The sequence below is a fragment of the Clostridium sp. 1001271st1 H5 genome, from assembly GCF_005845215.1.
Taxonomy (GTDB): domain Bacteria; phylum Bacillota; class Clostridia; order Lachnospirales; family Lachnospiraceae; genus Enterocloster.
The window spans coordinates 57,231-172,573 of sequence record NZ_SPHO01000004.1 but is presented as its reverse complement, the minus strand read 5'-3'; the positions used below and the strand labels follow the sequence as shown (position 1 = coordinate 172,573).

112 protein-coding genes and 1 pseudogene (2 of these 113 cut by a window edge) are annotated in these 115,343 nt (G+C 48.2%); 84 read left to right on the top strand and 29 right to left on the bottom strand.

The window, feature by feature from the left end:
* The 19 genes from FGS84_RS07640 to FGS84_RS07560 all read left to right on the top strand — a co-directional run.
* On the top strand, positions 1-1,049 hold the 3' portion of the coding sequence (locus FGS84_RS07640) for a M56 family metallopeptidase (protein ID WP_138307235.1). 361 nt of this gene lie to the left of the window's left edge; the window shows 1,049 of its 1,410 coding nt (coding positions 362-1,410); the start codon falls outside the window, past its left edge; the stop codon is at positions 1,047-1,049.
* A 166-nt stretch (positions 1,050-1,215) separates the two neighbouring features.
* Positions 1,216-1,875 (top strand): hypothetical protein, encoded by a 660-nt coding sequence (locus FGS84_RS07635; protein ID WP_138307233.1) that lies wholly within the window; start codon positions 1,216-1,218, stop codon positions 1,873-1,875.
* Between the two features lie 400 nt (positions 1,876-2,275).
* On the top strand, positions 2,276-2,623 hold the full coding sequence (locus tag FGS84_RS07630) for an inorganic pyrophosphatase (protein WP_138307231.1): 348 nt from the start codon (positions 2,276-2,278) through the stop codon (positions 2,621-2,623).
* A gap of 878 nt (positions 2,624-3,501) precedes the next feature.
* Positions 3,502-3,660, top strand: coding sequence for a DUF4177 domain-containing protein (locus tag FGS84_RS07625; RefSeq protein ID WP_138307229.1), 159 nt, complete (start codon positions 3,502-3,504; stop codon positions 3,658-3,660).
* A 298-nt stretch (positions 3,661-3,958) separates the two neighbouring features.
* Positions 3,959-4,096 (top strand): hypothetical protein, encoded by a 138-nt coding sequence (locus FGS84_RS30740; protein ID WP_171042563.1) that lies wholly within the window; start codon positions 3,959-3,961, stop codon positions 4,094-4,096.
* A gap of 414 nt (positions 4,097-4,510) precedes the next feature.
* Positions 4,511-5,434: a transporter substrate-binding domain-containing protein gene (locus FGS84_RS07620; RefSeq protein WP_138307228.1), complete on the top strand. Its 924-nt coding sequence runs from the start codon at positions 4,511-4,513 to the stop codon at positions 5,432-5,434.
* 19 nt (positions 5,435-5,453) lie between these two features.
* A complete protein-coding gene (locus tag FGS84_RS07615) occupies positions 5,454-6,113 on the top strand; it encodes an amino acid ABC transporter permease (RefSeq protein ID WP_138307226.1) in 660 nt (219 codons plus the stop codon).
* Between the two features lie 16 nt (positions 6,114-6,129).
* On the top strand, positions 6,130-6,876 hold the full coding sequence (locus tag FGS84_RS07610; protein WP_138307224.1) for an amino acid ABC transporter ATP-binding protein: 747 nt from the start codon (positions 6,130-6,132) through the stop codon (positions 6,874-6,876).
* Positions 6,877-6,917: 41 nt separating this feature from the next.
* Positions 6,918-7,061 (top strand): hypothetical protein, encoded by a 144-nt coding sequence (locus tag FGS84_RS30735; protein WP_171042562.1) that lies wholly within the window; start codon positions 6,918-6,920, stop codon positions 7,059-7,061.
* 346 nt (positions 7,062-7,407) lie between these two features.
* Positions 7,408-8,544, top strand: a complete 1,137-nt coding sequence (locus FGS84_RS07605; RefSeq protein ID WP_138307222.1) for a C45 family peptidase — start codon at positions 7,408-7,410, stop codon at positions 8,542-8,544.
* 30 nt (positions 8,545-8,574) lie between these two features.
* Complete coding sequence (locus FGS84_RS07600; RefSeq protein WP_138307220.1) at positions 8,575-9,918, top strand: AMP-binding protein; 1,344 nt, start codon at positions 8,575-8,577, stop codon at positions 9,916-9,918.
* 29 nt (positions 9,919-9,947) lie between these two features.
* Positions 9,948-10,709: an ABC transporter ATP-binding protein gene (locus tag FGS84_RS07595; RefSeq protein ID WP_138307218.1), complete on the top strand. Its 762-nt coding sequence runs from the start codon at positions 9,948-9,950 to the stop codon at positions 10,707-10,709.
* Positions 10,710-10,718: 9 nt separating this feature from the next.
* On the top strand, positions 10,719-13,070 hold the full coding sequence (locus tag FGS84_RS07590; RefSeq protein WP_138307216.1) for an FtsX-like permease family protein: 2,352 nt from the start codon (positions 10,719-10,721) through the stop codon (positions 13,068-13,070).
* 148 nt (positions 13,071-13,218) lie between these two features.
* Positions 13,219-13,836: a cyclophilin-like fold protein gene (locus FGS84_RS07585; protein ID WP_138307214.1), complete on the top strand. Its 618-nt coding sequence runs from the start codon at positions 13,219-13,221 to the stop codon at positions 13,834-13,836.
* Between the two features lie 168 nt (positions 13,837-14,004).
* Positions 14,005-15,072, top strand: a complete 1,068-nt coding sequence (locus FGS84_RS07580) for a C45 family peptidase (RefSeq protein WP_138307212.1) — start codon at positions 14,005-14,007, stop codon at positions 15,070-15,072.
* 64 nt (positions 15,073-15,136) lie between these two features.
* On the top strand, positions 15,137-15,790 hold the full coding sequence (locus FGS84_RS07575) for a LysE family transporter (protein ID WP_138307210.1): 654 nt from the start codon (positions 15,137-15,139) through the stop codon (positions 15,788-15,790).
* Positions 15,791-16,019: 229 nt separating this feature from the next.
* Positions 16,020-17,516 carry an ATP-binding protein gene (locus FGS84_RS07570; protein ID WP_138307208.1) on the top strand — a complete coding sequence of 499 codons (1,497 nt, stop codon included), beginning with the start codon at positions 16,020-16,022 and terminating at the stop codon, positions 17,514-17,516.
* 62 nt (positions 17,517-17,578) lie between these two features.
* Positions 17,579-18,274 (top strand): response regulator transcription factor, encoded by a 696-nt coding sequence (locus FGS84_RS07565; protein WP_138307207.1) that lies wholly within the window; start codon positions 17,579-17,581, stop codon positions 18,272-18,274.
* 54 nt (positions 18,275-18,328) lie between these two features.
* Positions 18,329-19,399 carry a DUF362 domain-containing protein gene (locus FGS84_RS07560; protein ID WP_243129899.1) on the top strand — a complete coding sequence of 357 codons (1,071 nt, stop codon included), beginning with the start codon at positions 18,329-18,331 and terminating at the stop codon, positions 19,397-19,399.
* Between the two features lie 101 nt (positions 19,400-19,500).
* Here the strand turns inward: FGS84_RS07560 and FGS84_RS07555 are convergent, their stop codons facing one another.
* Positions 19,501-20,391, bottom strand: coding sequence for a LysR family transcriptional regulator (locus tag FGS84_RS07555; RefSeq protein ID WP_138307205.1), 891 nt, complete (start codon positions 20,389-20,391; stop codon positions 19,501-19,503).
* A 199-nt stretch (positions 20,392-20,590) separates the two neighbouring features.
* On the opposite strand from FGS84_RS07555, the gene FGS84_RS07550 reads away from it, so the two are divergent.
* From FGS84_RS07550 to FGS84_RS07495, 12 genes are all read left to right on the top strand, one after another.
* Positions 20,591-21,919 (top strand): MATE family efflux transporter, encoded by a 1,329-nt coding sequence (locus FGS84_RS07550; protein WP_138307520.1) that lies wholly within the window; start codon positions 20,591-20,593, stop codon positions 21,917-21,919.
* A gap of 78 nt (positions 21,920-21,997) precedes the next feature.
* Positions 21,998-22,237, top strand: coding sequence for a hypothetical protein (locus FGS84_RS07545; RefSeq protein ID WP_138307203.1), 240 nt, complete (start codon positions 21,998-22,000; stop codon positions 22,235-22,237).
* A 68-nt stretch (positions 22,238-22,305) separates the two neighbouring features.
* Positions 22,306-23,496: an iron-containing alcohol dehydrogenase gene (locus FGS84_RS07540; RefSeq protein WP_138307201.1), complete on the top strand. Its 1,191-nt coding sequence runs from the start codon at positions 22,306-22,308 to the stop codon at positions 23,494-23,496.
* A 96-nt stretch (positions 23,497-23,592) separates the two neighbouring features.
* The gene (locus tag FGS84_RS07535) at positions 23,593-24,087 is read left to right on the top strand and encodes a cyclophilin-like fold protein (protein WP_243129898.1); all 495 of its coding nucleotides are present in this window, start codon (positions 23,593-23,595) and stop codon (positions 24,085-24,087) included.
* A gap of 263 nt (positions 24,088-24,350) precedes the next feature.
* Positions 24,351-24,893: a flavodoxin family protein gene (locus FGS84_RS07530; protein WP_138307196.1), complete on the top strand. Its 543-nt coding sequence runs from the start codon at positions 24,351-24,353 to the stop codon at positions 24,891-24,893.
* A gap of 147 nt (positions 24,894-25,040) precedes the next feature.
* Positions 25,041-25,499, top strand: a complete 459-nt coding sequence (locus tag FGS84_RS07525; protein WP_171042561.1) for a cyclophilin-like fold protein — start codon at positions 25,041-25,043, stop codon at positions 25,497-25,499.
* 95 nt (positions 25,500-25,594) lie between these two features.
* On the top strand, positions 25,595-26,461 hold the full coding sequence (locus FGS84_RS07520) for a DUF3737 family protein (RefSeq protein ID WP_138307194.1): 867 nt from the start codon (positions 25,595-25,597) through the stop codon (positions 26,459-26,461).
* A gap of 1 nt (position 26,462) precedes the next feature.
* Complete coding sequence (locus tag FGS84_RS07515; RefSeq protein WP_138307192.1) at positions 26,463-27,644, top strand: MalY/PatB family protein; 1,182 nt, start codon at positions 26,463-26,465, stop codon at positions 27,642-27,644.
* Between the two features lie 181 nt (positions 27,645-27,825).
* Complete coding sequence (locus tag FGS84_RS07510) at positions 27,826-28,728, top strand: permease (protein ID WP_138307190.1); 903 nt, start codon at positions 27,826-27,828, stop codon at positions 28,726-28,728.
* Between the two features lie 413 nt (positions 28,729-29,141).
* Positions 29,142-31,811, top strand: coding sequence for a penicillin-binding transpeptidase domain-containing protein (locus FGS84_RS07505; RefSeq protein ID WP_171042560.1), 2,670 nt, complete (start codon positions 29,142-29,144; stop codon positions 31,809-31,811).
* A 19-nt stretch (positions 31,812-31,830) separates the two neighbouring features.
* The gene (locus FGS84_RS07500; RefSeq protein WP_138307186.1) at positions 31,831-32,955 is read left to right on the top strand and encodes an FtsW/RodA/SpoVE family cell cycle protein; all 1,125 of its coding nucleotides are present in this window, start codon (positions 31,831-31,833) and stop codon (positions 32,953-32,955) included.
* A gap of 189 nt (positions 32,956-33,144) precedes the next feature.
* Complete coding sequence (locus FGS84_RS07495; protein WP_138307184.1) at positions 33,145-34,623, top strand: hypothetical protein; 1,479 nt, start codon at positions 33,145-33,147, stop codon at positions 34,621-34,623.
* 285 nt (positions 34,624-34,908) lie between these two features.
* Here the strand turns inward: FGS84_RS07495 and FGS84_RS07490 are convergent, their stop codons facing one another.
* The 3 genes from FGS84_RS07490 to FGS84_RS07480 form a co-directional block, all read right to left on the bottom strand.
* Entirely contained in the window at positions 34,909-35,364 is a 456-nt protein-coding gene (locus FGS84_RS07490) for a GNAT family N-acetyltransferase (RefSeq protein WP_138307182.1), read from the bottom strand.
* Between the two features lie 471 nt (positions 35,365-35,835).
* Entirely contained in the window at positions 35,836-36,534 is a 699-nt protein-coding gene (locus FGS84_RS07485) for a hypothetical protein (protein WP_138307180.1), read from the bottom strand.
* Between the two features lie 95 nt (positions 36,535-36,629).
* Positions 36,630-37,241 (bottom strand): hypothetical protein, encoded by a 612-nt coding sequence (locus FGS84_RS07480; RefSeq protein ID WP_138307178.1) that lies wholly within the window; start codon positions 37,239-37,241, stop codon positions 36,630-36,632.
* Between the two features lie 351 nt (positions 37,242-37,592).
* On the opposite strand from FGS84_RS07480, the gene FGS84_RS07475 reads away from it, so the two are divergent.
* The 20 genes from FGS84_RS07475 (at position 37,593) to rsfS (ending at position 54,207) form a co-directional block, all read left to right on the top strand.
* Entirely contained in the window at positions 37,593-37,868 is a 276-nt protein-coding gene (locus FGS84_RS07475) for a hypothetical protein (RefSeq protein WP_138307177.1), read from the top strand.
* A 17-nt stretch (positions 37,869-37,885) separates the two neighbouring features.
* A complete protein-coding gene (locus FGS84_RS07470) occupies positions 37,886-38,326 on the top strand; it encodes a hypothetical protein (RefSeq protein ID WP_138307175.1) in 441 nt (146 codons plus the stop codon).
* Positions 38,327-38,422: 96 nt separating this feature from the next.
* On the top strand, positions 38,423-38,641 hold the full coding sequence (locus tag FGS84_RS07465) for a hypothetical protein (protein ID WP_138307173.1): 219 nt from the start codon (positions 38,423-38,425) through the stop codon (positions 38,639-38,641).
* Positions 38,642-38,799: 158 nt separating this feature from the next.
* Positions 38,800-39,033, top strand: coding sequence for a hypothetical protein (locus tag FGS84_RS07460; protein ID WP_138307171.1), 234 nt, complete (start codon positions 38,800-38,802; stop codon positions 39,031-39,033).
* A gap of 829 nt (positions 39,034-39,862) precedes the next feature.
* On the top strand, positions 39,863-40,585 hold the full coding sequence (locus FGS84_RS07455; protein WP_138307169.1) for a LytTR family DNA-binding domain-containing protein: 723 nt from the start codon (positions 39,863-39,865) through the stop codon (positions 40,583-40,585).
* Between the two features lie 214 nt (positions 40,586-40,799).
* Positions 40,800-41,882 carry an ATP-binding protein gene (locus FGS84_RS07450; protein WP_171042559.1) on the top strand — a complete coding sequence of 361 codons (1,083 nt, stop codon included), beginning with the start codon at positions 40,800-40,802 and terminating at the stop codon, positions 41,880-41,882.
* Positions 41,883-42,374: 492 nt separating this feature from the next.
* Positions 42,375-44,243 (top strand): TIGR03960 family B12-binding radical SAM protein, encoded by a 1,869-nt coding sequence (locus FGS84_RS07445; RefSeq protein ID WP_138307165.1) that lies wholly within the window; start codon positions 42,375-42,377, stop codon positions 44,241-44,243.
* A gap of 5 nt (positions 44,244-44,248) precedes the next feature.
* On the top strand, positions 44,249-45,004 hold the full coding sequence (locus FGS84_RS07440) for a TIGR03936 family radical SAM-associated protein (RefSeq protein WP_138307163.1): 756 nt from the start codon (positions 44,249-44,251) through the stop codon (positions 45,002-45,004).
* The gene (locus tag FGS84_RS07435) at positions 45,004-46,167 is read left to right on the top strand and encodes a ribonuclease E/G (RefSeq protein WP_138307161.1); all 1,164 of its coding nucleotides are present in this window, start codon (positions 45,004-45,006) and stop codon (positions 46,165-46,167) included. Before FGS84_RS07440 ends, FGS84_RS07435 begins: the two co-directional genes overlap by 1 nt.
* A 30-nt stretch (positions 46,168-46,197) precedes the next feature.
* The gene (trkA, locus tag FGS84_RS07430) at positions 46,198-47,553 is read left to right on the top strand and encodes a Trk system potassium transporter TrkA (RefSeq protein ID WP_138307159.1); all 1,356 of its coding nucleotides are present in this window, start codon (positions 46,198-46,200) and stop codon (positions 47,551-47,553) included.
* Between the two features lie 13 nt (positions 47,554-47,566).
* Entirely contained in the window at positions 47,567-49,006 is a 1,440-nt protein-coding gene (locus tag FGS84_RS07425; protein WP_138307157.1) for a TrkH family potassium uptake protein, read from the top strand.
* Positions 49,007-49,162: 156 nt separating this feature from the next.
* Positions 49,163-49,798, top strand: coding sequence for a hypothetical protein (locus FGS84_RS07420; protein ID WP_138307155.1), 636 nt, complete (start codon positions 49,163-49,165; stop codon positions 49,796-49,798).
* Between the two features lie 164 nt (positions 49,799-49,962).
* Positions 49,963-50,271 (top strand): 50S ribosomal protein L21, encoded by a 309-nt coding sequence (rplU, locus tag FGS84_RS07415; protein WP_002567611.1) that lies wholly within the window; start codon positions 49,963-49,965, stop codon positions 50,269-50,271.
* 11 nt (positions 50,272-50,282) lie between these two features.
* Positions 50,283-50,621, top strand: a complete 339-nt coding sequence (locus FGS84_RS07410) for a ribosomal-processing cysteine protease Prp (protein WP_138307153.1) — start codon at positions 50,283-50,285, stop codon at positions 50,619-50,621.
* A gap of 3 nt (positions 50,622-50,624) precedes the next feature.
* On the top strand, positions 50,625-50,915 hold the full coding sequence (gene rpmA / locus FGS84_RS07405) for a 50S ribosomal protein L27 (protein ID WP_002567613.1): 291 nt from the start codon (positions 50,625-50,627) through the stop codon (positions 50,913-50,915).
* A 61-nt stretch (positions 50,916-50,976) separates the two neighbouring features.
* Positions 50,977-52,266, top strand: coding sequence for a GTPase ObgE (obgE, locus tag FGS84_RS07400; protein WP_138307152.1), 1,290 nt, complete (start codon positions 50,977-50,979; stop codon positions 52,264-52,266).
* 11 nt (positions 52,267-52,277) lie between these two features.
* The gene (gene yhbY, locus FGS84_RS07395; protein WP_138307150.1) at positions 52,278-52,577 is read left to right on the top strand and encodes a ribosome assembly RNA-binding protein YhbY; all 300 of its coding nucleotides are present in this window, start codon (positions 52,278-52,280) and stop codon (positions 52,575-52,577) included.
* Between the two features lie 41 nt (positions 52,578-52,618).
* Positions 52,619-53,263: a nicotinate-nucleotide adenylyltransferase gene (gene nadD / locus FGS84_RS07390; protein ID WP_138307147.1), complete on the top strand. Its 645-nt coding sequence runs from the start codon at positions 52,619-52,621 to the stop codon at positions 53,261-53,263.
* Positions 53,264-53,267: 4 nt separating this feature from the next.
* Positions 53,268-53,906: a bis(5'-nucleosyl)-tetraphosphatase (symmetrical) YqeK gene (gene yqeK / locus FGS84_RS07385; RefSeq protein ID WP_138307145.1), complete on the top strand. Its 639-nt coding sequence runs from the start codon at positions 53,268-53,270 to the stop codon at positions 53,904-53,906.
* Positions 53,857-54,207, top strand: a complete 351-nt coding sequence (gene rsfS / locus FGS84_RS07380) for a ribosome silencing factor (RefSeq protein WP_138307143.1) — start codon at positions 53,857-53,859, stop codon at positions 54,205-54,207. Before yqeK ends, rsfS begins: the two co-directional genes overlap by 50 nt.
* A 112-nt stretch (positions 54,208-54,319) precedes the next feature.
* Here the strand turns inward: rsfS and lexA are convergent, their stop codons facing one another.
* The gene (lexA, locus tag FGS84_RS07375; protein WP_138307141.1) at positions 54,320-54,934 is read right to left on the bottom strand and encodes a transcriptional repressor LexA; all 615 of its coding nucleotides are present in this window, start codon (positions 54,932-54,934) and stop codon (positions 54,320-54,322) included.
* A 182-nt stretch (positions 54,935-55,116) separates the two neighbouring features.
* Here lexA and FGS84_RS07370 point away from each other — a divergent pair, with 182 nt between their 5' ends.
* The 9 genes from FGS84_RS07370 to atpC all read left to right on the top strand — a co-directional run bounded on the left by FGS84_RS07370 (position 55,117) and on the right by atpC (position 62,185).
* The gene (locus FGS84_RS07370; RefSeq protein WP_138307139.1) at positions 55,117-55,416 is read left to right on the top strand and encodes a LysM peptidoglycan-binding domain-containing protein; all 300 of its coding nucleotides are present in this window, start codon (positions 55,117-55,119) and stop codon (positions 55,414-55,416) included.
* Positions 55,417-55,870: 454 nt separating this feature from the next.
* A complete protein-coding gene (locus FGS84_RS07365) occupies positions 55,871-56,560 on the top strand; it encodes a F0F1 ATP synthase subunit A (protein ID WP_138307137.1) in 690 nt (229 codons plus the stop codon).
* 53 nt (positions 56,561-56,613) lie between these two features.
* Positions 56,614-56,838 carry an ATP synthase F0 subunit C gene (gene atpE / locus FGS84_RS07360; RefSeq protein ID WP_138307135.1) on the top strand — a complete coding sequence of 75 codons (225 nt, stop codon included), beginning with the start codon at positions 56,614-56,616 and terminating at the stop codon, positions 56,836-56,838.
* Between the two features lie 24 nt (positions 56,839-56,862).
* On the top strand, positions 56,863-57,354 hold the full coding sequence (gene atpF / locus FGS84_RS07355; protein ID WP_138307133.1) for a F0F1 ATP synthase subunit B: 492 nt from the start codon (positions 56,863-56,865) through the stop codon (positions 57,352-57,354).
* Positions 57,347-57,862, top strand: coding sequence for an ATP synthase F1 subunit delta (atpH, locus tag FGS84_RS07350; protein WP_138307516.1), 516 nt, complete (start codon positions 57,347-57,349; stop codon positions 57,860-57,862). Before atpF ends, atpH begins: the two co-directional genes overlap by 8 nt.
* 10 nt (positions 57,863-57,872) lie before the next feature.
* Positions 57,873-59,396, top strand: a complete 1,524-nt coding sequence (gene atpA / locus FGS84_RS07345) for a F0F1 ATP synthase subunit alpha (protein ID WP_138307131.1) — start codon at positions 57,873-57,875, stop codon at positions 59,394-59,396.
* Between the two features lie 19 nt (positions 59,397-59,415).
* Complete coding sequence (gene atpG, locus FGS84_RS07340; protein WP_138307128.1) at positions 59,416-60,309, top strand: ATP synthase F1 subunit gamma; 894 nt, start codon at positions 59,416-59,418, stop codon at positions 60,307-60,309.
* A 26-nt stretch (positions 60,310-60,335) separates the two neighbouring features.
* Entirely contained in the window at positions 60,336-61,736 is a 1,401-nt protein-coding gene (atpD, locus tag FGS84_RS07335) for a F0F1 ATP synthase subunit beta (protein WP_138307126.1), read from the top strand.
* Between the two features lie 32 nt (positions 61,737-61,768).
* A complete protein-coding gene (gene atpC / locus FGS84_RS07330) occupies positions 61,769-62,185 on the top strand; it encodes an ATP synthase F1 subunit epsilon (protein WP_138307124.1) in 417 nt (138 codons plus the stop codon).
* A gap of 81 nt (positions 62,186-62,266) precedes the next feature.
* On the opposite strand, the gene FGS84_RS07325 is transcribed toward atpC, so the two are convergent.
* Positions 62,267-63,157 (bottom strand): LysR family transcriptional regulator, encoded by an 891-nt coding sequence (locus FGS84_RS07325; RefSeq protein WP_138307122.1) that lies wholly within the window; start codon positions 63,155-63,157, stop codon positions 62,267-62,269.
* A gap of 304 nt (positions 63,158-63,461) precedes the next feature.
* Here FGS84_RS07325 and FGS84_RS07320 point away from each other — a divergent pair, with 304 nt between their 5' ends.
* The 10 genes from FGS84_RS07320 (at position 63,462) to FGS84_RS07270 (ending at position 79,779) form a co-directional block, all read left to right on the top strand.
* Positions 63,462-64,079, top strand: a complete 618-nt coding sequence (locus FGS84_RS07320) for a DUF3793 family protein (RefSeq protein WP_138307120.1) — start codon at positions 63,462-63,464, stop codon at positions 64,077-64,079.
* Positions 64,080-64,093: 14 nt separating this feature from the next.
* Positions 64,094-64,531 carry a flavodoxin gene (locus FGS84_RS07315; RefSeq protein ID WP_138307118.1) on the top strand — a complete coding sequence of 146 codons (438 nt, stop codon included), beginning with the start codon at positions 64,094-64,096 and terminating at the stop codon, positions 64,529-64,531.
* A gap of 178 nt (positions 64,532-64,709) precedes the next feature.
* Positions 64,710-66,776 carry a methyl-accepting chemotaxis protein gene (locus FGS84_RS07310; RefSeq protein WP_138307116.1) on the top strand — a complete coding sequence of 689 codons (2,067 nt, stop codon included), beginning with the start codon at positions 64,710-64,712 and terminating at the stop codon, positions 66,774-66,776.
* A gap of 37 nt (positions 66,777-66,813) precedes the next feature.
* Positions 66,814-67,917 (top strand): cobalamin-dependent protein, encoded by a 1,104-nt coding sequence (locus tag FGS84_RS07305; RefSeq protein ID WP_138307114.1) that lies wholly within the window; start codon positions 66,814-66,816, stop codon positions 67,915-67,917.
* Positions 67,917-69,488, top strand: coding sequence for a bifunctional diguanylate cyclase/phosphodiesterase (locus FGS84_RS07300; RefSeq protein WP_171042558.1), 1,572 nt, complete (start codon positions 67,917-67,919; stop codon positions 69,486-69,488). The genes FGS84_RS07305 and FGS84_RS07300 overlap by 1 nt, the downstream gene beginning before the upstream one ends.
* Positions 69,489-69,556: 68 nt before the next feature.
* The gene (locus FGS84_RS07290) at positions 69,557-75,187 is read left to right on the top strand and encodes an EAL domain-containing protein (protein WP_243129897.1); all 5,631 of its coding nucleotides are present in this window, start codon (positions 69,557-69,559) and stop codon (positions 75,185-75,187) included.
* 40 nt (positions 75,188-75,227) lie between these two features.
* Positions 75,228-76,367, top strand: coding sequence for an aldo/keto reductase (locus FGS84_RS07285; RefSeq protein WP_138307110.1), 1,140 nt, complete (start codon positions 75,228-75,230; stop codon positions 76,365-76,367).
* 69 nt (positions 76,368-76,436) lie between these two features.
* Positions 76,437-77,303, top strand: a complete 867-nt coding sequence (locus FGS84_RS07280) for a LysR family transcriptional regulator (RefSeq protein WP_138307108.1) — start codon at positions 76,437-76,439, stop codon at positions 77,301-77,303.
* Between the two features lie 77 nt (positions 77,304-77,380).
* Entirely contained in the window at positions 77,381-77,767 is a 387-nt protein-coding gene (locus FGS84_RS07275; RefSeq protein WP_138307106.1) for a BlaI/MecI/CopY family transcriptional regulator, read from the top strand.
* A complete protein-coding gene (locus tag FGS84_RS07270; protein ID WP_138307104.1) occupies positions 77,764-79,779 on the top strand; it encodes a M56 family metallopeptidase in 2,016 nt (671 codons plus the stop codon). The genes FGS84_RS07275 and FGS84_RS07270 overlap by 4 nt, the downstream gene beginning before the upstream one ends.
* Before the next feature lie 6 nt (positions 79,780-79,785).
* Here the strand turns inward: FGS84_RS07270 and FGS84_RS07265 are convergent, their stop codons facing one another.
* Complete coding sequence (locus tag FGS84_RS07265) at positions 79,786-81,180, bottom strand: PLP-dependent aminotransferase family protein (RefSeq protein ID WP_243129894.1); 1,395 nt, start codon at positions 81,178-81,180, stop codon at positions 79,786-79,788.
* A 281-nt stretch (positions 81,181-81,461) separates the two neighbouring features.
* Here FGS84_RS07265 and FGS84_RS07260 point away from each other — a divergent pair, with 281 nt between their 5' ends.
* Positions 81,462-82,142 carry an MgtC/SapB family protein gene (locus FGS84_RS07260; RefSeq protein WP_138307102.1) on the top strand — a complete coding sequence of 227 codons (681 nt, stop codon included), beginning with the start codon at positions 81,462-81,464 and terminating at the stop codon, positions 82,140-82,142.
* 56 nt (positions 82,143-82,198) lie between these two features.
* On the opposite strand, the gene FGS84_RS07255 is transcribed toward FGS84_RS07260, so the two are convergent.
* Entirely contained in the window at positions 82,199-83,251 is a 1,053-nt protein-coding gene (locus FGS84_RS07255) for a tyrosine-type recombinase/integrase (RefSeq protein ID WP_138307100.1), read from the bottom strand.
* Positions 83,252-83,418: 167 nt separating this feature from the next.
* Between FGS84_RS07255 and FGS84_RS07250 the strand changes: the two genes are divergently transcribed.
* The 4 genes from FGS84_RS07250 to FGS84_RS07235 all read left to right on the top strand — a co-directional run bounded on the left by FGS84_RS07250 (position 83,419) and on the right by FGS84_RS07235 (position 87,913).
* Positions 83,419-84,960: an RtcB family protein gene (locus tag FGS84_RS07250; RefSeq protein WP_138307099.1), complete on the top strand. Its 1,542-nt coding sequence runs from the start codon at positions 83,419-83,421 to the stop codon at positions 84,958-84,960.
* A gap of 118 nt (positions 84,961-85,078) precedes the next feature.
* Entirely contained in the window at positions 85,079-85,948 is an 870-nt protein-coding gene (locus tag FGS84_RS07245; RefSeq protein ID WP_138307097.1) for a hypothetical protein, read from the top strand.
* Complete coding sequence (locus FGS84_RS07240) at positions 85,945-87,165, top strand: glutathionylspermidine synthase family protein (protein ID WP_138307095.1); 1,221 nt, start codon at positions 85,945-85,947, stop codon at positions 87,163-87,165. Before FGS84_RS07245 ends, FGS84_RS07240 begins: the two co-directional genes overlap by 4 nt.
* Complete coding sequence (locus tag FGS84_RS07235; protein WP_138307092.1) at positions 87,158-87,913, top strand: hypothetical protein; 756 nt, start codon at positions 87,158-87,160, stop codon at positions 87,911-87,913. Before FGS84_RS07240 ends, FGS84_RS07235 begins: the two co-directional genes overlap by 8 nt.
* A 514-nt stretch (positions 87,914-88,427) precedes the next feature.
* Here the strand turns inward: FGS84_RS07235 and FGS84_RS07230 are convergent.
* From FGS84_RS07230 to FGS84_RS31770, 4 genes are all read right to left on the bottom strand, one after another.
* Positions 88,428-89,471, bottom strand: coding sequence for a replication initiation factor domain-containing protein (locus tag FGS84_RS07230; RefSeq protein WP_138307090.1), 1,044 nt, complete (start codon positions 89,469-89,471; stop codon positions 88,428-88,430).
* Positions 89,472-89,684: 213 nt separating this feature from the next.
* Positions 89,685-89,930, bottom strand: a complete 246-nt coding sequence (locus tag FGS84_RS07225) for a hypothetical protein (RefSeq protein ID WP_138307088.1) — start codon at positions 89,928-89,930, stop codon at positions 89,685-89,687.
* Between the two features lie 207 nt (positions 89,931-90,137).
* A complete protein-coding gene (locus FGS84_RS30730; protein ID WP_166460227.1) occupies positions 90,138-90,308 on the bottom strand; it encodes a hypothetical protein in 171 nt (56 codons plus the stop codon).
* The gene (locus tag FGS84_RS31770; protein ID WP_279232799.1) at positions 90,305-90,433 is read right to left on the bottom strand and encodes a hypothetical protein; all 129 of its coding nucleotides are present in this window, start codon (positions 90,431-90,433) and stop codon (positions 90,305-90,307) included. Before FGS84_RS31770 ends, FGS84_RS30730 begins: the two co-directional genes overlap by 4 nt.
* A gap of 218 nt (positions 90,434-90,651) precedes the next feature.
* Here FGS84_RS31770 and FGS84_RS07220 point away from each other — a divergent pair, with 218 nt between their 5' ends.
* A complete protein-coding gene (locus FGS84_RS07220) occupies positions 90,652-90,939 on the top strand; it encodes a hypothetical protein (protein ID WP_138307086.1) in 288 nt (95 codons plus the stop codon).
* Positions 90,940-91,138: 199 nt separating this feature from the next.
* Here the strand turns inward: FGS84_RS07220 and FGS84_RS07215 are convergent, their stop codons facing one another.
* The 9 genes from FGS84_RS07215 to FGS84_RS07180 form a co-directional block, all read right to left on the bottom strand.
* Positions 91,139-91,903: a zonular occludens toxin domain-containing protein gene (locus FGS84_RS07215; protein WP_138307084.1), complete on the bottom strand. Its 765-nt coding sequence runs from the start codon at positions 91,901-91,903 to the stop codon at positions 91,139-91,141.
* 12 nt (positions 91,904-91,915) lie between these two features.
* Entirely contained in the window at positions 91,916-92,149 is a 234-nt protein-coding gene (locus tag FGS84_RS07210) for a hypothetical protein (RefSeq protein WP_002595030.1), read from the bottom strand.
* A 4-nt stretch (positions 92,150-92,153) separates the two neighbouring features.
* A complete protein-coding gene (locus FGS84_RS07205; RefSeq protein ID WP_138307082.1) occupies positions 92,154-93,749 on the bottom strand; it encodes a hypothetical protein in 1,596 nt (531 codons plus the stop codon).
* Between the two features lie 64 nt (positions 93,750-93,813).
* Entirely contained in the window at positions 93,814-94,086 is a 273-nt protein-coding gene (locus FGS84_RS07200) for a hypothetical protein (protein WP_138307080.1), read from the bottom strand.
* An 18-nt stretch (positions 94,087-94,104) separates the two neighbouring features.
* A complete protein-coding gene (locus FGS84_RS31765) occupies positions 94,105-94,230 on the bottom strand; it encodes a hypothetical protein (RefSeq protein ID WP_279232798.1) in 126 nt (41 codons plus the stop codon).
* Between the two features lie 99 nt (positions 94,231-94,329).
* Positions 94,330-94,584, bottom strand: coding sequence for a hypothetical protein (locus FGS84_RS07195; RefSeq protein WP_243129893.1), 255 nt, complete (start codon positions 94,582-94,584; stop codon positions 94,330-94,332).
* Positions 94,585-94,805: 221 nt separating this feature from the next.
* Positions 94,806-95,822, bottom strand: coding sequence for a J domain-containing protein (locus FGS84_RS07190; protein ID WP_138307078.1), 1,017 nt, complete (start codon positions 95,820-95,822; stop codon positions 94,806-94,808).
* A gap of 182 nt (positions 95,823-96,004) precedes the next feature.
* Entirely contained in the window at positions 96,005-96,604 is a 600-nt protein-coding gene (locus FGS84_RS07185) for a DUF6199 family natural product biosynthesis protein (RefSeq protein ID WP_138307076.1), read from the bottom strand.
* 64 nt (positions 96,605-96,668) lie between these two features.
* On the bottom strand, positions 96,669-97,112 hold the full coding sequence (locus FGS84_RS07180; protein WP_171042557.1) for a GNAT family N-acetyltransferase: 444 nt from the start codon (positions 97,110-97,112) through the stop codon (positions 96,669-96,671).
* 134 nt (positions 97,113-97,246) lie between these two features.
* Here FGS84_RS07180 and FGS84_RS07175 point away from each other — a divergent pair.
* Positions 97,247-97,408, top strand: a pseudogene (locus FGS84_RS07175) ((2Fe-2S)-binding protein); the annotation flags it as partial.
* Positions 97,409-97,506: 98 nt separating this feature from the next.
* On the opposite strand, the gene FGS84_RS07170 reads toward FGS84_RS07175, so the two are convergent.
* Complete coding sequence (locus FGS84_RS07170; RefSeq protein WP_138307071.1) at positions 97,507-98,130, bottom strand: DUF4317 family protein; 624 nt, start codon at positions 98,128-98,130, stop codon at positions 97,507-97,509.
* A gap of 332 nt (positions 98,131-98,462) precedes the next feature.
* Between FGS84_RS07170 and FGS84_RS07165 the strand changes: the two genes are divergently transcribed.
* Genes FGS84_RS07165 through FGS84_RS07155 form a run of 3 tightly spaced genes read left to right on the top strand, consistent with a single transcriptional unit; the run spans position 98,463 to position 102,536 of the window.
* A complete protein-coding gene (locus FGS84_RS07165) occupies positions 98,463-98,972 on the top strand; it encodes a MarR family transcriptional regulator (protein WP_243129892.1) in 510 nt (169 codons plus the stop codon).
* 18 nt (positions 98,973-98,990) lie between these two features.
* Positions 98,991-100,718: an ABC transporter ATP-binding protein gene (locus FGS84_RS07160; RefSeq protein ID WP_138307069.1), complete on the top strand. Its 1,728-nt coding sequence runs from the start codon at positions 98,991-98,993 to the stop codon at positions 100,716-100,718.
* On the top strand, positions 100,719-102,536 hold the full coding sequence (locus tag FGS84_RS07155) for an ABC transporter ATP-binding protein (RefSeq protein WP_138307067.1): 1,818 nt from the start codon (positions 100,719-100,721) through the stop codon (positions 102,534-102,536). It abuts the gene before it with no gap.
* A 63-nt stretch (positions 102,537-102,599) separates the two neighbouring features.
* Here FGS84_RS07155 and FGS84_RS07150 read toward each other — a convergent pair whose 3' ends face one another.
* The 4 genes from FGS84_RS07150 to FGS84_RS07135 form a co-directional block, all read right to left on the bottom strand.
* Positions 102,600-103,451 carry a PhzF family phenazine biosynthesis protein gene (locus FGS84_RS07150; RefSeq protein ID WP_138307066.1) on the bottom strand — a complete coding sequence of 284 codons (852 nt, stop codon included), beginning with the start codon at positions 103,449-103,451 and terminating at the stop codon, positions 102,600-102,602.
* Between the two features lie 69 nt (positions 103,452-103,520).
* Positions 103,521-105,587, bottom strand: coding sequence for a ribonucleoside triphosphate reductase (locus tag FGS84_RS07145; protein ID WP_138307064.1), 2,067 nt, complete (start codon positions 105,585-105,587; stop codon positions 103,521-103,523).
* 161 nt (positions 105,588-105,748) lie between these two features.
* Positions 105,749-107,116, bottom strand: a complete 1,368-nt coding sequence (locus FGS84_RS07140; protein WP_138307509.1) for an MATE family efflux transporter — start codon at positions 107,114-107,116, stop codon at positions 105,749-105,751.
* Between the two features lie 261 nt (positions 107,117-107,377).
* A complete protein-coding gene (locus tag FGS84_RS07135; protein WP_138307062.1) occupies positions 107,378-108,607 on the bottom strand; it encodes a hypothetical protein in 1,230 nt (409 codons plus the stop codon).
* Positions 108,608-108,790: 183 nt separating this feature from the next.
* Here FGS84_RS07135 and FGS84_RS07130 point away from each other — a divergent pair, with 183 nt between their 5' ends.
* The 4 genes from FGS84_RS07130 to FGS84_RS07115 all read left to right on the top strand — a co-directional run bounded on the left by FGS84_RS07130 (position 108,791) and on the right by FGS84_RS07115 (position 113,537).
* Positions 108,791-109,633: a YitT family protein gene (locus FGS84_RS07130; RefSeq protein ID WP_138307060.1), complete on the top strand. Its 843-nt coding sequence runs from the start codon at positions 108,791-108,793 to the stop codon at positions 109,631-109,633.
* 686 nt (positions 109,634-110,319) lie between these two features.
* On the top strand, positions 110,320-111,207 hold the full coding sequence (locus FGS84_RS07125; RefSeq protein WP_138307058.1) for a sugar ABC transporter permease: 888 nt from the start codon (positions 110,320-110,322) through the stop codon (positions 111,205-111,207).
* On the top strand, positions 111,204-112,049 hold the full coding sequence (locus tag FGS84_RS07120) for a carbohydrate ABC transporter permease (protein ID WP_138307056.1): 846 nt from the start codon (positions 111,204-111,206) through the stop codon (positions 112,047-112,049). Before FGS84_RS07125 ends, FGS84_RS07120 begins: the two co-directional genes overlap by 4 nt.
* A gap of 72 nt (positions 112,050-112,121) precedes the next feature.
* Entirely contained in the window at positions 112,122-113,537 is a 1,416-nt protein-coding gene (locus FGS84_RS07115; protein ID WP_243277652.1) for an ABC transporter substrate-binding protein, read from the top strand.
* Positions 113,538-113,590: 53 nt separating this feature from the next.
* On the opposite strand, the gene FGS84_RS07110 is transcribed toward FGS84_RS07115, so the two are convergent.
* The 3 genes in view from FGS84_RS07110 to FGS84_RS07100 are tightly spaced (at most 57 nt apart) and all read right to left on the bottom strand, a layout consistent with a single transcriptional unit that may run on beyond the window.
* Positions 113,591-114,214, bottom strand: a complete 624-nt coding sequence (locus tag FGS84_RS07110; RefSeq protein ID WP_138307054.1) for a MarR family transcriptional regulator — start codon at positions 114,212-114,214, stop codon at positions 113,591-113,593.
* 57 nt (positions 114,215-114,271) lie between these two features.
* Complete coding sequence (locus FGS84_RS07105; protein ID WP_138307052.1) at positions 114,272-114,655, bottom strand: metal-dependent transcriptional regulator; 384 nt, start codon at positions 114,653-114,655, stop codon at positions 114,272-114,274.
* Positions 114,656-114,674: 19 nt separating this feature from the next.
* On the bottom strand, positions 114,675-115,343 hold the 3' portion of the coding sequence (locus FGS84_RS07100; RefSeq protein ID WP_138307051.1) for a cation diffusion facilitator family transporter. Its footprint extends 237 nt past the window's final position; 669 of the gene's 906 nt are visible here — the last part of the coding sequence; the start codon falls outside the window, past its right edge — the gene reads right to left on this strand; it ends in the stop codon at positions 114,675-114,677.

The window sequence follows — 115,343 nt, the reverse complement described above, 5'->3', positions numbered from 1 at the left end:
GTTTTTTTACCATCAAAAAACAGTTATTAATAACAACAGCGGTAAATGATACGCGACTGCTTATTTTTAATAATTTAAAGAAGGAGCTTAATATTAAAAGAGATATTGGCCTATATGAACACCCAACCGCCGGGTTCCCCTATTTAACTGGTATAATCCGGCCATCAATCATTTTGCCAAATGGGACCTACAGTACCGAGGAATGGGGAATGTTTTTACGGCATGAATTGCTGCATTATAAAAGCCATGACCTGGTTTATAGGTTGATAATCGAGGTGGTACAAAAAATCCATTGGTTTAATCCGGTTATATACTTTTTTAGTTTAAAGGTATATGAGTTAAGTGAATTGGTTTGCGATGAAACTGCCGTTGACGGGATGGATATTACTCAACGAGCGCAGTACGCACGGTTATTAAACTCTGCTGCATGTGGTAATGGAGTTGTCAAGATATTAGCATCCTTTTATGGCAATTATCAAAGAGTTGAAAGAAGAATTTATAATATTATGGAGCAGAAAAAACAAAAAATCAGTGTTGCATTTGTTTTTGCAATAGTGCTGATTCTGGCCTTATGTCCGATTGTATCTTATGCCTCTGTCACCGCTGCCAACCAGGCCCAGGATTTATTGGTTCACGCATATATGGAGCAGAATGATACGGTGTCCGATGATAGTGATGTTATAACGGATTTTGTGGGAAACAAGACCGACCGTACTACAACAACGTTCCTTGCAAAGGCGGCCCGCGGTGACAATACCTTGACAAATTATGTGTCAGAGGCAACAAACACAGCATTATTCTCTCCGGTTAGCCTAAGCAAAGGTGATGAGGTAATTATTGCAGTGTATTCCAACAGTACAAACGACAAATATATCGGAGGTATTATTGACAGCGATGGAAAGCGGACTTATGTGTACGCAACAAAGGGAGCGATGACCCATACCTTTAAAATAACAAAATCAGACATCTATGAAGTCTTTTTCCAGGGGAAAAATGGTAGTGGCGGTGCTGATATCACATTGAATGGCACTGTAAGTATCGAACGATAAAACACCGTTCATTCATTAAAACCAGCTATGAAATTATTCAACACTACTCTAATGAGGAAAGAGTAGGTATACACTCTGGCTCCAGATGCCAGTTGGCCGGCGTAACTGATAAATATAGTGATTCATTCTCAAATATGCACAGTAAAATTGGAAGGGGGAGGTATTGATGAAAAAGGAGCAGAAGGCCCTGGCAAAATATTTAATCGTAACAGCAATGATAGACTTGTGCAGTTTTTATTACGTGGCTGGTTATTTTGCAAAATTCTTGATTAATCATGTTACCGGGACTAGTTCTGACGGGTTTAAATTAGCAATGGGTTTGACAAACCTGACCTTTTATTTACTTTTTATAGCAGCATTCGTGTTTTTTTATAAAAAAATAGTGGGCTGCATTGATAAAATGATAACAGCTACATTTTATCTCTGGGGAGTTTTGATTCTTTCAAATCCAGTAATCAGCCAATTAGTCTTAAAGTCAATGACACAAGCAGCCATCCAGACACAAACCCTGTCTGTTCATGCGGATCGAGCTGCAGGTTGGGCTCTCCATGCAGTGGTGATTTGCTCTTATATGGCATGCACTGTCATAACCGGCTTCTATTTACGTCAGTTCAAATTCGTAATTCTTGCAGCTCTGCTTTTATATGTATATTTTGGCGGCTGGTATGATTCTTTAATTGGCCAGGGGGAAGTTATGGAGCTACATAATTTTATAAAATTCGGAAATATACTTATTACTGGTTTGATGCTGTTATTACCTACATACCAAAATCATGTACTTAGGGAAAATCCACTTGGTCTTTTTGATACTTCGGATATAGGATAAAAAATAGTAGTTGTTTGTGAGTGAAAAAGCATTACTTAGTGAAAATCGTTGTAAATACTGACTTTTTTTACCTGTTAAGGCACTTGAAATCACAATGCTTTTTGATATTTTGGTGCCCAAATGGTGCTCGAATGTCTTACGGCGATATAAAACGATACAAGCAGATATTAAGGAAATATCAGAATTTTTAGAGAGCGAAAGCACTTGTTGCTTTTGCTCTCTTGACTGCTGTATAAGCGGGGATATTCGTACTTGTCAACAGAAAGTACAGCCTATTAATCTTCTCCGTTGACGAGCGTAAATGGCTTTGCTACTTTGTAAACACAAATACGATGATAGATAAAATTATAGCTTTGTGCTATTATTAAAAAAATGGCAAATTAAAATTGGGGGAGATTTCATGCACAGATTCGATAACAGTTTCTGGAGTGCATTAGATACCTTAGTCGGCAAATCAGAAATCATCATAGATAGACCAAAAGGAACTGCACATCCTAAATACCCTAATTTCATTTATAAAGTCAATTATGGGTATTTGAAAAATACAACATCAATGGATGGTGCCGGGATAGACGTATGGGTCGGGACGAATGGGAAAAATATAGATGCTATTATGTGTATTGTTGATTTGATGAAAAGGGATTCTGAAATTAAAATACTCATAGGTTGCACTGAAGAAGAAAAGGCTATTATATACGAAACTCACAATGAAACACAGTACATGAAAGGCATTCTTATTCGTCGATAATTTTTAATTTATGAGGGCATATCAAACAAAATATGACGGAAAGGGTACTCCTTTCCTATGCTTGCTACGGAACTTTAAAAAAAGGAACAAAAGAGAAAGGATACTCTACTCTTTAAAATGTTACGCAGTTAAAGGGCATTTTTGAGGGAAAAGGTATCATTGTTCTGCCTTATCAGTTTTATGTCTGTAACGCCCTTGTTTACAAGGCTTAATGAATTTCTAATGCGTAACATAAAAGCGTAAAATAAGATTGTTCTAAACTGCCTTTGCGGGCGTTATCACACCGCCCGGTGTTTATATGTATCATCTTATTTGTGGTGCTAAAATGGTGCCCGGTCGTACAAAACCACCTTATAAGGAGATACGGCAAGAGAAATGAAGATATGCGGAAAACCTTGATTTTAAGCCATTTTCTTATGGTATTATAAACATTTATGAGGGATTATAAGAATATCAAGGTAGTTGGTATAAAATAGGCTCCCCATGTTTGGCGGACCCCAATAAAAAAGTATTGTCACAGCAAGCGGCATAGTCATTTTGTCTATGCCGTTTTGCGTGTGCCTGGCAGAGCACGTTGCTAATGGGTGAAAGTCCATAATCCGCCCTAGTAGTGGGAATGACTAGCGCCCGCAACATTTCTGGAAGAATATATCAATGGGGTAATGTGGCAGATACGTACCCAGCCGTAAAGGATAAGTATAAAGACAAAAAAGGAGGATTTGAAATTATGTTAATAGGAATTAATCAGGAGCGCTGTTGCCGGACGTGCCTTGTGTAAGGTCCGGTTCTTTCGTGAAGGAAATGAATTATTGTATGGAATTTAGTTTACACAAGAGAGGTGAAGGATAATGGGGATATGTCAATATAAGGTGATACCTATGGCGGTTCCAGCTGTTGCGGGTGTAAAGAAAATGGATGAAATGGCACAGGGAATAGAAGATAAATTAAACGAAGCAGGAGCGGATGGCTGGGATTTTGTGCAATGGAAAAACGGATTTGTAATTTTAAAAAGAGAGTTTAAATTAGGAAGATTATAAAACCATCGTACAACAGAGAAAATGTACTATAAAATAAGGATAGAATCTTAATAAAATTGCAAACACCGTTTAGAAATTGTTTACCCATTTGTTTTTGAAATGTTATATCCGCGTGTTAGAATCAAGGTATTCCTGATGAGGGGAAATGCTTTCTTACTCCTTTTGAATACAGATTGGTATGTCAGACAACGGCTTTGAGTCAGAACACGGCGATGTCTGGCATATTATCGTTAAGGTGTAATTTTAAGCCAGAGAAAACAAAGAATAGCTCAGAATAACAGAAGGGTGGTATAAAAAGATGAAAAGACAGAAAGAGAGAGGGAGAAGCAGAAAACGGAAAGAGCGGGACAGCAAGGCAAAAATACGGCTGGTATCGGCTGCTGTGTGTATAACCGGATTGTTCTTCCTGGCGGTTCTATATCTGCAGATGAGGTAGCAGGAAAGCAGGGAGATAAATTCCGGTACAGGGGAAATCAAGGCCAATGACATTCAGACGGGAGGAGAGCTTCCGTCTAATCAGACGGTATACTACGGCTATCAGTGGGCGCTGCATAATGACGGGCTTGTATGTGCGGATTTGTCTGAATCGGAGGAGTTGGTTACAAAATGGAAGAGTGGACTGAGTATAGTGGCTAGAGGATTTAGGAGGATTCGGATTTAGGAGGATTCATGCAGACTAAATATAGATAAAAAGCATGGTTTAATATTTGATATAGGTATTTGATATTAGTATGTGAGTGTATTAAAATAAATGTAAGTACTGAGGAGGTTCAAAGTGCAGTTAATAGATTGAAACAATGAGCGGGATACAGCAAATAAAAAAGCAGCATAAAATCAGGAGGATGATGAGATGAAAACTACAAAATGGTTTATAACAGCTGTGGCGGTGGCACTTACTTCAGGCTTGTTAGTCGGATGCGCATCTCCCGGTTCCCAGGCAAGAACCACAGCCGAGGTTCAGGCAAAAGATTCGGAGGGGACTGCGGCACAGGTTGACGTTTCAGAAACAGGTGATACAGAAACAGATGATACAGAAGCCGGTTTAAAGCAGGCAGTATCTAGTGGAGGGGATTTACTTGCACAGATACAAGAAAAGGGTGTAATAACCATCGGAACAGAGGGTACTTATTCACCCAACAGCTATCATGATGAGAACGGTAAACTGGTAGGGTTTGACGTTGAGGTTGCGGAAAAGATAGCAGAGAAGCTTGGAGTAAGGGCCGAGTTTGTAGAGTCAAAATGGGATTCCCTGTTTGCCGGTATGGATTCCGGTCGGATTGATATTGTTGTCAATGAGGTGGAGGTCTCGGAGGAGCGGAAGGAGAAATACGATTTCTCTGTACCCTATACCTATATCCATGGGGCGCTGCTGGTAGCAGCGGACAATGATGAAATTCAGGGTGTGGAAAACCTGGAAGGCAAAAAATCGGCCCAAAACCTTACAAGCAGCTGGGGACAGATGGCGGAAAGCTATGGGGCTGAGCTTGTAGGGGTTGAGTCCATGAACCAGTCAGTGGAGCTTATTTTAACCGGACGCGCGGACGTGACCCTGAATGCTGAGACTGCCTTCTACGATTTCATGAAAAATCAGCCGGATCAGGCGGTTAAGATTGCAGGCATGACAGATTCAACCACTTCCTCGGTTATCCCGGTGCGGAAAGGAAACAGCTCCCTGGTAAGTGCGATTGACAGCGCTTTGGAGGAAATGAGGGAATCAGGGGAGCTTGCAGAGTTGTCCGTGAAATATTTTGGTGAGGATGTAACGAAACAATAAGGAAGCAGGAAAAATCGTGATGAGTCAGAGACTTATAGAGCTATTAGTGAATTCCTTCTGGCAGATTTTACTGCCCGGACTTAAAATTACAATCCCGCTGACACTGATTTCCTTTGCCGTCAGTCTGGTGGTTGCGCTGATTACGGCTGTTGTTCAGGTGGCCGATATAAAAGGGCTGAAGCAGCTTGCCAGGCTGTATGTCTGGGTCATCAGGGGGACACCCCTTCTGGTGCAGCTCTATGTGATATTCTACGGGCTTCCCGGGATTGGAGTTACCCTTGACGCCCTGCCATCGGCCATTCTCGTGTTTGCCTTCAATACCGGAGCCTATGCGTCCGAGACAATCCGCGCGGCCATTGAGTCCGTCCCGCATGGGCAGATGGAGGCGGGATACTGTGTGGGCATGTCTTACATGCAGACCATGGGGCGTATCGTTCTGCCGCAGGCGCTCAGGACGGCTTTTCCGCCACTCAGTAATTCCTTGATTGGGCTTGTGAAGGACACTTCCCTTGCAGCCAATATCACGGTAATGGAAATGTTCATGTCGGCGCAGAGGATAGCGGCTAGGACATATGAGCCGTTCGCACTGTATTGTGAGGTCGGTCTGGTTTACCTTCTTTTCTGTACGGTTCTGACGAAGCTGCAGAGGATATGGGAGGCAAAATTAAGGCTGGGATAAGGTAAGGAGGCAGGAAATGCTGGAGATAAGAACGATAAAGAAATCCTTTGACGGACAGGAAATCCTCAAAGGTGTGGACATTAAGGTAGGAAAGGGGGAGGTGGTGACAATCCTTGGCCCCAGCGGTTCGGGAAAAACCACCCTTTTACGGTGTATTAATTTCCTTGAAAAACCGGATGAAGGAATCATGATTTTTGACCAGGAACATTTAAACCTGAGTATGGTACATAAAAAGGATATTGCTAAAATACGGAGGAAAACTGCATTTGTATTCCAGAATTATAACCTGTTCCGGAATAAGACGGCTCTGGAGAATGTGACGGAAGGGCTGATTGTTGCCCGAAGGATGCCAAAAGCCCAGGCTGTCCGGATTGGAATAAGGGCGCTTGATAAAGTAGGGCTGTCAGACCGGTATGGTTACTATCCGCACCAACTGTCAGGAGGACAGCAGCAACGTGTGGGAATTGCGCGTGCGATTGCCACGGAACCGGAATTGATTCTTTTTGATGAGCCCACTTCCGCGCTTGACCCGGAACTGATAGGAGAAGTCTTAGAGGTGATGAAGCAGCTGGCGGCGGAAGGAATGACCATGCTGGTGGTCACCCATGAGATGAACTTTGCCAGGAATGTGGCAACAAAGGTGATTTTTATGGACAAGGGCGTGGTGGTGGAGGAAAATACCCCGCAGGTATTTTTCGAGGCTCCGCGCGAGGAACGGACAAGGCAGTTTCTGGGTATGATGAATTGGGGAGAGAATGCATAACATAAATATGCAGTAGGAGGTAAGACAGGACGCAATCTATCATGGGTATTTTAGCCGTGGGACTGAATAAACAAATGGATATGAAAGGATTGCTTTTGGTCAGTTTTGAACTGGAGCATATGGAGGCAAAGGACGGCGGCAGTATCTGGCTGCGCTACAGAGTGAGCTGTGATAGAGACAGATAAGCAAAGTTTAGGATAAGTTTATATTTTTGTTAGCTAGATGTTATTTTATGGGGTTATGATGGCTACAGTTACCGGAGCAGCGGTATCTAGGTCAATTATATATACTCATAATCTTGGCAATGTCTAACAATGAAGGACAGGCTGAGTCAGGCCTGTCTTTTGTTTGGCACGGGGGCTTACTAAATCAGGTTTTGCTGAATAGGATATGGGTTTACAGTAATCGAATGAAAGGAATGAAAGATGCTAATGCCATAGAAAAAAAGCATGTGAATGTATTTAATATAGGTATTTGATATTAAACAAATGTGGTATTACAATATTTATATCGAAAGGAGAGAGACACAGGATGAAAAAGAAGAGAATCAAGGTCTTGCTGATAGCAGCATTGACAGCGTCAGCCTTGGGTACAGGGTGCGGAGGCGCAGGCACGGTACAAGGGGAGACAGTACCGGAAAGTGTGGCCCAGGTGGAGTCCGCTGATTCCCAAGCAGTACCGGGAACCGATGTGAAAACCAACGTAATCACCCCGGACACAGAAATCCGGCAGTTGGAAAATGGATTATCCGCGGTGAGATATGATGGGGACTATTGGTTCAGCCAGTTTCTTGAGCAGGGAGGCGCTTCCTCGGATTCAGAAGTGGTTGGTTTTATAACTGGGCAGTTACAGTTGGGAGCGGCTGATATCGCTTTTGAGACGGAAGGGTTTGGCTGCAGTACACTGGCGGTAAAAAATAGAGAGGGTGAGGCGCTCTTTGGAAGGAATTTTGATTGGGAAAACTGTGAGGCTATGATTGTCCAGTCGGCTCCGTCTGATGGATATGCTTCCATTTCCACTGTCAATATGGATTTTATCCGATCCGGATACGGTGCAGGGCTTTCAGAACTTCCTGATGAGATGCGTGCCTTGATTGCTTTATACGCCCCTCTCGATGGTATGAATGAAAAGGGACTTGCAGTCTCTGTCAATATGATCCAGGATTCCGCTGTTATCAATCAGAACACGGGAAAACCGGACGTCACAACGACCACTGCTATTCGGCTTATGTTAGACCGTGCGGCAGATGTAGAAGAAGCCCTAGCGCTGCTTCAACAGTATGATTTGCACTCTTCTATGGGAATGATGGTACATTTTGCACTGGCGGACAAGAGCGGCCGCAGTGTAGCCGTGGAATATATCAATGATGAAATGGTTGTCACAGATACACCGGCCTTGACCAATTTTTATCTGACGCCTGGCGAGAAACAGGGAATTGGCACCGCACAGTCCCATACAAGGTATGAGATATTAATGAAACGGCTGGCAGAGGCTGGAACCATGAGGGTAGAAGAAGTCCGCGATGCCCTGGACAGTGTCAGCAAGGATAATTTTGGGGAGTTTGAGTCAACCGAATGGAGTATCGTGTTCAACTTAGAGCAGGGAGAGGCGCGGTACTATCATAGAGAAAATTATGAAAACAGCTATAGGTTTCAAGTGAAGAAATAAGCCGGGACATGGCGGAATGAGGAGGCTACTGTGAACTATTTAAACTTATTATGGAATTTGTACCAGTTAAAAAGAAATACAGGGAGAGGAAGGGAAGACATAAAAAGGCTTCGTGAGAAAAAACTTAGAAAACTCCTGGCCTATGCCTATGGACATTCAACCTATTACCACAGGGTATTTGAAGAGGCAGGTATCACGGGGAAACAGATTGCAAGGATGCCTCTATCTGCTTTCCCGGTTCTGGATAAGCAATTGCTGATGGAGCACTTCGATGAACTGGTCACGGTTCCGGATTTGAAGCAGGAGGAGCTGCGCCGGTTTGATGCACAGGAATCCACGGATCAAAAACGGTTTAAGGATGTTTACCATGTGGTTCATTCTTCCGGCAGTACCGGAACCCCCGGATATTTTGTTTATGATGATGCAGCATGGAATCAGATGCTGCTGGGAATTATCCGGGCCGCGCTCTGGGATATGTCCATGCCTCAGATTTTAAGGCTGCTGCACCGCGGCCCCCGTATCGTGTATATTGCAGCCACGGACGGCAGGTACGGCGGGGCGATGGCGGTCAGTGATGGGATAGAGGGCGTCCGGGCCAATCAGCTTTTTCTGGATGTAAAGACGCCTCTGTCAGAGTGGAAACGCCAGATTCGGGAATTTAAGCCGAATATGGTAGTGGGCTACCCTTCCGCCATTAAAATCCTGGGTGAGCTTGCGGAGAACGGTGACGTGGATTTGGATGTGTTCCGGGTTGTCTCATGCGGGGAGCCTCTTGGCGCCAGTCTCAGGAGCTATCTGGAGGAAACCTTTCATTCCGATGTAGTGAATATCTATGGCGCCAGCGAATCCCTGGCTCTTGGTGTGGAAACCAGCCACGAGGAGGGAATGTGTCTGTTTGACGATTTAAACTATATTGAGGTGGAAAATGGAGAAATGTATCTCACCTCGCTCTACAATTTCGTCCAGCCTTTAATCCGGTACCGGATATCGGATCAGTTGGTTCTGACAGAGCCGGGAAAAGACAGTCCGTATCCCTTTACACGGGCCGGCAACATCATGGGCCGTAATGAAGATTTGATGTGGTTTAAGGACGGCCATGGCATCAGGGATTTCCTCCACCCGCTTGTCATTGAAGGTTTCTGTCTGAACGGGCTTTTAGATTACCAGTTCCGGCAGATTGACGGACAATCCTTTGAAATGCTGGCGGAAGTGTCAGACCGCAGAAGGATTCAGGAAATTCAGGCGGAGATGGAGAGGGCAATGGGAGAAATCTTAAAGGAAAAACATCTGGAGTATGTGAATTTCTCCGTCCGTTTTGTGGAGGAAATCCGCCCCGATACAAAGACGGGTAAGAAACAACTGATTGTGGCGTAATGTGCTGTGCGGAAAGGAGGAGATATTAGTTGAAAGACATTTTATTATCTGCAAAAGATATCAGCAAATCGTTTGCAAAGACAGCAGAAGCTTCCCCTGTCCTGAACCATGTAACGGTAGACATCTACAAGGACGATTTTACAATCATCATGGGACCGTCGGGGGCAGGAAAGTCCACCTTATTATATACACTTAGTGGAATGGATCGGGTGTCCTCCGGGAAAGTGGTCTATAAAGGCAAGGTAATCAGCCGCTTCAAGGAAAAACAGATGGCGGAAATCCGTTCCCATGAATTCGGTTTTGTGTTCCAGCAGACCCATCTTGTGAGCAATCTCACTCTTTATGAAAATGTGGTGGTTGCAGGTTATTTGAGGAAAGACAGACCGGCAGAGGAGACAGAGCGCCGGGCAGAGTCCCTGCTGGAGCAGATGAACGTAAATGAGGCGAAGAATCGTATGCCATCAGAGGTATCCGGCGGTGAGGCACAGAGAGCAGCCATAGCCAGGGCCATGATTCACGAACCGGGGATTGTATTTGCGGACGAGCCCACCGGCGCGCTGAACCGGCAGAATACCGGGGAAGTCCTAAACCTGCTGACCTCCCTCAATAAAAAAGGGCAGAGCATCCTGATGGTCACCCATGACCTGCGCGCGGCAATCCGGGGAACCAGGCTTCTTTACTTAGAGGACGGAAACATTTTAGATGAACTGGAGCTGCCTGCTTACAATCTGGAGGATGAGAGGGAACGTGAATCCACTGTGAATGGATGGCTTGCCTCTTTCCAGTGGTAGGAGGCAGTGATGGAGAATAAAACGTTGCTAAAAGCAAATTTTAAGCGTCACAAGGGCAGCCTGGCCGGCGTATTTCTCTTAATCCTGCTGGCCGGCGCTGCACTTGGCACCGTCCTGACCGTTTGGATTAGTTCCGGAAAATATGTGAACGGGGAGATGGTACGTGCAGGTTTTGGCGCTCTTACGGCCTGGGTTTCCAATGTTGCGGACAAGGAATCCCTGTCCGGGAGTATTGAAGAACTTGAAGAAGTTGAATGGGTGGACACCCAGGACATTATCTTTTCCGATTATTCGGTAAACAATCAGGAATCCGACAGTGAGGGCCAGTTAATTCCCTATTCCCCGGAACAGACTCGTTATAAGTTTTTCACGGTAGATCTTTCCTCTTATCAGGAGGAGGCACCGGAAGTTCTGCCTGGTGAGGTCTACGTCTCCCCGTCCATGGTTTCCATGTTTGACATACAGGCCGGTGATGAAATCAGCTTTCCCATTGCCAGGGCCGGGCGGAATCTTGTTCTCACGGTAAAAGGATTCTATGAAGATCCGTTTATGGGCAGCTCTATGATTGGCATGAAAGGTTTCCTAATCAGTGGGGACGATTATACCAGAGCCCTGCAGCTCATCCAGGAAAACGGTATTGATGCTTTAGCCAGGAGTGGCGCAATGCTGCATATCTTCCAAAAAGAGGGCAGCGTGATAACGATTTCTGATTTAAACAACCTGCTCAATGAATACACCAGCCTGCCCCAGTATACAGAGTTTGTCCACAGCGCGGGTTCCATGGCCGGCTTCATGCTGGTGCTGCAGAATGCGTTCAGCGGCCTGCTTATTGCTTTTGTGATTGTATTGCTGTTTGTTGTCATGATTGTCCTCAGCCACAGCATCAGCAGCGCGGTGGAAGCTGATTATGTGAACATGGGTATTTTGAAGACCGTTGGCTTTACCGGCAGCAGCCTGCGCCGGATTCAGATGATTCAATATCTGTCCGTCATCCTGGCGGGCATACTGATTGGCGGGATTCTGGCGGTACCATTAAGCCGGTTTGTGAGCAGCGCAACATTGACGACAACGGGAGTCCGGATACCGGAAGGCTTGCCGGTGGGTCCCTGTCTCCTGGCTTTTGTGGTAATCATACTGATACTGGCCGGCTTCATTTTCCTCAAATCCGGAAAAATCAATGAGGTTGCCCCAATGAAGGCAATCCGGGGAGAGGTTCTGACCGTCCATGGGGGCAAGGGAATGTATGTGCCAGTCTATGGGAAACCGTTAGAATTCAGCCTGGCACTGCGCCAGTTGACCGCAGGGAAACGGCGCTATGCCGGCGCCTGCCTGGTGTCACTCCTCCTTGTATTCTTTGTTTCCATGATTGGTCGTATGGATTCCTGGCTTGGAACAGACGGAAAAGGAATGATGGAAGCGTTTAATCCGGCCGACCATGATATCGGCGTCCAGATTTTCGGGATAAATTCCTCCGAAGAGGCAGAACATACAATCCTTTCCTACACGGACATTACAGACAGTTATCTGCTCGCAATGCCGGGGGTATCCGTAAACGGAATTGATTATACGGCGAATGTAATCTCCGACCCGGAGCGGTTCCATATGATAGAAGGACAGACCAGCATGGCGGAGGATGAAATTGTCCTGACAGAATTTGTGGCATCTGATTTAGGCGTCTCGGTTGGAGATACGGTTACCGTCCAGGCAAATATGGGAAGCGCGGTGTATACAGTCTCAGGTATCTATGCCTGTGCCAACGACATGGGGGATAATGTGGGACTCAGCCGCGAGGGATACTTAAAAATAGGACAGGACAGCGAGGAGCTGTGGTGCTGCCACTACTTTCTTGCGGATACGTCACAGAAAACGGCAGTAACACAAGCGCTCCAGGAAGCGTATGGAGGTGATGTCCATGTGCATGAGAATACCTGGCCGGGACTGTTTGGCATCATTTCCGCCATGCAGGCATTGATGTTCCTTCAATACGGGATGGTGATGGTATTTATCCTGATTGTCACAGCCATGACAGGAAGCAGGATTCTATCCGCTGAAAAACGAGATATTGGAATCTTTAAGGCACTTGGATTTACCAGCAGACAGCTTCGGATATCATTTGCCCTGCGGTTTGGACTGGCGGCAGCTCCCGGTGCGGTGGTTGGCGTGGGACTGGCGGCGGTACTGACCGACCCATTGGTATCCACTGTCATGAAAATGGCGGGTATCAGTAATTTTGCTTCCGGCGCCACTTTGGGCAATACCCTGTTTCCGGCAGTCACTGTCATTCTTCTTTTCATGTGCTTCGCCTATGCCGCGTCACGGAAGATTAAAAACGTGGATTTGACCGTACTGATAACGGAGTAAATGTTCTGTCCATGCCTGAAAGACATAGATATGCATACAATATGAGTATTTGCTGTATTTATCATGGAGCAATATAATAAAAAGTAAGTTAAATAAGTTACATGAACGATTTTGGATGTGCCTTTAAATAGCACAGGAAAGGATTGATATGAAAAGACAGATAGAAAAGAAGCACTCTTTTATGCTCATTTTTACCTTTGCCCTCGTCATTGCAATGACTGGCTGTGGCCGCTCCGGCGGCAGTAAGAGGGAAGTGAATACCAGTGCTGCCGCTGCCCCAACGGTCAGTATCAGCCAGGATAGCAGTAACCGTGTGAGAGAAGATGAAACCGATATACGGGAATATCCGGCCGGCGCAGATGCACTGGAAGTGCGCTTTGGTGATGATGGCGAACCATTTATCATGAACCTGGAAGATAACCCAACAGCCACAGCCATCGCAGGTTATGTGGGGACAGCCAGTTGGAGGCTTCCGATTTACCACTATGATGATTATGATGACTGGGAAGTGATGCAGTATTACGATATCCCCAGCCGTTATGAAATCCCTTCCAATGCAGAGACTGTGACTTCGGAGAAGGCAGGCGATGTCTACTATTCCGAACCCAACCGGATAATCCTGTTCTATCAGGATGCGGAAGTGACTGGGGAATATACAAAGGTTGGCACCATAGAATATTCTGAAGCATTCCAGTCCGCTGTGGAGGACAATCCAGTACTGGAGGGGTGGGGCAATAAGATTGTCCATATAGACAGCATTAAATAATGAATGAGGGCGGCGATGATAGATGAAAGATTATTTGATATTTTAGTTGATTCCTTTGGCAAGATTCTGATTCCGGGACTGCTCTGGGCAGAAGTGAGGTGAAGGTAACATTTCAGTTACAGCATTAAATGCGTTGGTTTGGAGAAAGCAGAAGGAGACTGACACCATATGCGTCACAGATTAAAAAAAACAAGCATCCTGTTAATTACACTTGTAGTTGTTGTGACAGGCGCCGCCTGCCTATTTTTCCGGATTAGAACCGGTTTATCCGCCATACAGGTACGGAAGCTGGAAGAAGGGCTTTATTACATGGAGTATAACGGAGATTATGGATTTGACCGGTTTCTGGAACAGGGCGGGGCTTCTTCTGATTGGGAAGTGGCCCGGTTCGTGGGAAAAGATCTATTTAAGGGTCTGGTGATTCCGGGCTTTAAGACAGGTAAATTCGGCTGCAGCACTCTGGCCGCAAGAAATGCAAAAGGCGGAGTGATATATGGCAGGAATTTTGACTGGATGGAGTGTACGGCCATGGTAGTAAAATCAAAACCGGCCCAGGGATATGCTTCTGTATCCACGGTAAATCTGGATTTCCTGGATTTGGGGGAGGAATATAATCCGGATAAAATTCTCTCAAAGGTAATTTCTGCCGCCTCTCTCTATGCGCCGATGGATGGAATCAATGAGAAAGGGCTTTGTGTGGCCGTCCTCATGATAGACGATCCGGATGTCACAAAACAGGATACCGGGAAGCCGGGTATAACGACTACAACAGCGGTTCGCCTGCTTCTGGACAAAGCTGCTGATGTGGAAGAAGCGGTGCGGCTGCTGGGTCAATACGATATGCATGCCTCTGCGGGGATGATGCTTCATCTGGCTCTGACGGACCGGACAGGCCGCTCGGTAGCCGTGGAATATGTAAACAATGAAATGTCAGTGATTGAGACTCCGGTGGTGACTAATTTCTATCTGACACCGGGAGAAAAATATGGAATCGGGTCAGAGCAGTCCCATATAAGGTACGATATGCTGATGACCCGTTTGTCAGAGCAGCCGTACATGAATCTTGAGGACATGAAAGACGCCATGGCCAGTGTGAGTAAAAACAATTTCGGGGAATTCGCGTCCACGGAATGGACCATTGCCTATGACCAGGATACGGGAGAACTGCGATACTATCACCGGGAAAACTACAAAGAGTACGTGACGTTTTCCTTACAGTCAGATACCAGGAACTGATATCCGGTCCCTCAGACAGTACAGTGCCTATATAATGTGGCAGCATGAGTAAAGGAAGGAAACGATGTTGGAGAACTATTTAGTGAGAGGTTTGATTATTGGTATTGTTTTTGGAGTACCCGTCGGCGCTGTTGGTATTTTATCGGTTCAGCGGGCTTTGTCCCAAGGCGCTGCTGCTGGGCTTGTAACCGGTCTTGGCTCTTCCGTGGCTGATGTATTCTATGCCTGTGTTGGGGTATTTGGAATCACAATCATTTCTGACTTCCTGTTGAAACATCAGCACTTCATCTGTACGGCAGGCTGCTTGGTGGTAGTTCTGCTGGGGATTCAATGCTTTCGGAAAAAGAAGGCGGAAAACCCGTCTGCTGTGCTTGAAATGGAACTGGAGGAGGAAGAACAGACGGGAACCCTCCGGTATTATACCTCCTGTTTCCTGTCCTCTTTTGTCATTGCAATCACCAACCCGGCGGCCGTCCTATCCTTTATGGTGGTATTCTCCATGTTCCGCGTGGGAGGAACCGAGTCATTAGAAGAGAATATCCAGCTGGTATCCGGAATCTTTTGCGGAACCTGCTTTTGGTGGCTGCTGATTGCGATTGTGGGAAGCCGGATTCGGGAGCGGGTAACAGACCGGTTTTATCTGAAGCTGAACCGCATATTTGGAATCCTAATGGTATTGTTCGGCGCCGGAGTTGGAATACGTGCATGGATGATTTGATTTTATCTCACTTATAATAATCTGACTGAGGTTGCGGGTTATTTTCAGTCCTGTACATTGTACATAAAGGCGGTTCCTGTTTTATAATAATCCCCCATTTATTTAGGATACCATACAAATCCCATTGGAATCCGCCTGATGTGCAGGATTGAAAATAACCCGCAATCATCCTATGTGATAGAGGCTTCATTCAGCCGGAGAATCAAGATATATCAGGAGAAGACGGGAAATGACAATTAAGCAGAAAATTAAACTATCTAATGTAATGATGGCGTTGATACCAATTTTATTAACAGCGCTTATTGTTGCGGTCTGTATCAATACATCGCTGGGGAGTTACTGGTATACACTGGAGACTATGTATAAGGATGAAAACGGAATCCAGTCAGCCCAGAGCCTCATTTATACCTATCAGCAGGAGCTGTGGGAAAATAACTGGGGGGAGGGCGTGCACACAGAGCTTTCAGAAGGAATCAGGAAGAATGAGAAGATGAATCATTTGGAGGAAAAACTGTCCAAGATGGGGTATCATTTTCTGATTCGGAAAAATGGGAACGAGATTTATTCCAATATTTCGCCGGAGGAGATGGAAAAAGCGCAGTCTGTTGCCGGCACTGCCATCGAATCTGCGAAAACCCTGACTGCCAGTTACCATGATGTATCCGTAATCAAGCATACATTCTTCCACGGAGAGAAAGCATTTTCCATAATAGCGGTTCACAGCGGGGAGACAGACCAGGAGGTTATCTCTTACCTGCAGAATTATATCCTTAAATATATCCTGGGATTTGTCATATCCTTCCTCGTCCTAACCATATTGGTCAATATTGTTTTATCCTATTGGATTTCCAAAAGTGTCCTGGTCCCATTAAAAAAGCTAAGCCGTGGTACAAATGAAATCAAGGAAGGTAATCTGGATACGGTTATTGATTATAACAAACAGGATGAGTTTGGAGAGGTGTGCCGGGATTTTGATGAGATGCGGGTGCATTTAAAAGAATCTGTGGAACAGCGGCTAAAGGATGAACAGCGCAAGAAGGACTTGATTATTGGAATCTCCCATGACCTGCGGACTCCGCTTACCTCCATCAGCGGATATCTGGACGGACTCATGGAGGGGATTGCCAACACGCCGGAAAAGAGGCAGCGGTATCTGGCAGCTATTAAGACAAGAACCGGTGATTTATCCCGTCTGGTTGAGAGCCTCTCTGAATATAACCGTCTGGACAGCAGCAGCTACCACTATCACCTGGAACCAGGGGATTTAAAAGGATTTATTGAGAATTATCTGGTTTCTTATAAGGAGGAAGCAAGGCAGAACCATGTGGAGTTCCAGTTGATTGGGAATGAGAATTCTTATCCTGTTCTTTTTGATAAAGATGAGATGAAGCGGGTACTGGATAACCTGTTTACCAATACCATCCGTTACCGCAAGGAACCCTGCAGCAAGGTAATCATATCATTAAAACGGATTGAGCGCAGCACAGTGGTGGAATTTGTTTTTTCTGATAACGGCCCCGGGGTACCGGAGGAAAGCCTGGACCGTATCTTTGAAAGCTTCTACCGGGTGGACGGGGCAAGAAGCAATACCGGCGAAGGGAGTGGAATCGGCCTGGCTGTTGTAAAAGAAATTATTATGGGACACAGGGGAATTGTCCATGCAGAGAATCATGGGGGCCTGGCAATCATCATTCACCTGCCGGCGTATTCCGCCGAACGAAAGTGAGGGGGACGCCGCTATTGTGCCAGGTGTAGGCGAGGGGAATAACGAGACAGAGGAGATACAAGATGAGCAAAGTTTTAATTGTTGAGGATGATGAACTGATTGCAGAACTGGAGAGGGACTATCTGGAGGCAGGCGGATTTGAGGTGGAGCTGGTTTTCGATGGGAGGGAAGGGCTGAACCGGGCGCTGGCCGGAGGGTGGGACGCATTGATTCTGGATGTGATGCTGCCTGGACGAAATGGATTTGATGTGTGCCGGGAGGTACGCAAGAATCTGGATCTTCCGGTATTGATGGTTACAGCCAAAAAAGAAGATGTAGACAAAATCAGAGGACTGGGGCTGGGAGCGGATGATTATCTGGTGAAGCCGTTTAGCCCGGCTGAACTGGTGGCCAGGGTGAAATCTCATATCCAGATTCATGAAAGACTTTTGGAACACCGGGAACAGCAGAAGGACTTAGGGATACAGGTAAAAAATCTTCTGATTCTTCCGAAAGCAAGGCGGGTTTACTTAAATGGTGATGAGATGAGCCTTGCGAATAAGGAATTTGAGCTGCTTTTGTTCATGGCACAGAATCCGAATATTGTATTTTCCAAAGATACACTGTTTGACCGGATTTGGGGAATGGATGCAGCAGGGAACACTGCAACGGTAACGGTACATGTCAACCGTCTGCGGGAAAAACTGGAGAAAGATGAGGCATCTCAGCAGTTCATCGAAACTGTGTGGGGCGCCGGATACCGGTTTAAAGTAGAATAGGGTACATACCCATCATTACTTTGGCAGATAGAATCGGCTTTCAGGAGGACAATTATGAAGAAATGCTATCTCACGGCGGCTGCTATCCTGCTGTGCATATTGAGCGGATGCGGAAAAAATATGAGCAATGGGACAGAGACAACGGCAGCTGATAAGAATATGACAAATCCGGTTCAGGCTGTGTCTGCCGCTGCGGTTTTACCAGACGGTACCGGGACAGAAGACCGGACCGGAGAAACAGGAGATAAATCGCCTGCGGTGTACGTGACAACGGATATCAGTCCGGAAGGGTTGAAAAAGGTTTATGATGCTCTCGGCAGAAATCTAACCGGCAACGTGGCAGTGAAACTCAGTACTGGGGAAGCAGGCGGGAATTACTACCTGTCGCCGGATTTAATTAAGAATCTGGTTCAAGGGGTAAACGGAACTATTGTGGAGTGCAATACTGCTTATGGCGGCTCCCGTTCCAGTACGGCCATGCACAGGCAGGTGGCGGAGGATCATGGATTTACAGCTATTGCAAAGGTGGATATCATGGACGAGAACGGTTCTATGAGCATTCCGGTGACCGGAGGCAAAAATCTGACTGAGGATCTTGTGGGTGAAAATCTGAAGAACTATGATTCCATGATGGTACTGTCTCATTTTAAGGGACATTCCATGGGTGGCTTTGGCGGCGCTGTAAAAAACATCTCCATTGGCATCGGTTCTGCTGAGGGGAAATTGCTGATACACAGCGGAGGGAAAAGCCGGAGTTCCTGGGGAGGCGCTACGCAGGAGCAGTTTCTGGAGTCCATGGCGGAGGCGGCCGGAGCGGTGATTGATTACATGGGTGAGGAAAATATGCTTTATATCAGTGTGATGAACAACCTGTCTGTGGACTGCGACTGTGACAGCAGCCCGGCGGAACCAGATATGCATGATATTGGGATTCTGGCCTCACTTGACCCGGTTGCCCTTGACCAGGCATGTGTGGATCTGGTCTATGAGGCGCCGGACGGGGATTCTCTGATTCGCAGGATTGAGTCCAGGAATGGAATCCACACACTGGAGCATGCAGAAAACATTGGCGTGGGCAGCCGTGGTTATGAACTGATTTCCGTGGATTTCACGGTATCACAGTAGAGATATGTACTTTTATAACTCTATATGCTCCAATACACAAATGAGACGTAAGCTGATAATGAAAGCCACACGTCTCATTTTCTCTATGCTAACCGTGATGATTACTCAGAATAACCATGAAAGGTCTCCTGTACTTTGCTTAAAAAGCGTTCTGCTGCTCCGGAAAAGAGCTGGTATTTTTTCCACACGATATTCAGATGGGATTCCATACGTGGTTCCAGCGGGCGAAAACAGAGGCGGCTTTCTTCCGAGGTGTTGACCAGCTTGTCCAGGCAAAGGGCAAAGCCCATCCCCTCATCTACCATGAGAGAAGCATTATAGACCAGGTTATAGGTGGCAACAATGTTAAGCTTCTCATAGTTTGTTCCCAGCCACCCGGAAAATATATTGCTTGTCAGGGTCTGGCGGGAGGTAATAATGGGGATATCAAGTAAATCCTTTGATCGAATGGTGGTCTGAGCTGCAAGGGGGCTGTCCTTTGGCATCAATAGGCCCCAGGTATCTGTGGCAGGCAGTCTGATATAGTCATATTTTTTCATGTCTGCAGGCTCAATGAGAATGCCGAAATCCAATAGTCCCTTATCCAGCCGTTCCGTCACATCATCCGCATTGCCGCTAAATAAATGGTATCGAATCTGGGGGCAGGACTTCTGCAAATCCGTGGCAATTCTGGCGATATGACGCATGGCGTCCGTCTCCCCGCCTCCGATATAGATATCTCCCCCCACAGCTTCATCCGGCGCCATCAGCTCAGCCTCAGTTTTCTCCACCAAATCCAAAATTTCGGTTGCCCGCTTGCGTAAAAGCATTCCTTCTTCTGTAAGGGTAATCCTTCGATTTCCCCGGATTAACAGCTTCTTACCAATTTCCTCTTCCAAATCCATCAACTGCCGAGACAGTGTGGGCTGTGTCATATGAAGGGACTCTGCCGCGCCGGATATGCTTTCCTCTCTGGTCACAGCCAGAAAATAACGTAAAACACGTATGTCCAATCTGATTCCTCCTCCTGGTGCACTGATTCATTTGTTTGCTTGTAACCAGATTATAGTCCAATATGATATGCCTGTCAAGTATGGCGAATTATTTAATATAAGTATTTGATATATGTATGATTTGGAAGTACAATTAGCGATATCAAAGAAACGAGGTGTATGAATTGAATAAAAAAATGAAGGCAGAACAGATCATTTGATGGGGACAATGCCGGTTCCCCTGTTAATTGTAAAGACCTCCATTCCTCTGATTATATCGCTGCTAGTAAACAATCTCTATAATCTGGTAGACAGTATTTTTGTTTCCCGTGTCAATGAAGACGCCTTGACCGGAATTTCACTGGCGGCTCCGCTTCAGATGATTATGATATCCCTTGGCTGCGGTCTGGCCGTGGGGCTGAACGCCCTGGTCTCAAAGGCAATGGGGGAGAAAAAGCAGGATGAGGTTAAAAAGGCGGTATCAGCCGCCATTGTTATGGCGTTTGGAGCATATCTGATGAACGCGGTGGTATGCTTGCTGGTAGCGGTTCCTTATTTCAGATGGCAGGCAGGGGGGAATGAGCGTATTGCACAATATGGAATTGCTTATATACGGATTTGCATGCTGTTTTCCTTTGGGCAGATGATACAGTGGGTATTTGACCGGTTATTAATCGCAACGGGAAAGTCAACGCTTTTTCTTGCCACCCTTGGAACTGCCTCCGTTGTAAACCTGATTCTGGATCCCATCCTGATATTTGGATATTTTGGATTCCCGGCCATGGGAACCGCGGGGGCAGCCATTGCTACGGTAACCGGACAGCTGGCTGGCGGACTTTTGGGAATTTGCTTGAATAGAAAGAGAAATAAAGAAATTCCTGTCCATTTTACTCTGCAAATTTCAAAAAGACATGTAGTGAATATACTGAAGGTCGGAATTCCAACTGCTATTATGCAGGGGATTATGTCGGTCATGGGGATTTTTATTAATACCATTCTGTATCAATTTTCTTCGACCGTAGTAGCAATTTACGGAATCCTGTTGAAAGTACAGAATATAGCGCAAATTTGCGTTCAGGGAATGAATAACAGCCTGATTCCGATTATCGCCTACAATTATGGGGCAAAGAAAGAAAAGAGGATTTACGAAACAATCCGGTGCGCCTTTGTGTTTGCGGTTATGATTATGACTGTAGTTGTAATTCTCCTTGAACTGATTCCGGAACAAATCCTTCTTTTGTTTGATGCTTCCGAACAAATGCTGCGGTTTGGCATTCCCGCAGTAAGGATTATGTCACTCAGTTTCTTCGTATCCTGCATTGGTATTATTTTTGCAGCCATATTCCAGGGGTTTGGGAATGGAAACTACAGTATGTATCTTGCATTTATGCGTCAGGTGATTTTACTGGTTCCAATCCTGCTGGCCGGTGCATATATGAATAATCTGACGGTAATCTGGTTTGGTTTTGTGATAGCCGAAGTGCTGTCCATTCCATTTGGTATACTGTTATACCAAAAAAATAAAAGGACGTTGAAATATGCCTTATAAGTATAGATGGATATGTAATATAAGTATTTGATATTGCATACCCCTTGAATTATAATCAGGCTGAGAGAGGTGATATATATGGCGGACTATATTAAAGATACCGGAGCAGTTGTACAAAACCTGAAGGACGCGGGATGTGACGAGGATGTGGTAGAGGAGTTTATGGAGCTGGCAGAAGCTGGAGAGAGGAAACGGCTGTTTAAACTCCTGGAGAGGCAGAGAAGGCTGCTGCTGGATAGTGTTCACAGCAGAGAAAAGCAGATTGACTGTCTGGATTATCTGGTATTCCAGATAAGAAAAGAAACACAGGAAAAGTAATTTCTGCAAGGAAACAGAAACTCACCTGAAACATATAGACAGGTGCGCTAAATGAGAGGAGGACAAATATGTTAGGAAATTTCAGTTATTCCAACCCAACAAAATTATATTTTGGTGAGGACTCTTTAAAAGCTCTGAATGAAGAACTTCCCAAATATGGTGAAAAAGTTTTGCTGGTGTATGGCAGCGGCTCCATTAAAAAGAATGGAATCTACGAACAGATTATTCAGATTCTAGCGGATAACGGAAAAAATGTCAGCGAGGTGTCTGGAGTTATGCCGAATCCCACCGTGGAAAAGTTGTATGAGGGCTGTAGGATTGCCAGAGAAAACCTGGTTGATTTGATTTTGGCCGTTGGAGGCGGATCTTGCTGTGACTATGCAAAGGCTGTTTCCGTTTCAGCCTATTGCGAGGAAGATCCCTGGGAAAAATACTTTGCACGAATGGAAGATGTCAGCAACCCGATTATTCCTGTGGGCTGCGTGCTGACCATGGTGGGAACCGGATCGGAGATGAACGGCGGTTCTGTAATCACGAATCATAAAGAAAAAATGAAGATTGGTCATATTTTCGGAGATTATGTTTTTCCTAGATTTTCAATCCTGAATCCGGTCTATACCTTTACATTGCCGGAGTACCAGATGGTTGCCGGGTTTTATGATATCATGAACCATATCACAGAACAGTATTTCTCCGGTACGGACGATAATACGTCCGATTACATTATGGAAGGTCTGCTGAAATCCCTGATTCACAGTTCCAGAATTGCTAAAAAGGATCCCCTCAACTATGAGGCCCGCAGCAATATCATGTGGATTGCTACCTGGGCGCTTAATACGCTGGTTGCCTGCGGAAAAACCACTGACTGGATGGTGCATATGATTGGACAGGCCATCGGCGCACATACTGATGCAACCCATGGCATGACGCTTTCTGCTGTATCCATGGCATATTACCGTCATATCTGTCCTTATGGTCTTGAAAAGTTTAAACGTTTTGCAGTCAATGTGTGGGACGTAAATCCCCAGGGAAAGACAGACGCAGAAGTTGCCGAAGAAGGGCTGGGCCGTATGGAGGCATATATGAAGGAACTGGGTCTTGTCATGAATATCAAAGAACTGGGGGTTACGGAAGACATGCTGGAGAGCATTGCCGACAGTACAATCCTGTTCCAGACAGATTATAAACCACTTACCCATGAGGATGTGGTTCAGATTCTGCGAGAGAGTGTACGACCAGATGGAGATTATCCCCTTTGATAAATTAGAGAGTTTCTTTATGGAAGCGTTTCAGTAAATACTATTACAGATGGAAAGGGATTCAAAATGAAGAGAATCAAAATAAAAAAATATATTATGGTACTCACGGCAGTAATTGGGCTTACGGCAGCAGTTCCCGGAGCAGCCGGTGCGGCAACGACAGGAGAGAATGCGGCAGCTTCTCAGCTGGAAGTACGCTTTGGCGATAATGGAGCCGCTTTTACCATGAAGCTTGAGGATAATGATACCGCTGCGGCAATCAAAAAACATGTGGGCACCGCGGACTGGCGTCTTCCGATTTATCACTATGATGACTATGACCACTGGGAAGAAATGCAGTATTACGATATATCCCGCCGGTATGAGATTCCCTCTGATAATGCCAAAACAGTGGCCTCAGAAAAAGCAGGCGAGGTGTACTATTCCCACCCAAACAGAATCATTCTGTTCTATGAGGATGCAGAAGTTACCGGAGAATATACAAAGATAGGGGAAATCGAGGCTACCGATGATTTCAAAAAAGCGGTTAAGGATAACCCGGTGTTAAGGGGCTGGGGGAATAAGATTGTTCAGATAAAAAATATCAAATAATCTTTTATATGACGCAAATATAATGTAGGAATCACAAATATTTGCTTCCCACAGATGGAATATAGGCAGAAGATGGATTAGAAGATGCATAGCAGTACACATGCCTTTAAGGTATATACAGGTATTTAATATAGGTATTTGATATTAGAAGTATGATGACTTATAATGAAATCAAAGGAAAGGGATTACAGCAGACGGTACATAACATCTTATCAAGTTTAATACAAACCAAGAAAAATATCCAGGTAAAGGAGAATAAGAAAATGAGTAAAAGAATCTTAGTTATTTCCACCAGCCCGCGTATGGGAGGAAATTCAGAAACACTGGCAGATGAATTTATAAAGGGAGCAAAGGAAGCCGGCCATGAGACAGAGAAGGTCTGTCTTTATGATAAAACAATCAAGTTCTGCAAAGGCTGCCTGGCCTGCCAGGAGACAGAAGCATGTATTCTTCACGATGACGCATCAGCAATTGTGGACCGGATGCGGCAGGCAGATGCAGTGGTATTTGCAACGCCGGTGTATTTTTATGAAATGTCCGGCCAGTTGAAAACATTTCTGGACCGTACCAATCCACTGTTCCCGGGAGAATATTCATTCCGTGATATTTACCTTCTGGCAACCTCCGCAGATGAGGCGGAAAGTTCCATGGACGGTGCAGTAAAAGGTATTGAAGGCTGGATCAGCTGCTTTGAACTTGCACGTTTAGCCGGAGTTGTACGCGGTACAGGGGCTGATAAAAAGGGAGATATTAGGCGGCTTCCGGAGACACTTACAGCTGCTTATGAGATGGGAAAGAACGTTTAAATGATTGGATACCGGGGAGCTGAAAATATGAAGAATGCTCCGTTAGGTGTATGTCTGGCGATTTCTCTGGTTTTAACATCATGCGGGGCTGGAAAAGGTATTGCAACACCAGAGAAAGCCAGAAGCCAGACATCGGCCGTTGTAACAATGACAGATAGCAGAGGGGATGCCGAGGAGACGATTCCTGGAATTCAGAAAACAGACCTTGATACAAAGGCACTTGACATAGAGAAAACAGAAGAATTGCTGACGGTAAATCTGTCTGTTGGAGGCAGCGTATTTCAGGCAAAGCTATACAATCATGCCGCTGCAAGGGAACTGGTGAGCCGGCTGCCCTTGGAGCTGGATATGAGCGAGCTTCATGGCAATGAAAAGTATTACTATCTTACGGAAGGACTCCCAACAGACCCGGAATTCCCGGGAAGCATCCGTACCGGTGACCTTATGCTCTATGGGTCTGATTGCCTGGTGCTGTTTTATGAGGATTTTCAGTCCTCCTTCAGCTATACGCGGCTGGGTTATCTGGAGAATCCGGCAGGATTATCAGACGCTGTCGGAACCGGAAGTGTAACAGTGACCTTTGAATTGCCGGAGAATGCCAGATAGCTTGGAATACCGTTTTATCTAACTATACTAAATAATGTCCGGAATTACATATAAAAGAATCCGCGGCAGCCACATCAGAAAGGAAATAGTAAATTATGAGAGAGATTACACAGGAGTATTTAACCGGGGAGAGGGCTTTGTTCCAGGGAGAAAATTTAAAGATTACCGATACCACCTTTGCAGACGGGGAGTCTCCTTTAAAAGAGAGCAGCAACATTGAGCTGTACCGCAGTATGTTTAAGTGGAAATATCCGCTGTGGTACAGCCGCGATATCAAACTGGAGGATTGTGTCCTTTTTGAGATGGGGCGTGCGGGAATCTGGTATACGGAACATATCTCAATGAAAAACTGTATTATTGAAGCCCCAAAGAATTTCCGCCGTACAACCGGGATTGATTTAGAACAGGTAACCATGCCGAACGCAGGAGAAACCCTCTGGAACTGCAATCAGATTAAAATGAGACAGGTGTCGGCAAAGGGTGATTACTTTGCCATGAACAGCAGCAACCTATACATTGACGGCTTTGAGCTGGTGGGCAATTACTCCTTCGATGGTGTGAAGAATATGGAAATCCATCATGCAAGGCTGCTTTCCAAGGACGCCTTCTGGAACAGTGAGAACGTGACCATATATGATTCCTTCATTTCCGGTGAATACCTGGGCTGGAACGCAAAGAACCTTACCCTCATTAATTGTACCATTGAAAGCAACCAGGGCATGTGCTATATTGAGAACCTGATAATGAAGAACTGCAGGCTGTTAAACACCACATTGGCCTTTGAGTATTCCACGGTAGATGCGGACGTTGTAAATACCATTGACAGCGTGTGTAATCCCTCCGGAGGCAAAATCCAGGCTGAGGATATCAAAGAACTGATTATGGACGCATCCAAAGTTGATGTGACAAAAACGGTTATCCGGACGGCAGTATTAAATCCGGCGTTAAAGGAGGCAGTATAAAATGGCATACCATTTCGATGCGCCGACCAACCGGCGGGGAACGAATTCCTTGAAGTGGGATATCCCGGAACAGGAACTGCCCATGTGGGTGGCGGATATGGATTTTGAGACGGCGCCGGGAATCCGGGAAGCCCTGAGAAAACGGGTGGAGCATGGGATTTTTGGTTATACCGTTGTGCCGGACGCCTGGCGGGAGGCGGTGGCCGGCTGGTGGGAGCGCCGCCATGGGTTTCGGATGGAAAAAGAATGGATTGTATTTTGTACCGGCGTTGTACCAGCCATATCCAGCGCTGTCCGTAAGCTGACTTCCGTTGGTGAGAATGTATTGGTTCAGACGCCGGTTTATAATATCTTTTTCAATTGCATCCGAAACAACGGACGCAATGTAATTGAAAACAAGCTTTCCTATGACGGAACGGATTACAGGATTGACTGGGAGGACTTAGAAAAGAAGCTGGCGAATCCCCAGACAACCCTGATGATACTTTGCAATCCCCAGAATCCTGCCGGCTGCATCTGGAGTAAGGAAAATCTGGGACGAATTGGAGAACTGTGTGCCAGGAACCATGTACGGGTAATATCCGATGAAATCCACTGCGACCTAACAGAACCCGGGTACGATTATATCCCTTTTGCTTCAGTTTCAGAGGAATGTGCTCAAAACAGTATTACCTGTATCGCCCCTACAAAGGCATTCAATCTGGCCGGACTGCAAACAGCAGCGGTGGTGGTGCCCAATACCGACTTGAGACATAAAATAAACAGGGCATTAAATACGGATGAAGTGGCTGAGCCAAACGCCTTTGCGATTGATGCGGCGATTGCGGCCTTTACACAGGGAGAGGAATGGCTGGACGATCTGCGAGCTTATCTGGCGGAAAACCGCCGGACGGTCAGGGAGTTTCTGGACAAAGAAATAGAGCATATAGCCCTTGTCCCCTCCCACGCCACCTACTTACTCTGGCTGGACTGCAGCCGGGTGATTGGAGGTTCATCGGAACTCTGCCGTTATCTGCGCCACGAAACAGGACTCTATCTGTCGGCCGGCTCTGAATATGGTGGTAACGGAAACCAGTTTCTGCGCATGAATATCGCCTGTCCAAACTCGCGGCTTGCAGATGGGCTGGAACGGCTGAAAAAGGGTGTGAAAGCATATGAGGCATTTGTGGTTGAAAGCTTTTAAATTATCTAATATTCCCGGAACACTATTTAGCAGTGTGGCTTTGCTGCACTGCTAAACTGCCATTACAAACTTAGAGGGACTTTATTTGTCCGTCCGTCCCGTTTTTGCCGGGACAAAAGTAAAAGGAAATATCAAGAAAAGAATAAGACACACAATACGCTGAAAGCATGGAGGGAATGACATGGCTGAATCTATTAGGCGTGAGTTGATTTATCTCTGGTATTACTTTGATATCCAATTCCGCCAGATTGTCTTTTATTGGGCCCTGGGTATTTTTATTGGCTCGGTTGTTTCTGTTTTTCTAAAAAAACAGATTCACAGCCGTATGGCCGCGCTCCGGGATAAAACAATAGGGCTATGGGGCATTCTGCCGGCATCGGCCCTGGGTATTCTTTCCCCCCTCTGCATGTATGGGACTATACCCATCGTTGCTTCATTTTCAAAAAGCGGCATGCGTGAGGATTGGATTGCTGCTTTTATGATGAGCTCCATTCTCTTAAATCCACAACTATTTTTCTATTCCTTTGCCCTTGGCACGGAGATAGCGGTGCTTCGCCTGATTCTCTCGTTCGTGGGAGGCTGTATTGCGGGAATACTTGTATATCTATTTTTCCGCAAGCGGAAATTTTATGAGTTTGATGAATTTAAGCTTCCGGAAAACCGGGACCGCGATTCCAACATTGTTTTTCGTCTGTTAAAAAACATCTGGCGCAACGTGAAAGTAACGTTCCCTTATTTGCTGTTGGGTGTCCTGTTGACAGCGCTCTATCAGAGGTACATACCATCACAGTGGATAACTGGTTTGTTTGGTTCAAACCGCGGTCTGGGAGCCTTGATGGCGGCTGCTCTGGGGGTTCCGCTTTACACCTGCGGGGGTGGGACAATCCCTCTGATATCCGCCTGGCTGGGAGAAGGGATGAGCAAAGGAAGCGCAATTGCTTTTATGATAGCTGGCCCGGCGACAAAGCTTACGAATCTGGGAGCTGTCAAGATTGTGTTAGGGGTAAAAAATTTCATCCTGTATCTGTCTTTTTCCATTCTCATGTCAACTGTATTTGGCCTGGTGGTTAATCTGTTTTTCTGATGCGCCTGATGAAACGAATTATGCCTATCATGCTGTTACGGTTAACAAATGGAGATATCCTTCGTACCTCTCAAATTGAAAACACAAGTGAAATAGAAAGTTTAGATAATGTTTATTATTTTATTATCCGTATGTTATATCGTGTGTCTATACTGTTTCCATACTTGTCAGATCCGATTTGGAACCATTACGGGAGATTTTTGATTCTTGGGTCCCAGATTCTTTAAAACAAATTCCCGATTATAGTAACGGAGGTTGCTTGTTCTATGAAACAGTCAGGCAGATATTTTTATAAAAAAAGAGTTTATACTTTCAGTGCAATTCTCCTGGTTATGTTTTCTGTTCTAATCAGGCGTTTTTTCACTCTGCAGGTCTTGGACGGTGAGAAATACCGGGAGACGTTTCAGTCCCAGGTGAAAAGGGAAGAGGTTTATCCGGGAAGCAGGGGTATCATCTACGACCGGAATGGTAAAGAACTGGCGTACAATGAACTGACCTATACCATAACAATTGAAGATAATGGAACCTATGATAACAGAAGGAGCCGGAATGAGACACTGAACCGGATTATCAGTGAAACAATCGGACTGATAGAGAGAAACGGGGATTTTATCCTTCCCTACCTCTCAATCTGTATCAATGATTCCGGAGAGTATGAGTATACCGTTGAGGAAACCATACTGCTTCGTTTCCTGGCAGATGTATACGGACATGGACAGGTCAGTGAGCTTGCATATAATGCAAGGCTTGGTTATGATGAGCGAACCGCTACGGCAGAACAGGTCATGAACTATCTGTATTCCGATGCGATGTATGGGCTTCAAACCGGTTACTCACAGGAGGAGGCGTTTCAGATTGCTTCTGTACGCTATGCAATGGGAAGCAACCAGTACCGGAGATACATAAAAACAGACCTCGCTGAAAATGTAAGTGAGAAAACCATGGTTGCAGTTCTGGAGAATCAGGCACGGCTGCCTGGGGTTGATGTCTCGCAGACCATGGTAAGAAGGTATTCAGACAGCAAATATTTTGCCCATATCCTGGGGTATACCGGTCCTGTATCGGAGGAAGAACTGGCACAGTTTGAGGCACAGGGAATCCGCTATGACCGGAATGATATTGTAGGAAAAACCGGGATTGAACAGTCCATGGAACAGGAACTTCATGGCAGAAACGGCGGGGAACAGTTTTATGTGGACAATGTGGGGCGGGTGACCGAGGTACTCAATACGGTGGAGGCTTCCACCGGCAACAATGTCTATTTGTCCATAGACGCGGACTTGCAGAAAGCCATTTATGATTTGCTGGAACAGAAACTCGCCGGAATTCTTCTTGCTAATATCACCCAGGAACCATCAGAACGAAGCGGAGATTTAAGCATCCCCATAACAGATGTCTACTTTGCCCTGATTGACAACCATGTTATCGATACAGGACAATTCTCCGCACCGGAATCAGGGGCGGCGGAGCAGGAAGTATCACGCCTGTTCGGAGCATATCTTAGTCAGGTCATGACCGGGCTGCAGACAGCCGTGAGGCAGCCATATCAGGAATTAGAGGAAGGGACGCAGGCATACATAAACTATATCCTGGAGATGATGGAGCAGGACGGGCACTACCACAGAGAGAAAGCAGACCATAACAGTGAACTATACTGGCAGTGGCAGGACGGAGGAATCAGCTTGGAGGAATTTCTGCAGGGAGGAATCGGGGAAGGCTGGATTGACACAGCCGGACTGCTGCGGGGAGGCGCCTATACCGTAATGGAAGAAAACCTCGGGGCATTGGAAAACTGGATTACAGCCCGTCTCCGGGAGGACACCGGCTTTCATACGCTTCTCTACCGGGTAATGCTGCAGCAGGGCGTGGTTACAGGTGAACAGATTGGAAGAATACTGCTGGAACAGGGCGTAGTAGAGGATACGGGAAGTGACTATGAAGATCTCAGCAACGGCAGTTTATCTGCCTACCGTTTTATACGGGAGAAAATCCGTAACCTGGAAATCACACCGGCTGAGCTGGCACTGGATCCGTCCACGGCTTCCAGCGTAGTGGTGGAACCGGACACAGGGAAGGTGCTGGCTCTGGTAACCTATCCCGGATATGATAATAACCGGCTGGCCAATTCCGTTGACGGTGCGTATTACAACCGATTGTTAAATGATGCCTCCCTGCCGTTGTACAATAACGCAACCCAGCAGAGGACGGCTCCGGGTTCAACGTTCAAGCCTGTAACTGTGTCTGCAGGGCTGTCAGAGCATCTCATTGACAGTGAGACGGAAATTGAAGATATGGGTCTCTTTGAACTCATCACACCCAGTCCACGGTGCTGGATTTATGCGGCCGGAGGGACTCATGGGTCTATTCATGTGATGGAGGCAATCCGTGATTCCTGTAATTATTTCTTCTATACCCTGGGCTATCAAATGAGTCTGGAGGATAATATATACCAGGAAAACAAGGGAATTAGCACGCTCCGCATATACACAGAAATGTTCGGCTTTAACGAGAATACTGGAATTGAGATTACAGAAAGTGCGCCCCAGATGGCAGACGGATTTCCTGTCATGGCAGCAATCGGACAGAGTAACCACAACTACACCACAACGCAGCTGGCCCGCTATACGGCGGCCCTGGCGGATAAGGGGAATCTTCACCGCTTGTCGTTGATTGACCATATTCAGACAGGAAGTAATGGTGAAACAGTGCAGACGGAGGAGCCGGAAGGGCGCAGGCTGGAGGAAATCCTTCCCTCTGCCTGGGATATTATCGGAGAAGGTATGAGGATGATGGCAGAGAGCAACCGTGTTTTAAAGGAGCTGCCTTTTTCCGTCGCAGGAAAGACCGGAACGGCACAGCAGAACCGGCTGCGCCCCAATCATGCGCTGTTCATTGGATATGCGCCATATGAGCAGCCGCAAATTGCAGTAGCCACAAGAATTGCCTATGGCTATTCCTCGTCAAACGCGGTAGAAGTAACCTCCGACATATTTAAATATTATTTTGGTGTAGAGGACAGTGAGAAACTTCTGACTGGACAGGCAGAGATACCCGGAAACAGAGGAAACAGCTTTACAGATTAAGAAAGGGGCGGAGAGCCGGATGATTAAAATCAGAACAGACTATGAATTAAAAAAATACGATTTTCTACTTATTATAGGTACAGTCATCCTCTCTGTTATCGGAGTACTTTTAATAGGAAGCGTGAATCCAGCTTATCAGCGGCGCCAGATTGCCGGTATTGCACTGGGAATTGTGGTTATGCTTTCCTGTTCATTTTTAGATTACCATTTGACAGAAAGGTATATCTGGGCCATTTACGGAACGAGTCTGGTGCTTCTTTTAAGTGTGACACTTACCGGCGCCATATCTGGCGGAGCTGCCCGCTGGATTGAAATTGGCCCGTTGCGGTTCCAGCCATCAGAATTAACAAAAATCCTTTTAATTGTTTTTTGGGCATGGCTGTTGGAACAGAATCAAAATAAGATGAATCAGCCGGTCTTTATTCTGTGCGCATTGTCGGCCCTTAGTCTGCCAATGGCATTGATATTAGAACAGCCGGACTTGTCCACCACCATCATCGTGGGCTGGGTGGCGGTCTGTATGCTGTATATGGCAGGACTTGGTTCCCGCATAATAACACGGGCGCTTGCAATCGGCGTTCCCTCGGGCGGATTGTTTCTTTTTTTGGTTACACGGCCAGAGCAGAGGATACTGAATGCATATCAGTACCGCAGGATTATGTCATGGCTGGCGCCGGGGGAATGGGCCCAGGAATCCTACCAGCAGAGATACTCGATTATTGCAGTGGGATCCGGAGGGCTGTTTGGGAAAGGGCTTGGCAATGACAGCCCCCTTTCCGTAAAAGAAGGAAATTTTCTGCCGGAACCCCATACCGATTTCATCATGGCAGTAGCAGGCGAGGAGCTGGGCTTTGCAGGGTGTCTGGTGATTATCTTGCTGCTTGGTCTGATTATTTTTGAATGTATCAGAACCGGGAACCGCACAGACAATATGGCCGGCCGGCTAATCTGTTTCGGAATGGCGGCTCTGATTGCCGGACAGTCTTTTGTTAATCTCAGCGTTGTGACCGGGTTGATGCCGAACACTGGGCTCACACTGCCCTTTGTCAGCTATGGACTTACCTCTTTGGTGAGCTTATATTTAGGGCTTGGCCTGGTATTGAATGTTAGCCTGCAGCGTGGAGAAATAGGAAATGGTAGATAGGGAGGGGACGAGGCAAAGCTTCGGGAATGCGGCTGCGGGAGCCGTACTATCTTATTCATGTCGGAACAATTCTGTAAGAAATTTGAAAGCAGCGTTTAGAAAAAGTTTAGTTCCATGTTAGCCTCGTGTTATTTTCATATTTTAAGATAGTATTGTTCCAAATAACAAATATGAAGGAGTTGACCAATTATGAAGAAAAAAACAAAAGCCGCGGTAATCCTTGGTTCGGCAGTAGTCTTATCAGCAGGAGCAGCCTTTACTTCCATGGCAGCGTGGCAGCAGGAGGAAGGAACCTGGATTTTTACGGATAACAGCGGAAACCGCGTAACAGACAGCTGGAGGCAGTCAGGAGGTGATTATTATTACCTGGATTCTGATGGAGTCATGGCAACCGACCAGTGGGTCGATGATTCCTATTATGTGGATATCAATGGGGTGCGTGTGACAAACCGCTGGGTTCAGGTGGAAGAAGGAACCGAGGACGCCCCTTCCTCTGATGGCGGCTGGTACTATATGGAATCCAATGGCCGCGCGGCAACAGACGGCTGGAGGACGATTAACAATCAGCGTTATCATTTTGATTCAGACGGCACGATGCAGTATGGCTGGTTAAATGATGAAGATAATTTATATTACTTAGGAGATGAAAATGACGGCGCCGCAAAGACAGGCTGGCTGTGTCTGGATTTTGACGAGAACAATGGGCAGGAGGACGGAACAGTTGCGCAGGCAGGCGATGGAGGAACCTGGTTCTATTTCCAGAGTAATAGCCGCGCTGTAAAGGCGAATGGTGATAACAGCTATGTGACCCGTACAATTAACGGATCCAGATATTATTTTGATGAGGACGGGGCAATGGCAACCGGTTGGGTAGCCATGGGAGAACGCAGAGACGGTGATACGACAGGTATCAGCACACTGAAATATTTTGGTGATTCCAACAGCGGACAGATGGCTAGGGGCTGGAGATACCTGACAGATGATCCGGAGGATTCTGATGATGGAGACCAGGATTTTAGTTTTGGCGTTGCAACCTCCAGCAATGCAACTCCCAGCAATGCACAGAGGTATGATGGCGGGGACGGCGCCTGGTACTACTTTGATAACAACGGAGTGCCCGAATACTTTAATGAGAATTCAGGGTCAGTTACCGATGCTACCACCAGGATTAATGGAAACCGTTATTTCTTCGATCAGTATGGACGTATGAAGAGCGGATTAATTGGCTTTACCCTTTCCGATGGCACTACGATTAGTGCATACTTTGGAGCCGATGATTCTGATGGAAAAATGAAAACCAACCGCCAGACCAATGTGATAGAAGAGGATGGTGAGCGTTCCACATTCTACTTTACAAACAGTGGAAGCTATACCGGGGAGCGCAACGGCTATCTTTATAACCAGGGGAAGCTGGTCCAGGCTGAAGATGGAGAGGATATCCAGGTATTTGAGGTCGGAGACCGTCTATACCTTGTGAATGAGGCCGGAAGGGTTCAGGATTCTAACCGTATATACCGGGCAGACGGAGAGTACCGGTATGAGTATCATAATGGGACAATCTATACTGTAAATGAGAACAGAGAGCGAACGGGAGAGGTGACAAGTGGTGAGACGCTGCCAAGTATTGCTTATGAAGAAATCTATGTATTAAATACAAACCGTGAATAAAGATATTGGGTATAGTAATCGGGCTGATTATGGTCAAATATCATATCTCCCGTCAGTTAGTGCGGTGGTCGGAAGGACTCTGAGGACTGCCTCCAGTTTCAGGCGGCGAAACATAATTATGTCAGTCATATTATCACCAGGCTAGAGCTATATGAATAAAAAGAAAGCAGGATATCGGTTATTCAAGGCAGATATCTTGCTTTCTCTTGTTTTACCTTTCATTAAAAATAGGTTCAAAAACTTAATTTCTTAGGATTTTCCATGTGTTTATCATATATCTGGGATTTATCGTTCCATACAGAGATTTGCAACTTCTACATTTCCGTCCATCTTATTTCCGGTTATATGAAAGCCACATCGCTTTGTATAGAATGATATGTTTTCTGCTTTGTCTGCAGGAGTAACTAATGTAATTTTTTTCCAGTCAGAATAAAACATCAAAAAATCTTGAATTGCCTTTGTACCTATCCCCACACCTTGAAACTCTGGAATAACACATAAACAGCCTAAATAATATTCCCCGTTTTTTCGATTTTCAAAGGATATAGCACCTACGGGAATTCCATCTTTCATAATCATATGTATAGGGGATTTTGAAATAGAATGTTCCATCTTTTCTTTTGTTTTTCCATACCCAGGACATTCTCCGTATCGAATGTAATCATCATAAAATGCCGCATTGTATATTTCTATTAAGCGTGTTGCATCGGCTATATTCGCTTTTTTATACGTTAAATTCATTCATTTTGCTCCTTCATGTAAATTCCCCTTTTTAGACTTCCGTGTCCATATGTATAATCGAGTTTTATTAACAGCCTAACATGATAATATGTATATTTCAATAAAAAACCCGGGAAATTAATAGTTGTAGAGTCCAATCTGTATTCTGCTTCAGGATAATGTACTGTAATATACAGAATTGTTGACTAATACCTGATTGCAGAGGGGGGAGGGTATAGAGAACGATGATTGTAAGATGATGATGATTCATCAATGGCAAGGAAGGCAGTTCCCTGGGATAGCTATTCGGGTGACTGCCTTCTGAAATGAAAGTTAAACGTGCTGGAGGATGGAATCTCGGTTGTCGGCAATGGGAAGAAGTGTATTGCCAAATCAAGGAGACTATCCATTTGGAAAGAGCGGCAACCGTTTCCGCGGCAGCTACCGGCATTATGATGATAGCCCCACCACTGTTTAATCCTGCACTGCTTCCTATTTCACAGCCGTAACCCCTGCCATAACAGCTTCAATTGTTTCGGCCGAATCAGGCATATAGCTGGCAATTATGGAAGAAATATATTTCCCTTTGGAAATACAGTAATAATCCTGAAGCATAGCTCCTCCAAGCGCAGAAACCGAAAGCTTTGTAAAGGTCTGTCCGCCTATATCAACATCTTCATAATCGTTAAACTCATAACCATAATCTTCCAGAGCCCCTAACTGCTCCTTCACAGCATCCAAATACTGTTCAGCAGGCATGCTTTTTCCGCGGGCGGCAACAGAAACATTTTCATGCAGCATCTGAACGTTTGAGGACTGGTCCGGCAGAAACACCATAAAATCATAGGCGGTTGTAAACTCCGCAACTTTATACTGAGCTTCATTGGAGACCCCGTTATTGACCAGGATTTCCTGGCCGGTTCCCAGGACTTTCTTAATCTCGTCTTCTGTGGAAATCGTGCAGTCCTCAGGAAAAGTAAAAGCAAGATTCAGCCAGGGGCTGGTAAATGTATAGCCATCCCAGGAGCCTGTTGAAAATTCGGCTGCCTTTTTCACTTCAGCGGTTGTCTCCGTTTCTTTGGCCTCAGTTGTTGCGGGTGGTTCCGGAGATTGCTTATTCCCGGAATTGCATGCAGTCAGCCATGCAGAAGCAAGTAAAGCGGCACTCAAAACCAAAATATTCTTCTTCATAATCATCCCCCTCCTGTATTTAGTAATAATATTTTATCAAACACAAATAAAAAATGCAATCGATTAGAAGAATTGGTTTAATGTAAACTATCTCATTAATCCGGCATAAGCCTGTCATTAGAAGATGTGATAAAAGTACCATGTGTTGTCACGTATTTTTGTTTAGTTCCGTCTTTTACCCTTAGGCCTGTCAGAGTCTCTGAACCTTCTTTAAAAATGAAGGTATAGGAACTGTTCTTAGACTCATAGATAAAATATTCTTCAATCTTTGTCGTGGGCTCACCCATGGCTTCCGTTAGCTGTTCCTTGGTATAACCTCTGTAGTCCACTCCGTCAACTAAAACCTCTCCCAGGTCATAGTCTGGAGAATTAAAGTCCAAGGATAGCTCAAAAACAACTCCCTCCTCAAGAGGAATCTCTCTAGAACTCTTATTTCCTGCCAACATGATGCCAAAACTAAGATCATCCTTCATTGGGTAAAAGTATCCCCAGCTTGAGTCCGGAATGACTTTCATGACTTTCTTATGAGAATAACGGTTCGTGAAGCCAGCCTCCTGAACCTCCTTTATGCTGCTTTTTCCTAGAATAAGTTCATAGGAACCGTCCAGTTTCACTACGGGAGTTTTGCTCCCTCCGCTGGAGCATCCTGTCAGCAAAACCGTCAGTATCAATAATAATCCAATATTAATACAGCCTCGCTTTTTCATGATAACACCCCCTCGCACAATTAATACGTTTATCATACAGTAAATGCTGATTCAATACAAGCGATTTCTCCCGCAAAAATTACATATATCCCATTATTAATTACATGCTGGGAGCGTATGCCGCTTTATATGATATATTATAGAAAAAAGAAGGTTTTAAAGTGGTTTCAAAAAAATCAGCTTTCATTTTCTGCCTCGTCTTTCTTAGAATAAATTCAGGACGGGTGTTTGTGCGCGTATTGTTAAGGAAACGACAAATCGGGTTTAAGGATAAAAACTATAAATTACAAACACTATGAAGGAAGATGGCAAAGAAGAAACATTTAAAGAATTGACTAAGAGGAGGATTTTATGAAGGGATTTACACCTATGACAACGGAGCGCTTTCAAAAGCGTTACGCAAATGGTTACCTTGAATGCCTGGGAAAGATTGGAAAATCAGGCGGAAATACTTTAATCGTATTTGGGGTAGTAATGGCTGCAATCGGGGTGCTTATTGGTTACGGACTGATAAGATTTTCAATCGTAACACTGAGCAGAGGTAATAGTGATGACATACCTACATTGATTTTTTTGGAGTTCTTTGTCTGGTTTTTCTTATTCCTAGTGTACCGTTGTGCCGGCTAGGCCGTAAAAGGAAAGGTATGGACGCAAATGACTGGCTGCAAACATTTGCTGAAGCCAGTGACTACCCCGAATCTGTTATCCGGGAGTTTTCCTCACAAGTTCCACAACAGGACAGCATTTACTTTGATGTTAACGGACCAACAATGTCACCAGGCATTATAACAAGGGACTACATTTTTTTTGAAGGCGGACAGTTTTGCGTCATCAAAAGGAGCGATATAATCGGTGCTTATTTTGTTAATCTGATTGATATATTCAACACAAAAAATAAATCAGGCTACTGCCTGCATGTTGCAATTTTTTCTAACCACAATACCTGTATTGTTACCAGGGCCTCTCAAAAGAGAGGCAAACATTTAATTGAAATGCTTACAGAAAAACACCCGGAAATAGACACTGCAGGCGGCAGAATATTATCAGATAAAGAGTTTGACAAAATGAAACAAGGCATTCATTGATTTTTTCTTATGAAGGGTATCACGGACGGTTTGCGGCAAACGCACAAATGAAAATTTATAAACAAATCATATAAAACAAACAAGGAGGGTGTTAAAATGGATAAAATGGAGTTGGCCAGTCATGTATTGACGTTTATTGCTTTTTTTGGAATAGGATGGAAATTAAGAACCAGTAAAGTTGATAAAAACACTTTACTGCCCGGCTATACACTTGAAAGAGTAACGCGCCGACGCAAAACGGGTGGCAACATAGTTATGGTTATAGCGGGGATATACTTAATACTTTTAATGCTTGTTTGGTTATTTCTTACTTAAATTAATGTTTTATATTATCAAACAAATGGTAGTAGATTCAGGCAGGTATTGGTTAGTTCCTATGCCTGCTTACTTTCTCCCCAAATATTCTCTGGGTGCTGGAAATAAAGGGGCAGATTGTTACAATTAGTACAAAATTATAAAGGTGAGGTTTTGAAATGAAAAAGAGATACATGACTCTTTGTATGATGATGGCAGTCATTCTTACCGCATGCAAAGCGGAACCTAAGTATGTAACGGAAACAGTAATGAACAAATTTGTGGTTTCTTATCCCGGGAATTGGAATGTATCTGATAAAGATGGTAATATAACAATATATAGTGGTCACCTTACTACGGAAGATATTTATTTTTATTGTTATGATTCCGGTTTCAAATTTGAAGAGTTGTGAGAAGCATGCTTCCGCTGTATCAAAAATTAAAACTATCAAATATATGATTGTAAAGTCATTAACATAGATGTATACTTTCGTTATAATTCTTAATTGTGAGGTACTTAATATGGATAACAGTACAAAGCTTTTTATTTTTTATAATTATTTCATTCCTGTTTTTGTCATTCTATTTTTGGCGGGTTCATGTTACATTTACTTAATAAGTAAACTTAAAAAAACAACTAAAAAAGAAGTACTTGCATCCTTGAATAAGTTAATCAAATCTTTGAAGATACTCATTATATTTTGTTCTGTTTCAGTAGCTTTTTTAGTTCTAATATTTTTATTATGGTGAAAATATTAATTTAAATCTCCTTAATTCTCCGCCCCGAGGCAGTTCGGGCAAATTTCAGTCTCATAACTCCAGTACCACTTATGGCACTGCTCACATACGGCAAGCTCCTGATTTCTGAATTGTTCGTCTACATAGGTTTCAGGGTGCTGCATATATCATTCCTTGGCCATAAAACTCCCTTTGAATTGTCTCGGCTTTATTTCCTGTAGCAGGTATATATTTTCCGACTACCATTTAGCACATCTCTTTTTCTTAAAGCATTAGTTTTCTTTCCAGAGGTCCTTTTTTCTGTTATAATAAAGCCAGCAATTTCATGGAGGGAAAGCGTGACGGCCCAGTGCAAAGCCCATCCCTGCCATCCATGGCAGTATGGACATGGTATCAGAAGCATGCCGACAGTACGCCAATCTGCCATTAGGTAAAGAAATGCAGGTAGTATAGGGGCGGGGCGGGGAGCAGAAAAGATGCTGGAAAAATGTAAGGAGCGACACGATGTTAGATATTGCTATTTGCGATGATGATGCCTGTTTTTCCGGCGGATTAGAAGAGACGTTATGCCGCATGGAAAAGACCTATGGGTTGAATTTTGAAATTGATGTTTATCAGGATGGCAGCAGCCTGGTAAAAGCGGTTCGGGCTGGGAAGCGCTATGATATCATCTGTCTGGATATCCAAATGCCGGAGATGGACGGAGTGGAAGCAGCCCGTCAGATACGCAAATTGGATCGGGTTGCGGAACTGATATATGTTACATCATATGACAGCTATATGAAAGAGGTGTTTGAGGTAACCCCCAGCGGGTTCATTATTAAACCCTTGGATTTGAATGAATTTGAATCGACATTTTACCGCGTCCTTAAGACAGTTATAGGGCAGGACGAATACTACCGATTCCGCTATAATAAAAAAGAATACAAGCTTCTAATACGTAATATCCTTTACTTTACAAGCGATTTGAGAAAAACGTATATTATAGAGGAAGGCGGACGATATATGGAATACAGGAAAATAAATGATATCAGCAAGGTTCTTGGGGAGACAAAGGGGATATTTATAAGGATACATAAGTCTTACCTGGTGAACTACCGCCATATCGTTCGTTTTTCCTATGATACAGTCAAGCTGAGTAATGGGGAGGTACTTTCGGTGAGTAGTCGCCGTAAACAGGAAGTGAACGAGCAGCTTTTGAAGCTGATGTCATTTCCGCTAAGGTAAGAGGACAAGCATGTATTATTTTAGTGTAATGGCCTTATGTGTGGCAATTTCCCTCTTTAGTGTCCTGATTTTGAAATTATATCTGGATACGTTTCTGCAAAGAGCCGTGGGAATCAGGAGCGTGGCTGGGTGGCTTCCATTTTTCATATGGCAGTGTCTCTCTGAAACAGGGCATTTTCCGGGATATATCACTCTGTTGCTCACATTTTCCACTATGTTTATAGTAGGATTTAGTTATACCGGCCCTTTTTGGAAACGGTGTGTGTTCCCCACCATTTTCCTGGCAATATGGATGCTTTTAGAGGGTGCGGTGGATTTTGCCTTTCGGTATATAAATGGAACTGTGGAAACCGAGTTTTTGATGGTGTCCATTCTTTCTAAGATACTCCTGTTCCTATTAGCTATGGGTATCAGGCAGTATGCAAAAAAGAAGGGAATTGGAAAAGAACCATATGGCGGCGGTATGGTCTATATGCTCCTGCCTATTATAGGAATGATACTGTATCATACGCTCTATCAACTGCTGCAGTCCCTGTATGTGAACCAATCGGAAATTGGGGGATGGATGTTGTTGGCATCAGTGGCCTTGATTTGTCTTAATTTATCTTTTTATCCTGTTTACACACAGTTGGTCAATAACCTTCATATGAAGATGGTTACGCATTATTATATAAAGCAGATGGAACTTTTCAGGCAGGAAGAGGCCATGGAAGCAGCTGCGGCGAAGGAAATTCGGCAACTGCGCCATGATATGAGGCAGCATCTGATTTATTTAGGAGAGCTGCTTGGAAATGGAACGTTGGAGGCAGCCCGGGAAGTATTATTTGAACTGATAGGGGAAACAAAAAAGCAGGGGAGACTGGAATCAAGGACCGGCAATATGGTGGTGGACTCCATGGTAAATCACGCATGGAAAACCGCAGTGGAAAACGGTATTATATTCAATGCGGATATAGCGCCGCTGCCGGAACTGTCTATAAAAGACGCGGATTTGTGTGTATTGCTGGGAAATGCCCTTGATAATGCGCTGGAGGCGTCAAGGTTTGTAGAGGAAGGCAGGAAAGAGATATGGGTTGCCTTTCAATATATTAAGGGGAGTCTGTGCATTCAGATAAAGAATATCTATAAAGAAGACTTGAAATTAGCAGATGATGGAAAAATAGTAAGCCGTAAAGAAGAGCGCGGGCATGGATTTGGACTGTACTCTATGGAGAGGATAGCAGAAAGATATCATGGAATGCTGGATATCAAATCCGATGAAGGATTATTTACGGTGGAGATATTCATATATTGCTGAAGTCAGGTAAGGGTTCTGGCCAGATTGTATCAGAAGAAGCCGAATATTTTGATGATGAAATTTTAAGTACCAAAAAATGTATGATATCATCCCGTCTTTGACACATAAATGGATGTATAAGTGCCGCAATCCCTTTGAAATACTGGGCTTGTGGCACTTTTAGATTGATTGATGTGTCAAACGCCCGTGTACTCAGAAGCATTGGACCCTCCCGCAGCAATTGATGAAAAAGGCAGCTTCTTAAAGAGCTTGCGTGAAATGTATTGCTTAATACCGAAATATCAACTATAATTATGCATGATGTTGAATTGTTTCGTTTTGTCCGAAAATTCAAAGTTGTCGTAAAAGGGACAAAAACCGCTTGAAAAGCCGGTATTTTCGGCCGAAACAGGAGCATAAAAAGTGAAATTTCCAGCTCTTTTCAACACTTGAAATAGCAAAAAAACAAGCACAGATTTTTGTGCAATACTACCAAATTAAGGACGATGTTCTATGAGAAAACTAGCGTTACCTGATGAAATATTACTAAATATCCAGCAGCCTGCCCGCTATATCGGCGGGGAGGTGAACATGACAAATAAGGACCCATCTAAGGTGGACATCCGATTTGCCATGTGTTTCCCGGATGTATACGAAATCGGCATGTCCCACCTGGGCATCCAGATTCTGTATTCCATGTTCAACAACCGGGAGGATATTTACTGCGAGCGCGTCTATTCCCCGTGGATGGACCTGGACCCCATACTCAGGGAAAATAAGATACCCCTCTTTACCCTGGAAACACAGGAACCGGTAAAGAATTTTGATTTCCTTGGAATTACCCTTCAGTACGAGATGTGCTACACCAATGTGCTCCAGATTCTGGACCTTTCACAGATTCCCCTTCATGCCTGTGACAGGACGGAGGATTACCCCATCGTCATAGGGGGAGGCCCCTGCGCCTATAATCCGGAACCGCTGGCTGATTTTTTCGACCTGTTTTACATCGGTGAGGGAGAGACTGCTTATTTTGAACTGATGGACCGATATAAGGAGAATAAGAAGGCCGGCGGCACCAGGAAGCAGTTCCTGGAAATGGCGGCAGAGATACCGGGCATATATGTGCCTGCTTTTTATGATGTGACATATAAGGAAGACGGGACCATTGAATGTTTTCAGCCTAACAATGAACATGCCATGCCGGTTGTTAAAAAACAAATCGTAACCGATATGGACAGCGTGGGCTATATCGAAAAGCCGCTGGTGCCGTTTATCAAAGTAACCCAGGACAGGGTGGTGCTGGAGATTCAGCGGGGCTGTATCCGCGGCTGCCGGTTCTGCCAGGCCGGCTGTGTGTACAGGCCCCTCAGGGAGCACAGCCTGGAATACCTGAAGCATTACGCCAACGACATGCTTAAGAGCACGGGCCATGAGGAGATATCCTTAAGCTCCCTTAGCTCCAGCGATTACAGCCAGTTAGAGGGCCTGGTCAATTTCCTCATTGATGAATTCAAGGGCAAGGGCGTGAATATCTCCCTGCCGTCCCTGCGCATCGACGCATTTTCACTGGACGTCATGAGCAAGGTCCAGGACGTGAAAAAGAGCAGTCTTACCTTTGCGCCGGAGGCCGGCTCCCAGCGGCTGCGGGATGTTATCAATAAGGGACTGACAGAGGAAGTGATTCTGAAGGGAGCCGCCGATGCCTTTGCGTCGGGATGGAACCGGGTGAAGCTGTATTTCATGCTGGGACTTCCCACGGAGACAGTGGAGGATATGGAGGGAATTGCGCTGCTGTCTGAAAAGATTGCGGAAGCCTATTACGATATCCCCAAGGACCAGAGAAACGGCAAGGTACAGATTGTGGCCAGCTCATCCTTCTTTGTGCCAAAGCCCTTTACGCCGTTCCAGTGGGCCAGGATGTGCACAAAGGAAGAATTCATTGAAAGGGCCAACATTGTCCGGGGCAAGTTCCGTGAAATGAAGAACTTTAAGAGCCTCAAATATAACTGGCATGAGGCAGAGCTTACCGTGCTGGAGGGCGTGCTGGCCAGAGGCGACCGAAGGGTGGGCGCTGTCATAGAAGAAGCCTACCGCACAGGGGCCATCTACGATTCCTGGTCCGAATATTTTAAGAATGACGTTTGGATGAAGGCATTTGAAACCTGCGGCGTGGATATCGGGTTTTATACCACCAGGGAGCGGAGCCCCGACGAGGTGTTCCCATGGGACTTCATTGACGCAGGCGTGTCAAAGGAGTTCCTGATTCGTGAGTGGAACCATGCTGTGAAGGAAGAAGTGACGCCTAACTGCCGTCAGAGATGTTCAGGCTGCGGAGCCAGGGATTTTGGCTGCGGCGTTTGTTATGAAACTATAAAGGAATAGGATAAATGAAAATTCGGATTAAATTCAGAAAATATGGAACAATGAAGTTCATCGGCCATCTGGATGTTATGCGTTATTTCCAGAAGGCCATCCGCAGGTCGGATGTGGATATCTGCTACAGCGGGGGATTTTCCCCGCATCAGATTATGTCCTTTGCAGCCCCTTTGGGAGTGGGAATCACCAGCAACGGCGAGTACGTGGACATAGAGGTGTCCTCCACCGGGGATTCGGAAACCATGAGGGAACGCCTGAACGCGGTAATGTCAGAGGGCTTTGAGATTGTAAGCTACCGGCGTCTGCCGGATGATGCTGCCAACGCCATGTCCATAGTCGGGGCAGGGGATTATACCCTGGCCTTCAGGCCGGGATATGAGCCCGGAGACATGGATAAGGAACAGTGGTTTCAGGGGCTGATTGCTTTTTTTGAGCGTCCCAGCGTCATGGTGACAAAGAAGACCAAGCGCGGGGAAAAGGAGATGGACTTAAAGCCCCTGGTTTATGAACTGAGAATCTGTCCTGAGGGGGACGGTGAAATGGAAGGCCCCCGCCTGTTCATGAAGATATCCGCTGGCAGCGCTGCCAATGTGAAGCCGGAACAGGTGCTGGATGCATATTACGGGTTCCTGGGGGAGGAACGCCCGCCCTTTGCCTTCATGGTACAGCGGGAAGAGGTGTATGCGGACAGGGCTTCTGAGGCTGAGAAGGAGGCCGGGATTCATTCCTTTGTATCGCTGGAACAGCTGGGTGAGGAAATCAGATAATGGACAAACTAGTAGTGACCCGGCGTGGGGATAAGGTATGCACGGCCCTGGTATCCGATGGAAAGGTAAAGCAGCTTATGCTGGAGCCGGATACCGCCGACTCCCTGCTGGGCAATATCTATATCGGCAAGGTGCAGAAGGTGGTAAGCAATATCAATGCCGCCTTTATTGACATAGGACCGGGATGCACCGGATACTACAGCCTGCAGGAGCGCTGGAAGCCGGAACGGCTTAAGGCCGGCGATGAGCTGGTGGTGCAGGTCAGCAAGGACGCGGTAAAGACAAAGGCCCCGGTGGTTTCAGAGCGCCTGTCCTTCACAGGGCGGTACTGCGTGCTGACGGTGGGAAAGCCCGGAATCGGCTTTTCCGCTAAAATCCGGGATACCGCCTATAAGGCAAGGCTTCGTTCCCTGCTGGAACATGACCTGGAAGGGGAAACCTGCCTGGGTGTCATTGTGCGGACCAATGCGGGTACGGCGGAGGACCATACCGTATTGGAGGAACTGGCTGCACTGAGGCAGACATGGCGGAGACTTTCTGCGGAGGCTGCCTGCAGGGTCTGCTACAGCTGCCTTTACAGGGCGCTGCCGGGCTATATTGCAGCCATACGTGATTCCTTTGGGGGTTCCCTGGAGGAAATAATTACAGATGTGCCTGAGTACCACAGGGAGCTTAAGGAGTATCTGGAGGCATACCAGAGGGAAGATTTGGGACGCCTGACCTTTTATACGGACGCCCTCCTGCCCCTTGGCAAGCTGTACAGCCTGGAGAATGCGTTTGAAAAGGCGCTGGGAAAGAATGTGTGGCTTAAGTCCGGGGGCTATCTGGTCATAGAGCCTACGGAGGCCATGACGGTCATTGATGTGAATACGGGAAAGTATTCAGGCAGGAAAAACATGCAGGACACCATATACAAGATAAATATGGAGGCTGCGGATGAAATTGGACGGCAGCTGAGGCTGCGTAACCTTTCCGGCATTATTATTGTGGATTTTATTGATATGGAAAGGGAAGAGGACAGGAAGACCCTTCTTGCCCATTTAGGGGATGTTGTTTCGAATGACCCGGTAAAGACCACGGTGGTGGACATGACTGCTTTGAACCTGGTGGAGCTTACCAGGAAAAAGGTGAGGAGGCCGCTCCACGAACAGGTGGGAATATGACAATACAAAAGGGGATAAAGGGGAAGAAATATGAAAATCATAATTGTAGGCTGCGGCAAAGTGGGAACCACACTGGCAGAGCAGCTGAACAGGGAAAACCACGATATTACGCTGATTGACTGTGACAGCGAGGCGCTTCAATCCATTTCAGACAGTACGGATGTCATGAGCGTCACCGGTAACGGAGCCGTGTACCAGGTACAGATGGAGGCGGGAATCAAGGAAGCTGATTTGCTTATCGCCACCACCAACTCAGATGAGCTGAACATGCTCTGCTGTTTGATTGCAAAGAAAGCAGGAAACTGCCATACCATTGCCCGTATCCGCAACCCTGAATATTCGGCGGAAATCAACTATATCAGGGAGGAGCTGAACCTTTCCCTGGCCATTAATCCGGAGCTGGCAGCCGCCAGGGAGATTGCCAGGCTGCTGCGTTTTCCAAATGCCATCAAGATTGAGCTGTTTGCCAAGGGCAGGATAGAGCTTCTCAAATTCCTGATTCCCAAGGATTCCATCCTGGACCGGATGAAGGTGATGGATGTGGTAAGCCGCCTGAAGAGCAATGTGCTGATTTGCGCCGTGGAACGGGGGGATGACGTGGTGATTCCCGACGGCAACTTTGAGATGAGGGGCGGGGACAAGATATCCTTTATCGCACCCCATGCGGACTGCGCTGAATTCTTCCGCAAGGCGGGCATTGAGAACAACGCGGTTAATTCCGCCATGTTTGTGGGTGGCGGAAAGCTGACCGTATACCTGGCCAAAGCCCTGGCCGATTCCAAGATGAAGATTAAAATCATAGAGCAGGATGAGGAGCGGTGCAGGATTTTAAGCGAAATTCTTCCCCACGCCATGATTATACACGGGGATGGTTCGGACCAGAAGCTGCTTTTGGAGGAGGGAATCCGCCAGACAGAGGCGTTTGCCTCCCTTACCGGCTTTGATGAGGAAAACATCCTGCTGTCCCTGTATGCAGCCAGCCAGTCCAAGGCCAAGCTGGTTACCAAGGTCAATAAGATTGCCTTTGAAAATGTAATCAACGCCCTGAATCTGGGAAGCGTCATATACCCGAAAATGCTGACAGCCGATATCATCCTGCAGTATGTAAGGGCCATGCAGAATTCCATGGGCAGCAATATAGAGACTCTGTATAAAATCGTGGCTGATAAGGCAGAGGCGCTGGAATTCAGGGTCAGGGGGGATTCGCCTGTGCTGGGGATTCCTCTGGAAAAACTGAAGACCAGAAATAACCTGCTGGTGGCATGCATCAACCGCAACGGCCGCATCATCATGCCCCGAGGCAAGGATACCCTGGAGGCAGGGGACACGGTTATTATTGTGACCACCCACACAGGGCTTAACGACTTAAAGGATATCTTAATGTAAAGGCGGGCTGGACATGAATCGGAGTATAATCATATATATGCTGGGCTGGATTATGAATATGGAGGCCATTTTCATGACCCTGCCGGTCATTACGGCTGTTATTTACAGGGAAAGCATTGGGTTCATCTACCTGGGCGTTGCCGCAGTCTGCGGCCTGCTGGGATTTCTGTGCACCAGGAAAAAGCCCTGCACAAAGATGTTTTTTGCAAGGGAAGGATTTGTGACGGTTTCCCTGGGATGGATTGTTTTGAGCTTTTTTGGGTGCATGCCCTTTGTCATAAGCGGAGAGATTCCCCATATCATTGACGCTATGTTTGAAATTGTATCCGGTTTTACCACCACCGGGTCCAGCATCATTCCCAAGGTGGAGGATATGTCCCATGCCACCCTGATGTGGAGAAGCTTTTCCCACTGGATTGGCGGCATGGGGATACTGGTGTTTATCCTGGCAATCCTGCCCATGGCAGGTGATTATAATATGCATATTATGCGGGCGGAGAGTCCCGGTCCTTCCGTGGGAAAGCTGGTGCCTAAAATACGCATCACGGCCAAGCTGCTGTATTCCATATATTTTTGGATGACCATCGTCATGATGGTCCTTCTGCTGCTGGGAAAAATGCCTTTATTTGACAGTATCTGCATGAGCTTCGGCGCTGCCGGTACAGGAGGCTTTGCCTGCCGTAATTCAGGACAGGCGGATTACACGGTGTACCAGCAGGCTGTCATTACTATTTTCATGCTGCTGTTCGGCGTGAATTTCAACGTGTACTACCTGCTGCTCATACGCAGGCCCAAGGATGCGGGACGGTGCGAGGAGCTGAGGGGATATCTGGCTGTGGTGGCCATATCCATCCTGCTTATCACCATCAATATCCGCAGCCTGTTCCCGTCCCTGTTTATGGCCTTCCATCAGGCGGCGTTCCAGGTTTCCTCCATTATCACCACCACGGGGTACTCCACCATTGACTACAACAGCTGGCCGGAGTTTTCCAAGACCATTCTGCTGCTTATCATGTTTATCGGAGCGTGCGCAGGCAGCACGGGCGGAGGCATGAAGGTGTCCCGTGTTATGATTGCATTTAAGGAAATAAAAAAGGAGATGGCGTCTGTCATCCATCCACGCAGCGTGAAGGTGCTTAAGTTCGAGGGAAAGCCTCTGGAGCACAATACCCTCAGGTCCCTTAACGCCTATATTATTGTTTATTTTATGATATTCGGCGTATCCACCCTGATAGTGAGTCTGGACAATTACGACTTCATGACCTCATTCTCGGCAGTGGCAGCCAACCTGAACAACATTGGTCCCGGTATGTCCGTGGTGGGTCCGGCATCCAACTATTCCATGATGTCCTACCTGTCCAAGACCGTGCTCATATTCGATATGCTGGCCGGCAGGCTGGAGCTGTTCCCCATGCTGGTGCTGCTGTCTCCCGGAACCTGGAAACGGAGCTAAGATGTGTAATTGTGAAATGCAGGTGAAAAAACAGTGACTTTCATTGACGAATCCCGACCTCCGGGGTATGATTTCCATAAGAAATCCATGAGGAAAGAAAACCGCGCACAATACATGTTTGGCGTGTAAGGGAATTATCGTGAAGGAGGAAACGGATTGATAAGATTCACAAAAGGCATAAGGGGCATCAGCGCTCTGGTTCTGGCGCTTTCGCTGGCATCGGCATACCCGGCCGTATCATGGGCCGGTGAAGCGGGGCAAGCGGGGCAAACAGAGAATACAGAGAATACAGAAGCATCAACCGGTGCAGTTGCCTATGGTCCGGGAAGCTATGTCATCGGCCGGGACATTCCGCCGGGGGAATATGCGGTCTTTACGGAGGACACATCGGAGCAGAACGCTTATTCCACTTGTACCATTACGTTGTATAAGGATGATACCGATGAGCGGCGTATCGGAACCTTCCGGTTCCAGCACCACGGCCTGATTACCCTTTATAAGGGACAGCACCTGGTAATCACAAAGGGATATGCGGTGGAGGCGGACCGCGCGGGCATTACCCTGGGGACAACCGGCATGTACAAGGCGGGACGGGATATGGAGCCGGGCACATACCGCATCACGCCCCTTACCTCGGGCGGCGGTTATTATGCCCTGTACAATGATGTGAGATATTACTATGATTATATAGATGAATACGGAGCGCTGTTTGAGCCGGTCACAATCAATATTGGGGAAGGCCAGTATCTGGAGCTCTTTGACGCGGGCGCAGTGGAACTGGTGTCAAACTGACAAAAAACTGACAAAAAAACTGGAAATTCCGGTTGACATCGGAAAAGGAAAATGCTATGATATACCAGTATGCCGCACAGCGGGGTTGTAAGAGTCTGCCTGTTTTTCCTTGAAAAAGGCAGGTCACCGAAGCTGGCGAGTAATGATAATAGGAGGTGCCTTTCATGTACGCGATTATAGCAACAGGCGGAAAGCAGTACAAGGTAGCAGAAGGCGATGTCATTAAGGTAGAGAGACTGGGCGCAGGCGCAGGCGAGACCGTAACATTTGACCAGGTGCTGGTTGTAAACAACGGCGAGCTGCAGATTGGATGCCCAACCGTTTCCGGCGCAACTGTTACAGCAACAGTTGAGAAGGAAGGTAAGGCTAAAAAAGTCATCGTTTACAAGTATAAGAGAAAGACTGGCTATCACAAGAAAAACGGCCACAGACAGCTTTATACTCAGGTGAAGATTGAAAAAATCAACGCTTAATTGTAAATGATATGATTAAAACAACCGTATTCAAGAAATCCACAGATTCAGGCAATGCTGTTTACACAGGGGTTGTGATGGAGGGACATGCCGGGTATGCCGGGGAGGGTGAGGATATCATCTGCGCGGCGGTTTCGGCCCTGGCTCTTAACTTTTTCAATTCAGTGGAGGCATTTACGGAAGATGGATTTGAAGGCGGGGCGGGAGAGAGCGGTTCGTTTGAATTCCGTTTCACTTCAGATATAAGTCCTGAATCAAAGCTCCTGATGAACTCTTTTATCCTGGGACTTCAGAATATTGAGAGGGATTACGGGAAATCATATATTAACGTGAAGTTTAAGGAGGTGTAACACATGTTAAAGATGAACCTTCAGTTATTCGCTCATAAGAAAGGTGTTGGTTCTACCAAGAACGGTAGAGACTCCGAGGCCAAGAGACTTGGCGCTAAGAGAGCCGACGGACAGTTCGTACTGGCTGGCAACATTCTGTACAGGCAGCGCGGAACCCATATTCATCCTGGCAACAACGTAGGCAGGGGTGGCGATGATACCTTATTCGCTTTAGTAGACGGAGTTGTTAAGTTTGAAAGAAAGGGCAGAGACAGAAAGCAGGTTTCTGTATACCCAAGGGCAATCAACGAATAATTTCGAAGGGCTCCATACTTAGCGTATGGGGCTCTTTTTCACACCACAGGAGGTACTGTGTATGTTTGCCGATAGCGCAAAAATATTTATTAAATCCGGTAAGGGCGGAGACGGCCACGTGTCCTTCAGACGCGAGCTGTATGTTCCCAACGGCGGTCCTGACGGAGGTGACGGTGGCCGCGGAGGCGACGTCATTTTCCAGGTAGACAAAGGAAAAAACACCCTGGTGGACTTCCGGCATGTGCGCAAGTACATTGCAAAGGACGGCCAGGAAGGCGGAAAGAAGCGCTGCCATGGAGCAGATGCCGATGACCTGATTGTGAAGGTGCCGGAGGGAACGGTGCTCAAAGATTTCGAGACAGGAAAGGTCATTGCCGATATGTCCGGTGACAACCAGCGGGAAGTCATCTTAAGAGGCGGCAGGGGCGGTCTTGGGAATATGCATTTTGCAACATCGACCATGCAGGTGCCCAAGTATGCGCAGCCGGGACAGCCCGGCGCAGAGCTGTGGGTGCAGTTGGAGCTTAAAGTAATTGCGGACGTGGGCCTGGTGGGCTTTCCCAATGTAGGTAAATCCACGCTGCTGTCCGTTGTCAGCAATGCAAAGCCTGAGATTGCAAATTACCATTTCACCACACTGAATCCCCATCTGGGCGTGGTGGACCTGGGGGACGGGGCCGGATTTGTCATGGCGGATATCCCGGGCCTGATAGAGGGCGCCTCAGAGGGCATTGGCCTGGGACATGCATTCTTAAAGCACATTGAGCGCACCAAGGTCCTGGTCCATGTGGTGGACGGCGCTTCCGTGGAGGGCAGGGACCCTCTGGAGGACATTAGGACCATTAACCAGGAGCTGGAAGCTTATAATCCGGAGCTGTTAAAGCGTCCTCAGGTCATTGCTGCCAATAAGATGGACGCAGTGTATGCAGAGGAAGATACGGACATTATAGTTGACGAGCTGAGAAAAGAATTTGAGCCAAAGGGCATTAAGGTATTCCCCATATCTGCTGTCAGCAGAAAGGGCGTAAAGGAGCTTCTGTACCATATCAATGACCTGCTTAAGACCGTGGATGATGCGCCGGTTGTATTTGAAAAGGAATTTGAGGTCCAGTACCAGGGCGACAGGAACCTGCCCTATACCGTGACCAGGGCGGATGACGGCGCCTATGTGGTGGAAGGTCCCAGAATCGACAAGATGCTCGGATACACCAACCTGGATTCTGAGAAGGGATTTGATTTCTTCCAGAAGTTCCTTAAGAATACGGGAATCCTGGACGACCTGGAGAAGGCCGGGATTGAGGAAGGCGACACGGTCCGTATGTATGGGCTGGAGTTTGATTATTACAAATAGAAGGAGTTATTATGACAAGCAAGCAGAGAGCCTATTTAAAAGGCCTGGCCATGACCATCGACCCTGTATTTCAGATTGGAAAATCCAGCCTTACGCCGGAGATTACCCAGGCAGTGGACGAGGCCCTGGAAGCAAGGGAACTGATTAAGGTGACGGTGCTCAAGAATTGTCTGGACGACGGCGGTTCCATCGCAGATGTCCTGGCAGAGCGCACGCATTCACAGGTGGTCCAGGTCATTGGCAGGAAAATCGTTCTTTACCGTCCTGCCAAAGAGGAAAAGAAACGTAAGATTGTGCTGCCGGTGAAATAGACGGACAGGTACCGGTTAAGGTATGTGAAGAAGGGATTTGTTTGGCAAAGATAGGAATACTGGGGGGGACCTTTGACCCCATCCACAACGGTCACCTGCGGCTTGGCAGGGAAGCTTATGAGCAGTTTGGGCTGGATGCGGTCTGGTTTATGCCGGCAGGTAATCCGCCCCACAAAAAAAATCATAAAATTACCGAGGGAGAGATGCGTGAGCGTATGGTTAAACTGGCCATTGCAGATACTCCCTATTTTCTGTATTCGGATTTTGAACTGAAGCGTGAGGGAAATACCTATACGGCCCAGACCCTGTCCCTCCTTCGCGGGGAATACAGGGAGGATGAGTTCTATTTCATTATAGGAGCAGATTCCCTGTATCAGATTGAGCAGTGGTTCCACCCGGAGCTGGTCATGAAGCTGGCAGTGCTCCTGGTGGCCGGACGGGCCTACCATGATAAACACCAGCCCTTTGAACGGCAGATTGAATACCTTACTTCCAGGTATGGGGCAAGGATTTACCCTATCCGGTGCAGTGAGATGGATGTGTCCTCGGAGGAGATAAGGGCGGCTGTGGCTGACGGGTATTCTATCCATGGATTTGTGCCGGATGCAGTGGAAGAATATATTATGGACCATGGACTGTACAGGTTCGGCGCCGGGAACCCGGTCCTGGACGGCAAAGGAGAGTGATTGTATGGAAAACCAATGTAGCCAGATTATGATATTCAGGAAAGACCTTAAGAGAAGGCTGGCGCCCATGCGCTACGAGCATTCCCTGAGCGTGTCCTACACCTGCATGAATCTTGCCATGCGCTACGGTTTCGACCTGGACAAGGCGGAGCTGGCCGGACTGATGCATGACTGCGGGAAACGGTATTCGGATGATATCATATTAAAAAAATGTTTGAAACATGGTCTGGAAGTGACGGATGCAGAGTACAAGGCCCTGCCCGTGCTTCATGCAAAATACGGGGAATGGCTGGCAGAGCACAAGTACCAGATTACGGACCGGGAAATCCTGGATGCCATTGGCTGCCATACCACCGGCAGGCCGGACATGACAATCCTGGATAAAATCCTCTATATAGCGGATTATATAGAACCCAGGCGCTACAAGGCCGAGAATCTGCCGGTAATAAGGCGGATGGCCTATGAGGACCTGGATGAGACCATGTATGCCATATTGGCAGGAACCCTGGATTATCTGGAAAAAAAGGGCGGAAGCATTGACCCTATGACGGAGCAGGCATATGAATATTTTAAGAAAGTGAAAGGAGAACGCGATGAACTCAAAAGAAATGGTGAAACTGGCATATCAGGCTCTCAGCGATAAAAAGGGGGAGGACATCAAAATCATTGATATCCAGTCCGTATCCGTCCTGGCGGATTATTTTATAATTGCTGACGGAAGCAATGCCAACCAGGTGCAGGCCATGGCTGATAATGTGGAAGAAATCCTGGAAAAGGCCGGCTGTGAGTGCAAGCAGATTGAGGGCTACCAGAATGCAAACTGGATTCTGATGGATTACAAGGATGTAATTGTCCACATCTTCTGCAGGGAAGACAGATTGTTCTACGATTTGGAGCGAATCTGGAGGGATGGAAAGACGTTTGTGGATGTGAACGAGCTGTAATCAATAGGAACTGAAACTAGTTGGGAAACGATAAGAACGGATATACGAAGTCTGCCTGTATGGGACTTCTGTATATCCGTTCTTTCTGTGGGGGTATAAAAGGCACCCGTACCTACATCATGCGGACCAGTCCAATCACCTTGCCCAGTATCTCCACGGAATCCGTAATAATGGGCTCCATGGCGTCGTTCTCAGGCTGGAGGCGGTAATGCCCGTTCTCTTTATAAAAACGTTTGACAGTGGCTGAGTCATCTACCAGGGCCACCACAATCTCTCCGTTGGCAGCCGTGGGACACTGCTCCACAATTAGCTTGTCGCCGGGCAGGATTCCGGCGCCCACCATGCTTTCTCCCTTGACCGTCAGCATGAACGTCTCCGCGTTGGGAAGAATCTCTGCAGGAAATGGGAAGTAATCCTCAATCCGCTCCTCTGCAAGGATGGGTTCTCCGGCGGCAACGGTTCCGATAAGAGGTATGTTTACCATCTCTCTGCGGTTAAAGTTGAAGGTGTCGTCTAAAATCTCAATGGTCCTGGGTTTGGTGGGGTCACGCCGTATGTAGCCCTTTTCCTCCAGGGCGGACAGATGGGAGTGGACGGAAGAGGTGGACTTTAAATGTACTGCCTCGCAAATCTCCCGCACAGCCGGCGGATATCCCTTCTTTAAAATGGTATCTTTGATGTATTCTAAAATCTCCTGCTGCTTAGAAGTAATTTTATCCTGTGCCATAATCAACCTCCTGCGTTTTCTATATTTATAGTAACATATGTTCGATGAAAATGCAAACCTTTGTTCGTTTTTTTGCCTGCAGCCCTTGACAAACATTTGTTCTGGTAGTATAGTATGAATATACAAAAGAACAGACGTTCTGTATTGCGCGCAAGAAGGAACCGCCTCAGGGAGGTTGCCATATGAGAGTGAGAAAGAGAAGGTTGACAGCTACATGTTTTACGGTTTTACTGTTTGTTTCCATTATTATGGGACGCACCATGTTTACTTCCATGGCTAAGGAGGAGGGGAACAGGACCACTCCCTATTATAAGAGTGTCCGTATCCAGGAAGGTGACAGTCTGTGGGGGATTGCCAGCCAGTACAGGGAGGGCAGTTCCATGAGTATGGACGAGTATGTGAGTCAGCTCAAACAGATGAATGGACTGAAGAAGGACACCATCCATGCAGGGCAGTATCTGACTGTGGTTTATTTTGAGTAAACAATACCAGCCTGCGGACATATAATATATATAGAAAGAAAGACATCTGAAAAGAAAGACATTTAAATGAAATATGTCAAAAACCTTTGGGGATATCCGGCCGGCTCCAAGGGTTTTTATTGTCTTGCAGGTATTATCTTCATACGGCTTTCTCCTGCGTTTCGGTTACATTTTCACCCGGAAATTTCCAAAAGTTCCAGATTATATAATTTTATAACCTTTTATTGTGCAAAATGATACAAATTTCTTTCTTGACGTTAAGATGCTGTGAAAATCAATCTTATGTGTCGTGATATAATATACAAATTATAAAATAAAATGGGCCGGGATTTGTTACATTTTCATTTTCATAACATTTATATTATCAATTTATAAATAATATGTATTTGAAATTATTAAACCAGATGACTATAATAGGCAAAAGCAAACGAGAAGAGAAAGGGGGTTGTTTAGTATGAACGGTTTAGTGGAATCACTGATGGAAGAGCTTAACTGCAATGTGGTGTTCACCATACCGCTGTTCGGCGGTATTGATGTGATGGAATCCGTGGTGGTGACGTGGATTATCATGGCAATTATGATGGCGGCTTCCCTGATACTGGTCCATGGCCTAAAGGTAAGGAACATAAGCAAAAAGCAGGCTGCCCTGGAAAGCGGCATGTCCTTTATCTATGATTTCTTTGAAGGGCTTTTGGGAAAGGAAGGAAGGGATTATATACCCTATCTGATTACCGTGGTGATATACATAGGAATCGCCAATATGATTGGACTTCTTGGCTTCAAGTCGCCGACCAAGGATTTGAATGTGACTGTTTCCCTGGCTGTGATGAGTATCGTGCTGGTGGAAGTGGCCGGCATCCGCAGGAAGGGTGTCAAGGGATGGATAAAAAGCTTTGAGGAGCCCATTGCCATCATAGCGCCAATCAATGTGCTGGAGCTGTTTATACGGCCATTGTCCCTGTGCATGCGGTTGTTCGGCAACGTGCTGGGCGCCATTGTTGTCATGGCGCTTATCAAGCATCTGCTGCCGCTTATTGTGCCGCTGCCATTCAGCTTCTATTTTGATATATTTGACGGAGTGATACAGGCATATGTGTTTGTGTTCCTCACATCATTATATATAAAAGAAGCCATTGAGGATTAAGTTTGCAGCCTTATGGAAAAAGAAAAAATTGAGAGAAAAAGGAGAGTCTTATTATGACAGGATTAATCGCATTAGGAGCAGGTGTTGCAGTTATTACAGGTGTTGGAGCAGGTATTGGTATTGGTCTGGCCACCTCCAAGGCAGTGGACGCCATTGCAAGACAGCCTGAGGCAGACGGCAAGATTACCAAGGCGCTGCTGCTGGGATGCGCCCTCGCTGAGGCAACCGCTATTTACGGCTTTGTCATCGGCCTTTTAATCATTCTGTTTTTAAAATAATTTACAGCAGGAAGGCGGCTTAATATGTTAAATTTAAACATTTGGAATGTAGCCTTTACGGTTATCAACCTTCTGGTTTTATACCTGTTCATGAAGCACTTCCTGATTGGTCCGGTGCGCAGGATACTGGATGAGAGGCAGCAGATGATTGAGCACGACCTGGACGAAGCAAAGAACAGGGAGACGGAAGCCTGCCGGATGAAAGAGCAGTACCAGGCTTCCATCGGCAATGCGGACCAGGAAGCTTCCAGAATCATCGAGGATGCCAGGAACAGGGCTGCCGCGGAGTATGAGAAGATTCTGGCCCAGGCCAGGGCAGACGCTGCCAGGAAGATGGAGGAAGCGGACAGAACCATTGCCCTGGAGCGCGAGAAGGCCATGAATGACTTAAAGGCCGGTGTGGCCGGTCTGGCCATGACAGCTGCCGCCAGGTTAATCAGCGAGCAGAGCGGACCGGACGGCGACAGGAACCTATACAACCGCTTTTTAGCAGAATCAGGTGAAGGAAATGACTGAGACAGCCAGGATGTATGCCATTGTTTTATATGAGCTGGGCATACCGGAAGAAATGGTCAGGAAGGCGGCAGAGCTGCTTAAGGAGAATCCGGAACTTCCGGAGGTGCTAATAAGCCCGGTGGTTCCCGCGAAAAGTAAGCATGCCGTGATTGAGAAGGTGTTCAGGGAACCCGAGTTTTCTGCATTGATGGTACGTTTTTTAAAAAAGGCTTGTGATGCGGGATGCATCGGACAGACAGAGGAGATAGCAGCGGCCAGAGATGCCTATGCCCGGAAGAAGGCAGGCATCATGGAAGCGCAGCTTCACTATGTTACCATGCCGGGTGCGGCCCAGATTACAGGAATAAAGCAGTTTCTGTGCAGAAAATATAAGAAAAAAGATGTGAACATCCGATTGGTGAACCAGCCGGACCTGATGGGCGGTTTTGTCCTGAAGGCCGGGGATACAGAATATGATTACAGCCTGAAGGGGCAGCTTTTAAGGCTCCGCGGGGCTGTGGTAAGATAGGAGTCTTGATATGAGCACAATCAGTTCCCAGGAAATCATCTCCATCATTAAGAGCGAGATTGAGAATTTTGACATGCATGCCGGACAGGAACAGGAAACTGGTTCTGTTATCTGGGTAGGAGACGGCATAGCAATCGTATACGGCATTGAACATGCCATGTACGGGGAAATCGTAATATTTGAAAATGGTGTCAAGGGAATGGTCCAGGACATCCGTAAGAATGAGATTGGCTGTATTCTTTTCGGTAAGGATACAGGAGTGGGCCAGGGCACCAAGGTGGTCCGTACCAGGAAAAGGGCGGGCGTACCTGTGGGAAACGGATTCTTGGGAAGGGTGGTCAACGCCCTGGGAGAACCCATTGACGGACTGGGCCCTGTAAAGGAAGAGGATTACCGGCCGGTGGAGGAGGAAGCTCCCGGCATCGTGGACAGAAAGTCAGTGGGTGTTCCCATGGAGACAGGTATCCTGGCCATTGATTCCATGTTCCCCATAGGCCGCGGCCAGAGGGAATTAATCATAGGGGACCGTCAGACAGGCAAGACCTCCATTGCCATGGATACCATTCTGAACCAAAAGGGCAAGGATGTGGTCTGCATCTATGTTGCCATTGGCCAGAAGGCATCCACCGTGGCAAAGCTGGTTTCCACCCTTAAGAAGAACGACGCCATGGGCTACACCATTGTCATGTCCTCCACGGCCAGCGAGGCAGCGCCTCTTCAGTACATAGCCCCCTATGCAGGGACTGCCATGGCTGAATATTTTATGCATCAGGGAAGGGATGTTTTGATTGTCTACGATGACCTGTCAAAACATGCAGTGGCTTACAGGGCACTGTCCCTGCTGCTGGAGCGCTCTCCGGGCCGTGAGGCGTATCCGGGCGACGTATTCTACCTTCATTCACGCCTTCTGGAGCGTTCCAGCAGATTGTGCGATGAAAAGGGAGGCGGCTCCATTACAGCCCTGCCTATCATCGAGACGCAGGCAGGCGATGTGTCGGCGTATATTCCCACCAACGTCATCTCCATTACAGACGGACAGATATTCCTGGAAAGCGACCTGTTCTTCTCCGGCATGAGACCGGCGGTAAACGTGGGCCTTTCTGTGTCCCGTGTGGGCGGCGCAGCCCAGACAAAGGCCATGAAAAAGGCATCCGGAAGCATCCGTATCGATTTGGCGCAGTACCGCGAGATGGAGGTGTTCACCCAGTTCAGCTCTGACCTGGATGAGGCTACCAAGGAGCAGCTGGCTTACGGCAAACGCCTTATGGAACTGCTGAAACAGCCTCTGGGAAGGCCCCTCAGCCTTCATGAACAGGTCATCACCCTCTGCGCGGCAACCCACAAGGTTATGCTGTCCGTTGAGGTTTCGGATATCAAGGAATTCCAGATGAACATGCTGGCCTGGTTTGATGAAAAGCACCCGGAGATTGGTAAAGAAATTGAGGAAACCAGGGTTCTGAACGATGACCTGACAAACCGCATCGTGGATGCGGCAAACCAGTACAAGACAAACCAGTACAAGGCATCCGTCTGACCAGGAAGAAGGAGTTAATATGGCAAATGCAAGAGAAATCCTCAGCCGTATGAAGAGCGTCCAGGATACCCGGAAGATAACCAATGCCATGTACCTGATTTCCTCCACAAAGCTTAAAAAGAGCAGGAAACTGCTGGAGGAAACAGAGCCTTACTTCTATTCTCTCCAGGATTTGATACGCCGCATCCTGCGCCATATGCCGGATGTGGAGCATTTTTACTTCAATCCAAGGAAGGAAATCAAGGAGGAGGACAGGATAAAGGGCCTGATTGTTATAACCGGCGATAAGGGACTGGCAGGCGCTTACAACCATAATGTGCTGAAGATGGCCCAGGAGTGGATGGAACAGAGCAAGAACCACCGGCTCTACGTGGTGGGAGAATTGGGACGCCATTATTTTGAGGCCAGGCATATCCGCGTGGAGGAGCAGTTCCATTACACGGTACAGAATCCCACCATGCACCGCGCCCGTCTGATTTCCTCCACCATATTGGAGGATTATGAGGAAGGACGCCTGGATGAGGTCTGGATTATATATACGCAGATGATTAACAGCATGAAGATGGAGGCCGAGATGACAGAGCTTCTTCCCCTTAAGCGGGAGGATTTCAGCAATATTGTCATTCCGGCGGATATTATCCAGGAGGAGATACAGATGGTACCTTCCCCCAGCGCTGTCATGGACCACGTGGTCCCCAACTATGTGACCGGGTTCATATTCGGCGCCCTGGTGGAGTCCTTCTGCAGCGAGCAGAACGCCAGGATGATGGCGATGCAGTCCGCCAGCGACAATGCCAATGCAATCCTGAACGACTTGTCCATAGAGTATAACCGTGTAAGGCAGGCTGCCATTACCCAGGAAATCACAGAGGTAATCAGCGGCGCCAAGGCACAGAAAAAGAAACATTCGTAAATTCGTAAATATAGAAGGAGGCAGCCATGAGCAAGGGAAAAATCATACAGGTCATGGGACCTGTAGTTGACGTGGCTTTTGAGGATGACGGACTTCCCCATATCAAGGACGCCCTGGTGGTGGATAACCAGGGGAAGAAGTGCGTCATGGAGGTGGCCCAGCATGTAGGCGGCAATGTGGTGCGCTGCATCATGCTGGCATCCAGCGACGGCCTGTGCAAGGATATGGAAGTGGAGCCTACAGGCGCCGGTATCCAGGTGCCTGTAGGCGAGAAGACTCTGGGACGTCTCTTCAACGTTTTGGGCGAAACCATTGACGGAGGAGAGAGCCTGGAAGGTGAGGATAAGTGGGTAATCCACAGGGACCCGCCTTCTTTTGAGGACCAGAGCCCTGTTGTGGAGATGCTGGAGACAGGCATCAAGGTAATTGATTTGCTGGCCCCTTATGCCAAGGGAGGAAAGATTGGACTCTTCGGCGGCGCCGGCGTGGGAAAGACCGTACTGATACAGGAACTGATAACCAACATAGCAACGGAACACGGCGGATATTCCATCTTTACGGGCGTGGGAGAGCGTTCCCGTGAAGGTAATGACCTGTGGACCGAGATGAGGGAGTCCGGGGTGCTGGAAAAGACAGCCCTGGTATTCGGACAGATGAATGAGCCGCCGGGGGCGCGTATGCGCGTGGCCGAGACAGGGCTGACCATGGCCGAGTATTTCAGGGATGTGGAGCACCAGAACGTGCTTCTGTTCATCGACAACATATTCCGTTTTGTCCAGGCCGGTTCCGAGGTATCCGCCCTTCTGGGACGTATGCCCTCGGCCGTGGGATATCAGCCCACCCTGGCCACTGAGGTGGGCGAGCTGCAGGAGCGTATTGCTTCCACCAAGAACGGCTCCGTTACCTCGGTACAGGCCGTGTACGTGCCTGCAGATGATTTGACGGACCCGGCGCCTGCCACCACCTTTGCCCATCTGGACGCCACCACGGTCTTGTCCAGGAAAATTGTGGAGCAGGGCATTTACCCGGCTGTGGACCCTCTGGAATCCACCTCCCGTATCCTGGAAGAGGATGTGGTGGGCAGGGAGCATTATGAGGTGGCCAACAAGGTGCAGCAGATGCTTCAGAAGTATAAGGAGCTGCAGGACATTATTGCCATCTTGGGCATGGAGGAGTTATCCGAGGAGGATAAGCTGACCGTAAACCGTGCCAGAAAGATTCAGAGATTCTTATCCCAGCCCTTCCATGTGGCGGAAAACTTTACCGGCGTACCGGGGAAATATGTGCCTGTAAAAGAGACCATCCGCGGGTTTAAGGCCATTATTGACGGCGAGATGGACGGGTATCCCGAGGCGGCGTTTTTCAATGTGGGTACCATTGACGAGGTTGTGGAGAAGGCTAAGACCCTGGAGCACCATGAGGCTTAACAGGGCTGTATGCCACAGAAAGGAGCCGGGATATGTCTGCATTTTGGCTGAAAATCGTTGCCAGCGACCACGTGTTTTATAACGGGCATTGTACGTATCTGGTGGTGCCAGCACCAGACGGTGAGATGGGCATTATGCCCCACCATGAAGCCATGATTCTGGCTGTCCAGGAGGGAAACCTGCGCTTTAAGGTGCCGGAGGAAACAGAATGGCATCAGGCCATTGTGGGACGCGGAATCCTGCAGGTGGCCAATAACCGTGTGACCATGATAGTGGACACGGCGGAACGGCCTGAGGATATTGACGAGGTCAGGGCCAGGGAAGCGCTGGAGCGCGCGCAAGAGCAGCTGCGCCAGAAACTGAGCCTGAGGGAATTCAAGATGTCCCAGGCTTCCATGGCAAGGGCGCTCTCCAGGCTGAAAGGAAGCCATCTGAGGGAATTAAAGTGATGGGAGCAACTTCCTGGAAACAGCAACATTACATTAGGAAGCAGCGGCAATATGAAAGAATGGCTGTGGGATGGAAACATCCTACAGCCATTTTGAGTTTTGTATAAGGAAATTGCAGAAGTCCATCACAATGGGATTGTCCTTGCCGAGAGGGGAGCACATGAGGATAATCTGCCGGCGGCATACCTGGTCCCTGATGGGGAGCAGCTTTACCGGGGAGTGGGGAGACATGGGCCCCCATTCCCCGCCCAATGGTCCCCAGGAGTACTGGGGCCAGAATCCAATGCCCAGTCCGGCGGCAATCAGGTTCCTGACGGATTCCGTTGTATCGCTTTCAAAAATCACGTTTGGAACAAAATCAGCCTCTGAAAAATAGCTGTTGCATATCTGGCGTATGGGCCTGGAGCCTGCCAGGCATATGTACCCAGCGTTCCTGGTATCAGCCAGATTGATGGAATCCTTGTCCCCATAAGGGGAATGGGTGGGAACAGCCAGATACAGGTCCTCCTCCAGCATGACCATGTAATCCTCATAATCCGCATTTTTTAAGTCGGACCGCACCGCAGACACACACAAATCGTAGTCAGCATGATTCTCAGCCTGGTACAGCTGGAAGTTAACGTCCGGCCGCAGGGCCCTGTAGGCAATGATGCGGTTGGTAATCAGGGTGGAGGCTGCCAGAAGCTTTAAATGGATGGTATGGCTGGACATGTACTGGTCCGCCCTCAGTTCGCCTGGAATCCGGTCCAGGGCGCTTACAATGGGAATCAGCCGCTTTTGAAGAAGGCGTCCTGCTTCATTCAGTTCTATGCTTCTGTTCTTTCTCTCAAAGAGGGGTACGCCCAGCTCTGCTTCCAGCCTGTGGATGGCCTGGGAGAGTGCTGGCTGGGCTATCTGAAGATGCTCAGCCGCCTTTGTCATGTGCTGATATTCAGCAGCTGTCAGAAAATAACGTAATTGCAGTAATTCCATATGTCACCTCGGATATATGATTTTTTCAACAGGCAGTTCCTGTTCGGGTATCCGACTATTATATACCATAATTTAAAAAAATGCATTCAAAATTTCAATGAGATAAAAACTCATTATTATTTTAAATACAGATAAAAAAACTCATTACCATAAAAACGAAAAAAACTCATAAAAAATGAGAATTATTCCCTGTTTCTGCTATTGTAATTTTCCGCCAGGTCTGATACGATGTAAAAGGGTTAGTTATAACTAACTACAGAACCTTTCAGCCAAACTAAAATTATGAGACAGCCGGAGGTAATACGTGAGCAAAGAAACCTTACGCCTAATGCTGAACCTGAATCCAAACGATTTGGATACCCAGGTGGCATTGCAGTGTGCACCTTTACTGACAGGTATGAAGATATCCAACCTTCTGACCGTAAACCGTTCCAGGAGGGCGGCGGTCCCGGAACTGTTCAGGGATACGGCAGTGTCCTGCTGCATTTTGTATGAATCAACTGAGAAAACCACATTTCTTCTTTACATCAGGCAGGCTCTTGAAGCGTATCTGGCCCGGCCCGAAGTAAAGACCCTGATGGAACGGTTTGGTTACAGGGGATGGGATTTGGAGGAGATACTAAGCCTTGTATCCATTAAATATGAGGAGCACATGGAAGACCGTGCCGGTTTCCCCCATGAGATAGGCCTGCTGCTGGGCTATCCTGCAAAGGACGTGATGGGATTCATTGAAAATAACGGAAAGGATTTTCTTTATATGGGATACTGGAAGGTATATGCGGACCTGCCTGAGTGCAAGCGCATCTTCCGGGCATACAGCCAGGCCCGTGAGCGCATGATTCATTTGGTTTCCCGCGGTATGAAGATTGATGGAATCTTAAGGTTGCACAATCTGAATCAATATAAATCAATGAGAATATAAGGAGGATACATGACATGAATCAGATTATGGTAGTTTACTGGTCACAGACAGGCAATACGCAGGCCATGGCCAATGCAGTGGCGGAAGGCATCAAAGAGGCGGGAAAGGAGGCCCTGGTCACAGAGGTTTCCAATATATCCGCAGACGCCCTCAGGGAGGCAGGCGTTTTTGCCCTGGGATGCCCGGCCATGGGGGCAGAGGTTCTGGAAGAAGGAGAGATGGAGCCCTTTGTGACAGAGGTGGAAGCATTTGCTTTTGGCAGGCACATCGGACTCTTTGGCTCCTATGGATGGGGAGACGGAGAGTGGATGCGCGACTGGCAGACCCGTATGGCTGATGCAGGCGCTGAAGTAGTGGGCGGCAGGGGCGTCATTGCCCAGGAAAGCCCGGATGAGGATGCGCTGAATCAGTGCAGGGAGCTGGGAAAGGCGCTGGCAGCCGCAGAGGCATAATGGGGATGTAAATACGATGAAAGGCATGGTATAGTGATAATACAGGCATGGTATGCTGCATGTTGCAGGTATCATGCTTTTTTTTGCAGCCCTTTCGGTTTGCCTTTTTCTGGTGCTATGGTATAATGAATAGAATAGTATCAGGAATCTATGAATACAGCAGGGGGATATGAAACTTATGACAAATTCAGAGGGCAGGGGCAGGAATAACCGGCAGGAGGGCAAAGGACACAGAAGGGGCTCTGTCTCGTTTAAAATAAGCCTGAGTCTGCTGTGTGTTCTGATTCCTTTTTTAATCATACTCATTACGATATCCTGTGTCATGGCAGCCGGAGCCATATCCATCCTGAATGACAAGATACTGAAGGTTCAGACAGATTATGCTGTTTCCAGGGTGGATGATTTCTTCAGCAGCAAGGTTACGGCAGCCAGCATGTTCCGTGAGAATGATGATTTGCAGGCTTATTTTGCATCGGTCACCGGTAAGGATGACATCAGGTCCTATAACGGGCATGGCGAGGTGCTGAGAGTGCTGGGCAGTGCATTGGAGCAGATGGGGGAAACGGAGAAGGTGATGCAGGCATGGGTGGCGGACCCCAGGACAGACTGCTACCTTTTGTCGGACGGCAGTGTGGTGGATGCTGGTTTGGAGGACACGGCATGGTACGGAACCGTGGTTTCGGAAGGGAAGACCATCATAACAGAGCCGTTTCTGGACCCGGCCACCCAGGAGATGATTGTCTCCATCGTGTCTCCGGTGGTGTCCGGGTCCGGCACAGGGCCAGCAGGGCTGTTTGGATTTGACGTAAATCTGGATACGCTTAAGCAGACTCTTTCCGGAATAAAGGTAGGGGAGGCAGGATATCTGGAGCTGATTTCCAACGGCTCGGATTACATATACAGCGACGACCCCACTGCTTCCGGCAGGAATGTCAGTGAGCTTACTATATCAGATGATTATAAAGATAAGGTGAGGAATAATTACAACGGCATCACTGATTTTACATATTCAGGGGTCAGGTATACGGCCATGTTCCGGAACTGCAGGACAACGGACTGGCTGGCAGTGGCCACGCTGCCCTTGTCAGAAGTAAACTACACCCGCAATCATCTGATTGAGACCATGGTATTCATCTCCATTCTGCTGCTGGCCCTGCTGGTCCTGCTGATTGTCTTTGTGGTCCGCAGACTGATGAGGCCCCTGGGTGAAATCAGCGCAAGCATGGAGGCATTTTCCAGAGGAAACCTGAATGCGGATATACGGGCCGGCGGAGATGATGAGATTGGAAGGCTGTCTGAAAGCGTCCGTTCCTCGGTCCGTTCCTTAAAGGACATCATTGAGGACATAACACACATACTGACAGAGGTTTCCGCAGGTAATCTGGCTGTGCCGGTAAAGGGGGATTATATAGGTGATTTCAGGTTTATACGGGAAGCCCTGGAGAAAATCATGGGCGCCCTGAACCATACCTTACGGCAAATCAGCATTTCCGCGGAGCAGGTTTCCTGCGGTTCGGAGCAGGTGTCCGCGGGAGCCCAGACCCTGTCCAGGGGGGCTGCGGAACAGGCAGGCTCAGTGGAGGAACTGGCCACTGTTATCAACGACCTTTCCCAGCAGATTTCATCCAATGCCGACCGGGCCTTGGAGGGCAGCCGGATGGCCGGGAATGTGGGGGAGGAAGCAGCGGAAAGCGACCGAAGGATGCAGGAGCTTCAGGACGCCATACACAATATCAAAACAAGCTCCTTTAAAATACGGGAAATCATCAGGACCATACAGGATATTGCGTTTCAGACCAACATACTGGCCCTGAATGCCGCTGTGGAAGCGGCCCGGGCAGGGGACGCAGGAAAAGGATTTGCCGTGGTGGCAGGGGAGGTCAGAAACCTGGCTTCCAAGAGCGCCGAGGCTTCCAGAAATACGGCTGACCTTATCAATAACTCCTTAAAGGCAGTGGAGGACGGAACAAAAATAGTGGACGCAACGGCTGTTTCCATGAGGAACGCATTGACCGGGGTACAGAAGGTGGTAAAGACCATGGACGATATATCTTCCGCATCCAGGGAACAGGCGTACTCCGTGGAACAGGTGACGCGGGAGATGGAGCAGATAGCGGGCGTGATTCAGGAGAATTCAGCCACTGCTGAGGAAAGCGCTGCTGCCAGCGAGGAGCTTTCGGCTCAGGCACTGCTGCTGAAAGGACTTATAGAGAGGTTCCGGCTTGACAGCACATATGAGGAATGATTGCATACATTCAGTATGGGAATCCGAGGTGGATGGGATGTCAGTAAATTATGATGCGGGATTTTATGACAATGACACGGAATTGCATGACTATGATATGGAATTTCGGAAATTGGCAGATGAGGTATATAAGCAGCCCTGTGACTTGTTTTCTTATATGGAGCGGCATGACATTCCGGCCGGCGACAGGGACAAGGTGCAGGAGGCGGTGCAGCTGGACATTGAAATTTTAAACACTGCCTTTGTCCTGGAGGATGCCAGGATATTTGAGGAGTACGCCAGGTGGCTGTACCGGCTTCTTCTTCCTGTGATGGCACAGTGTCCGGAGGATGGACTGAGGAATATGGTCTGGCGGCATTTTAAACAGGTGGGAGACTGTGCATCAAGGGTAATGAACAAGAATGACGGGATGAAGGCGGTCCGGCTGACAGACCTTGGGGCCAGGGCAGCGGCCGGGGAATACGGAAAGGGGACCTGTAAAAAGGAGTGGAAGCCGGAAAAGTATGAGAGCCAGGTCAGACAGTATCTGGACAGCCTGCTGGCATCCGACACCAGGACCGCTGTGTCCCTTGTGACTGGCTATCTGGAGGAGGGTATCCCCTTAAGGGATATATACGGGGATATTATAGCGGAGTCCATGAGACGCGTGGGGGACCTGTGGCATGAAAATGTCATTTCCGTGGACAAGGAGCATTACTGCACATCCGTCACCCAGCTGGCGTTGTCCCGGATGTATCCTGTAATATTCGGCCAGAAGCGCAGGAACAGGAAGATGATGGCAGCCTGCGTGGGCAGTGAGCTCCATGAGATGGGAGCCCGCATGGTGGCGGACCTGTTTGAGTATGACGGATGGGACAGCATTTATCTCGGGGCGTCCGTGCCCTTTAATGCCCTGGAGGAAGCCATGGAAGAGCATCAGCCGCAGCTGGTTGCCCTTTCTGTGACCATGCCCCAGCATCTGAGGCTCTGCCGGGAGGCGGCGGACCGGATTCACAGCCTGTTTCCCGGATGCAGGATTGCCGTGGGCGGGAATGCATTTATGAGCACGAATGAGATATGGAGGAACTGGAAGGTGGATGTATATACCCGCGATGCAAGGCAGCTTGTGTCATGGGCGGACCATGTACTGGAAAAGGGATAATGATGGGATATATTGCTCTATGTGATTTGCAGGGAAATGTAATCAAGATAATTCAGCACAATTCTGCGGACATGGTCCATGAGGGACAGAATGTAAAGCAGCTTTTTTGCGATGCCCGGGAGATGGATGAGTGGGAGGAACTGCTCAGACAGGACAGCGGACACGCCGCCTATGGTTCCGGTTACTATGAGATACAGAAGGTAAATAACCAGCTTATCAATTCCCAGAGAGAGCTGGCCAAGGCCAATGCCCGTCTTAAGGTCATGCTGGAGGAAGCCAGGCAGGCCAGGGATACCATCGAGCATCTGGAGCGGGACCCTCTCACCGGTCTGTTTACGGAGCGCGTATTTTATGAAAGGGCCGGCGCTGTTCTGGAGGAGGATTCCGCAAATGGGTATGACATTGTGGCAGTGGATATAGAACGGTTTAAGATGGTAAATGACGCCTTTGGGTCCGCGGCTGGGGACCAGCTGTTAAAACGGCTGGCAGACTGCCTTCTGGGCATTCCGCTGAAGGGGAAGGGATTGTTTGCCAGGGCCAGGGCCGACATGTTCTTTGGCCTGGTGGCCCATGAAGACAGATTCTATGAGGAACTGGACCGGAGGCTGGACAGTCTGGCGGAAAATCCGCGCCTGCCCATGCGTATCCAGATTAAGGCCGGAATCTATCCGGTGGAGGACCGCCGCATCACCGTGCCCAGGATGTGCGACCGGGCCCTTCTGGCCTCGGCCAGCATAAAAGGATTGTTTAACTGCCGCTGCGCTGTCTATGACGAGTCCATGCGCCAGAAAATGGTGCTGGAGCAGAAGGTCATCAATACCATGGAGGAATCACTGGAACGGGAGGAGTTTCATCTGTTCCTGCAGCCCAAGGTGGAAATTGAAACCGGCAGGCTCATAGGGGCGGAGGTGCTGGTGCGGTGGGACCATCCTGAGTATGGAAGGATACTGCCGGGGGATTTTATACCTATATTTGAAAAGAACGGCTTTATCTACGCCCTGGACCAGTATGTGTGGAGAAAGGCCTGCCGGATGCTGGAGCGCTGGAAAAAAGAAGGAATGGATTACGTCCCGGTGTCGGTGAATGTGTCCAGGGCAGATATCTATCATGGCGAACTGCCTGAGATTCTGGCTCAGATGGTAGAGGAAAGCGGGCTGGAACCAGGTGAACTTCATCTGGAAATAACGGAGAGCGCTTATGTAACGGATTCCCGCCAGCTGATGTCGGTGGTGGACCGCCTGAGGCAGCTGGGGTTTGTTATAGAGATGGATGATTTCGGGAAGGGCTATTCTTCCCTCAATACACTTTCGGAGCTGCCCATTGATGTTTTAAAGCTGGATTTGGAATTCCTGAAGCAGGGAGTCAATGTATTGCGCAGGCAGCAAATCATGCGGATGATTGTGAACATGGCAAAGGAGCTGCAGCTGCAGGTTATAGCGGAGGGCGTGGAGACAGGGGAACAGACCCGCCTTCTGAAACAACTGGGTTTTTCTTATGCCCAGGGGTATTACTACGGAAGGCCGGTGCCCCAGGAAGAGTTTTTTCACCGGTACCTCAGACAGCGGAAATAAATGAAGGTATGGTTTGTGACTTTCAGAGTAAACCATGGGCAGAGCCGTGGACAGGGAGGAAGGAAGACATGCTTGCAAAGCGGAAGCTTTTAATTGTTGAAGATAATGCAATCAACCGGATGATGCTGAAGGAGATATTATCACAGCGGTATTCGGTGGCGGAGGCTGAGAACGGACAGGAGGCACTGGAAAAACTGGAATATATGAAGGGGGATGTTTCACTGGTTCTCCTTGATTTGGTTATGCCTGTGATGGATGGATACACATTCCTGTCCCTGATGAAGGCCAATCCCCAGTTTGCGCCCATTCCTGTTATTGTCACAACCCAGAGCGGAGACGAGGAGAGCGAGGTCAGGGCCCTGACCAGCGGAGCCATGGATTTTGTGGCCAAACCATATAAGCCGCAGATTATTATGCGGCGCATTGAGAATATCATTAAACTGCGGGAAACAGCAGTGATAGTGAACCAGTTCAGGTACGACCGCCTGACCGGTTTGTGCAGCAAGGAGTTTTTCTGCCAGCAGGCAAGGGAAACCATGCTGGACCATCCGGACAGGGAGTATGATATCGTCTGTTCCGATATAGAAAATTTTAAATTAATCAACGATGTATTCGGTGTTCCGGCCGGTGACCGTCTCCTGTGCAGGATGGCGGACACATACAGGAAACTGGTAGGTGAGAATGGCTTTTGCGGCCGATTCAGTGCAGACCGGTTCGCCTGTTTGGTGGAACACCATTTTGCTTATACGGACCGTGTATTCAGGCAGGCTATTGACGAAATCAACAGCCTGGGGGAAGTGAGGAATGTAACGGTTAAGTGGGGAATCTTTCCTGTCAGTGATAAATCCCTGTCCATTGAACAGATGTGCGACCGGGCCTTTCTGGTGGCCAAGAGCATTAAGGGAAGATACGGAACCTGCTTTGCCACCTATGATGATAAGCTGCGCAACCAGCTTCTGAGGGAACAGGACATCACAGACAGCATGGATGAGGCGCTGGAAAAGGAGCAGTTTGTCATTTACCTCCAGCCCCAGTACCGGCTCTCAGACCACACGCTGGTGGGGGCGGAGGCTCTGGTGCGGTGGAATCATCCCGAGTGGGGACTTCTGCCGCCGGCTGAATTCATTCCCATATTTGAGAAGAACGGATTCATCATAAAGATGGACCGGTATGTGTGGGACCGGGCATGCGCCGCGTTGAAATCCTGGGATGAAAAGGGATATCCCAGGCTGCCGGTGTCCGTCAATGTTTCCAGGTCCGATATTTATCACGCGGACCTGGCCGATATCCTCATAAAGACTGTCAGGAAGTACTCCCTTTCGCCCTCCCGCCTTCATCTGGAGATAACAGAGAGCGCATACACGGAGAACCCGGACCAGCTTATTGAGACATTGGGACGCCTGCGGGAAAAGGGATTTATCATTGAAATGGATGACTTTGGAAGCGGCTATTCCTCACTGAACATGCTGAACCGGATGCCCTTAGACGTATTGAAGCTGGACATGAAGTTTATACAGGATGAGACTTCCAAACCGGTCAATCAGGGAATCCTGCATTTTGTCATGGAACTGGCCCGATGGATGAAGCTGGACGTGGTGGCGGAAGGCGTGGAGAAGAAGGAGCAGATTACACGCCTGCGGGAAATGGGATGTGACTATGTCCAGGGATACTATTACGGAAAACCCATGCCGTGCCAGGAGTTTGATGACCTTATCAAAATATCAGGTCTTTTAAACCGCCGGGAACTGGATACGCCCATTGAGACTAGGGAACAGCCGGACACGCCATTGTCCATGATGGCATTTTTGGACATTTTAAACAGCCTTCCCTGCGGATTATGCGTATGCCGGGTCACTGAGGAGGCGCTGATTCCCCTGTTTTACAACCAGTCCTTTTATGAAGCCCTGGGAATGCCCATAGAACAGACACAAAAGACCATACTGGATTCACTCTTTCCGGGAGTCTGCCCTGATGATATGAAGCTTCTGAGGGAAAAGGTGCTGGAAGCTGTCTGGAATACGGGAACCCTGCTGCATATATGCCGCGTCCGGAAAAAGGATAAGGGGGAATACGGCTGGATTCATATGAGCGGCCAGGAGAAGGTGCAGAAGGACGGCACAAAACTCTTTTATGTTGTGTGCAAGGATATCAGCGAGTATGTCCATCTGGAGAGGGAATTTGACAGGGCGAATGAAAAGCTGGAGCATCTGGTCAACAGCATACCGGGAGGAATCATCCATATTGAAATAAAGGACGGGCAGGTCATGCCGGTTTTCTTTTCAGACGGTATCGCATCCCTTTCCGGCCGCGGCCGCGGGGATTTGGAACAGCTGATGATGGGGGACAGCCTCAGTATGATTTATGAGGCGGACCGCCAGAAGGTGGCCCAGACCGTGATGCAGGTTATGGAAACAGGAGGAAGCCTGGATGTCTCGTACCGTATCTGGCACGAAAACGGCTCCCTGCTCTGGATTCGCCTCAATGGACGGTGTATTGTCTCAAACGGGGAAGGAGCACGGCTTTATGCGGTGGTGACGGAAGTATCTCCGGAAACACAGCTGCTTCAGAATATGACCCTTCAGACCGCTGACGGCATTTATGTGATTGACAAACGCAATTACGACCTTTTGTATGTGAACGACGCCAAACATCTCTTTGCTGCATCCGGGGAATGTGTGGGAAAGAAGTGTTACAAGGCCCTGCAGGGCCAGGAGGCCCCCTGTCCTTTCTGCAACATAAGATTCAATGAATTTGAGGGCCAGGCCCGTGAAATGCCTATGGAGGACGGCCGGACCATGCGTACCCGTTTTTATGAGATGGATTGGAACGGCATACCCGCCTATGTGGAGTACATACAGGATATTACCAGGGACATTGAAAATAAAAAGGAGATGGAACGGCTGGAGCAGTATTTCCAGACCGTGCTCAGGTATCTGCCCGGCGGCGTGGCGGTTGTCCGTTATGGGAAGGATGGGGGAATGACGCCGGAATTCATATCAGATGGATTTGCTGCCATGACAGACATGTCCCTGAGCCAGACCTGGGAGCTGTACGGGAAAGACGCCACGTCGGGAGTCCATCCGGAGGACGTGGAACAGGTGCGGCAGAAGATGGCGGAGTACATTGAAAGCGGCGAGGTCCAATGTGAGATTACTTACCGTCTGATGAAGGGGGACGGAAGTTATGTCTGGGTGAAGAACACCCTTTCCATCATAGACAGCGACAAGGGGGAGAAGCAGATTTACGCCTGTTTCCGGGATATGACCAGGGAACGGGAGGAGCAGGAAATGCTCCGCAGCCAGTACAATGACCTGATTGTACAGCATTACCGCACGCTGGAGCCAAATACATTGATTGTGGGCCACTGCAACATTACGCAGAACCGTATTTTGGAAATCAATGATTATACGGGTTCGGACCTGCTTGAAACCTTCGGTGCCAGACGGGAGGACTTTTTTAAAGGTATATCCGGATTTGTGGCGGAGCCGGACATGCGCCGGCGTTTCCTTAAGACATATCTCAACCAGCCGTCCCTGGAAGCCTTTGAAAAGGGAAATCTGGAACTGAAGCTGGACTGTTTTGTACGCATGCCAAGGAAACCGGAGGGCTTATACGCCAGGTTTAAGATGAACCTGATTGCCACTCCGGACAGCGGTGATGTGACGGGCATCCTTACTGTTACCGATGTGACGGAACAGACTGTATCGGACCGGATTCTCCACAAGCTGTCCGTGTCCAGTTATGATATGGTGATGGATGTGGACCTGAACCGGGACCATTATACCCTGCTGTCCTATAACCACGGGGCGGAGGATGTGCCTGAGCCTTATGGAATCTACTCGGAACAGGTCCGGAGGCTGGTTCAGGATATCGTGGTGCCAAGGGACAGGGCCAATGCAGGCAGTATGCTGGATAAGGAGTATATGATATCACGGTTAAAGCGGGATGGATTTTATTCATTCCCCTACTCAGTCCGCTGGAAATCCGGGGGAATACTGACAAAGAACCTGACGGTTACGGCAATCGACCTGCGCATCGGGCGTATCTGCATGGCGCGGACCGACATTACGGATTCTGTCCGGGAACAGCAGGGAACCCTGAACATTGTGGCCAGCATCTTTGAGGTGATGGGGCTTCTGGATATATGCAGCGGCAGCCTGACCATGCATGACCGCCGGACGATTCTGGACGACCTTCCGCCCTACTACGTGGAGGATTATAATGCCTGCTTAAAGGGAATGACGGCGCATTACGGCTCCCATGCCCGCCAGGAGGCGGAAAGGCAGTTCCGGATGGAGACTATGCTGGAAAGGCTTAAGGAGAAACCGGAAGGGTATGACTTTGTGCTGCCTTATGGGAACGGGCGGGAACCGCGGTACAAGCAGATTAATATACTGTGGGGCGACAAGGACCATAATACCATCTGCATGGCCAGGGCAGATGTGACGGATATACTGGCGGCTGAACGGAAGTCCAAGGAAGCGCTGGAAGAGGCCCTGGCCTTTGCGGAGGAAGCCAGCCGGGCTAAAAGCGATTTCCTATCATCCATGAGCCATGATATCCGCACGCCCATGAACGCCATAATGGGCATGACCACCCTTGCCCTTTCTAACATGGGGGACCGGGACCGGCTTAAGGATTACCTGAATAAGATATCATCGTCATCCAGGCATCTGCTGAGCCTGATTAACGATATCCTGGACATGAGTAAGATTGAGCGCTCAAAAATCAAATTGAACAATATGGAGATAACCATGGAAGGAATGCTGGAACAGCTTTCATCTATTATGGGTCCGCAGGCTGTCAATGCAGGTCTGGCATTCCATATCCGGGAAGGGGAAATGCTGCATCCAAGGTTTTATGGGGACGCACTGCGCATCAACCAGATATTAATCAACATACTGGGAAATGCAGTTAAATTTACGCCTGAGGGGGGAACCGTAGAGCTTTTGGCGGAGGAAACATCTTCTCCTGCAGGGGATGGATGGTCCAGGTACCGGTTTACGGTCAGCGATACCGGCGTGGGTATGACGGAGGAGTTTCTGGCCCATATATTCGAGCCCTTCCTGCGCAATGCGTCGCGTATTGAGGGAACCGGGCTGGGACTCAGCATCACCAAAGGCCTGGTGGACCTGATGGGCGGCAGTATTTCCGTGGAAAGCCGTCTGAACCAGGGGTCCGTGTTCTGTGTGGAGCTGGACCTGAAATGGGCTTCTGCTGCAGGCAATGAGGACAGGGAACAGCCGGAACTTCCGGATGATACGGATAAGGGAACGATACTGGCGGGATGCCGTTTCCTTGTGGCTGAGGATAATGCAATTAATTCTGAGATACTCTGTGAGGTGCTGAGAATGTACGGGGCCTGCTTTACCGTGGCTTCCAACGGGGCCAGGGCAGTGGAGGCATTTAAGGATTCCCTGCCGGGCACCTATGACGCGGTGCTGATGGATATCCAGATGCCGGAAATGAACGGGTATGAGGCTACCCGGGTCATAAGGAAGCTGGAACGCCCGGACGCAGCAAACATACCCATCATAGCGATGACGGCCAATGCCTTTGCAGAGGACATCCAGATGGCCAGGGACGCCGGTATGACGGCCCATGTGGCCAAGCCCATAGATCTGAAGGTACTGCTGGCTACCCTTTGCGGTACTGTACTCAGGACAGCGCCTCTGCCGCGGGGCGGGAACCGGACTTGATGGGCGGCAGTATAAAGCATATACAATTGGGAGGAATAACATGCGATACAGGAAATTGGGAAACACGGGCCTGGAGGTCAGTGAAATCGGATTGGGAGCTGAATGGCTGGAACGGCATGGAAGGGAGGAGATAAAGGAGGTTGTTGACTGCTGCGAAGCACAGGGAATCAACATTCTGGACTGCTGGATGGCGGAACCCAATGTCAGGTCCAACATCGGCGCCGCCCTAAAAGGCAGGCGGGAACGATGGATGATACAGGGGCACCTGGGTTCCTCCTGGCAGGACGGCCAGTACGTCCGCACCCGCGAGATGGACAAGGTGATACCGGCTTTTAAGGATTTGCTGGACCGTCTGGGAACGGACTATATTGATTTCGGCATGATACATTTTGTGGATGAAGCAGCGGAATTTAGGCGTATCATGGAGGGAGAGTTCATTGCCTATGTCCGCGGACTGAAGGAAAAGGGAACCATACGCCACATCGGCATGAGCACACATAACCCGGATGTGGCAAAGCTGGCTGCCCTGAGCGGTGAAATAGAGCTGATTCTGTTCAGCATCAATCCGGCCTTTGACCTGCTGCCGGCCAGTGAGGACATGACGCGGTATTTTGCAGATGTGTACGATGAAGGGCTGAGGAACATAGCTCCTGAACGGGAGGAGCTTTACCGTATCTGTGAACAGAGCGGCGTGGGTATTACCGTGATGAAGGGATATGCGGGCGGCAGGCTGTTTTCTCCGGAGACATCGCCCTTCGGAGTGGCCCTTACCCCGGTGCAGTGCCTCCACTATGCCCTGACCCGTCCCGGAGTGGCCAGCGTAATGGCAGGGTTTGACACGCCGGAGCATGTGATGGCGGCTGTTGCCTATGAGACAGCCACAGAGGAGGAACGGGACTATGCCAGCGTGCTGGCAGGCGCCCCGCGCCATGCATACTTCGGTCAGTGCACCTACTGCGGACACTGTGCGCCCTGTCCCTCAGGCATTGATATTGCCATGGTGAACAAGCTCTATGATTTGGCTGTCATGCAGCCGGATGTTCCGGCTGCGGTGCGGGCCCATTACCAGGGACTGTCTGCAAATGCCGGGGATTGTACTGGGTGCAGAGGCTGTGAAGCCCGATGTCCGTTTGGTGTGCATGTGGCGGAACGCATGGAAAAGGCCCGGGAATTGTTTTGACGGCTGCTTCTGAGAAAACAGCTGATAGGGCAGCCCCTGCGCCGATAAATAGGGAAAGGATGACTGTATATGGAAATACGCATATTAAAGTATTTTTTGATGGCGGCAAGAGAAGAGAACATAACAAAGGCCGCCAGCCTTCTGCATATTACCCAGCCCACCCTTTCACGCCAGCTCATGCAGCTGGAGGAGGAGCTGGGCGTAACATTATTTACCCGCAGCAACCACCGCATCATACTGACAGATGACGGTATGCTGTTAAAGCGCCGGGCCCAGGAGCTGGTTTCCCTTGCGGAAAAGACAAAGATGGAATTTCTCCATGATGAGAATACCCTGGCAGGGGAGATTGCCATTGGCTGCGGCGAGACACGCAGCATGAACAGGCTGGCGGAGCTGATGGCTGACTTCAGGAGCCGGTATCCCCTGGTACGGTTTGAGATTCACAGCGGAAACGTGGATAATATAAAAGAACGGATGGAACGGGGGCTCCTTGATTTGGGGCTCTTTGTGGAACCGGTGGATGTGGGAAAATACGAGTTCCTCCGTATGCCTGTAAAGGAAACCTGGGGAATCCTGGTGCGGGAGGATTCCCATCTGGCAGAGCTGGATGTGGTCCGCGCAGAGGACCTGGTCCGCATGCCATTGCTGGCTGCAAGCAGGGAAATGGTGCAGAACGAACTGGCCAACTGGTTTGGGGATTATGCGTGTCAGATGGAAATCGCCGTCACATACAATCTGGTCTATAATGCTTCCGTCATGGTAAAAAAGGGAATCGGAGCAGCACTCTGCCTGGAGCTGGACAGCTCTTACGACGGGGTGAAATTTGTTCCCCTGTCCCCGCAGCTGAAGCTCGGGTCTGTGCTGGCGTGGAAGAGGAACCAGATGTTTTCCGCCTCCACCTCCGCTTTTATACGGTATGCAAGAAGTTCGTTGTGATTGCCCTTGACACCTACACACAGTAGGTGTACACTGGAGATGATAACTACAAAGTGTAGGTGAAAGGGGATGGACATATGGAACGGGAAGTTCAGCTGCCTGAGGCGCAGATGGAGGTCATGGAAGTTATCTGGGATAAAGGTGGGAGGGCCATGTTCGGCGCTTTGGGGGAGGAACTGGCATCCAGGGGTAAGTCCTGGAAGTCCAATACCATTCTGACGCTTTTGTCCCGTCTGGCTGATAACGGTATGCTGACCGTGCACAAGCAGGGACGGCTGAACGAGTATGTGGCCCTGGTATCCAGGGAGGCGTATCAGCAGGCCCAGGCCAGACTTCTGGTGGACCGGGTTTTCGGCGGTGACACAAAGCATCTGATTTCGGCCCTGGTCAGCCAGGAATATCTGACCGAAGATGATTATGAGGAGCTGAAGGCATTTTGGGAGAAAGGGGGCGGCAGGGGATGAGTATGTATCTGGAAATGTTTTTCACCCTGTCCCTGTCAGGCGCTGTCCTGATTCTGGTTCTGCTTGGAGCCACGCGGATATTCGGCAGATACATGGGGCGCAGATGGCAGTATTATATCTGGCTGGCAGCCGTGCTGAGGCTGCTTTTGCCTATTCCGTCTCCGGCCGGCCTTTTTTTCCCGGATGTTTTAAGGAGCGGCCTGTCCGCCGGCCTGTTGTCTGAAGGGGGGAATATGCCTGCCTGGATAAACGGACTGTCCGGCGGCGGGACGATGGAAGGACAGCCTGAAACGGGGATGGAAGGGGGGACGGGGAAGGAAGAGATGGGGGCAGAGGGGACAGAGGCCCCAAGGCCGGATTACACGGGCGCGCTCCGTGCAGATACGGTTCCGGTTTCCAGCCATGGGCTGTATCTGGTTCTCCTTATATTGTGGCTGTCTGTGGCCGCTGTGCTGATGGGAAGGAAGATATGGAACTACAGGTACGCAGCCAGGCTGTGTAAGAGGGCTGAGATTTCTTCTGGTATGCCGGATATGTGGCTGGAGGTCTATGGTGGGCCGTTGGAGGAAGCCTGCCGTACATGCGGCCTGAACAGAAGACCGCGTCTGGCGGTCAGCAGGGCCATTCCTTCGCCGGTGACAATGGGGCTGTTTGCACCTGTGATTATCATGCCTGCTGATATTCCGGCAGACAGGGCTTATTATGCATTTTTGCATGAAATCACCCATATACGGAGGCTGGATGCGCTGTACAAGTGGCTGGCGGAGGCGGCAGTATGCCTGCACTGGTTTAATCCGGCTGTATATGTGCTGCAAAAGGAGGTGTCCAGGGCCTGTGAACTGTCCTGCGACGAGGCGGTAATCCGTCATATGGACAGCCGGGATAAACAGCGTTACGGCGAGCTTCTCCTCGCCACACTCAGACGCCATACCGTGCCTTCTGATGCAGGCATGGGCCTTCCGCTCAGTCAGAATGCAAAGTGGATGAAGGAGAGGCTGGTGTCCATTCTGGAATTCAGAACCAGAAGCAGGAAATGGTCCTGGGCAGCCTGGGCCGTGACGGCTTCCGTCATATCCATGGCAGTATTGTGCGGTTTTGCACCTTTGCAGAGGAAAACTGGGACTGCCGGTGCAGAGACCGTGCTGGCAGGTGCGGCAGGACGCCTGGAAACAGGGGCAGCGCACGGAATATCAAAAATCAGCTGGAATGAGTATGAGGATGTGCGCCGCCGACCGGACCAGAAAAGCCTTCAGACAAAGATGTTCTGGGCCAATGGCTATATCGTGGCCCTGGCCTGGAATGTGGACCCGGACCAGTATGACGTAGTCCGGCAGGCAGACGGAAAGACCCTGTGTTTTACAGGGAAAACAGAACCGTATGCAGAGGACAGTTCCATAGCCGTGGCAGTGCAACAGTCCATTGAAAAGCAGAAACTGAGTAAGGGCAAATATAATTTCCAGCCGGACCAGCTGGTTTTGCTGGGAGTGGACGGACCCTTTGAGGGAACTGCGGATGAACTGGCCACGGGGTTCTATGAAGCGGATAATCTGTCCTACTTTGCAGCCGTGGCAGGCAGTGTCAGCCCGGAAACCTGCGCCGGTCTGATGGAACGGTTTTATAAGGAGGACCAGATAAAGTATTTTGCCGTTATTTCAGGAAACCATGACACATCCCTTAAGGGCAGGAAATCAGAGATGGCAAAACAGGCGGCCAAGGCCGGAAAATCGGATTTCTTTTCCGTAATGGAGGATGAACTGACGGATGCGGAAAAGGCGGATATTGCCCTGGATGCATACCGGGCGGACCAGACAGATATATTCTATATGACATATGAGACATTGAGCCGGGACCAGGCCGGGGAAATTGCCAATCAGGCATATGAAGAGGACCGGGTGGAGTATCTCTATGTACTTAAGGACATGCTGACGCCCGGTCAGGCCGCATCCCTGGCGGAACGCGCCAGGAGGGATGGGAAGCAGGAGCTTTTATATGTACTGGAGTGGAAGAATTAGGTAAAGCTAAGAGGATGGGGGTTCCTTCAGAAATGCCCTGATAATGTCCAGTCCCTGACAGAGCTGTTTATGGCTTTTGGGGGAGCAGGTAGCGATGCGGATTGCATTGTGTCCCGCCTGATTGCCCACGGAAAAGCGCTCTGCTCCAAATACACTGACGCCTCTGGCGGAGAGTGCTGCTTCACATGACTTGCCGCTGCACGACAAGGGAAGCTTTAGCCATTGATAATAGGATTCCATGGAGGTGCAGGCTGATGGAAAATAGGAATGGTATATCTGGTTCCGGCGGACGGCAGCAGCCCTTTTTTCAGCTATAATCTGCCGGAACAGTCCGCTTCGTATGAGCTCTGTTGCAATTTCAATGTTCAGTGAGGATATTTTCAGGCTTTGGCTGTAGATTCCCTGTTCCATTACATCCACGTACTGTTTGGGCAGATGCAGATAGGCAATCCTGAGTCCGGGACAAAGGGGCTTTGACAGTCCGCTGATATAGATACAATGTTCAGGCGCTTCCAAGGCCACCGGGACATAGGGCCTGCTCATGAGAGCGGCATAGTTGTCGTCCTCAATGGCAATCAGGCTGTGCCTGCGTATAATGGCTGCGATTTCCTTTCTCCGGTTATCCGAAAATGCGATGTTGGTGGGATTGCTTCCGGCGGGCATCAGGAATATGCCCTTTATCTTCTGGTTTGTACAGAGGGTATCCAGTACATCGGGGCGCATGCCGCATTCATCATTTTCAACAGCAACAAGCTGCAGATAGAGCTGGTTTGCCAGGCTGATGAAATTAGGGTAGGTATAGGAATCCACGGCAATGCGGTCCCCTGCCTCAAAAAGGGAGGAGAGGACAGTTGCAAGGGCGTTCTGGGCGCCGGATGCAATGAGGGTATTATGTTCATCGGCGTCCAGACCGAACTGCCTCACCCAGCCGGCAGCTGTCTGAATCTGCTCCCGGCTGCCCAGCGGGTGGGAATACTCAAAGAGGTGCTCGGAGCCGGGCCGGTTCAGCAGGTCCAGGGTCAGGTCCCGGACCAGTTTGTTCTGCTGGTAAAAGGGATGTATGACAGCCATCTCAATACGGGATGTTATGTTTTTTTCTACCGTGGATATGGGGACATTGGCCGAGGGGACCACAAAGGTGCCCTTGCCGGTAACCGCGTGAATCAATCCCCTCATTTCGCACAGCTTATATGCTTTTGTGATAGTGCTGAGGTTTAAATCCAGAAAATCCGCCAGTTCCCTCTGGGGCGGCATCTTGGTGTTGGCAGGCAGTCTGCCGCTTTTAATATCCCTCTCCATCATGTCTGCCAGACAATAGTATATGGGGTATCTCAGTTCTTTCCTGTCCGGTTTCCAGGACATGGGATAGTTTTCAAATGAATTGACAGGAATGGCAATCACCTCCGTTTGCAGGACAGCCGTTTTACGGGCGCGCCGCTGTATTCTGACTGTGGTATTTTTACAGCGGTATTCTCAATATATCCCATTCTATATTTTCCTGAGGATACCTGTCAAGAAGAAAATGGATGGGGATTTTGAGTCTTGGGATTTTCAGCCCTGGGATTTTCACAAGGTCATAACTTGAAAAGCAGATGGAGGAGTGTTAGAATATATTATTTAATAAAAGGATTGGCACAGGCGCTTAAAACAGGGCTGTGCCCTTGGATGGGGGAATCAATCATATGAATCAGTTTGTCACGGAACAGCTTATCTATGTATTACGGCTGGTGGCCGCTGCCCTTTGCGGCGGTCTGATTGGCTGCGAGCGGCAGAGTAAAAAGAAGACAGCAGGCACCAGGACCCATGTAATCATTGCAGTGGCCTCTGCCATGATGATGATTATCTCCAAGTATGGGTTTGATGATGTGCTCAGTGAGTATGTAAAGCTGGACCCTTCCCGTGTGGCCGCAGGCGTGGTTACGGCCATTGGTTTCATCGGTTCAGGCATTATTATTTTCAGGAACAACAGTGTGAACGGAATCACCACCTCCGCCGGAATATGGGCTACCGTGGGCGTGGGGATGTCCATGGGAGCGGGTATGTATATCCTGGGGGCAGTATCCACGGCCATTGTGATGCTCTCGGAACTGTTTCTGGGAAGAAAAGGTTACTTCTCCAGGCGGAACGGGGAGGACAAAGAAGTGGAGATTGAATACAGCGAAAGCCTGGACGAGGATATTTTCCAGTTCATCAACCGGACACTGCAGGACCAGGACTGCAAGATGGTGAATATCCATCTGACAGAAGAGGCGTCCACCTATGTTCTGACAGCCCAGCTAAAGACGCCGGCGGATTATGACATGTCAGACCTGGTGGGACAGCTTAAAAAGAAAGGCCAGCTAAAGCGTATATCGGTGCAGTGAGAGGGCGGGAATGCAAAATGTCTGATGCGAAACGGATGTATCTGTTTTCGTACGGGCTATTTTTCCCGAAGCCTGACCTTATTCCTGGCGCTGCGCCTTCGCTCGTCCTCCAGGGCAGCGTAGTGACGCTTGGTGGTATTGACATCGGAGTGGCCCAGCACATCAGCCACCAGATATATATCGCCTGTTTCGCGGTACAGGTTGGTGCCATAGGTGCTGCGCAGCTTGTGCGGGGTGATGGGTTTTAATGGCGCCACGGTCCGGGCATACTTTTTAACCAGGTTTTCCACGCTGCGCACCGCCATGCGTCTGCGCTGTAGGGAGAGAAAAAGGGCGTCCTCATGTCCCTGTTCCGGGATGATACGGTCACGTTCCTCCAGATAGTCTAACAGGGCATCCTCCACCTCTGTGCCGAAGTACACGGTCACTTCCTTGCCGCCTTTGCGGTAAATGCGGATGCCGCCGTTTTTAAAGTCAATATCGGAGATGTTAAGTCCCACACATTCCGATACGCGGATGCCGGTACCCAGCAGGAGGGTAAGAAGGGCCAGGTCCCGGGTCTTTGTCTTTGCATGATAGCTTTTCTGCTTATCAGTCAGCTTGCCGCCCTGTTCCACCTCGTCCAGAAGAAGGGCCACCTCATCCACGTCCAGACGGATGATTTCCTTTTCGTGGAGCTTTGGGAGCTGCACCAGCGCAGCGGGATTGTTCCTGATTCGCTCGTTCCTGAAGTAGTAATTGTAAAAACTTTTCAGGGAGGATATCTTGCGCATAATGCCCCGTTCCTTATTCATGACCTCCTGATTTTTATCATTAAAACGGTATTTCAGGTATTCCATATATTCCTCAAAATCCGTGACAGACAGCTGGTCCAGCTGGTCCAGCGTGATATCCTTCACATCAATCCTGGCAATGGCAGGATTTTCCCTGTGGAGGAAATCAAAGAACACATGGAGGTCATAGGCATAGGCAATCCTGGTCCTGGAGGATGTCCTGGGCTCAATACCGCGGAAAAAGTCGCCGCAGAATGGGGGCAGGTCTTTAATCAGATTGCGCAGCCGCAGTATGTTCTCGCGGTCTACCTGTTCATGGTATGATAATTGACTCATATAAGTGGATGCCTCGTTTCATAAGATAGTTTCTGCGTGCCAGACACGTTCTAAGCTCTATTTTAGCGTCAACCGCAAATGATTGTCAATTAATTGTTTTTTCTTTCCTGATTTTGTTGTATAATATAACAATTCAGATAATCGAAAAAACTTGGAAAGAAGGCAGTATGGAAATAAAATTGGAATTTGACAGTGTGTCCGGCGGCCTGTCCATCTTCCTTCCGGAGGGGACAAAGCCGGAGAAAAAGGCGTTGGATGAGCTGGGGACAATGATGAAGCTTACCGGTACCGTGGAGCGGATGAAATCGTCCGGCGTCTTTTCGGCGGAAAAGGGTCCTTCTGTCATAAAGGCAGCAGTGACCCCGGACTTTCACAAGGGGGCCGGCATTCCCATTGGCACGGTGCTGATGACAGAGGGATTTGTGATTCCCCAGGCCATGGGAAATGACATTAACTGCGGCATGAGGCTTTATACCACGGATTTAAAGGAGGAAGAACTGGAAGGTTGTCTGCCCTCCCTTCTGCCTGAAATCCGGCGCATTTTTTTTGAGGGCGGGCGCGCTATTCCCATGAACGGAATTCAGAGGGAGGCCATGCTCAGACATGGGCTTACGGGACTGTTGGAGACTGCCCGGGAGGCGGAAGAAAAGGGGATATGGACCCTCTATGACAGGGAGGAGCAGGAAAAGGCCCTGGAGCGCACGGCTTTCAGGGGCAGCCTGGATGCCGCAGATACAGAGGGGCTGGAGGATTTTATAGGCTCTGCCCATACCTTGTCCTACGATGACCAGATTGGCTCCATAGGAGGCGGGAATCATTTTGTGGAGATGCAGCGCGTGGCGGAGATTTACGACGGCCGGACAGCCAATGCATGGGGAATCAGGAGGGGAGCCATACTTGTGATGATTCACACCGGCTCCCTGACCATCGGCCACCAGAGCGGCAGAATCAACCGAATCATAACAAAGGAACTGTATCCGGAAAGCATTCCCCATCCGGACAACGGAATTTACCTTTTGCCTGAAGGGCAGGAGAAGGGGATAAAAAACAGCGCCGGAATTCCGCAAGGCGATGAGACGGAAAGCCCGTGGCGGCGTTTCTGCAGCACTACATATAATGCGGCTAATTTCGGGTTTGCAAACCGGCTGTTCCTGGGGCTTATGCTCCGGCGGGCCGTGGAGGACCGGGTGCGTCCTTATGAAATGAAGCTTCTGTATGATTCCCCCCACAACTTTATATGGAAAAAGGAAATGGAGGGCAGGAGTTATTTCATCCACAGGAAGGGGGCCTGCTCCGCCAGGGGCATGGAGGAAATGGAGGGAACGCCATTTGCCTACTATGGAGAACCGGTGATGATACCTGGTTCCATGGGAAGTTCCAGCTATCTGCTGAGAGGCATGGGAAATCCGGACGCTCTGTGGAGCGCCAGCCATGGAGCCGGGCGCAGGCTTTCCAGGGGAGAGGCGATTCATGGAAATGACCGGGAATTCAGGGAATTTATGAAGAAATTCCATATTGTGACGCCCATTGACCCGGACCGCAGCGATTTAAAGGGCCGGAACGATATACTGAAAAAATGGGAGGAGGCCGTCCGCTCTGAGGCGCCCTATGCCTACAAGGATATTGACCAGGTGGTGAAGGTCCATGAGGAACACGGGATGGCAGGGCTGGTGGCCAGGATGGAGCCTGTGTTCACAGTGAAGGCGTAGAAGGATGGTCCGGCCTGAGTTCTAACGCAATCTGTCTGATATTCTAACAGGATATTAATAATATGTGGAAATTATAATACGGACTGTTTTTGCAGGTCTTCTGGCTGGAGGTTTTACGATGGACATGTTGGTTTTTGGAATAGCAGCAGCGGCATCCTACTGGTATGAAACAGAGGTTTTTTTGTTTTTCGGCAGCATGTACGTCATGGGCCGTTTTCTGTATAAGTGGTATATGCCGCTGCTGGAATCATGGCCGCCTGAAAGGGGGAGGGAGGGACGTCTGGTTCTGGGCTGTCTTCCGCCTGTCTCCTTTGCGATTATACTATTTGTTCTCCTGACCATGGCATCCTATGACGTGGTTGGAATCTGGATTGTCTTTTACTGTATAATGGGATATGCGTGGCTCAGGGGCGGGATATACATGATGGAGTGCCTGGACCTGTCCTGGCCCTTTGACGCTGTTTATCTGGATAACAAGGCTGCAATCTTTCCTGCTGCCGGAGGATTTGCAGGGGTGACCCTTATTTACGCAGGAGCCAACACCGGGGACGGACCCGGCTGGTGGGTTGTATTGTTTGCCTCAGGGCTTGGTCTGGCTGCATGGCTTGGTCTGGCCATGGCGGTTAATCTGCTGACGGATATGTCCGAGCGGGTCAGCGTGGACCGCGATATGGGCAGCGGCATCCGGTTCGGCGCATATCTGATTGCCAGCGGCCTGATTCTGGCCTATGCATCAGGAGGGGACTGGACCTCCGCACAGGCTACGCTTCTGGAATTCACCGTTGGATGGCCGGTGCTTCCACTCATGCTGTTTGCCCTTCTGGTGGAATGGTTTTATATACAGCCTGCCCGCCGCCTTGTGAACATCAGCAGGCAGGGGGATATACGTCTGTCCGTTTTTTGGGGAGGCAGTTACCTGGCCTATGCTGCGATGGTGCTCCTGGTTTTTCATGGGATATATGGTGAATCCGGCGGGGTATTCCTGTGAGCGGGGCGGTATTGGCCCGTATCCCCGGGGAGCAATATTCGGATTACCGCTATGAGGCCATATTCCGGGCATATAAATGGGACCCTCAGGTGGAAGACCACAACACAGTGGCTGAACATGTGGTGCTTCTGGACAGGCAGACAGCCGGGCAGCTGGAACGCTGGGCGGAGCAGCTGACCGCCGAGACCATGGAGATTGAGCAGGCTATGATGGGACGGATGGATTTGGTGAAGACCCTGGGTCTGCCGTCAAAGGTAAAAAAAGCCATTCCCAGAATGAACAGCTATTCCCCGGAGGAACATATACGGCTGATGCGGTTTGACTTTCATCCCACCACAGAGGGCTGGTCTGTTTCGGAGGTCAACAGCGATGTTCCCGGAGGGTTGGCCGAAGCCTCAGTGCTTCCCAGACTCGCCCAGAAGTACTTTCCCTTCCATGAACCCCATGGTCATGTGGCCCGCAGTCTGCTGGAGGCATTTCAAAAGAGAACACGGCCAGGTGCAAGGATTGCCTTTGTACATGCAACCTCCTACGCGGATGACCGCCAGGTCATGCAGTTTTTAGGGGATTATTTTGAACAGAACGGATACCGTTCCCTGTATGCGGCTCCCGACCATCTTATCTGGAGAGAGCATCAGGCAGTAAGCCTGATTCAGGGGGAGGAGGGGCCTGTGGGCGGAATTGTGCGGTTTTATCCATTGGAATGGCTTCCGAATCTTTCCAGGCGGACAGACTGGGGCGGGTATTACGACACGCATACCCCGTCCTGCAACCATCCAATGGCTGTTTTTGCCCAGTCCAAACGGCTGCCTCTTATATGGGATGAGCTGGGGCTTGAGCTTCCTGCCTGGAGAACCCTGCTGCCTGAAACCTGCGCTCCCGGGAACGGTAATTTGGGGGAGGGATGGATTTACAAACCGGCGTTGGGCCGTGTGGGGGAAGGTATTTCAATCCGGGAGGCGCTGACTCCAAAGGAATACAGGCAGATACAGCGGAACGTCCGCCTGCACCCCAGGGACTGGATTGTACAGAAACGGTTTGAGAGCAAACCGGTTTCAGGCAGGGAGGGAGAGCAGTTTCATCTATGTGTGGGGGTGTTTACAGTGGATGGAAAAGCAGCCGGTTTTTATGGGCGCATCAGTCCCTATCCCCGCATAGACGCCAGGGCAAAGGACATTCCCCTGCTGGTGGAGAAGGAGGATAAAACCAATGAATGATAATTACAGTACATACCGAATCTGGGCGCCGGACAATGCCCTGTGGACCCAATGGGCCAAGCCGGTGCTGTTTGCCCGTGCATTGAATCCTGCGCCTGAGAAGCTGGTCCTGCCTCCTGTTAAATGGGCCCCTTATGGTGATGGAAGAACGGCTGTGTTTGTGGATTTGCCGGGAAAGAGAGGGGTACTGGAGGGCCTGGCCCTGGCTCAAATGGGCTACCGGCCGGTACCGCTCTATAACGGCGTCTATGGCGCGGACAAGTGGTCCATGGCAGTGGACGTAACACCTGTGGCGGAAGCCCTGTACCTGGGTGCGGATTACCTTAGCTGTCAGTCCATCCGTCCGGACGCGCCTCCTGCATTTCTGCTGGACGCGGCCAGGATGAAAGGTCTGGCACGCCAGCCGGGCAGATATGATAACCGCTGGTGCGTGTTTCCCCAGGATGCCCCGTCAGCTGATTTCCTGAAGGCTCACGGCATTGGTTCCATTTATGTCAGGGCCAAGGACATTCAGAATGATTTGGCCCACATACTTCTGCGTTACCAGAAAAAAGGAATTCGGATTTATCTTGTCGGGGATAATGGCGTACCCAAAAAGCTGGCCGTTGTGCGGCCCTCCTTGTTCAAGAGCTTTCTGTACCGATTTTGCACCATGATGGGTCTGACCAGAAATGCAGCAGGCGGATTCGGCGGAACAGTGCCCGAGGCCACCCAGTCCTCCGGCGGACGGTATTATGGCATTGGGTGAGCAGGCTTTATGTAAGCTGTATTACCGCAGGGCAGTTCTTATCGGAGATACCTGTATTGGCAATGGAAGATTAGCGTTGCAGGTTATCAGCAGGATGCATATAAGGCTGTAAAACAGGATTGGGTTAATTGAAAGCCAACACACGTCATATAAATGTCGTGACCGTAAAATGATAAAAGGGTTGTATACAAGGTACAGTAAAATGTGCCATGGTTACAACCCATAATTATTTGTATTAATACAACACTTTAAAGATACTGTTGGATGTGAGAGGTGTTATTAATTATATAGGATACATGATAATGACCGGGTAAAAATACAAGATAATCAGTTGGAAACACAAAAAGGTCTATTAAAGGTTGTTTTTGCCTCCAACTATTCGTTAAAGTTTGTTGACTTTCACGAAAACAGAATGTGATAGTTAATGGTCGCCGGACATTCGTTTTCCCGCCCGGACGGCGACCGCTTATTAACTATTTGTGAAAGTCCACTTTAACGAGATAGTTGTTATCTATCAACTATTCAATTCACCCATTGCCATTTTATACAACGATTTATTCATACGATTCAGACCATTTTCAAGATTATCCTCTACAAATTCAAGGCTCCCTCCATCTGCAAGAATGACAGCGGCGAGAGTGGGCATAACCTGTCTTTTTATCCAGGTCTTTTTTTCATCCATAGTCTTTTCATACTTTGGGACGGTTATCTTAAGCGATGACACACCATCCATGAAATCAGCCCAAACGGGATATGTAGAACAACGAGAGCGATTGATATCGTCAAGTTCAATCATCCGCATATAATGCCCTAAAACACCAACAGAAACAGCGCCAAGGGGAATGCCGGACGTAAGCATTTTAGATACACTCACAGCACGGTCATTCTTTAATTCTAGTTCCCAGCGCACCCAGGGATTATCAACATGGGTGCCAGTTGCAGAAAGTTTGCGATTGCGTTCCAACTGTTTGTCATAAACCCTCAAAAAGATATCACTTGTACGGCTACCAAAGTATACCGTATGGCCTGTTTTACGACCGGATACTTCGGATTCCACGACATTGCGCATATTGCGAAACTTTGAAACAATCTGAGTGTTTTGATATAAACGACAGACATCATCCGTTGAGAAGTATTTACAGCCGATATCATCAATCGCAATATCAATCCTGGTAACATGACCATTGTCCCGTATGCGTTCCAGAAGAGCCACCATAAAAGTACTGTCAAAATCTATGTCATACCCCTCGCCAAAAGGAGTATTTATTTTCAATGTTTCTGAAAAACTACGTATCAACTCACCTATGGCAGAGCCGCTCACATCCACATGGATACCCATATCCGGGTTGCCATCACAAAGAACGCTGAGAGAGTAGCCGTTAAGACGAAACATAGTCCTGTAACCACGGGCGCCTTTTGGCATCCTCGTAAAGTCCTCCACGGTATATCCCAGCATGTCCAGGACATCCACCAAATCATTTGTTGACGTGACCGTGAACGACAGCCAGTCAACTGACACAACCAACCCATTAGCCAGAGTTATTAAGTTTCCTTCCATTCCGACCTCCACTGTATTTAGTACCCCCGTATTACCCTACGGGGGTTTTACAAGCCATCCCTAGCAGGGAAATGGCAGAACGTAGGTATTCCACGTAATGACGAATCAAAACCACAACATGGCCTGGAACTGTGAGCGAACAAGGAAATGCGGGATTGCGCCCGCAAGGGGCTGGCTGAACCAGGACAGAACAGCCAGCATAAGGAGAGTACACTACTTAAGGATAGCAACAGAATTTACCTTGCCACGGCGGTTACGTTCAAAGTCAATTTCAGTGCCAGGTTTAATATCATATAAACCTGGAACACCAAGTCTATCAGAAACAAAGAACGCCTCACAGAAATCACCATTTACATCCGGGTCTTTATAAGTACAATGGAGTTTTACCCCCTTGACTACCTCACCTGTATCATGGTTTGTAAAATTGACGTTTTGAACACCTAAAACTTTAGCTTTCATAAACTTACCTTCCTTCCATTATTCTATTATCAACGTACCGCCCAGGGCATTTACATCAACCTGGGAGGGCAGTATTTCTGCCTAATACCATCAATGACGGTTTCCGATGCACCGACAACAACCACTTGAACATAATAACCTTTCCTCTGCATTTCACGGGCTGGGAACCGTCCACCAATCAAGGGGGCCGCATTAAAGGGGAAGGGGCTAGGCCCCTTGCTCTATTTCTTTTAAACTCTTATCCAATTTCTGTAACAAACTAAATTTAGTCCTTGCTATAAGGATTGATTGCTCATTACCGCTTTCCATTGATTCAAATAAATCATCCGTAACCATATCCTTGTATTTACGGAAAACTTCTTTTTCTTTTTTCGTCATTCCGCTTCTCCCTCCTTTTTGTCTGTACCATCTGACAGCCAATCATAATCATAATCACAATCAACCGTATCATCGCAGTAGTAATAACATGCCAAAGTAGCATCTACATAATCGCCCATATCCATATCATTTTCCCCTTTCAAAACTTTGAATCATTTGATATACTTACTTTGAGATAGTGGCTCCATTCTCACTGCTACACATTGTGTTCTCGTTGCTATGGAGCTTTATTAACTTTGTAACTACAGTATACTACATCTTGCGTAAGATGTATATTGGCATCTTGCACAAGATATAAGTTTTTTGCTGTACATCTTACACAAGATGCATGAGGGAACAATAAATGAGTGATTTCAATGCAACAAAATACAAAAATGAATTTAACAAAGAATCATATGACAGAGCTAGTATAAATTTTCCCAAAGGACAGAAAGCCATCATAGAAGCACACTGGAAAGCAAAGGGGTATAAGTCACTAAATGCCTATGTAAACGACCTAATTGCCCAGGATATGAAGCGCACAGAAGAGAAACAGGGCATCCATATCCAGAACAGCAATGGGGTAGTAATAGGCGGGAATAACAACAATGGAATCGTGATTAGTGACATCAAGGGCAATGTAAACATGTAATTTATAAAAAGTTCCTCCCTGTCAATTCTATACAATCAGCAGGGGGGGGGGTCTGTTTTGCAGACAATAATTGCAAATGTTATACATGCAGTAATAGCCATACTAACGTACAAATATACAGTGATAATGTGCATCCAATTGATACTATTAATCATCATCCACGCACAGGCCAGGACAATAAGAGAGCAAGAGGAAGAGATTAAATGGATGGAATTGAAACATCAACAACTACGCAACCAGAAGCATCTGGACAAGCAGGAGATAAGTCCGAAACATCATCAGCGGCAGTGACATCTGGACCAGTCAGACAAGCGGTCGGCGGGGCCCCTTGCTCCCCTTCCTCGCGCTTATCTGCCCTGTCCAGAAGAGCAAACGTATCGTAAATGCAATAGTACTTTTTCCTGCACTGGAAGAACTCACTTCCCACCTTTTCCTTCATGGGATACCATATCTTTACCTTGATAAAAAGGTTAGTGGGAGAGAGAAGGAGACAGGCAAGGAAGATACCCTTCCAGCCCATGTTATTTACCTTACGATGGATATACTCATACTCAATCAAGCCGCGCACCTGCCTATCTAACATGCGGTCAAACTGGGCGCATAGAATGATAAAAAAACCAAAATGCCGATGCATCGTAAAAAACCAGTTCCAGCGCTCCCGGCCCTTAACGGACCAGTCCCGTGCATTAAACAAAAGCTGAGCTTCGTCAATTACCAGAAGGATACTATCTTCCTTGCAAGGACGGCCCGCAAAATAGGAGCGGGAGAACGATACAAGTTCGTCCGGGTCAAGCTCCCCATTGGGGATAAAGTGTATATCCTTCTTTCTCTTTATGCGTATGTTGTCAACATTAAGAGGGAAGTTGCAAATGATTGGAGCGCCACGGCGGCACCAGTTGTAAATGGTCCTGGCAGTATCCAGGGATTTGCCGCTCCCTGGTGTACCAGAGTATAAGACAATCATGCATACACCCCCTTAATCAATCGCATTGATAGTGCGCAGGATTGCGCTAAAAACATAGTAAGTAGCGATAGCAGTTCCCCAGGCCGTAAGGATTGCCACAAAGTCACTGATAGGAACAAAATAGTTAAGAAAACCTATGTACGGAATCGAGATAATGTTATCAATAAATCCACGAAACGGCGAATCCGGAAGTAGGTCCATAATAACAGCCAGCATGGAACTAAACGCTTTCATAACAACAGACATATAACTACCCCCTTATGAGCTCACGGGTTGTCGATATCAACCCGGCAATAAACAGTAAATCTAACATGGTGCGGAGTATCTTCACAGCCGCATCCCATTCCGTCATATCCACAATAAAGGTATGTTCATAATTGATATTCTGATAGTGTATCTTAAACGGGAGCTCAAACCGCGGGACCTCAGACGATGCATTCATAGCTTTAACCAAATATATTACATCAAACGGTATACAAAACGGGAATTTATCGGCAATGCTGGTAGGAAGTTTCATGTTCTCCACATCTTCATCCGTATCACCCGGCTCCAATTTATTATTAAGCATGGCCTCAATCGTGGCGGGAATCGCTTCTACCTTTGCGAGTATTGCCGCAAGGGTGGTCTTTGTTTCCGTATTCTCACCTTCCACGGGGACGTCCGTGGGCGCAACCGTAGGGACAACAACATCCACCCCCCAATCAATCGCAAAACCTGCATTTTTAAGAGCGGCTTCTAGTTCCTCAATGCGGTCCATAGCGTCTGATAATTCATCCATTAACTGAGCCGCAAGTTCGCCCGTTTGAGGTAGGGTAATAACCGTAGGAACTACCTTCGGTTCCATCGTCTGCGCCTGCTGATTAACAGCAACAACAGGCATCCCAAACGCTTCTTGATTTAACAAATTTTCCATAGTCCTATTTGCCACAAATGAATTAGCGGCGGCCTCGTTAGAAAAGACCGGGAAAGGGATAGATTTAATTTGGGCGGCTGTTAAATACCTGCCGTCATTGGTAGAAACGGAAGAATCATTCATACTAATTTTCCCCGTTTTCGTATCCAATGTCTGAGAATGAACATACAAATTAAGGCCATAGCTTTTACCAATAGTGGGAGCTACATTACTAAGATACTTAAATTTCACATAATATTTACCCTCAGTCGCTTTATAAAAATCAAGATACGCATAAGGTATATTCAATTCATTAAAATTTGCCGGGAGGAACAACCATTTATAGTTAACTTCATAAGAGAAAAAACCAGGTTCGCTATAGGTAAGAAAACATTTACCAAAGTTTGAAGGCTTTGTCCATCCCTCAATGGAATCATTAACGGAAGCAATTTCTTTGATATAATCGAGAGCATCAGAACCATAAGAAGCAAATGAACTGAGATACCCTTTAATGCTGGTAGCATAGTCAGCGGCAGTACCCTTAACACCATCCACCCAGCCGTTTAAAATACCAGTTCCAAGCGTGATATCTTTACCGCCGACATCGGCCCAATCCATATTCATCCAATCTGTCATAGCGTCAATCTGTTCACGGGCTTTTGCTTTGATTTCAGCAGTTTCCCCATTGTACTGCCTGTCATATAACCATTGACTATATGACCCAAGTTCCCCACGCTTTCCTTGCTCTAAATAATCGTCATAACCGGTCCAGGAGCCAAGCCAAGACTGTACACCGGATAGGGATGTATCTACCCCATTTGCTGATAACAGCGTATCAAATATGTATTCAGACACGGACGGGACAGCGGCAGGAGCGGCAAAGGCTGTAAGAGGAAAAGAGAGAAGCAGAACCATAACCAGAAACAAGCTAACAACACGTCTTAATGTTTTCATAATTCACCCCTCTAATGACTGTGGGACAGTCATTACTATAATGACCGTCCCACAAAATAATTGATTATGCCTTACCAGCAATCCGCTTAAATACCTTAAGGCCGATTGTGATAACCAGACCAGCGCCGACCAGCGGCAATGCAATCGGAATCACGCCGTTGATAGCGGATGTAGCAGACGTTGCAATGGATGTGCAAGCCGTGATTAACGGGTCAGCCGCATCACCCTCAGCGGCAAAGGATGTGATAGTACAGAGAGCCAGGGGAGCACTCACAGCAACACCAGCAACAGCACAACGCATAGCAGTAACCTTGTTTTCAAATCTTTCCTTCATCATAAAATCTTACCTCCAAAATTATATTTTTTTGAATATATTGATAACCACTTGAATACCAATACCTGCCAGCATGGGTAAGCATCCAAGTAGGAAACCAGCGCCAATATAAGGAGCATACATTGTTAATAATTCATCAACCATCATATTAAATAACCTCTAACATAGCATCAGGAAATAACAAAAAAGTAACAGTCAAAAAGAAAATAATAATCATAATTATTTCAAATTCATCAAACAAAATAGTTACCCCCTAAAGAAACGACTAAATATAGAACACAACAAACAGCCAAGGATAAGCACCAGAATGAAATTAGCGCACAAAAGCAACTGTACAATATCAGCCGTATTTTCAGCAGTACGGTAAATACTTGCATTATCAATGGACGTATCCAGAGATTCCGACTGCATTAATTCCCACTCATAGTCATTAAGTAAATCCTGTAGGTCAGAAACTTCATTACTAGAAGGTTTGACCTCAGAAGGAGTAGCAACAGACATAAAACATCACATCCTTTATTCAATTTTAATCAATGGGATTTTGTCGTAGATTTGATAATTTGATAAATACAGAAGGGGTGAGGAATCCCACCCCATTAAACTATTCGTTAAAGTGTTGTTTCGCGAATAGTTGAAAATCACCCTATTCGATATAGACTCTATACCTGGAATCCACCCATTTCAATTTGGTCACACCAAACAATAATTAAATGCTCACCCTTCTAAGCAGCATATCCGCCATGGCCGCTTCCGCCGGCCCCTTTGCAGAGCTGTTCAAATTCTTTCAGTTTCTGCTTTGCTTCTGGAGTCAGGTTCGTTGGAACCTGTACTTCAACCGTCACATACTGGTCGCCATGGACGGACGGATTTCCTGTTGTAACAATCCCTTTCCCTTTCAGGCGAATCTGACTTCCGGACTGTGTGCCTGCCTTTATCCTGCACATAACGTCGCCATAAATTGTGGAAATCTTCACTTCACCTCCAAGCACGGCTGTTGTAAACGGAACTGTAACTGTGGTATAAACATTTTGGCCCTCCCTATGGAATCCCGGCTTGTCGTGCACTGTTATTTTCAGAAGCAGATTTCCAGGCTCTCCGCCATTGGTCCCGGCCATCCCTTTTCCCTTTAAACGAATCACTTTGCCGTTTGCAATGCCTGCCGGTATAGCTACTTCCACTGACCGTATTTGTCCATGTTCATCCTGCAGACGGATTATTTTTTTGCAGCCAAAGGCCGCTTCATCAAAGCTGACTTCCATATTGCTCTGGATATCCTCTCCCTTTACCGGGAATCCGTATCCGGAATGAGCCCCATTGAATCCGTTACTCTGAAATCTGTCTGCTGTTCCTCGGAAGAAACCTGAACCTCCAAAGATATTGTTCAGAATATCATCCATGTCCTCTCCGCCTTCAAAATGGTATTCATGATAACCACTATCCATGTTTTGGCGGGTGCGGTAGGAATTATAATCAAATCCGCTATTTTCTGTTCTTTTGTAAGCTCCGGCTGACTCGTCAAACGCCGCATGTCCGTACTGGTCATATAATTTCCGTTTTTTTTCGTCACTCAGTATATCGTAGGCTTCATTGAGTTCTTTAAACCGTTCTTCTGCCTGAGCGTTACCCACATTACTGTCCGGATGATACTTTTTTGCCAGTTTTCTATATGCCTTTTTGATTGATGCGGCATCCGCTGTCCGGCTGACGCCTAAAACAGCATAATAATCTTTTTTCATCATGTATGCGCCCCCTCTTTCCTTCAGATAAGAGAACATCGAAGAGAAAAACGGGAAAACATCTATATGCTCCCCCGCTTGCCCTCATTTTATTTTCTATTTGTTCTATATATGTTATAACATATACATCAGCGCTCGTCAAGTATGATTTACAATTATTTCGATTATCCGCTATACCGTTGTATCTAAATGGCAGCGATTGCACATATGATTCCGATTAGTATCAGCAAACAGCCTCCGATTCGGTAAAATCCAATTGCCAGATTAGAAGGCTCGGCATTTTTATACCACCAACCGCGTGCAAGCCACCATGCACTTCTGGGTACAAAAGCATACCATGCCCCTATAATAATCAAAACAAATGCAAGAAAGGGGGACGCCGAACCTCTGCCATGGCTGTTCCTCGCATCCATGGCACGCTCTATTCCCCAGACAAGAGAAAAACCATCGATATACCCCTGCTCTTTTATCGCGTTGGAATCAGAGCCGCCGGAAACCATAAGCGCGCCGTTTATATTGGTCTGTCTGTAAACATGTCCATTGGGGTATGTTATTACAATATCCCCGTTTTTGTCATACCTGAATTTGTATTCCCCGTTTTCCATTGATATTGTTCCAGCGGAACGTGTTTCCTGGTTAAATGTAAGCACTCCGGACTGTCCGTCAATTTCAATGGTTGTTCCGGCCTGCTCTGTCACATCTTTTTTGCAGGATGTCAAAAAAAGGAGTGACAATATAATCACAACAAGTTTCAGGATTCGGGTCAGTCCATTTGTCCTTTCCATTTTCCAGCCCCCATTCATTCCATTCTTCATCTCCCTTCATTTGTAAGTATGCTTTGTACATGGTTTAGTGATGATAACTGCTCCTTTTCAAAACAACAGGCGTTATGGTTCCCATGTAAAACTGCTGGGGATTTCCAACGGTCAGCCCTCCCATTCTGCACACCATCTTAGCCGTGATATCCCTGGCTTCCATGCGGATTTCTTCTATTCCCAGGGCAAACAAATCATCAAATGACAAGCGCGCAATCCGCGTACCAATGTGATGTCCCCTGTAATCCGGATGAATGGCAAACCTTCCCCAATGTATTTCACCATTCTCCCTCCAGGCAGCGGCGGTTCCTATGACCACGCCATTGAGCACGGCACACCAGCACTGCGGATTTTTATCTAAAAATCCATTGATATCTTTTGCGGGGATTTTCTGCTCCCCGTTAAATACGTCTGTCTGCAATTTCATGATTTGAGGCATATCCTCGCGGACAGCCTGTCTGAATATGATATTTTCCAAAAAATGCACCTCTTTCATCAAAGGTTCTCAATTGCACCAACAGGACAGGCCTGGATACATTTTGAGTATGATGGCCATTTGATATATAAGATTGTTTGTGATATAGTTGAATTGACTGAAAATGATAAAGGAGAATCACTATGGATAATCAGGAAATCATATGTTACTGCGCAGGTGTTACAAAGGCGCAGATTCTGGAAGCACTGGACAGGGGCGCCCGGAATTTAGACGACATAAGGCAAATGACCGGGGCCTGCACCATTGGCAGATGCAAAGAATTAAGTCCCACAGGAAAGTGATGTTCCTCTGCGATTATAGGTATAATCAGGGAGTATCATACAGTTCATCTGCCATAGGCGCTGTCATGTTCCAAAGATTACAGTATGTCCTCCGGTCAGGCGATTTCCAGGAGCTTTAGCAGTTTGTTGTGGGGGCGGTCCATATCCGCCTGAAACACATCAATATGGTTTAAATCCCCGCTCCTGTCCGTAAAGGCGGGAAATAAAAAACCGCATACCGGCTTTCCTGGTTCGTACTCTCCGCTTAAAGGACAGATGGCGCAAATCATATATTCAAAAACTTCTTCAGATTCCCACTGACGTTCATTATCAGACCCTTTTGCAGGGATATCATAGCGGTCATGGAAAACCAGGATGGCATATTCCCGCTCTGCACGGTAATGCTCCATAACAACATCATAAAAGGTATCCATCAGGGCATCATTTTTCAGGCCGCATTCGTTCATGGCCATGAGCAGCTGCCACATGCTTCCTGGTTTTCGCGCGCTTTGAGGATATTCGTACTTCTTAAGGTTTACATTGGTGGCTGCAAAGGGAATTTCCTTTGCCAGCTTCAGTTTTTTTGTCCGTTCTGCTGCTGATAATTTCAGAAAATTAATATTAAAACTACCGTCAAAATCCCCATCCCTGTCTACATAGCATCCCGCAATCCTGGTAAAGGAGGTGCGGGAAAGGGTCATCCGTCTTGTAAGCTCCAGCATGTCTTCTCTGTTTATCATAATATGTCCGTTACCTTCCTGTCTTTTCTGTCATTCAAGAAGATTGTATCACATACTTTATGGACCAACAACTTATTTTCCTTTTGTATAAACAGGAAGGTTATTTTTGCCGATTGTGACGGAACCGCTTCTGCCTTGCGGTCCGGACCTGCATCGCCATATATGTCTTTTGGTCCATCACGGTTTACCTCCATCAGACACAGGGTCTAAATAAATGTTTTACAGAAACTTTATAAAATAATAACTTGACGCAAGTACGAAATCGGACTATAATACACACCACAAGTACGAAATCATACTAAGAATCAATTACATACAGGGAGGTGCGCCTTATGAAGAAAGGCTTCATGAACGAATCCGCAGAGGAATCCGCAGAGAAATCCGCAGAGGTAATAACAGAAGAAAATACAAAAGAAACAGACCAGGAAATCCGGGAATGCAACCGTCTGTACAAGGAACTAGATGATATTTACCACGACATTTCCCTCAGGCTGGGCATATCGGACAGCGCCTTTACCATATTTTACATCATCAATGAACTGGGGGACGGGTGTCTGCAGGCTGATATCTGCTATGAGTCATTTTCCAACAAGCAGACCATCAACTCTTCCATCCGCAAGCTGGAACAGGAGGGGTATCTTTATCTGGAGCAGGGTCATGGAAGAAATAAGCACATCCGTCTCACCGACACAGGAAAAGCATTTATCCGGGAAAAAGTCAGTCCTGTGGTCAGAATGGAAAATGACGCCTTCCTGACCCTGGAGCCGGGGGAACGTCGTGAGTTTCTGCGCCTGTTTAAAAAATACGTGGAGAATTTCAGGAATAGTAAAAATGAACTGTAACAGGAGGATAATTTCTGTATGAGAACAATTCTGCGGTTTTTAAAGCCGTACAAAGGGCTTTGTCTGGTGACACTCTTCGTCATGCTACTGGACGTGGCCGGCGGTCTGCTGATTCCCACTATCACAGCGGATATGATTAATAACGGGGTAGCCGGAGGCGATATGGGCTTTATCTTACGCAGGGGCCTGGCCATGCTGGCTGTCACCCTGGTTACCAGCTTCGGGGCATTGGCGGGCAGCTGGCTCTGTTCCGACCTCTCAGCCAAAATCGGGCGCGATATGCGGGATGCCCTGTATGACAAGTCCCTGACCATTTCTTCCTATGATTTTGAGGCCTTCGGAACAGGTTCCATGATTACCAGAACCTTAAGCGATGTAAATATCATCCAGCAGTCCATTGTCTGGTGCATTCAGATGGTGTTGCCGGTTCCCGTGGTCTGCATTATGGGCATTGTCATGGCATATTCTATTGACCGCGTCATGGGGCTTCTGCTGATTGGCGTAACCCTGCTAATCATTCTTCTGGCTGTGCTCATAACCAGGAAGGCATCCGTTATTTTTGGCAGGCTCCAGAAGCTTTTGGACCGGATGAACGTGGTGCTTCGGGAAAATGTGACGGGTGTGCGCGTCATACGCGCCTTTAACAAAGAAGGATATGAAGAAAAGAGAATGCGCAAATCCTTTGAGGATTATGCCATGTCTTCCATCCAGGCCAACCGCCTGTTCGTCAACCTGGAAAGCATTGCATTGTTTGTCATCAATCTTTCCATTGTGGCCATACTCTGGATGGGCGGAAACCGCATTGGAGCAGGGTTCATGGAAATAGGCGATATCACTGCCCTGACCCAGTATGCCATTATGATTCTGTTTTACATCATCATGGCCCAGATGGTATTTATCATGCTTCCCAGGGCCTTTATCTGCGTACGCAGGATGAATGACGTCCTCTCCCGCAAGCCGGAGATTCCCGAAACAAAGGATGCTGCTCCTGCCCTGCCGGAAAAAACCAGGGATGTCATTCAGTTCAGGGATGTCTCATTCCGCTTTGCGGATGCAGATGAGAATACCCTGGACCACATTACCTTTTCCTGTGTCAGGGGCTGTACCACTGCCATCATCGGCAGTACGGGAAGCGGAAAATCCACCATAGCAAAGCTGGCTCTGCGCTTCCACGACGTGACATCCGGCTCCCTGCTCTTAAACGGCAGGGATATCCGCAGTGTCAGCCAGAAAGAACTGAGGGACCATATTGCCTATGTCCCCCAGAAGGCATGGCTGTTTTCAGGTACCATTGCTGACAATCTCCGCCATGGAAATCCGGATGCCGGTGAGGAGGACATGAGGGAGGTTCTGTCTGCTGCCCAGTCTGACTTTGTATACGGCCTGCCGGAGGGCCTGCAATCCATGGTCTCCCAGGGCGGCTCCAACTTTTCCGGCGGTCAGAAACAGCGCCTTTCCATAGCCAGGGCCCTGATGAAAAAGGCCGACCTCTATATTTTTGACGACAGCTTCTCTGCCCTGGATTTTAAGACGGATGCGGCTCTTCGCAGAGCCCTTGCGAAAAGGACGGAGGACGCGGCTGTTCTGATTATAGCACAGCGTGTCAGCACCATCCTGAATGCAGAGCAGATTATTGTCCTGGAGGACGGCAGAATTGCGGGAATGGGAAACCATGCCTCCCTGATGAAGACCTGTCCCGTATACCAGGAGATTGCCAGGTCACAGATGGAAGGAGGAAATTCTTAAATGAGTGATAACAATACACAGATATACGAGGATGAAATGGATTTTGCATCCCCCAATCATATGAGAAGGACCCTGCGGCGTCTGTGGGTGTCTGTGAATGACCAGCATAAACGGCTGATAGTAGTTCTGGTTTCCGTGGTGTTCTACACACTGCTCTCGGTTGCAGCCCCTTTTTACAGCGCGCACATCGTGGATTTGCTGTGGAACAGCATCAAGGAGGCCATGGCGGGCGGGGAAGCCTTCCGGGTAACCTGGCACCACGGTGGGAGGGATATATTCATCCTGCTTCTGATTTACCTGGCAACCGCATTTTTTTATACGCTGCAATCCTTTCTCATGGCCAGTTTTGCTGAGAACCTCAGCCTGCGTCTGAGGACGGAAATCAGCACCAAGTTAAACCGCCTGCCGCTGTCCTACTTTGACAGGAACCAGACAGGCGCAATTTTAAGCCGTACCACCAATGACCTGGATAAGATGGCGGAAGCACTGCAGACAGGGCTTCTGAAGCTCTTTACAGCAGCAGGAATGGTCGTTGGCTCCCTCATTATCATGTTCCGGTTCAGCGCCTGGCTGACCATGATTTTCCTGCTGTTTACAGGGCTTGCCATGCTCTCCACCCGGGCAGCCTCGGCTAAGACATTAAAGTATGCCATGGAGCGTCAGAAATGCGTCAGCAAGGTAACGGCCCTGGTGGAGGAATCCTACAGCGGGCGGGTCATTATCAAGGCATTTAACCAGGAACAGGACAGCTCACGGCGAATGCATGAGGCCACACAGGAGCTGGCAGGGGCTTCCAGAAAGGTGGATTTCATGATAAACGCCATCAATCCTGCTGTCCGTATGATTAACCGGTTCGGCCAGGTCCTGATAGTGATACTGGCTGGCAGAATGCTCATAAACGGCTCTCTTACCGTCGGCGTGTTCCAGGCATTTTTCCAGTATGTGAATCAGGCATCCGAGCCCCTGACAGAGGTGGCCTATATGGTAAACTCCATGCAGTCTGCCCTGGCCTCCGTGGAACGGATTTACGATATGCTGGATGAACCTGAGATATCACAGGAGCCAGCCCTTCCAGCCCTGGTGGAACGTGTACAGGGCAAAGTGGAATTCCGGAATGTGCGATTTGGTTATTCCCCGGACCGCATACTGATGAAGGATGTCAGCCTGTCTGTCAGGCCGGGCCAGAAAATCGCCATTGTGGGAAGCACCGGAGCCGGCAAGACCACCCTCATTAACCTGCTGATGCGGTTTTATGAGGTGAACGGAGGAAATATCCTGTTGGACGGCAAGGATATCCGGACCTTATCCAGGGCTAACCTTCGCAGCTGCTTCGGCATGGTTTTGCAGGATACCTGGCTTTTTGAAGGCACCATTGCAGAGAACATTGCCTATAGCAAGCCGGATGCTGCCCGGGAGGAAATCATTGCGGCTGCAAAGGCGGCCAGGGTGGATTTCTTTGTACGCACCATGCCGGCAGGCTATGATACGGTTCTGACCAATGATTCGGAACATATTTCTGTTGGCCAGAGGCAGCTTCTGACCATTGCCAGGGTGTTTCTGCTGAATCCGGCCGTACTGATTCTGGATGAAGCCACCTCCAGCGTGGATACCAGGACAGAAATGGAAATCGGCAGAGCCATGAAGGAGCTGATGAAGAACAGGACCAGCTTCGTGATTGCGCACCGGCTGTCCACCATTGTGGATGCGGACCTGATTCTTTTAATGCAGGATGGCACCATTGTTGAGCAGGGGAACCACCGTGAACTGCTGAGGGCAGAGGGCGCATATGCAGACCTTTATTACAGTCAGTTTGCATAGAGGGAAGTTATGGCTTGATGTATGGGACAAGGATGACGCATGGTGGGCTTGCGGTTTGCGGATTTAAAATGCAATACGATAAACGTGGTTTAAATATCCATATCCTCCCACCCATACACCTGTAACCGTATCATCCTCGCTGTCCAGATTAACATATATTCTGGAAACACAGTGTAAATTATACCCCTGTTCAAAGATATACTGGTTTTGCTTTGATGCGTACTTATATAAATAACAGGCCAGCGCGCCGGTGGAGGTACCGGTGGCTGATTCTTCATTAATGCCGTACAGCGGGGCGAAATTCCTGCATATTGCGGTCACGCCCCTGTCTTTTCCAGGGGAAAAGGCATGGATGCCGATGCATTCATTTTCCCTGCTTATTCTGGTGATGGCGGGGAAATCAGGGGCCATACTGCCGAGAACCACGGGATTAGTCACAGGAACCAGGATATCCTTTAGGCCGGTGGACACGATTTGCACCGGTAAGGTATGGTCAATGACGATTGAATCAAAGCACGCCTCTGCCTCTTTTCTGTCCAGCGTTTCATAGAACTGCGGCCTGTTCTGCTCCATGAGAATCAGGCCGCTTTCATCAACCTGTACCCTCAGGATTCCTGACTTTGTCTCTATGGTACAATCCTGTTTTTTCAGCAGCCCCAAATGCCGCAGCACAGTGAAGGCGGCGATTGTGGCATGGCCGCACAGCGGAATTTCCCCTTTGGATGTAAAGTATTCCAGTTTAAAATCATTGAATGTTGAAATACTGACAAAGACTGTCTCCGAATACCTCAGATAACCGGCTATTTCCGTTTTCTGTGCTTCAGTGAACCGCCTCCCAATTATCACACCTGCCTTATTTCCGCCTTTGTCATCTTTGCTGAACGCGCTTGCTACATAAGCATTAAATATCGTCATTTATCTCTCCCGTTAAAATGCAGATGGTCTCTTCAATCAGGTGACAGATTTTCTCAGATACGTATTTTTTCAGATACGGAACATAACCCTGTTTTTAAACTCCTGGGCCTTGCCGTCATTCCAGTCATGGACGGGTCTGTAATATCCCGCAATCCTGCTGTAAACATCCGCAGAGCCTCCGCAGTTGGGACAGATATCCTGTCTGCCGGGCAGATAGCCGCAGGTCTGGCAGATGGTGTAAACAGGAGACAATGTGAAACAGGGAATATGGTGTTCTGTAATCATGCTGCAAAGTATATCCCTTGCCTTTTTCCAGTCCTTCAGTTCCTGTTCCATGTATACATGGAACACGGTGCCTGTGGTATAAAGGGGCTGCAGGGCGTCCTGGTTCAGAAGGGCATCACGCAATGTGCCGTCATAGTCAGCCGGCAGCTTGGTGCTGTTTGTATAATAAGGCTTGTCCCCTTCATGACCGGCTGTCCTGATTCCGGGGAAACGCTCCCGGTCCAGTCTGGCGAACCGGAAGGTGGCTGACTCTGCGGGCGTTGCCTCCAGGCCGTAGAGATTACCGTATTCCTCCTGGTAACCAACCAGCTTTTCACGCATGTGGTTCAGGACAGAGACAGCAAATGCTTTTGTCTCTTCTGATTCCAGTCCGGCCTGCAGCCACGGGGCATTGAGTCCGGCTTCATTCATGCCGATGACGCCGATGGATGAAAAATGATTGTCAAAGTCCGTAAGATAGCAGGCTGTATAGGGATAAAGCCCATTCCTTAACAGGGTGGAAATCACCTTCCGCTTCGTGTCCAGGGACCGTGCAGCCAGGTCCGTCATCCGGTCCAGCCGTGTATAAAAGTCCCTTTCATCCTTTGACTGGTATGCAATCCGGGGAAGATTGACCGTAACCACGCCAACGGAGCCCGTATGCTCCCCGTATCCGAAAAAGCCGCCGGCTTTTTTCCGCAGCACATGGAAATCAGGCTGGATTCCATCATAGGTAGCCCTCACATCCTCGGGTTTCATACCGCTTCCCATGTAGTTGATGAAATAGGGTGTTCCGTAATGGGATGCAAGGGAAAACAACAGCCTGTTTTGTTCGGTATCCGACCAGTCATAGTCCTCTCCCATCCCATAGGCCGGAATGGGATACTGGAATCCCAGGCCATTGGCATCGCCTTCCAGCATGGTTTCCAGGAATGCCTTGTTCACCATGTCCATTTCCCTCTGGCATTCCCCATATGTAAACTCCATTCTCCTGCCTCCCACAATGGCCTTTTCATCCGCCATGTCACAGGGCACCTTCAGGTCCATGAAGATGTGGGAAAATGGAGCCTGCGTACCCCAGCGGCTGGGAGTGTTGACTCCGAAGACAAATGCCTCCATGCATTTTTTTACCTTGTCATAGGACAGGTTATCTGCCTTCACAAAGGGGGCAAGGTATGTGTCAAAGGACGAGAAGGACTGGGAGGCAGCCCACTCATTCTGCATGATTCCCAGAAAATTCACCATCTGGTTGCAGAGGGTGGCCAGGTGCTTGGCCGGGGATGCGGTAATCTTTCCGGTGATGCCGCCCAGACCGTCCAACAGGAGCTTCTTAAGGGACCATCCGCAGCTGTAGCTGGTCAGCATGGATAAATCATGGATATGGATGTCTCCGTTTACATGGGCATCGGAAATTTCCCTGTCATATACTTCCGTAAGCCAGTAATTGGCAGTCACTGCGCCGGAGTTGTTGAGAATCAGCCCGCCAACCGAATAGGTAATGGTGGAGTTTTCCTTCACACGCCAGTCTTCCACCTTTACATAGTTGTCCACCACGTCTTTATAGTCCAGAATGGTTTTATCTAAATTCCTGATTTTCTCCCGCTGCTTCCGGTACAGGATGTAGGCTTTGGCCGCATCGGTGTATCCGGATTCCTCCAAAACCTTTTCCACGCTGTCCTGGATATCCTCCACTGATATCCGGCTGTCTTTTATCTTTCCCTGGAAGTCGGAGGTGACCCTCAGGGACAATAGCTCAATGATATCATCCGTATATGATTTACCGGTTGCTTTAAAGGCTTTCTTGATAGCCAGTGTTATCTTTTCCAATTGGAATTCAACGGTTTCCCCGTCCCTTTTAGCCACTAAAAGCATGTTCTTGTCTCCTCCTCAATATGCGTGATTCGCTGCCGTACATACCGCAAAACAGATATATTCCATTATATCAAAGACATGGACATAAATACAGCATGAATTTTTATCCTATGACGGGTGCGGGATTAAGTAAATGGCGGCCATCTGGAGATAGTGTCCGGTCAGGCGGTAAAACGCCCGGATACCCCGTTGCTTTTACCGGCGGTTCGCTCCAGGTACAGGAACATTCCCAGGCAGAGTATAATCTGTACGAGGCTGGAGGCAGGGGTTCCCAGACCAATCTGAAACAGGGTTGCCCCCGCCATACGGCTGACTGCGTAAACAATGGGAATCCGCACCAGAAATGCGCCGATGATTCCCTGTATCATGACAAAAATTGTCTTTTCACAGCCATTGTAATAGCCGGTAAAACAGAACAGGAAAGGTGTCAGCAGACAATCCACTGCATATGCCTTCAGATAGCTGTGGGAAGCAGCTATTACATCCAGGTCCTTTGAAAACAGAGAGGACAGCAGGTCTCCGTGGAACAGGGTGATATACGACATGGCCAGCCCCACTGCAAATGCGGTTGCCACGCCATATCCCAATGCCTTCTTGGCCCTGCCAGGATTCCGCGCTCCCATGTTCTGGGCAACAAAGGCTGACATGGACTGCATGTAGGCGGAGGGAACAAGCATGATGAAGATACAGACCTTTTCTGCCACGCCCACGCCGGCAGAGAAGGTTACGCCAAAGGAATTGACAACGGTCTGTATCAGCAGGAAGGATACGCCCACTAAAAGCTCCTGCAATGCAACCGGAACTCCCAGTTTTAGCTCAGCTCCGATTATTTGCCCGTTGAACCGTATACAGTTCCCCGTAAATTCAAAGGGAAGCTCCTTTTTCAGTATGATTGAAAATGAGATTAACACGCTGATGGCCTGGGCTGCAACCGTGGCCAGGGCAGCGCCTGCTGTTCCCATGCCCAGTACGGCAACCAACAGCAAATCCCCGCCTATATTGATGACGCAGGCAATCATTACAGTCACCAAGGGCGTCCTGGAATCACCGATTCCGCGGAACACGGCCCCCAGCACATTATACGCAACAATGAAAAGGGAACCAGCGCCGCAAATCCTGATATAGGTTACGGTCTGTGAAAATGCCTCTTTGGGTGTGTGAAGAAGGCCGGCCAGCACCTCAGCTGCGCCTGTCATTATCACGGTCAGAATGACAGCAAATACGGAAAACAGGCAGATGCCGCTGCCGATTGCATGGCCTGCTTCCCTGGGCCTGCGCCTTCCAATCCGTTCCCCTACCAGGATGGTAATGCCCATGGATAAACCTGTTATGACCATAGTGATTGTCTGTAAAAGCATACTGCCCGTTGCCACACCTGATACATCGGCCGTGTCGGCAAACTGTCCGACTACCAGCAGGTCCACCCCGCCGTATAAGGCCTGTAAAAACAGCGTAAAAAGTACCGGAACAGCAAAACGGACAAGGGAAACCAGTATATTCCCTTCTGTCAAAGAATGTTTTTTTCCCATCATGTTTTTCCTCCTCTTTCATTCATATAAATCAGCTGTGCCCGGTGTCCATGCATGGTCTGCTGCAAAACAAAAAGAGCCGGATAAGGAGCAGATATTTCAATCTGCAGCCTTATCCGGCTCATCATTTCATCCGAATGATTTGCCCTCCGAGCAAGCATTATTTATTATAGCAGATAATGATTTCATGTCAAGGTTTTTTATTTGCTGCAACAATCGCTGTAACAATAAGGACGGTCATGGTTGCTGCAATAGTTCATGTCATGATTGAATTCCGCGAATGGCCTGAATCACCTCTTCCAGGGAAAGCCATTTATCCCATTCATACCCTGGCATGGCAGAGGCAGTGTCATAGACAGCCTGGAAAGCCTGATTGTATTCATCCCGGGACATCAGAATCCCCTCCCATTCATATTGATAGATGGGATTTCCTTCATCATCAAGCTGTACATTGGAATTATCTTCCGCCCCATAATATCCGGATGCAATCGGAACCAGGCGGCCGGATTCCATGCTGTACACAATATCGTAGTAGCTGTCCATATTTCCCTCTGAATTGCACAGAAGATTTCCGCGTTCAATATAAGAAAAATAAAGTCTGGACAGCTGTGTTTCATTGACAGCCCCGTCGGCGAAACTTACAATATTGCAGCCCGTTGCCTCGTCTATCCCGATTTCCACCAATTCCGGGATGGCATCGTCATTGATGTAAATCAGATTGTATCCGTGCCACTGACCGCTGTCCTGGGATTGGAGAAGGCTGATATAGGCCTGTTTCCAGCCGGAAACAGAATCCTGCGCCCCGCTCTTGCCTGCACCCAGGAATCCCAGGACAGACCTCACGGTCTTTTCAGCAAGGGCTGAATTGGCATTCTCTGATAACTCTCTCTCCAATGTAAAGCTGCCGTCAGTCTTTCCGCTGTAGATTCTCACCTCGGAACCACCGGTGCCTGTCTCTGGCCCGGATGCTGGTGAGTAACTGCATATGATGATAATATCATTGCAGCCGTCGTTGTTATAGTCGGGAAAAGAAACTGCCTCCACCTTATGAAACGTCTCATTGCTCCGTAAGTTGCCCTCGCACACGCCGTCCAGGATATACGCCGGTTTTCCGGCCTTTTTTATTTCAAACAGGACATCTGTCAGGGGATTCTTAGCCGGATCCGGTTCATAGGATGCAAATGTGACGCTGCCCAATGGTTCCAGGGTCACATCAAAGGTCTGGTCCTTAATCAGGATATATCCTGCCTTTCCATTGGCTGCATCAGACGGCTCCTCTGCGTTGTCCTCCTGCTGTGCGGCTGTCTGCGTGTCAGGCTGGGAGTTATTTTTTGTGTCAATCCTGATTTCCGGTTCCTCCCCGGTATTTTGGGTTTCAGTCTGCTCCGGGGGTTGTGACCGGGACGGGGCCTTTTGTCCGCAGGCCGTTAATGCACCGCACAGCGCTATGCATAGTAAAAGTGTTGTCAGTTTGTCAGGAATATGTCTCATATTTTTCACCTTCTGTTTTATATGTAGTTTTAAATGATTTATAATAAATCCTTCCTTAATTCTGTGAATTGCAGGAAGGGACGGGATGTGATACAATACCACACGGGGCATTTGACGGACCGTTTCGCAGCCTGTAAATAAAAATGTGTAAATAAAAAAGTATGTATTGGAGGCTTATATTTTATGAAAAAGTGGGAAACCATCAGAGAATTTATCATGATTACCTTTGCCACCGTCATTGTGGCGGCAGCCGTCTTTTTCTTTCTGATGCCGAGCCACGTATCAGTGGGAAGCATCTCCGGTCTGGCAATTGTTTTGGGAAACTTTGTTCCCCTCAAAATTTCAGCAATTACCTTTATCCTGAACATGCTTCTCCTGGTTTTGGGTTTTCTGCTCATTGGAAGGGAATTCGGTGCAAAGACGGTTTATACCTCGTTCCTTCTGCCTGTGGTCCTGGCTGCTTTTGAACTTATGTTTCCGGGAAATGCTTCCATTACCAATGATGCATTTCTGGATATGATTTGCTATATCTTTGTGGTTAGCATTGGACTGGCCATGCTGTTTAACAGGAATGCGTCATCCGGCGGACTGGATATTGTGGCAAAGCTGCTGAATAAATACCTGCATATGGAACTGGGCAAGGCTATGTCCATGTCCGGTATGTGTGTGGCGCTCTCCGCTGCCCTGGTTTATGACAAGAAAATCGTGGTGCTCAGCGTCCTTGGCACCTATCTGAACGGAATCGTCCTGGACCATTTTATCTTTGGCTTTAACATTAAAAAACGGGTATGCATCATTTCCCAGCGCGAGGAAGAAATCAGGGAGTTTATTCTGCATCACCTCCACAGCGGCGCCACGATTTACGAAGCAATAGGCGCTTACGACGGACAGCCAAAGAGGGAAATTATCACCATTGTGGATAAAAACGAATATGCAACCCTGATGAATTATGTCCTGAAAACAGATAAAAATGCTTTTGTCACCGTGTATACGGTAAATGAAATCATATACAGGCCCAAGCGTTAAAAGGAGCCGGCCAGATGACAGATATCAGCGAGAGCAGGCATTTGGCTGGTATTAATTCCAAATATACCTGCATTCAGGGTTCGTGCATTCGTATTTTGGCGGGGATAACCTGCTGAAGCTCAGATGTGGTTCCCTGAACAGGAATGCGGCCAGCGGATTTCCGCGTATGACCAGTTCACTGTCTGTTAAATTATGTATTTCCCTGCAGCCGCACTTTGGACAGCCGGGATACTGTCCGTTCCTGTCCCTTTCATAGACAGGGGCAAATGAATGAATCTCAAACACATCCCCCATATCCTCGTAAAAGGTATTTTCTGATAAAGGTGTTCAGTAGAATGTTTGACAAGGACATTCTGATTATCTCACGTTGAATTAAAAAAATCCAGCCCAATTTATTCCATTTTTTTGATTATTATCTTCTTGGTCTAAAAAAGGTCATATTTCCGGCCATGATGTTCAAAAAATTATTTATAAACTATTTTTGAACAAAACAGTTGACAAATAATGGTATATATGGTACCATCCAGGTGTTTAAAGCGTTCAACAAATATGATAATTATAAAATTTTGAACAATATAGCAAATGTACGGTTATACATATTCGGGTGAAATAGCAAAACCATAACTATTTAACCGCAGCTATATAAACCAGCCATAAAATCACCACAAATAACGGAGGAATGGTCTATGTCCGATTCACGCTTGTATAAACAATGGAAATCCAGATTTACATTCATGGCATTCGTAATCCCTGCCCTCTTTTTCCTTATACTGTTCTGGCTGCTTCCCATTGCAGCGTCCATTGGAATCAGTTTTACGGACTGGGATTACATGACCCCGGGGTTTCATGTGACCGGACTGGCCAACTATCAGGGACTGTTTCAAGATAAAGCTTTTTGGGAAGCCCTTGCCCATACTCTTGTGTTCGCCGCTAAGACTGTGATTCCAGTTCTGGCTCTGGGCCTTATGCTGGCTCTTCTGGTGTGGTCTGCCGGCCGGCATACCATTTATTCCCTTATTATCTTCTCCCCCTGGATTACGCCGGCTGTGGCTGTGTCCATTGTGTGGACCTGGATATTTGAACCGGATGCCGGGTTGGCCAACCAGCTGCTGCATATGCTGGGGCTGCCTGGTTCCGCCTGGCTGCACAGCTCCGCTACAGCCTTGTCCAGCGTGGCTCTTGTCACAGTATGGAAGAATCTGGGATATGTGATGCTGCTCTTTTCAGGCGCATTATCCAGGATGCCCTCAGAGCTGTCTGAAGCTGCTTCTGTTGACGGGGCGGGAAGTTTGCAGCGCTTTTTATACATTACTCTTCCGCTGCTGCGCCCGGCTGTATTGACAACAGGAATTATCATGACTGCGGATTCCCTGCGGGCCTATGACCAGATTCAAATTCTGACCCAGGGAGGACCGGCAGGCAGTACCAGGACCCTGCTCTACCTGTATTATCAGCTGGGGTTTGAGCAGTTTAATATGGGAAGGGCGGCTGCGGCCGTGGTCATCCTTATGGCTATAGGTCTGGGCCTGTCCCTGCTCCAGCTCCATATGAAGAAAAAGGAGGTATACTCATGATTACGGTTCCGCGTACCCTTCCAATGGTTCGTTCAGTCGTTGCCCATGTGCTGTTGGCATCAGTCTGCTGCTTTACCGTATTTCCCTTTTTGTGGATGGCTGTAAGTTCCCTTAAAACAAAGGCAGAGGTTATGGCGGCAGATACCTTCCTCCCCTCATCGCCCCAGTATGGGAATTACCTTGAAATTCTATTCCGTTCCCCCATTCCGCGTTACCTTGCCAACAGCCTGTTGGTGGCAGTCAGTGCAGTGGTTATCCAGGTCCTGTGCTGCTCCCTGTTTGCCTATGCAGTGACATTCATGAAAATCAGGGGGCGGAATATCCTGTTCCGGCTGGTTCTGTTCACTTATATGGTGCCAACCGCAGTGACCTATATCCCCTGTTATATCATCCTTTCCAGGTTAGGGCTATTAGACAGTTACCAGGGCCTTATCCTTTCCAATGGCATCAGCGTGCTGGGAATCTTTTTGCTCCGGCAGGCATTTGAGAGCGTTCCCATGGATACCATAGAGGCAGCCGGGATGGACGGAGCCGGTCATATTAAGATTCTCACAGGGATTATACTTCCCATGACGCGGCCCTCCTTTGTCACATTTATCCTGCTGTCCTTCATCAGTACATACAACAGCTATATGTGGCCGTCCCTGATAACGGATACTCCAAAGCTGAGTCTGGTATCCCAGGGGCTTAGGCGGTTCCTCTATGAGGGAGGCGCCTATGGAACCCAGTGGTCCCTGGTGATGGCCGCAGGAACGGTGACTGTAGTGCCTTTGCTGGTTTTATTTGCCGCTGCCTGGCCTCTGATTGTCAGGGGTATTACTGATTTGGGCTGCAAAGGTTAATCTGCGCGGCCGGGCATAAACCGTCAGTGGTAACCAGTTCATTATAAAGCATCCATACAGGAGGAATAAGATATGAATCAAAACAGGAATCAAAAGACGAACCGAATTGTGAATCAGATGAACCGCTGCCGGACAATCATCCATCAAAAGACATTGGCAGCAGCACTGCTGGCATCCGTTTTTTTCCTTCTTTCAGGCTGCGGGACCAATGCCCCGGCGGATACAGTCACAGACAGCGGCAGGGTCCGGGTTACATTCTGGTATTCAGGTGGAAAGACCGCAGCCAGGGTCATGGAGGAAATCATTGACAGCTTCAATCAGTCTCAGTCCAAATACACGGTGACCGGAATCCAGCAGGCTGATTACGATGAGACATACACCAAGCTGCAGGCTGGAATTGCGGGAAAGAATGCGGCGGATATCGCTCTTCTGGATTCGGATAAGGCGCGAAACCTTATGAAGAAGGAATTATTAGTCCGCCTGGACCGTTATACAGACCAGGATGATTCGTTTGATAAGGACAGCCTGATTCCCGTATTTCATAACCAGTGTCTTTGGGACGACGGGGCTTTGTATGCGATGCCTGCTTACGGCACCACACAGGTCATGTACTATAACAGGAGACTGTTTGAAACAGCAGGCATCCGGCCTGATTCCATTCAGACATGGGAGGACCTGGCTGAGGCGGCTGAAACCATACAACAGAGTACGGGAGGAAGCGCCTGTGGATGGGAACCTATGTGGGGGGAGGACAATCTGATTGACATGGCCCTCAGCAACGGAGGAACCATGCTCAGCGATGACAGCCGCACCGTGCTCATTAACTCGCCTCAGTGGATTGAAACCTGGGAAACAGTGCGGAAATGGATACATGAAGATGATATAATGGCTGTCCACTATGGCGGCCAGGGCTGGGAATACTGGTATGATACCATGGATGATGTGCTGCAGGACAAGGCAGGCGGGTACACCGGCTCCTCCGGCGACCAGGCTGATTTGGATTTCACTAAGGTGGGCGCCATGGAACAGCCTGGATTCGGAGATAATCCGGCTGCTCCTGTAGCCAGGGTGTTGCAGCTGGTGATGGTGGATACGGGAAAGGATAAGACAAAGGATGGGGCCTATATGTTCATGAAGTATTTTGCAGATGCGCCCCAACAGGCCAGGTGGTCCATGGCAACGGGATATATACCGGTCCGCCGGACCACCCTGGACATTCCGGAATACCAATCCTATACAGAGGAAAATCCCCAGGCCCTTGTTCCCCTGGCCCAGGCCATGCACGCGTCTCCTGACCCCATAGACCCAACTGGAGGTAAGATTTTCGACGCCCTGTCCATTGCGGCGGACAAGGTGGAGATTGAAAATGTGCCGGCGGCAGATGCCCTTAATGAAGCCGCCGAAACCGCGCAGGCTGCCTTGGATGAAACATATAAAAATGCAGAGGCTGTTCTGGATGAAGCTGCAAATAAAGCTGACCGGAAATGAGGGCTGCCATTGGCTGGATGCACCGGCTGTCCTGGCGGCAATGACAGGACATTCTACCTTCTGTGATGTTCAAAACACCTTCCGGAATCCTCACTGTCATTTCTCCTGCCACGGCCGAATCCATTGCGCAGGGGACCTTCTCCATGATGGCGGAAGGGTTCCCTGTGTCCGTGGCTTAAGATATATTCATGCATCTCCTTCATTTTCTCAAAGGTATATTCTGAGGCATGGTCCGGATCCAGCTGCCGTATGATTTCATCCTCAAGACGTTCCAGGAACTGCTTAAATTGCTGCTGTTCCTCCTCGGTGAAACAGCAAAACAGCTGTTCCGCGTCCCGGCTGTCCATTCCATCTGACTGTTCCACTGCTTTTTTGCCCTCTTCTGTCAGGATGATGTTCATGCTGCGCCTGTCCTGCTCAGAGGGAACCCGCTTTACATATCCCTTGCTCTCCAGCTTACGCAGCAGTTCACTCATAGACTGGGTGCTGATTCCCAGAAGATAGGACAATTCCTTGTGGCTGATTTCCGGCTTCAGCTTCAGGATGGCCAGTATTCTGCCCTGACCCTTATAAGGGCTTCCCAGGGGGCCGTTTTCCTTATAAGCCTCTGTCTGGTAACGGTGAAGCAGCATTCCGATATGGAAAAAATGTTCTGACAGCTGTTTGCCATGGTCCATATATGGTTCCTCCTGTTTTCTGATTTCTTAATCTGTGTATGGTTTCCTGCCTTGGTTTTATTCTGCCCGAGGTTCTTCCCGTCCTGCTATAAGGTCTGTGATATGAAGAATGGATTCAGGGCTTAAGTAATGTTCAACTCTGCAGGCATCCAGTTCTGCAACCTCTTCCGGTACGCCGATGCTGCACAGGAATTGCCGGAAGGTCTCATAGGAATGGCTGATTTTAGCCGCGATGCTGTATCCAGCTTCGGTCAGGTCTACCTCATGGTTGCTGTGGACCAGAATAAGCCCGTCAGCCGCCAGTTTGCCGAATGCAATGGAAACACTGGGCTTTTTTACGGAAAGAGAGGCAGCAACATCCGTGGCCCTTACATGTCCGTTTTTTTGCTTTAAGAACAGGATGGCTTTCAGATAGTTTTCTTTTGAGACAGTGATATTCATAATCGTAACCCTCTTCTGCTTATTTGTCCATATCTTTCATAATAATCTGTTCCATGCTCAGGGAAAAGGCGGGACTCAGTCCAATTTTCCGCAGTTCTTTTTCCAGCCGGTTCATGGACTGATTTACCTTATCCAGAGGACATTCCTGGTTAATGGTGATTTGCAGGGATACAATCCTGCTCTCAGGGCCGTAATCATGAAAGTCCATTTTTTTCAGGGTCAGGAAGTCCTTTTCTTTATCAAAGCGTTTCTGGATTTCCAGAAGCTGCTGCTGGGATATGCCTTCTCCAAGGAGCAGCATGTAGTGATTCAGAAATGCCTTCACCCCATCCTTCAGAATCAAAAGACTGATTATGATTCCCACTGCCCCGTCTGCAGAAATCCCGGACACTGTGTACAGAAATGCCGAGCCAACGGTCATCAGGGTCATCCTGATATCCGCCCATTCATTCTGTTCACAGGCTTTCAGAGCCATGGATTCCAGCTGCCGGTTCACGTGCTTTGTGTATGCGGATATCCCGTATTTTGCCAGGATGGACAGCGCGGATACCACATAAACCAAGGTGGGAAACGAACGGGCCGGTGGCTGAAGCATCCGCTGGATGGCTTCACGGAGCATGGCGGCGCCGGTCAGTATAATTGTTATAGCTATGATGAGTCCAAGCACATACTCTGTCCTGCCGTGTCC

Bases quoted from the DNA above. Each gene is read 5' to 3' on its own strand.
- FGS84_RS07635 (WP_138307233.1), top strand. From the start codon at position 1,216: ATGAAAAAGGAGCAGAAGGCCCTGGCAAAATATTTAATCGTAACAGCA.
- FGS84_RS07630 (WP_138307231.1), top strand. From the start codon at position 2,276: ATGCACAGATTCGATAACAGTTTCTGGAGTGCATTAGATACCTTAGTC.
- FGS84_RS07625 (WP_138307229.1), top strand. From the start codon at position 3,502: ATGGCGGTTCCAGCTGTTGCGGGTGTAAAGAAAATGGATGAAATGGCA.
- FGS84_RS30740 (WP_171042563.1), top strand. From the start codon at position 3,959: ATGAAAAGACAGAAAGAGAGAGGGAGAAGCAGAAAACGGAAAGAGCGG.
- FGS84_RS07620 (WP_138307228.1), top strand. From the start codon at position 4,511: ATGAAAACTACAAAATGGTTTATAACAGCTGTGGCGGTGGCACTTACT.
- FGS84_RS07615 (WP_138307226.1), top strand. From the start codon at position 5,454: ATGAGTCAGAGACTTATAGAGCTATTAGTGAATTCCTTCTGGCAGATT.
- FGS84_RS07610 (WP_138307224.1), top strand. From the start codon at position 6,130: ATGCTGGAGATAAGAACGATAAAGAAATCCTTTGACGGACAGGAAATC.
- FGS84_RS30735 (WP_171042562.1), top strand. From the start codon at position 6,918: ATGGGTATTTTAGCCGTGGGACTGAATAAACAAATGGATATGAAAGGA.
- FGS84_RS07605 (WP_138307222.1), top strand. From the start codon at position 7,408: ATGAAAAAGAAGAGAATCAAGGTCTTGCTGATAGCAGCATTGACAGCG.
- FGS84_RS07590 (WP_138307216.1), top strand. From the start codon at position 10,719: ATGGAGAATAAAACGTTGCTAAAAGCAAATTTTAAGCGTCACAAGGGC.
- FGS84_RS07585 (WP_138307214.1), top strand. From the start codon at position 13,219: ATGAAAAGACAGATAGAAAAGAAGCACTCTTTTATGCTCATTTTTACC.
- FGS84_RS07580 (WP_138307212.1), top strand. From the start codon at position 14,005: ATGCGTCACAGATTAAAAAAAACAAGCATCCTGTTAATTACACTTGTA.
- FGS84_RS07575 (WP_138307210.1), top strand. From the start codon at position 15,137: ATGTTGGAGAACTATTTAGTGAGAGGTTTGATTATTGGTATTGTTTTT.
- FGS84_RS07570 (WP_138307208.1), top strand. From the start codon at position 16,020: ATGACAATTAAGCAGAAAATTAAACTATCTAATGTAATGATGGCGTTG.
- FGS84_RS07565 (WP_138307207.1), top strand. From the start codon at position 17,579: ATGAGCAAAGTTTTAATTGTTGAGGATGATGAACTGATTGCAGAACTG.
- FGS84_RS07560 (WP_243129899.1), top strand. From the start codon at position 18,329: ATGAAGAAATGCTATCTCACGGCGGCTGCTATCCTGCTGTGCATATTG.
- FGS84_RS07550 (WP_138307520.1), top strand. From the start codon at position 20,591: ATGGGGACAATGCCGGTTCCCCTGTTAATTGTAAAGACCTCCATTCCT.
- FGS84_RS07545 (WP_138307203.1), top strand. From the start codon at position 21,998: ATGGCGGACTATATTAAAGATACCGGAGCAGTTGTACAAAACCTGAAG.
- FGS84_RS07540 (WP_138307201.1), top strand. From the start codon at position 22,306: ATGTTAGGAAATTTCAGTTATTCCAACCCAACAAAATTATATTTTGGT.
- FGS84_RS07535 (WP_243129898.1), top strand. From the start codon at position 23,593: ATGGTACTCACGGCAGTAATTGGGCTTACGGCAGCAGTTCCCGGAGCA.
- FGS84_RS07530 (WP_138307196.1), top strand. From the start codon at position 24,351: ATGAGTAAAAGAATCTTAGTTATTTCCACCAGCCCGCGTATGGGAGGA.
- FGS84_RS07525 (WP_171042561.1), top strand. From the start codon at position 25,041: ATGACAGATAGCAGAGGGGATGCCGAGGAGACGATTCCTGGAATTCAG.
- FGS84_RS07520 (WP_138307194.1), top strand. From the start codon at position 25,595: ATGAGAGAGATTACACAGGAGTATTTAACCGGGGAGAGGGCTTTGTTC.
- FGS84_RS07515 (WP_138307192.1), top strand. From the start codon at position 26,463: ATGGCATACCATTTCGATGCGCCGACCAACCGGCGGGGAACGAATTCC.
- FGS84_RS07510 (WP_138307190.1), top strand. From the start codon at position 27,826: ATGGCTGAATCTATTAGGCGTGAGTTGATTTATCTCTGGTATTACTTT.
- FGS84_RS07500 (WP_138307186.1), top strand. From the start codon at position 31,831: ATGATTAAAATCAGAACAGACTATGAATTAAAAAAATACGATTTTCTA.
- FGS84_RS07495 (WP_138307184.1), top strand. From the start codon at position 33,145: ATGAAGAAAAAAACAAAAGCCGCGGTAATCCTTGGTTCGGCAGTAGTC.
- FGS84_RS07490 (WP_138307182.1), bottom strand. From the start codon at position 35,364: ATGAATTTAACGTATAAAAAAGCGAATATAGCCGATGCAACACGCTTA.
- FGS84_RS07485 (WP_138307180.1), bottom strand. From the start codon at position 36,534: ATGAAGAAGAATATTTTGGTTTTGAGTGCCGCTTTACTTGCTTCTGCA.
- FGS84_RS07480 (WP_138307178.1), bottom strand. From the start codon at position 37,241: ATGAAAAAGCGAGGCTGTATTAATATTGGATTATTATTGATACTGACG.
- FGS84_RS07475 (WP_138307177.1), top strand. From the start codon at position 37,593: ATGAAGGGATTTACACCTATGACAACGGAGCGCTTTCAAAAGCGTTAC.
- FGS84_RS07470 (WP_138307175.1), top strand. From the start codon at position 37,886: ATGGACGCAAATGACTGGCTGCAAACATTTGCTGAAGCCAGTGACTAC.
- FGS84_RS07465 (WP_138307173.1), top strand. From the start codon at position 38,423: ATGGATAAAATGGAGTTGGCCAGTCATGTATTGACGTTTATTGCTTTT.
- FGS84_RS07460 (WP_138307171.1), top strand. From the start codon at position 38,800: ATGAAAAAGAGATACATGACTCTTTGTATGATGATGGCAGTCATTCTT.
- FGS84_RS07455 (WP_138307169.1), top strand. From the start codon at position 39,863: ATGTTAGATATTGCTATTTGCGATGATGATGCCTGTTTTTCCGGCGGA.
- FGS84_RS07450 (WP_171042559.1), top strand. From the start codon at position 40,800: ATGTTTATAGTAGGATTTAGTTATACCGGCCCTTTTTGGAAACGGTGT.
- FGS84_RS07445 (WP_138307165.1), top strand. From the start codon at position 42,375: ATGAGAAAACTAGCGTTACCTGATGAAATATTACTAAATATCCAGCAG.
- FGS84_RS07440 (WP_138307163.1), top strand. From the start codon at position 44,249: ATGAAAATTCGGATTAAATTCAGAAAATATGGAACAATGAAGTTCATC.
- FGS84_RS07435 (WP_138307161.1), top strand. From the start codon at position 45,004: ATGGACAAACTAGTAGTGACCCGGCGTGGGGATAAGGTATGCACGGCC.
- trkA (WP_138307159.1), top strand. From the start codon at position 46,198: ATGAAAATCATAATTGTAGGCTGCGGCAAAGTGGGAACCACACTGGCA.
- FGS84_RS07425 (WP_138307157.1), top strand. From the start codon at position 47,567: ATGAATCGGAGTATAATCATATATATGCTGGGCTGGATTATGAATATG.
- rplU (WP_002567611.1), top strand. From the start codon at position 49,963: ATGTACGCGATTATAGCAACAGGCGGAAAGCAGTACAAGGTAGCAGAA.
- FGS84_RS07410 (WP_138307153.1), top strand. From the start codon at position 50,283: ATGATTAAAACAACCGTATTCAAGAAATCCACAGATTCAGGCAATGCT.
- rpmA (WP_002567613.1), top strand. From the start codon at position 50,625: ATGTTAAAGATGAACCTTCAGTTATTCGCTCATAAGAAAGGTGTTGGT.
- obgE (WP_138307152.1), top strand. From the start codon at position 50,977: ATGTTTGCCGATAGCGCAAAAATATTTATTAAATCCGGTAAGGGCGGA.
- yhbY (WP_138307150.1), top strand. From the start codon at position 52,278: ATGACAAGCAAGCAGAGAGCCTATTTAAAAGGCCTGGCCATGACCATC.
- yqeK (WP_138307145.1), top strand. From the start codon at position 53,268: ATGGAAAACCAATGTAGCCAGATTATGATATTCAGGAAAGACCTTAAG.
- rsfS (WP_138307143.1), top strand. From the start codon at position 53,857: ATGAACTCAAAAGAAATGGTGAAACTGGCATATCAGGCTCTCAGCGAT.
- lexA (WP_138307141.1), bottom strand. From the start codon at position 54,934: ATGGCACAGGATAAAATTACTTCTAAGCAGCAGGAGATTTTAGAATAC.
- FGS84_RS07370 (WP_138307139.1), top strand. From the start codon at position 55,117: ATGAGAGTGAGAAAGAGAAGGTTGACAGCTACATGTTTTACGGTTTTA.
- FGS84_RS07365 (WP_138307137.1), top strand. From the start codon at position 55,871: ATGAACGGTTTAGTGGAATCACTGATGGAAGAGCTTAACTGCAATGTG.
- atpE (WP_138307135.1), top strand. From the start codon at position 56,614: ATGACAGGATTAATCGCATTAGGAGCAGGTGTTGCAGTTATTACAGGT.
- atpF (WP_138307133.1), top strand. From the start codon at position 56,863: ATGTTAAATTTAAACATTTGGAATGTAGCCTTTACGGTTATCAACCTT.
- atpH (WP_138307516.1), top strand. From the start codon at position 57,347: ATGACTGAGACAGCCAGGATGTATGCCATTGTTTTATATGAGCTGGGC.
- atpA (WP_138307131.1), top strand. From the start codon at position 57,873: ATGAGCACAATCAGTTCCCAGGAAATCATCTCCATCATTAAGAGCGAG.
- atpG (WP_138307128.1), top strand. From the start codon at position 59,416: ATGGCAAATGCAAGAGAAATCCTCAGCCGTATGAAGAGCGTCCAGGAT.
- atpD (WP_138307126.1), top strand. From the start codon at position 60,336: ATGAGCAAGGGAAAAATCATACAGGTCATGGGACCTGTAGTTGACGTG.
- atpC (WP_138307124.1), top strand. From the start codon at position 61,769: ATGTCTGCATTTTGGCTGAAAATCGTTGCCAGCGACCACGTGTTTTAT.
- FGS84_RS07325 (WP_138307122.1), bottom strand. From the start codon at position 63,157: ATGGAATTACTGCAATTACGTTATTTTCTGACAGCTGCTGAATATCAG.
- FGS84_RS07315 (WP_138307118.1), top strand. From the start codon at position 64,094: ATGAATCAGATTATGGTAGTTTACTGGTCACAGACAGGCAATACGCAG.
- FGS84_RS07310 (WP_138307116.1), top strand. From the start codon at position 64,710: ATGACAAATTCAGAGGGCAGGGGCAGGAATAACCGGCAGGAGGGCAAA.
- FGS84_RS07305 (WP_138307114.1), top strand. From the start codon at position 66,814: ATGTCAGTAAATTATGATGCGGGATTTTATGACAATGACACGGAATTG.
- FGS84_RS07300 (WP_171042558.1), top strand. From the start codon at position 67,917: ATGATGGGATATATTGCTCTATGTGATTTGCAGGGAAATGTAATCAAG.
- FGS84_RS07290 (WP_243129897.1), top strand. From the start codon at position 69,557: ATGCTTGCAAAGCGGAAGCTTTTAATTGTTGAAGATAATGCAATCAAC.
- FGS84_RS07285 (WP_138307110.1), top strand. From the start codon at position 75,228: ATGCGATACAGGAAATTGGGAAACACGGGCCTGGAGGTCAGTGAAATC.
- FGS84_RS07280 (WP_138307108.1), top strand. From the start codon at position 76,437: ATGGAAATACGCATATTAAAGTATTTTTTGATGGCGGCAAGAGAAGAG.
- FGS84_RS07275 (WP_138307106.1), top strand. From the start codon at position 77,381: ATGGAACGGGAAGTTCAGCTGCCTGAGGCGCAGATGGAGGTCATGGAA.
- FGS84_RS07270 (WP_138307104.1), top strand. From the start codon at position 77,764: ATGAGTATGTATCTGGAAATGTTTTTCACCCTGTCCCTGTCAGGCGCT.
- FGS84_RS07260 (WP_138307102.1), top strand. From the start codon at position 81,462: ATGAATCAGTTTGTCACGGAACAGCTTATCTATGTATTACGGCTGGTG.
- FGS84_RS07255 (WP_138307100.1), bottom strand. From the start codon at position 83,251: ATGAGTCAATTATCATACCATGAACAGGTAGACCGCGAGAACATACTG.
- FGS84_RS07250 (WP_138307099.1), top strand. From the start codon at position 83,419: ATGGAAATAAAATTGGAATTTGACAGTGTGTCCGGCGGCCTGTCCATC.
- FGS84_RS07245 (WP_138307097.1), top strand. From the start codon at position 85,079: ATGGACATGTTGGTTTTTGGAATAGCAGCAGCGGCATCCTACTGGTAT.
- FGS84_RS07235 (WP_138307092.1), top strand. From the start codon at position 87,158: ATGAATGATAATTACAGTACATACCGAATCTGGGCGCCGGACAATGCC.
- FGS84_RS07230 (WP_138307090.1), bottom strand. From the start codon at position 89,471: ATGGAAGGAAACTTAATAACTCTGGCTAATGGGTTGGTTGTGTCAGTT.
- FGS84_RS07225 (WP_138307088.1), bottom strand. From the start codon at position 89,930: ATGAAAGCTAAAGTTTTAGGTGTTCAAAACGTCAATTTTACAAACCAT.
- FGS84_RS30730 (WP_166460227.1), bottom strand. From the start codon at position 90,308: ATGACGAAAAAAGAAAAAGAAGTTTTCCGTAAATACAAGGATATGGTT.
- FGS84_RS31770 (WP_279232799.1), bottom strand. From the start codon at position 90,433: ATGGATATGGGCGATTATGTAGATGCTACTTTGGCATGTTATTACTAC.
- FGS84_RS07220 (WP_138307086.1), top strand. From the start codon at position 90,652: ATGAGTGATTTCAATGCAACAAAATACAAAAATGAATTTAACAAAGAA.
- FGS84_RS07215 (WP_138307084.1), bottom strand. From the start codon at position 91,903: ATGATTGTCTTATACTCTGGTACACCAGGGAGCGGCAAATCCCTGGAT.
- FGS84_RS07210 (WP_002595030.1), bottom strand. From the start codon at position 92,149: ATGTCTGTTGTTATGAAAGCGTTTAGTTCCATGCTGGCTGTTATTATG.
- FGS84_RS07205 (WP_138307082.1), bottom strand. From the start codon at position 93,749: ATGAAAACATTAAGACGTGTTGTTAGCTTGTTTCTGGTTATGGTTCTG.
- FGS84_RS07200 (WP_138307080.1), bottom strand. From the start codon at position 94,086: ATGATGAAGGAAAGATTTGAAAACAAGGTTACTGCTATGCGTTGTGCT.
- FGS84_RS31765 (WP_279232798.1), bottom strand. From the start codon at position 94,230: ATGATGGTTGATGAATTATTAACAATGTATGCTCCTTATATTGGCGCT.
- FGS84_RS07195 (WP_243129893.1), bottom strand. From the start codon at position 94,584: ATGTCTGTTGCTACTCCTTCTGAGGTCAAACCTTCTAGTAATGAAGTT.
- FGS84_RS07190 (WP_138307078.1), bottom strand. From the start codon at position 95,822: ATGATGAAAAAAGATTATTATGCTGTTTTAGGCGTCAGCCGGACAGCG.
- FGS84_RS07185 (WP_138307076.1), bottom strand. From the start codon at position 96,604: ATGGAAAGGACAAATGGACTGACCCGAATCCTGAAACTTGTTGTGATT.
- FGS84_RS07170 (WP_138307071.1), bottom strand. From the start codon at position 98,130: ATGATAAACAGAGAAGACATGCTGGAGCTTACAAGACGGATGACCCTT.
- FGS84_RS07165 (WP_243129892.1), top strand. From the start codon at position 98,463: ATGAAGAAAGGCTTCATGAACGAATCCGCAGAGGAATCCGCAGAGAAA.
- FGS84_RS07160 (WP_138307069.1), top strand. From the start codon at position 98,991: ATGAGAACAATTCTGCGGTTTTTAAAGCCGTACAAAGGGCTTTGTCTG.
- FGS84_RS07155 (WP_138307067.1), top strand. From the start codon at position 100,719: ATGAGTGATAACAATACACAGATATACGAGGATGAAATGGATTTTGCA.
- FGS84_RS07150 (WP_138307066.1), bottom strand. From the start codon at position 103,451: ATGACGATATTTAATGCTTATGTAGCAAGCGCGTTCAGCAAAGATGAC.
- FGS84_RS07145 (WP_138307064.1), bottom strand. From the start codon at position 105,587: ATGCTTTTAGTGGCTAAAAGGGACGGGGAAACCGTTGAATTCCAATTG.
- FGS84_RS07140 (WP_138307509.1), bottom strand. From the start codon at position 107,116: ATGGGAAAAAAACATTCTTTGACAGAAGGGAATATACTGGTTTCCCTT.
- FGS84_RS07135 (WP_138307062.1), bottom strand. From the start codon at position 108,607: ATGAGACATATTCCTGACAAACTGACAACACTTTTACTATGCATAGCG.
- FGS84_RS07130 (WP_138307060.1), top strand. From the start codon at position 108,791: ATGAAAAAGTGGGAAACCATCAGAGAATTTATCATGATTACCTTTGCC.
- FGS84_RS07125 (WP_138307058.1), top strand. From the start codon at position 110,320: ATGTCCGATTCACGCTTGTATAAACAATGGAAATCCAGATTTACATTC.
- FGS84_RS07120 (WP_138307056.1), top strand. From the start codon at position 111,204: ATGATTACGGTTCCGCGTACCCTTCCAATGGTTCGTTCAGTCGTTGCC.
- FGS84_RS07115 (WP_243277652.1), top strand. From the start codon at position 112,122: ATGAATCAAAACAGGAATCAAAAGACGAACCGAATTGTGAATCAGATG.
- FGS84_RS07110 (WP_138307054.1), bottom strand. From the start codon at position 114,214: ATGGACCATGGCAAACAGCTGTCAGAACATTTTTTCCATATCGGAATG.
- FGS84_RS07105 (WP_138307052.1), bottom strand. From the start codon at position 114,655: ATGAATATCACTGTCTCAAAAGAAAACTATCTGAAAGCCATCCTGTTC.